The 115,343-nt window shown below is 70.3% G+C and carries 94 protein-coding genes and 8 pseudogenes (1 of these 102 running past the window's edge); 53 read left to right on the top strand and 49 right to left on the bottom strand.

From position 1 onward, the window contains the following. Positions 1-1,947, bottom strand: partial view of a Tat pathway signal sequence domain protein gene (locus tag ABZ880_RS30750; protein WP_361269226.1) — the 5' portion only. It extends 387 nt beyond the left edge of the window; only the first 1,947 of its 2,334 coding nucleotides appear in the window; the start codon lies at positions 1,945-1,947; its stop codon lies off the left edge, out of view. A gap of 170 nt (positions 1,948-2,117) precedes the next feature. Here ABZ880_RS30750 and ABZ880_RS30745 point away from each other — a divergent pair. Next, a pseudogene (locus ABZ880_RS30745) lies at positions 2,118-2,501 on the top strand (hypothetical protein); the annotation flags it as partial. Here the strand turns inward: ABZ880_RS30745 and ABZ880_RS30740 are convergent. From ABZ880_RS30740 to ABZ880_RS30730, 3 genes are all read right to left on the bottom strand, one after another. Continuing rightward, positions 2,447-3,292 carry a TIM barrel protein gene (locus ABZ880_RS30740; protein ID WP_361269225.1) on the bottom strand — a complete coding sequence of 282 codons (846 nt, stop codon included), beginning with the start codon at positions 3,290-3,292 and terminating at the stop codon, positions 2,447-2,449. The pseudogene ABZ880_RS30745 and the gene ABZ880_RS30740 overlap by 55 nt on opposite strands. After that, positions 3,289-5,232, bottom strand: a complete 1,944-nt coding sequence (locus ABZ880_RS30735) for a DUF2264 domain-containing protein (RefSeq protein ID WP_361269223.1) — start codon at positions 5,230-5,232, stop codon at positions 3,289-3,291. Before ABZ880_RS30735 ends, ABZ880_RS30740 begins: the two co-directional genes overlap by 4 nt. 67 nt (positions 5,233-5,299) lie before the next feature. Beyond that, complete coding sequence (locus ABZ880_RS30730) at positions 5,300-6,280, bottom strand: hydroxyacid dehydrogenase (RefSeq protein ID WP_361269220.1); 981 nt, start codon at positions 6,278-6,280, stop codon at positions 5,300-5,302. A gap of 227 nt (positions 6,281-6,507) precedes the next feature. Here ABZ880_RS30730 and ABZ880_RS30725 point away from each other — a divergent pair. Further along, positions 6,508-7,653, top strand: a pseudogene (locus ABZ880_RS30725) (transposase); the annotation flags it as partial. A gap of 94 nt (positions 7,654-7,747) precedes the next feature. Here the strand turns inward: ABZ880_RS30725 and ABZ880_RS30720 are convergent. The 4 genes from ABZ880_RS30720 to ABZ880_RS30705 form a co-directional block, all read right to left on the bottom strand. Further along, positions 7,748-8,623 (bottom strand): carbohydrate ABC transporter permease, encoded by an 876-nt coding sequence (locus ABZ880_RS30720; protein ID WP_361269217.1) that lies wholly within the window; start codon positions 8,621-8,623, stop codon positions 7,748-7,750. Further along, a complete protein-coding gene (locus ABZ880_RS30715; protein ID WP_361269215.1) occupies positions 8,620-9,597 on the bottom strand; it encodes a sugar ABC transporter permease in 978 nt (325 codons plus the stop codon). The genes ABZ880_RS30720 and ABZ880_RS30715 overlap by 4 nt, the downstream gene beginning before the upstream one ends. Positions 9,598-9,606: 9 nt before the next feature. Then, complete coding sequence (locus tag ABZ880_RS30710; protein ID WP_361269212.1) at positions 9,607-10,947, bottom strand: sugar ABC transporter substrate-binding protein; 1,341 nt, start codon at positions 10,945-10,947, stop codon at positions 9,607-9,609. 147 nt (positions 10,948-11,094) lie between these two features. Beyond that, positions 11,095-12,186, bottom strand: coding sequence for a LacI family DNA-binding transcriptional regulator (locus ABZ880_RS30705; RefSeq protein WP_361269209.1), 1,092 nt, complete (start codon positions 12,184-12,186; stop codon positions 11,095-11,097). 304 nt (positions 12,187-12,490) lie between these two features. On the opposite strand from ABZ880_RS30705, the gene ABZ880_RS30700 reads away from it, so the two are divergent. Next, entirely contained in the window at positions 12,491-13,096 is a 606-nt protein-coding gene (locus ABZ880_RS30700) for a SigE family RNA polymerase sigma factor (RefSeq protein ID WP_361269207.1), read from the top strand. Then, entirely contained in the window at positions 13,089-13,781 is a 693-nt protein-coding gene (locus ABZ880_RS30695) for a hypothetical protein (RefSeq protein WP_361269204.1), read from the top strand. The genes ABZ880_RS30700 and ABZ880_RS30695 overlap by 8 nt, the downstream gene beginning before the upstream one ends. A 34-nt stretch (positions 13,782-13,815) precedes the next feature. Here ABZ880_RS30695 and ABZ880_RS30690 read toward each other — a convergent pair whose 3' ends face one another. Then, entirely contained in the window at positions 13,816-14,139 is a 324-nt protein-coding gene (locus ABZ880_RS30690; protein WP_361269202.1) for a transcriptional regulator, read from the bottom strand. Next, positions 14,136-14,615 (bottom strand): hypothetical protein, encoded by a 480-nt coding sequence (locus ABZ880_RS30685; RefSeq protein ID WP_361269199.1) that lies wholly within the window; start codon positions 14,613-14,615, stop codon positions 14,136-14,138. The genes ABZ880_RS30690 and ABZ880_RS30685 overlap by 4 nt, the downstream gene beginning before the upstream one ends. Before the next feature lie 584 nt (positions 14,616-15,199). Between ABZ880_RS30685 and ABZ880_RS30680 the strand changes: the two genes are divergently transcribed. Together ABZ880_RS30680 and ABZ880_RS30675 are read left to right on the top strand one after the other, a co-directional pair. Further along, on the top strand, positions 15,200-15,331 hold the full coding sequence (locus ABZ880_RS30680) for a hypothetical protein (protein WP_361269197.1): 132 nt from the start codon (positions 15,200-15,202) through the stop codon (positions 15,329-15,331). 765 nt (positions 15,332-16,096) lie between these two features. Then, positions 16,097-16,747, top strand: a complete 651-nt coding sequence (locus ABZ880_RS30675) for a hypothetical protein (RefSeq protein WP_361269490.1) — start codon at positions 16,097-16,099, stop codon at positions 16,745-16,747. Between the two features lie 165 nt (positions 16,748-16,912). On the opposite strand, the gene ABZ880_RS30670 is transcribed toward ABZ880_RS30675, so the two are convergent. Continuing rightward, entirely contained in the window at positions 16,913-17,668 is a 756-nt protein-coding gene (locus tag ABZ880_RS30670) for an SDR family oxidoreductase (protein WP_361269195.1), read from the bottom strand. A gap of 129 nt (positions 17,669-17,797) precedes the next feature. On the opposite strand from ABZ880_RS30670, the gene ABZ880_RS30665 reads away from it, so the two are divergent. From ABZ880_RS30665 to ABZ880_RS30655, 3 genes are all read left to right on the top strand, one after another. Beyond that, entirely contained in the window at positions 17,798-18,232 is a 435-nt protein-coding gene (locus ABZ880_RS30665; protein WP_361269192.1) for an Rrf2 family transcriptional regulator, read from the top strand. Positions 18,233-18,418: 186 nt separating this feature from the next. After that, the gene (locus tag ABZ880_RS30660; RefSeq protein ID WP_361269190.1) at positions 18,419-18,640 is read left to right on the top strand and encodes a transposase; all 222 of its coding nucleotides are present in this window, start codon (positions 18,419-18,421) and stop codon (positions 18,638-18,640) included. Between the two features lie 228 nt (positions 18,641-18,868). Further along, complete coding sequence (locus ABZ880_RS30655; RefSeq protein ID WP_361269187.1) at positions 18,869-19,687, top strand: SAM-dependent methyltransferase; 819 nt, start codon at positions 18,869-18,871, stop codon at positions 19,685-19,687. Between the two features lie 13 nt (positions 19,688-19,700). Here ABZ880_RS30655 and ABZ880_RS30650 read toward each other — a convergent pair whose 3' ends face one another. Together ABZ880_RS30650 and ABZ880_RS30645 are read right to left on the bottom strand one after the other, a co-directional pair. Further along, positions 19,701-20,621: a helix-turn-helix transcriptional regulator gene (locus ABZ880_RS30650; protein WP_361269184.1), complete on the bottom strand. Its 921-nt coding sequence runs from the start codon at positions 20,619-20,621 to the stop codon at positions 19,701-19,703. A 96-nt stretch (positions 20,622-20,717) separates the two neighbouring features. Then, a complete protein-coding gene (locus ABZ880_RS30645) occupies positions 20,718-20,948 on the bottom strand; it encodes a DUF397 domain-containing protein (RefSeq protein ID WP_361269181.1) in 231 nt (76 codons plus the stop codon). A 290-nt stretch (positions 20,949-21,238) separates the two neighbouring features. Between ABZ880_RS30645 and ABZ880_RS30640 the strand changes: the two genes are divergently transcribed. The 5 genes from ABZ880_RS30640 (at position 21,239) to ABZ880_RS30620 (ending at position 25,032) form a co-directional block, all read left to right on the top strand. Next, positions 21,239-21,670, top strand: coding sequence for an ATP-binding protein (locus ABZ880_RS30640; RefSeq protein WP_361269179.1), 432 nt, complete (start codon positions 21,239-21,241; stop codon positions 21,668-21,670). A 4-nt stretch (positions 21,671-21,674) separates the two neighbouring features. Beyond that, positions 21,675-22,193, top strand: coding sequence for a hypothetical protein (locus ABZ880_RS30635; protein ID WP_361269177.1), 519 nt, complete (start codon positions 21,675-21,677; stop codon positions 22,191-22,193). Between the two features lie 302 nt (positions 22,194-22,495). Further along, positions 22,496-23,011: a putative immunity protein gene (locus ABZ880_RS30630; RefSeq protein ID WP_361269174.1), complete on the top strand. Its 516-nt coding sequence runs from the start codon at positions 22,496-22,498 to the stop codon at positions 23,009-23,011. 249 nt (positions 23,012-23,260) lie between these two features. Beyond that, positions 23,261-24,250, top strand: a complete 990-nt coding sequence (locus ABZ880_RS30625; protein ID WP_361269171.1) for an aldo/keto reductase — start codon at positions 23,261-23,263, stop codon at positions 24,248-24,250. Positions 24,251-24,741: 491 nt separating this feature from the next. After that, positions 24,742-25,032 (top strand): hypothetical protein, encoded by a 291-nt coding sequence (locus ABZ880_RS30620; RefSeq protein ID WP_361269168.1) that lies wholly within the window; start codon positions 24,742-24,744, stop codon positions 25,030-25,032. A gap of 276 nt (positions 25,033-25,308) precedes the next feature. Here ABZ880_RS30620 and ABZ880_RS30615 read toward each other — a convergent pair whose 3' ends face one another. The 4 genes and pseudogenes from ABZ880_RS30615 to ABZ880_RS30600 all read right to left on the bottom strand — a co-directional run. Continuing rightward, the gene (locus tag ABZ880_RS30615) at positions 25,309-26,436 is read right to left on the bottom strand and encodes an MFS transporter (protein WP_361269165.1); all 1,128 of its coding nucleotides are present in this window, start codon (positions 26,434-26,436) and stop codon (positions 25,309-25,311) included. Between the two features lie 199 nt (positions 26,437-26,635). Continuing rightward, on the bottom strand, positions 26,636-27,088 hold the full coding sequence (locus tag ABZ880_RS30610) for a hypothetical protein (RefSeq protein ID WP_361269162.1): 453 nt from the start codon (positions 27,086-27,088) through the stop codon (positions 26,636-26,638). Between the two features lie 409 nt (positions 27,089-27,497). Beyond that, the gene (locus tag ABZ880_RS30605; protein WP_361269159.1) at positions 27,498-28,679 is read right to left on the bottom strand and encodes an FAD-dependent oxidoreductase; all 1,182 of its coding nucleotides are present in this window, start codon (positions 28,677-28,679) and stop codon (positions 27,498-27,500) included. Between the two features lie 205 nt (positions 28,680-28,884). Further along, positions 28,885-29,109 (bottom strand): annotated as a pseudogene (locus ABZ880_RS30600) (transposase domain-containing protein); the annotation flags it as partial. 95 nt (positions 29,110-29,204) lie between these two features. On the opposite strand from ABZ880_RS30600, the pseudogene ABZ880_RS30595 reads away from it, so the two are divergent. Next, positions 29,205-29,385: pseudogene (locus ABZ880_RS30595) on the top strand (transposase); the annotation flags it as partial. Between the two features lie 80 nt (positions 29,386-29,465). On the opposite strand, the gene ABZ880_RS30590 reads toward ABZ880_RS30595, so the two are convergent. Then, positions 29,466-30,158, bottom strand: coding sequence for a GAF and ANTAR domain-containing protein (locus ABZ880_RS30590; protein WP_361269487.1), 693 nt, complete (start codon positions 30,156-30,158; stop codon positions 29,466-29,468). 314 nt (positions 30,159-30,472) lie between these two features. Here ABZ880_RS30590 and ABZ880_RS30585 point away from each other — a divergent pair, with 314 nt between their 5' ends. From ABZ880_RS30585 to ABZ880_RS30540, 10 genes and pseudogenes are all read left to right on the top strand, one after another. Then, positions 30,473-30,826, top strand: coding sequence for a hypothetical protein (locus ABZ880_RS30585; protein ID WP_361269156.1), 354 nt, complete (start codon positions 30,473-30,475; stop codon positions 30,824-30,826). A gap of 142 nt (positions 30,827-30,968) precedes the next feature. After that, complete coding sequence (locus ABZ880_RS30580) at positions 30,969-31,139, top strand: hypothetical protein (RefSeq protein ID WP_361269153.1); 171 nt, start codon at positions 30,969-30,971, stop codon at positions 31,137-31,139. Between the two features lie 151 nt (positions 31,140-31,290). Then, positions 31,291-31,626, top strand: a complete 336-nt coding sequence (locus ABZ880_RS30575; RefSeq protein WP_361269150.1) for a hypothetical protein — start codon at positions 31,291-31,293, stop codon at positions 31,624-31,626. Between the two features lie 238 nt (positions 31,627-31,864). Further along, positions 31,865-32,211 (top strand): annotated as a pseudogene (locus ABZ880_RS30570) (DUF2267 domain-containing protein). A gap of 308 nt (positions 32,212-32,519) precedes the next feature. Then, on the top strand, positions 32,520-32,948 hold the full coding sequence (locus ABZ880_RS30565) for a pyridoxamine 5'-phosphate oxidase family protein (RefSeq protein ID WP_361269148.1): 429 nt from the start codon (positions 32,520-32,522) through the stop codon (positions 32,946-32,948). A 4-nt stretch (positions 32,949-32,952) separates the two neighbouring features. Next, positions 32,953-33,177 carry a hypothetical protein gene (locus tag ABZ880_RS30560; RefSeq protein WP_361269145.1) on the top strand — a complete coding sequence of 75 codons (225 nt, stop codon included), beginning with the start codon at positions 32,953-32,955 and terminating at the stop codon, positions 33,175-33,177. A gap of 217 nt (positions 33,178-33,394) precedes the next feature. After that, on the top strand, positions 33,395-33,949 hold the full coding sequence (locus ABZ880_RS30555; protein WP_361269142.1) for a thiopeptide-type bacteriocin biosynthesis protein: 555 nt from the start codon (positions 33,395-33,397) through the stop codon (positions 33,947-33,949). Between the two features lie 97 nt (positions 33,950-34,046). Beyond that, entirely contained in the window at positions 34,047-35,045 is a 999-nt protein-coding gene (locus tag ABZ880_RS30550; RefSeq protein ID WP_361269139.1) for an RNA polymerase subunit sigma-70, read from the top strand. A gap of 300 nt (positions 35,046-35,345) precedes the next feature. Further along, positions 35,346-35,801 (top strand): DUF6069 family protein, encoded by a 456-nt coding sequence (locus tag ABZ880_RS30545; RefSeq protein WP_361269136.1) that lies wholly within the window; start codon positions 35,346-35,348, stop codon positions 35,799-35,801. 424 nt (positions 35,802-36,225) lie between these two features. Then, positions 36,226-36,663, top strand: coding sequence for a hypothetical protein (locus tag ABZ880_RS30540; RefSeq protein ID WP_361269133.1), 438 nt, complete (start codon positions 36,226-36,228; stop codon positions 36,661-36,663). A gap of 618 nt (positions 36,664-37,281) precedes the next feature. On the opposite strand, the gene ABZ880_RS30535 is transcribed toward ABZ880_RS30540, so the two are convergent. After that, positions 37,282-38,142, bottom strand: coding sequence for a hypothetical protein (locus ABZ880_RS30535; protein ID WP_361269130.1), 861 nt, complete (start codon positions 38,140-38,142; stop codon positions 37,282-37,284). Positions 38,143-38,630: 488 nt separating this feature from the next. Here ABZ880_RS30535 and ABZ880_RS30530 point away from each other — a divergent pair, with 488 nt between their 5' ends. After that, positions 38,631-40,193: a cellulose binding domain-containing protein gene (locus ABZ880_RS30530; protein WP_361269128.1), complete on the top strand. Its 1,563-nt coding sequence runs from the start codon at positions 38,631-38,633 to the stop codon at positions 40,191-40,193. A 291-nt stretch (positions 40,194-40,484) separates the two neighbouring features. On the opposite strand, the gene ABZ880_RS30525 is transcribed toward ABZ880_RS30530, so the two are convergent. The 5 genes from ABZ880_RS30525 to ABZ880_RS30505 form a co-directional block, all read right to left on the bottom strand. After that, the gene (locus ABZ880_RS30525; RefSeq protein WP_361269126.1) at positions 40,485-42,404 is read right to left on the bottom strand and encodes a hypothetical protein; all 1,920 of its coding nucleotides are present in this window, start codon (positions 42,402-42,404) and stop codon (positions 40,485-40,487) included. Continuing rightward, complete coding sequence (locus ABZ880_RS30520; protein WP_361269124.1) at positions 42,401-45,997, bottom strand: DUF5682 family protein; 3,597 nt, start codon at positions 45,995-45,997, stop codon at positions 42,401-42,403. Before ABZ880_RS30520 ends, ABZ880_RS30525 begins: the two co-directional genes overlap by 4 nt. Further along, positions 45,994-47,154, bottom strand: coding sequence for an AAA family ATPase (locus tag ABZ880_RS30515; RefSeq protein WP_361269122.1), 1,161 nt, complete (start codon positions 47,152-47,154; stop codon positions 45,994-45,996). The genes ABZ880_RS30520 and ABZ880_RS30515 overlap by 4 nt, the downstream gene beginning before the upstream one ends. A gap of 119 nt (positions 47,155-47,273) precedes the next feature. Next, positions 47,274-52,178 (bottom strand): DNA-binding protein, encoded by a 4,905-nt coding sequence (locus ABZ880_RS30510; protein ID WP_361269119.1) that lies wholly within the window; start codon positions 52,176-52,178, stop codon positions 47,274-47,276. Next, a complete protein-coding gene (locus ABZ880_RS30505; protein WP_361269485.1) occupies positions 52,175-53,041 on the bottom strand; it encodes a DUF4132 domain-containing protein in 867 nt (288 codons plus the stop codon). The genes ABZ880_RS30510 and ABZ880_RS30505 overlap by 4 nt, the downstream gene beginning before the upstream one ends. A gap of 573 nt (positions 53,042-53,614) precedes the next feature. On the opposite strand from ABZ880_RS30505, the gene ABZ880_RS30500 reads away from it, so the two are divergent. The 3 genes from ABZ880_RS30500 to ABZ880_RS30490 all read left to right on the top strand — a co-directional run bounded on the left by ABZ880_RS30500 (position 53,615) and on the right by ABZ880_RS30490 (position 56,979). Next, the gene (locus ABZ880_RS30500) at positions 53,615-55,534 is read left to right on the top strand and encodes an N-acetylmuramoyl-L-alanine amidase (RefSeq protein WP_361269116.1); all 1,920 of its coding nucleotides are present in this window, start codon (positions 53,615-53,617) and stop codon (positions 55,532-55,534) included. Between the two features lie 236 nt (positions 55,535-55,770). Next, positions 55,771-56,283, top strand: a complete 513-nt coding sequence (locus tag ABZ880_RS30495; RefSeq protein WP_361269113.1) for a hypothetical protein — start codon at positions 55,771-55,773, stop codon at positions 56,281-56,283. Between the two features lie 492 nt (positions 56,284-56,775). Further along, the gene (locus ABZ880_RS30490) at positions 56,776-56,979 is read left to right on the top strand and encodes a hypothetical protein (protein WP_361269111.1); all 204 of its coding nucleotides are present in this window, start codon (positions 56,776-56,778) and stop codon (positions 56,977-56,979) included. Positions 56,980-57,262: 283 nt separating this feature from the next. On the opposite strand, the pseudogene ABZ880_RS30485 reads toward ABZ880_RS30490, so the two are convergent. After that, positions 57,263-58,099, bottom strand: a pseudogene (locus ABZ880_RS30485) (helix-turn-helix transcriptional regulator); the annotation flags it as partial. Positions 58,100-58,231: 132 nt separating this feature from the next. Here ABZ880_RS30485 and ABZ880_RS30480 point away from each other — a divergent pair. The 3 genes from ABZ880_RS30480 (at position 58,232) to ABZ880_RS30470 (ending at position 61,134) form a co-directional block, all read left to right on the top strand. Then, on the top strand, positions 58,232-58,927 hold the full coding sequence (locus ABZ880_RS30480) for an SDR family oxidoreductase (protein WP_361269108.1): 696 nt from the start codon (positions 58,232-58,234) through the stop codon (positions 58,925-58,927). A 136-nt stretch (positions 58,928-59,063) separates the two neighbouring features. Then, positions 59,064-59,597 (top strand): TetR/AcrR family transcriptional regulator, encoded by a 534-nt coding sequence (locus ABZ880_RS30475; RefSeq protein ID WP_361269106.1) that lies wholly within the window; start codon positions 59,064-59,066, stop codon positions 59,595-59,597. 94 nt (positions 59,598-59,691) lie between these two features. Then, positions 59,692-61,134: an MFS transporter gene (locus ABZ880_RS30470; protein WP_361269104.1), complete on the top strand. Its 1,443-nt coding sequence runs from the start codon at positions 59,692-59,694 to the stop codon at positions 61,132-61,134. A 363-nt stretch (positions 61,135-61,497) separates the two neighbouring features. Here ABZ880_RS30470 and ABZ880_RS30465 read toward each other — a convergent pair whose 3' ends face one another. The 4 genes from ABZ880_RS30465 to ABZ880_RS30450 all read right to left on the bottom strand — a co-directional run bounded on the left by ABZ880_RS30465 (position 61,498) and on the right by ABZ880_RS30450 (position 68,573). Next, positions 61,498-62,337, bottom strand: a complete 840-nt coding sequence (locus ABZ880_RS30465) for a transposase family protein (RefSeq protein WP_361269101.1) — start codon at positions 62,335-62,337, stop codon at positions 61,498-61,500. 53 nt (positions 62,338-62,390) lie between these two features. Then, the gene (locus tag ABZ880_RS30460; protein WP_361269098.1) at positions 62,391-62,837 is read right to left on the bottom strand and encodes a hypothetical protein; all 447 of its coding nucleotides are present in this window, start codon (positions 62,835-62,837) and stop codon (positions 62,391-62,393) included. Positions 62,838-63,090: 253 nt separating this feature from the next. Beyond that, positions 63,091-63,990 (bottom strand): NAD-dependent protein deacetylase, encoded by a 900-nt coding sequence (locus ABZ880_RS30455; RefSeq protein ID WP_361269095.1) that lies wholly within the window; start codon positions 63,988-63,990, stop codon positions 63,091-63,093. A gap of 410 nt (positions 63,991-64,400) precedes the next feature. Beyond that, on the bottom strand, positions 64,401-68,573 hold the full coding sequence (locus ABZ880_RS30450) for a beta-galactosidase (protein WP_361269093.1): 4,173 nt from the start codon (positions 68,571-68,573) through the stop codon (positions 64,401-64,403). A gap of 368 nt (positions 68,574-68,941) precedes the next feature. On the opposite strand from ABZ880_RS30450, the gene ABZ880_RS30445 reads away from it, so the two are divergent. Further along, positions 68,942-69,790: a hypothetical protein gene (locus ABZ880_RS30445; RefSeq protein ID WP_361269091.1), complete on the top strand. Its 849-nt coding sequence runs from the start codon at positions 68,942-68,944 to the stop codon at positions 69,788-69,790. Positions 69,791-69,937: 147 nt separating this feature from the next. On the opposite strand, the gene ABZ880_RS30440 is transcribed toward ABZ880_RS30445, so the two are convergent. The 8 genes from ABZ880_RS30440 to ABZ880_RS30405 all read right to left on the bottom strand — a co-directional run bounded on the left by ABZ880_RS30440 (position 69,938) and on the right by ABZ880_RS30405 (position 77,180). Beyond that, positions 69,938-70,762: an ATP-binding protein gene (locus tag ABZ880_RS30440; RefSeq protein ID WP_361269088.1), complete on the bottom strand. Its 825-nt coding sequence runs from the start codon at positions 70,760-70,762 to the stop codon at positions 69,938-69,940. Between the two features lie 120 nt (positions 70,763-70,882). Beyond that, positions 70,883-71,587, bottom strand: a complete 705-nt coding sequence (gene fabG / locus ABZ880_RS30435) for a 3-oxoacyl-ACP reductase FabG (RefSeq protein ID WP_361269085.1) — start codon at positions 71,585-71,587, stop codon at positions 70,883-70,885. Then, positions 71,587-71,808 carry a hypothetical protein gene (locus ABZ880_RS30430; protein WP_361269082.1) on the bottom strand — a complete coding sequence of 74 codons (222 nt, stop codon included), beginning with the start codon at positions 71,806-71,808 and terminating at the stop codon, positions 71,587-71,589. The genes fabG and ABZ880_RS30430 overlap by 1 nt, the downstream gene beginning before the upstream one ends. After that, complete coding sequence (locus tag ABZ880_RS30425) at positions 71,805-72,338, bottom strand: hypothetical protein (RefSeq protein ID WP_361269078.1); 534 nt, start codon at positions 72,336-72,338, stop codon at positions 71,805-71,807. The genes ABZ880_RS30430 and ABZ880_RS30425 overlap by 4 nt, the downstream gene beginning before the upstream one ends. Before the next feature lie 251 nt (positions 72,339-72,589). After that, complete coding sequence (locus tag ABZ880_RS30420) at positions 72,590-73,600, bottom strand: AvrD family protein (protein ID WP_361269076.1); 1,011 nt, start codon at positions 73,598-73,600, stop codon at positions 72,590-72,592. A 270-nt stretch (positions 73,601-73,870) separates the two neighbouring features. Beyond that, positions 73,871-74,356: a MarR family winged helix-turn-helix transcriptional regulator gene (locus ABZ880_RS30415; RefSeq protein ID WP_361269073.1), complete on the bottom strand. Its 486-nt coding sequence runs from the start codon at positions 74,354-74,356 to the stop codon at positions 73,871-73,873. A gap of 178 nt (positions 74,357-74,534) precedes the next feature. Next, entirely contained in the window at positions 74,535-76,283 is a 1,749-nt protein-coding gene (locus tag ABZ880_RS30410; protein ID WP_361269070.1) for an MFS transporter, read from the bottom strand. Positions 76,284-76,592: 309 nt separating this feature from the next. After that, positions 76,593-77,180 (bottom strand): hypothetical protein, encoded by a 588-nt coding sequence (locus ABZ880_RS30405; protein ID WP_361269068.1) that lies wholly within the window; start codon positions 77,178-77,180, stop codon positions 76,593-76,595. 325 nt (positions 77,181-77,505) lie between these two features. Here ABZ880_RS30405 and ABZ880_RS30400 point away from each other — a divergent pair, with 325 nt between their 5' ends. Then, the gene (locus ABZ880_RS30400; RefSeq protein WP_361269065.1) at positions 77,506-80,487 is read left to right on the top strand and encodes an AAA family ATPase; all 2,982 of its coding nucleotides are present in this window, start codon (positions 77,506-77,508) and stop codon (positions 80,485-80,487) included. 114 nt (positions 80,488-80,601) lie between these two features. Here the strand turns inward: ABZ880_RS30400 and ABZ880_RS30395 are convergent, their stop codons facing one another. Beyond that, positions 80,602-81,183, bottom strand: a complete 582-nt coding sequence (locus ABZ880_RS30395) for a flavoprotein (protein ID WP_361269063.1) — start codon at positions 81,181-81,183, stop codon at positions 80,602-80,604. A 367-nt stretch (positions 81,184-81,550) separates the two neighbouring features. Here ABZ880_RS30395 and ABZ880_RS30390 point away from each other — a divergent pair, with 367 nt between their 5' ends. From ABZ880_RS30390 to ABZ880_RS30375, 4 genes are all read left to right on the top strand, one after another. Continuing rightward, the gene (locus ABZ880_RS30390) at positions 81,551-82,723 is read left to right on the top strand and encodes a hypothetical protein (RefSeq protein WP_361269061.1); all 1,173 of its coding nucleotides are present in this window, start codon (positions 81,551-81,553) and stop codon (positions 82,721-82,723) included. A 355-nt stretch (positions 82,724-83,078) separates the two neighbouring features. Then, positions 83,079-85,211, top strand: coding sequence for a tetratricopeptide repeat protein (locus ABZ880_RS30385; protein WP_361269059.1), 2,133 nt, complete (start codon positions 83,079-83,081; stop codon positions 85,209-85,211). Beyond that, a complete protein-coding gene (locus ABZ880_RS30380; RefSeq protein WP_361269057.1) occupies positions 85,208-85,783 on the top strand; it encodes a flavin reductase family protein in 576 nt (191 codons plus the stop codon). Before ABZ880_RS30385 ends, ABZ880_RS30380 begins: the two co-directional genes overlap by 4 nt. Before the next feature lie 1,010 nt (positions 85,784-86,793). Further along, positions 86,794-87,876, top strand: a complete 1,083-nt coding sequence (locus ABZ880_RS30375) for an AI-2E family transporter (RefSeq protein WP_361269483.1) — start codon at positions 86,794-86,796, stop codon at positions 87,874-87,876. Positions 87,877-88,427: 551 nt separating this feature from the next. Here ABZ880_RS30375 and ABZ880_RS30370 read toward each other — a convergent pair. From ABZ880_RS30370 to ABZ880_RS30360, 3 genes and pseudogenes are all read right to left on the bottom strand, one after another. Beyond that, positions 88,428-89,261 carry a PIG-L family deacetylase gene (locus ABZ880_RS30370; protein ID WP_361269055.1) on the bottom strand — a complete coding sequence of 278 codons (834 nt, stop codon included), beginning with the start codon at positions 89,259-89,261 and terminating at the stop codon, positions 88,428-88,430. A gap of 475 nt (positions 89,262-89,736) precedes the next feature. After that, positions 89,737-90,126, bottom strand: a pseudogene (locus ABZ880_RS30365) (IS5/IS1182 family transposase); the annotation flags it as partial. A 470-nt stretch (positions 90,127-90,596) separates the two neighbouring features. Beyond that, positions 90,597-91,466, bottom strand: a complete 870-nt coding sequence (locus ABZ880_RS30360; RefSeq protein ID WP_361269052.1) for a calcium-binding protein — start codon at positions 91,464-91,466, stop codon at positions 90,597-90,599. Positions 91,467-91,888: 422 nt separating this feature from the next. On the opposite strand from ABZ880_RS30360, the gene ABZ880_RS30355 reads away from it, so the two are divergent. The 6 genes from ABZ880_RS30355 (at position 91,889) to ABZ880_RS30330 (ending at position 96,169) form a co-directional block, all read left to right on the top strand. Continuing rightward, positions 91,889-92,188, top strand: a complete 300-nt coding sequence (locus ABZ880_RS30355) for a hypothetical protein (RefSeq protein ID WP_361269049.1) — start codon at positions 91,889-91,891, stop codon at positions 92,186-92,188. A 495-nt stretch (positions 92,189-92,683) separates the two neighbouring features. After that, complete coding sequence (locus tag ABZ880_RS30350; protein WP_361269046.1) at positions 92,684-93,016, top strand: PadR family transcriptional regulator; 333 nt, start codon at positions 92,684-92,686, stop codon at positions 93,014-93,016. A gap of 68 nt (positions 93,017-93,084) precedes the next feature. Further along, positions 93,085-93,843 carry an HD domain-containing protein gene (locus ABZ880_RS30345; protein WP_361269043.1) on the top strand — a complete coding sequence of 253 codons (759 nt, stop codon included), beginning with the start codon at positions 93,085-93,087 and terminating at the stop codon, positions 93,841-93,843. Next, on the top strand, positions 93,843-94,121 hold the full coding sequence (locus ABZ880_RS30340) for a hypothetical protein (protein WP_361269040.1): 279 nt from the start codon (positions 93,843-93,845) through the stop codon (positions 94,119-94,121). The genes ABZ880_RS30345 and ABZ880_RS30340 overlap by 1 nt, the downstream gene beginning before the upstream one ends. 691 nt (positions 94,122-94,812) lie before the next feature. Further along, the gene (locus ABZ880_RS30335) at positions 94,813-94,938 is read left to right on the top strand and encodes a hypothetical protein (RefSeq protein WP_361269037.1); all 126 of its coding nucleotides are present in this window, start codon (positions 94,813-94,815) and stop codon (positions 94,936-94,938) included. Between the two features lie 166 nt (positions 94,939-95,104). Further along, a complete protein-coding gene (locus tag ABZ880_RS30330) occupies positions 95,105-96,169 on the top strand; it encodes a LacI family DNA-binding transcriptional regulator (RefSeq protein ID WP_361269035.1) in 1,065 nt (354 codons plus the stop codon). Here the strand turns inward: ABZ880_RS30330 and ABZ880_RS30325 are convergent. The 4 genes from ABZ880_RS30325 to ABZ880_RS30310 are packed head-to-tail and all read right to left on the bottom strand — an operon-like array spanning position 96,132 to position 100,744. Beyond that, positions 96,132-97,523: a glycoside hydrolase family 32 protein gene (locus ABZ880_RS30325; RefSeq protein ID WP_361269033.1), complete on the bottom strand. Its 1,392-nt coding sequence runs from the start codon at positions 97,521-97,523 to the stop codon at positions 96,132-96,134. The genes ABZ880_RS30330 and ABZ880_RS30325 overlap by 38 nt on opposite strands. Next, positions 97,520-98,374: a carbohydrate ABC transporter permease gene (locus tag ABZ880_RS30320; protein ID WP_361269031.1), complete on the bottom strand. Its 855-nt coding sequence runs from the start codon at positions 98,372-98,374 to the stop codon at positions 97,520-97,522. Before ABZ880_RS30320 ends, ABZ880_RS30325 begins: the two co-directional genes overlap by 4 nt. A 13-nt stretch (positions 98,375-98,387) precedes the next feature. Continuing rightward, on the bottom strand, positions 98,388-99,338 hold the full coding sequence (locus tag ABZ880_RS30315) for a sugar ABC transporter permease (protein ID WP_361269029.1): 951 nt from the start codon (positions 99,336-99,338) through the stop codon (positions 98,388-98,390). Then, entirely contained in the window at positions 99,335-100,744 is a 1,410-nt protein-coding gene (locus tag ABZ880_RS30310; protein ID WP_361269026.1) for an extracellular solute-binding protein, read from the bottom strand. Before ABZ880_RS30310 ends, ABZ880_RS30315 begins: the two co-directional genes overlap by 4 nt. A gap of 222 nt (positions 100,745-100,966) precedes the next feature. Here ABZ880_RS30310 and ABZ880_RS30305 point away from each other — a divergent pair, with 222 nt between their 5' ends. Further along, on the top strand, positions 100,967-102,550 hold the full coding sequence (locus ABZ880_RS30305) for a GH32 C-terminal domain-containing protein (RefSeq protein WP_361269022.1): 1,584 nt from the start codon (positions 100,967-100,969) through the stop codon (positions 102,548-102,550). 305 nt (positions 102,551-102,855) lie between these two features. Here the strand turns inward: ABZ880_RS30305 and ABZ880_RS30300 are convergent, their stop codons facing one another. Next, positions 102,856-103,746 carry a LysR family transcriptional regulator gene (locus ABZ880_RS30300; RefSeq protein ID WP_361269019.1) on the bottom strand — a complete coding sequence of 297 codons (891 nt, stop codon included), beginning with the start codon at positions 103,744-103,746 and terminating at the stop codon, positions 102,856-102,858. 153 nt (positions 103,747-103,899) lie between these two features. On the opposite strand from ABZ880_RS30300, the gene ABZ880_RS30295 reads away from it, so the two are divergent. The 4 genes and pseudogenes from ABZ880_RS30295 to ABZ880_RS30280 form a co-directional block, all read left to right on the top strand. Beyond that, positions 103,900-104,934 (top strand): alcohol dehydrogenase catalytic domain-containing protein, encoded by a 1,035-nt coding sequence (locus tag ABZ880_RS30295; protein ID WP_361269017.1) that lies wholly within the window; start codon positions 103,900-103,902, stop codon positions 104,932-104,934. 32 nt (positions 104,935-104,966) lie between these two features. Next, positions 104,967-106,052: an FAD-dependent oxidoreductase gene (locus tag ABZ880_RS30290; RefSeq protein WP_361269014.1), complete on the top strand. Its 1,086-nt coding sequence runs from the start codon at positions 104,967-104,969 to the stop codon at positions 106,050-106,052. Next, entirely contained in the window at positions 106,040-106,570 is a 531-nt protein-coding gene (locus ABZ880_RS30285) for a DinB family protein (RefSeq protein ID WP_361269010.1), read from the top strand. Before ABZ880_RS30290 ends, ABZ880_RS30285 begins: the two co-directional genes overlap by 13 nt. A 20-nt stretch (positions 106,571-106,590) precedes the next feature. Then, positions 106,591-107,169, top strand: a pseudogene (locus ABZ880_RS30280) (MFS transporter); the annotation flags it as partial. 394 nt (positions 107,170-107,563) lie between these two features. Here ABZ880_RS30280 and ligA read toward each other — a convergent pair. Next, the gene (ligA, locus tag ABZ880_RS30275; protein WP_361269007.1) at positions 107,564-109,651 is read right to left on the bottom strand and encodes an NAD-dependent DNA ligase LigA; all 2,088 of its coding nucleotides are present in this window, start codon (positions 109,649-109,651) and stop codon (positions 107,564-107,566) included. 263 nt (positions 109,652-109,914) lie between these two features. On the opposite strand from ligA, the gene ABZ880_RS30270 reads away from it, so the two are divergent. After that, the gene (locus tag ABZ880_RS30270) at positions 109,915-110,661 is read left to right on the top strand and encodes a phosphotransferase (protein ID WP_361269004.1); all 747 of its coding nucleotides are present in this window, start codon (positions 109,915-109,917) and stop codon (positions 110,659-110,661) included. 81 nt (positions 110,662-110,742) lie between these two features. Here ABZ880_RS30270 and ABZ880_RS30265 read toward each other — a convergent pair whose 3' ends face one another. Together ABZ880_RS30265 and ABZ880_RS30260 are read right to left on the bottom strand one after the other, a co-directional pair. Continuing rightward, positions 110,743-111,273, bottom strand: coding sequence for a hypothetical protein (locus tag ABZ880_RS30265; protein WP_361269001.1), 531 nt, complete (start codon positions 111,271-111,273; stop codon positions 110,743-110,745). Between the two features lie 40 nt (positions 111,274-111,313). Next, positions 111,314-112,396: a barstar family protein gene (locus ABZ880_RS30260; protein ID WP_361268999.1), complete on the bottom strand. Its 1,083-nt coding sequence runs from the start codon at positions 112,394-112,396 to the stop codon at positions 111,314-111,316. Positions 112,397-112,684: 288 nt separating this feature from the next. Between ABZ880_RS30260 and ABZ880_RS30255 the strand changes: the two genes are divergently transcribed. The 3 genes from ABZ880_RS30255 to ABZ880_RS30245 all read left to right on the top strand — a co-directional run bounded on the left by ABZ880_RS30255 (position 112,685) and on the right by ABZ880_RS30245 (position 115,252). Further along, positions 112,685-112,993, top strand: coding sequence for a helix-turn-helix transcriptional regulator (locus tag ABZ880_RS30255; RefSeq protein WP_361268996.1), 309 nt, complete (start codon positions 112,685-112,687; stop codon positions 112,991-112,993). Further along, complete coding sequence (locus ABZ880_RS30250; protein WP_361268994.1) at positions 112,993-114,537, top strand: helix-turn-helix transcriptional regulator; 1,545 nt, start codon at positions 112,993-112,995, stop codon at positions 114,535-114,537. Before ABZ880_RS30255 ends, ABZ880_RS30250 begins: the two co-directional genes overlap by 1 nt. Positions 114,538-114,676: 139 nt before the next feature. Continuing rightward, positions 114,677-115,252 carry a helix-turn-helix transcriptional regulator gene (locus ABZ880_RS30245; RefSeq protein ID WP_361268992.1) on the top strand — a complete coding sequence of 192 codons (576 nt, stop codon included), beginning with the start codon at positions 114,677-114,679 and terminating at the stop codon, positions 115,250-115,252. Positions 115,253-115,343 lie beyond the last annotated feature (91 nt).

Below are 115,343 nucleotides of genomic sequence, written 5' to 3'. Positions count from 1 at the left end.
GTCGTGCAGGGACTGGGCCGCCGACAGGGGTGTCTCGATGACCGGCCCGGACTCCAGGTACATGGTGTTGGGTTTGATGAAGCGGGTCATGAGCTCGCCGAGGTAGTTCAGTGCGTCCTCGCCCTTGCCGAGCAGCGCGGACATGGAGGCGGCGCCGGTGAAGGTGTAGCCCTGGAGGGCGCCTTCGAAGCCCACCCAGTGGGCGAGTGACTTCTCGATCAGGGCGCGTTCGTCGGGGGTGCGGCCGGTGACCTCGTACAACGGGTAGACGGCGAGCAGGTGCGAGTAGTGGCGGTGCGACTTCGCGAAGGGGATGTCCGCGCCGATCATGAAGCCGTTCGCGTCGGTCGGATACGGCACCCGTTTCGCCAGCACCTCGCGCCAGCGCGGCGCCAACGGGTCGTCGATCCCGAGGAGTTCGGCGGATTCGAGGAGGGTGCGGCAGCCCCAGGTCAGGAGCATCAGGTCGTAGTTGCAGTCGCGTGAGTCGCCGCCGTACTCAGGGGAGAAGGTGGCGGGCAGGTGCAGCTTGCCGTCCGGGCCGGGCTCGAGGAAGTGCAGGTAGTAGTTGATCGCCTTGCGCAGCAGGGGGAAGAGGACGTCGCGGAGGATCGACTCGTCCATGGTGTGGCGGTAGCTGAGCCAGACGTTGTGCAACGCCCAGGTGAGGTTGCCGACTTCGGGGGTCGGCGGGTCCTGGCCGGGGATGCCGACGCCGTAGCCCATGAGGGGGTCGGCCGCGCCGTTGACCAGGTGGGGATCGGTGGTGCGCGGGATACCGAGCGAGTCGGCGCGGTACGGCGCCGGCGTCTCCGTGGCGAGGTTCTTCCGGAACTCGCTCAACGCCCGTGTGATGGCGTCGAGTTCGAGGTGGTTGGAGCCGTGGATGAGCCAGTACTCCAGCTGGGCGTTGAGGTTCCACCAGGTGTTGGGCCACGGGGTGGGCTCCAGCCAGGGGCCGCTGGTCGCCATGACGGGGGCGTCGCGGCGGGCGGCGGAGGCGGCCTTGTAGAGCTGGATCCAGTAGAAGCGCTGGATCCGGGCGTCGGGCAGGGACAGGAAGCTCCTGCGGTAGTAGGCGTGCCACCAGGCGTGGTGGTCCGCCGCCAGGGCGGAGTAGGGCAGCCGGTCCGCGGCGCGGACGGCCTTCAGCGCCCGGTCCAGGGCCGTGTTCTGCGGGTACGAGTGCGCCACGTGCACATACAGCGTGCGCGTGCGGCCCCTGGTGCGCTCCCGCCACGCGGTGGCGTGCTGTCCGCCCGCCAGCAGCGGCTGCACGGCGGCCGTCACGCCGTCGTGGTCGGCGACTTGGGCAGGCGGATTGCCCCGGTAGCCGTCCGGCAGTGGCTTGAACGCGGCCCTCGGACTGATCGCGTCCGCCGGATGGAACACCCAGCGGAATCCGCGCTCGCCCTCGCTCGGGGTGACGTCCACGGCGAGGACCGAGCGGTCGTTGTGGACCAGCGCGCGCAGGGCCAGCGTGCCCTTGTCGGTGGTGAGCGTGCCGGTCAACTCGGCGTTGTACAGGGACAGTCGCCAGTCCAGCCCGGTGATCGCGCCCACCGGCTCCAGCGTGAAGTATCCGATGGGCAGCCGGGCGAGGCCGAAGAGGGAGCCGAACTCGGGGCGGTGGTCCTGCACTTCGGAGTGCTGGACGTTGAAGCGCACGGCCGTCGATGCGGCGCCGGGTTCGGCGTAGATCCCGGAGCCGAGGTAGCCGTTGCCGAGGAACGGGCCTTCGTACCAGGCCGTCGGCATCCGCTGCCACACCATGTCGGCGTCGTCGAGCACGGTCCGCCAGGGGTCGTCGGAGGACACTTCCGCTGGGCTTTGGTCGGCCGCGTTCGCCTGGGTGGTCAGGCCGGAGGCCAACAGCGCGCCGCCCAGGGCGGATCCGGTGGCGAGGACGGTACGTCTGGACGGGTCGGGCGCGGAGGGGCAGGGCACGGTGCCTCCAGGCAGGCTCAGCGATTCATCGGAGCTATCCAGCGATGAAACATAGGGACGGGGATGAAGGGCGTCAATGCGATGGGAGAGATCCGATGTGTTGGGTGTGTGCGCCGACAGGCGTATACGGACCCGCGGGTTCGGCGGGCGCGGCTCCGTTGTCTGCTTGAATGGCGCAGAGTGGCGGTCACTGCCCCGGCCGCCGCCTGACGACTGCCAGAGGACCGGGCATGGTTGACGGATTCAATGTCGTGGTGAGCGCCGGGACCCTCCGCTCCGATGACGAACGCGCGGTCCGCTTTCCGCATCGGTGGACTCCGGAAGGCGTTTCGGTTGAGGCCGACTTCACCGGGGCGCACCTGCTTCATCTGGCCGCGGCCGGCTGCGTACTCAATGACCTGTACCGCGAGGCCGTCGGCATGGGCATTGCGCTCGACGGTGTACGCGTCACCGCGGCCGGCGGCTTCGACACCGACAACTGGGCCTCCACCGGCATCACCTACGCCGTGGCTCTGGACTCGACCGCAGCCCCCGCCGACCTGGAGCGGCTGCTCGAGACCGTGGACGAGGTCGCCGAGATCCCGAAGGCCATCCGGGCCGGCGCCCGTGTCACCCGGACCGAGCCGTGACTCACTTTCTCGTCGTTGTCGGGGACGAACTCCAGGAGGACGTCCAGGGGTTGACCGTACGCGTGCAGTCGGGCGAGGGCTGTACGCCACAGTTCGGCGCGGGCGGAGAGCGGGTGCCGAGTGGTGCCGGGCCACCAGGAGAAGGCGTGCACTGCGGCGACCTGGTCGATCACGGTGCCGAGGCCGTCGAGGGCTTCCGTGGCCGGTACGTCGAGTGGCGGTTGCCAGTAGGCGAAGACGTCGGGGTGGTCGACTTCGCTCAGCAGCCGAAGGGTGCGATCGGCGCCGTCGGTGAGGGTGTTGCGGTGGAATTCGTAGGCGAGTTGGACCCCCGCCTCGGCTGCGAGTGCGGCGGCACGCCGGGTGTCCCGGATGACTGCCTCCCTCGCCGTGGGCGACGTTTCGTCGGTGCCCGTCGCGCCCGCCCAGATGCGGATACGGGGCGCGCCGAGCAGCATGGCCGAGCGGAGGACGGCGGCGAAGGCTGTGGGGTCGGAGTGTCCGGCACGGTAGTAGGAACCGTAGGATGCAACCGCCAGGCCCGCCTTCTCGGTGGCGGCACGTACCTCGGCGGCTACGGCCTCGTCGCCTGCGGGTACGTGGATGTCGGCGCCCCACTCGACGCATTCCAGGCCCGCTTCGACCGCGGCCGCGAGGACGCCGGCCGCGTCGAGGTGGCGCAGGGTGACGGAGCACAGGCCCAGACGGAGCGTCATGAGGGCTCCTCTACGGTGACCGAGGGGCCGTCGCTGCCGAAGTCGACGACCGTACGGGTTCCGTCGGCCCAGCGGACGGTGACGGCGAGGCCGTTCGCCTCGGCGGTGGCCTGCCCCGCGAGGGGAGCGGGGTCTGGTTCGCCGGTGAGGGAGGCGAGGGCGGCGAAGACCGTGTCGGCGCCGAACCCGCCTATCGTTCCGGTGAGTTCGGGGACCAGGGCCCAGGGACCGTAGGCCGTGCCCTGCGGTGCCCGGACCGGGCGCTGTGTCTGCCAGCCGTGCAGGCCGAGCAGTTGGCTCGTCACCTCGGGTCCGTTGAGCCGTATATCTGCGGTCTGCTCGGCTTCGGCTGCGGCCTCGGGTGACAGGGCAACTGCCCAGCCGCTGAGGTGGATTGGCGTTCCCGGCGGTATGCCGACGGCGCGGTGCACGCGCAGCTCCAGCCTGCCGCGGACGAGCGTCAGGCTCTCGATCCGGGCCGAGGGCAGGACGGGACCGCCCTCGGGCAAGACCGGCCGGTGCCACGAGGCGAGCCAACCAGGGCCGGAGGCAAGGGGGTTGATCCGGATGCGGGCGCTGCGGGTGCCGCGTGCTTCGATCGCGATGTGGTTGTCGGGGGCGTTGGCGGCACTGGTCGGGCCGGTGCGGGTGGAGTACGCGAGCCGGGCGTACAGCGGATTGCCCGGAGCGCGCTCCGGCTCACGGGAGTCGAACTTGTAACTGCCGTGGTTGTGCAGGCGGGTCAGGCCGTCCGCCCCCGTGGTCTGGATGAGCAGCCCGGGGACGGGAAGGGCGAGCGCACGGTCGGGTCCCTCGACGGGTGCCTTCTCTTCGGTGGCCGTCCACACCGGGTGTTCGGGCGGGAGCAGCAGGGCGAGGAAGCCCTTGGAGGCCCAGTACGGGGAGCCGGGGCCGGAGTAGTCCTGGAGGGTTGCCGCGTGCGGGCGGTACCAGCCGAGGCTGAGGATGCCGTCGCCGGTCAGCGCGCCGCGGTCGAGGAAGTGCCGCAAGGCTCCGCTGAGGATGCGGCGGGTGACGCCAGGGGCGAGCGGTGTCTGGCCGGTGAGGGCGCCGAGGGCCACCGCGGTGACGGCGGCGAAGCGGTAGGTCAGGGAGCGGCCGTGATGGATCGGGGCGCCGTTGGCGTCGAAGAGGAGGGCGAAGCCGTCGAGGAACTCCCGCAGCCGGGGGCCGAGTTGGTCGAGCTGGGTCCGGTCGCCGGTGAGGTGGGCGTGCAGGAGCGGGTAGAAGTGCAGGGCCCAGCCGTTGTAGTGATCGAAGGCGCGGCCGTCGCCGTCGGAGTACCAGCCCTGTCCCTGGTGCCAGCCCTCCAGCAGGCCGAGACCCCGCTCGATGGCGAAGCGGGTTTCGGCGTCGCCGCGGCCGACGGATTCCAGGAAGCCCGCGACGGTGAGCGGGAAGAGGTACCAGTTGTTGGGCGCGGGGGTGTGCCTGAGCGCAGCGCGCAGCCACTGCTCGACGCGGTCCTGGTCGGCGGCGGGGAGGGCGTCCCAGGTCCAGGGCGCGGTCAGGCGCAGGGCCAGTGCCACGGAGGCGGATTCGACCATGGGCTGGCCCTGGATGCCGTGGTGGCCGATGTGCGGCCAGGACTCGGCGTCGTCTCGGCCGGGGGTACGGGTGCCGCGGGCGAGGCCGGCGGTGTAGCGCTCCAGGAAGCCGTGCGGGTCCTTGCCGGACGCCCCGGCGGTACGGAACGCGGCCAGCAGGAACGTACGGGCGAAGCCTTCCAGGCCGTCCGAGCGCACCCCGGACTTGGACGGCGGGCCGGGCAGGTCGATCAGGGCGTGGCCGGGTGTGGCGTAGCGCAGGGCGGCGGTGAGCAGTTGGTCGGCGGTGGCTTCCCAGTGGGCGCGGGTGTAGCCGGTGTACGGGCTGAGAGTGCGGTCTTCCGGGGGGAGTTGGAGGGTGTGGTCGGGCATCAGGGGGCCACGTCTCCTGTTCGTTCCGGGGGTCGTCCGACTTGGCTTGCACGGCGGCTGCGGCGCATCAGGCGAGGCGGGCCAGGTTTTCGGGGCGGACGGGGTGGGCGAAGGGCCGGCCGCGGACGTACGACTCGACCTCGGACAGCGCCAGGTCCGCAAGGCGGCGCAGCTCGCCGCCCTTGGAGCCGGCGATGTGCGGGGTGACGAGGACGTTGGGGCAGTCGTACAGGGGGGAGTCGGCGGGCAGGACCTCCGGCTCGGTGACGTCCAGGATCGCGTTCAGGCGCCCGGAGACCACCTCGTCGGTGAGGGCCCGTTGGTCTACGACGGCACCGCGGGCGGTGTTGATGAGCGTGCCGCCGGTGCGCAGCCGGGCCAGCAGTTCGCGGCTGACCAGGCCGCGGGTCTCGGGCAGCAGTGGGGTGTGCACGCTGACGACGTCACTGTCGGCGAACAGTTCCGGCAGGCCGACCGGCTGCGCCCCGAGCGCGCGGGCCTCGGTGTCCGAGACGTAGGGGTCGTGCAGCAGAACGTTCAGTTCGTGGTGATGCAACAGGTCGATGACGCGGCGTCCGATGATCGAGGCGCTCAGGATGCCCACGGTCTTGCGGTAGTTGCCCGCATCGGGGTGGCGTTCGTTCCAGTCGATGCGGCGACGTTCGGCGCGGTAGGTACGGGCGGTGTCGAGGACGCGTTTGTTGGCGAGCAGGATCATGGCGAGGGTGTACTCGGCGACGGGCACGGCGTTGGCCGCCGCGGCGGAGGACACGGTCAGGCCGCGTTCCCAGCAGGCGGGGGTGATGTGGTGGCGTACGGTCCCGGCGGTGTGCACGACCGCGCGCAGCCGGGGCGCTGCATCGAGGGCCGCGGAATCGAGGGGCGGGCAGCCCCAGCCGGTGATGAGCAGTTCGGCGTCGGCGAGCGCCCGGTGTGCGGTGGGAGTGGTGAGGTCGTCCAGGACGAGGTGCGGGTCGATGTCGGTGAGGTCGGCGAGCCGGGCCCGTACGTCGGGGGCGAGGACCTGGTGGGCGGTCCTCTGTGCCATGGCGAGTACGGTGCGCGGACGGCGGAACAGGTCGTCGGGTTGCGTCACCGAATTCCTCCGGGGATGCCCCAGGCTTCGGCCCGGGGACGAATCGGATGCCTGCGGTGCAGGGCAGAGGTGGCCGAAGCGCCGTCAGGGCGATTCGGTGTCCCCTCCGCGACGGGGTGAGACGGTCCACAATGATCAAGATCTCTCAACTGTCAGTCCTTCCGGGTAGGTTCGGATGCATGACGACTTCGGTGCAGGCGTGTGAGGTGGCCGGGCATGCCCGGTACACCTTCCGTCTGCGCTTGTCACGTTCCGCTTGGGCTGCTCTTGAGGCGGAGTGGGCGCGGTGCCGCTGGCTGTGGAACGAGTGTGTGGCCCGGTCGAAGAAGGCCCACGCCGAGGGCGAGAAGTGCGGTCCGGCCCGGCTGGACAAGATGCTGACCGAAGCACGTGGCCGGACTGGGTGGCTGGCCGAGGGAAGCTCGGTTCCTCAGCAGCAGCTGATACGGGATTTCGGGAAGTCCCGCGCCAAAGCCTTGAAAGACATCGAGGCCCGGTTGCCGATGCGGCAGCGGGCGGGGATGCCCCGGTACAAGAAGAAGCGCGAGGCGCGGCCGAGTCTGAACTACACCCAGCGCGGATTCCGTCTCAAGGACGGCCGCCTGCACCTTGCGGGCGGTATCGCCGTGACCGTGGTGTGGTCGCGTCAGCTTCCCAGCCCGCCGTCCTCGGTCCGCGTCTACCGCGACAGCACCGGCGCCTGGTACGCGTCCTTCGTTGTGGTAGCCACGGTCGAGGTGCTGCCCGCGACCGGCCATGTGATCGGTGTGGACTGGGGCGTGAAGGAGACCGCCACCACCACATCCGACGCCCACGACCTTGCCCACCCGCAGCACGGGAAGACAGCCGCCCAAAAGCTTGCCCGCTACCAGCGCATGATGGCGCGCCGGAAACCCGCCAGGGGGCAGGCCGCCTCGAACGGTTACCGCGAGGCGAAGCGGCAGACCGCGAAGCTGTACAACAAGATTGCGAACCAGCGGCAGGACAGCGGGCGCAAGTGGGCCAAGCGCGTGGTGCGCGACCATGACGCCGTCGCGGTGGAGGACTTCCGGCCCAGGTTCCTCGCTAAGACCGCCATGGCCAAGAAGGCGGCCGACGCCGCCATCGGCGCCACCAAACGGGCCCTGATCGAGATGGGCCGCAAGCACGGCCGTGCCGTGCACCTGGTCAACCCCGCGCACACCACGATGGACTGCGCCGAGTGCGGAGCGAGAGCCAAGCACGCACTACCTCTTTCCGAACGAACTTATACCTGCACCGCGTGCGGAGCCGTCTCACCCAGAGACAAGAACTCAGCGCGTGTGATGCTGGTCCGGGCTGGTCTCGTACCCGGCTAGCGCTGATCGTGCAAGACCTGGGTGCCCGCCGGGCCGCAGGCGACGTGAGCTAGGAATCCCCCTCCTTCACGAAGGGGAGGAGTCAATTGACGCTCCCTGCGGTCAGGCCGGACTTCCAGTAGCGCTGCAGGGTGAGGAACGCGACGATCAGTGGGACGACGGCGAGCAGCGAGCCGATGACGACGAGCGGGTAGTACTCGGGTGAGACGGTGGCGGAGCTGTTCCAGGTGTAGAGGCCGAGGCTGAGCGGATACAGGTGCTGGTTGGAGAGCATCACCATCGGCAGGAGGAAGTTGTTCCAGATGGCGGTGAGCTGGAAGAGGAAGACGGTGACGAAGCCGGGGCCGAGCATGCGCAGGCTGACGCGGAGGTAGGTCTGGAGTTCGCCGGCGCCGTCGACCCGGGAGGCCTCCAGTACCTCGTTGGGGACGTAGCCGCTGGAGAGCAGGCGGGCGAGGTAGACGCCGAAGGGGTTGAACAGGACGGGGATGAAGACCGCCCAGAAGGTGTTGACCAGGCCGATGTCGGAGGCCACCAGGTACAGGGGGAGGGCGAGTACGGTCGGCGGGACCATGACGCCGGTCAGGACGAGCCCGAACAGCTTCTCCTTGTGCGGGAATTCGTACTTGTCGAAGGCGTAGCCGGCGGCGACGCTGATCAGCGAGCCGACGAGGGCGCCGACGACGGCGTAGAGCAGGCTGTTGAGGTACCAGCGGCCGTAGACGCCGTCCTCCATGGTGAACAGGTCGGCGAGGTTGTGGCCCAGCGAGAAGTTGCCGAGGGAGAGGATGTCGCTGCCGAAGAGTGCGTCGGCGTTCTTGGTGGAGGCCAGCAGCAGCCACAGGGCGGGCAGCAGGGTGTAGAGGGCCGCGATGAGGACCACGGTGTTGACGGCGGTACGGCTGGTGAGCCTGCTCGTGGCCGGCCCGGGTGCGGTGGTGGGTGTGTGGGTGGTCATCGCGGGCTCCGTTCCCTGCGGCCGGCCCAGCGCGTCACGCCGTACGACAGGGCGCAGGTGACGACGAGGAGGATGACGGAGGCCGCGGAGGCCAGGCCGTAGTTGTTGCGGCGGAAGGCCGCGTCGTAGATGTACATGTTCGGGGTGAAGCGGGAGTTGACCATCGGGGTGGCCTGGTTCATGAGCATGGGCTCGGTGAACAGCTGGAGCGCGCCGATCAGGGCGAACATGCAGACCATCACGACGGAGCCCTTGATGATGGGCACCTTGACCATGAGCGCGGTGCGGATGCCGCCGGCGCCGTCGATGCGTGCCGCCTCGATGACCTCGCGGGGCAGGGCCTGCAGGGCGGCGTAGAAGATCACCATGTTGTAGCCGAGGCCGCTCCACAGGGCGATGTTGACGATGGAGGGCAGCACGGTGTGCAGGCCGAGGAAGTCGATGGTGATGTCGGCCTGGGCGAAGGCTTTGATGACCGGGCTGAGGCCGGGGGTGTAGAGGTAGAGCCAGATGACGGCGGCGATGATGCCGGGCACGGCGTGCGGCAGGTAGAGCAGCATCTGTGCGGTGCGGCGCAGGCGGACGAGTCCGGAGTCCAGCAGCAGGGCGAGTGCGAGGGCGCTGATCACGACGACGGGTACGAAGATCAGGCAGTAGAGGCCGATGACGCCGAACCCGGACAGGAAGCTCGGGTCGTCCAGTACGGCGAGGTAGCTGCGCAGTCCGGTGAAGACGGTGGTGCCGCCGCCGAAGCCGAGGCCCTTGTGGTCCTCGGAGAAGAGGCTGAGGCCGATGGCGTAGCCGACGGGGACGAGGAACACGGCGACGAGCAGGGCCGTGAAGGGGGCCAGGAGCGTGACGCAGGCGAGCAGTTGCTGGCGGCGTCCGGGGGAGCGGGGGCGGGAGGGGGTGGTGGCGTGCGGTGTTGTGGCGGTCCGCTTTCCCGTCTTCCCTGGGGAGATGACTGTGCTCATGGGTGCACCTCAGTGGGTAGTGACCGACAGGCCGAGGCTCTTGAGGTCGGGCAGGGTGCGGCGTTCCCCTTCGCGGAGGGCGCCGATGATGGTGCCGCTGCCGGCTCCGGCCTTGGCGAAGCCGTCTTCGACGGAGGTGATGGTGGAGGTCATGCGGGGCCCCCATTTCCAGTGGGGGGAGATGAGCTTGGCCTGCTGCTGGAAGAGGCCGAAGATGTCCTGGCCGGAGTAGTAGCCGGTGTCCATCTCCTTGCGGGCGACGGGCACGAGGGAGGGCACGGCCGGGTACGCGCTGCTGATGCCGCTGGAGAGCTTGGCGCGCAGGGCGTCGGGGCTGGTGACCATCCAGGTGATGAAGTCCAGTGCCTCGGTGGGGTGTTGGCTGTCCTTGGTGACGACGAAGGTCGATCCGCCCTGGGTGCCGAGCGATGGCTTGGCCGGGTCCCACTGGGGGAGCGGGGCGATGGCCCATTTGCCCTTGCCGCCGGGGGTGGAGTTCATCAGCGAGCCGGCCGCCCAGGCGCCGGCCGTGTAGCCGACGGTCTCGCCGCTTTGCAGGTGCGCCCGCCACTGCTGGCTGTCCACCGGCTCGACGCGCACCAGGTCCTCGTCGACCAGGTGCTGCCAGTACGCGGCGACCTTGCGGGTCGGGGTGTCGGCCATGGAGATGCGCCAGGTGTCGTCGGAGGTCTTGAACCACTGGCCGCCGGCCTGCCAGGCGAAGGCGGCCATGTGCAGGGAGCCGTTGGTGAAGAAGCTGCCGATACGGGACTTCGGCCGGGCCTTCTTCAGCTTGCGGGCCGAACTCTCGAACTGGGCCCAGGTCTTGGGGACGGGAATGCCGTACTTCGTGAACACGTCCTTGCGGTAGAAGAACATCATCGGCTCGATGTCCACCGGCACCGCGTACGTGTGCCCGCCGAGGGTGGTGAGGTCCAGCGCCTGTGGGAGGATCTTGCGGCGCACCGGGTCGGGCAGCAGCTTGGTCAGGTCGCGGGGCACGCCGTCGATGGCGAAGCCCGGCAGCTGCGGGTACTCGATGGTGGCGACGTCGGGGGCGTTGCCGGCGCGGGCGGCGTTGCTGAGCTTGGCGTAGCCGCCCTGGGCGCCGGAGGGGACCTGCTGGAAGTCGACCCTGACCTTGTTCTGGATGCGGTTGTACTCGTCGACGACCTCCTGGGTGCCGCGCAGGGCCGACCAGAAGGTGAGGTGGACCGGCCCTCCGGCGGCGGCGCTGGTGCTGGGGCCGGAGGCGGAGCAGGCCGTCAGCAGCAGGGCGAGGACCGTGAACAGCGCCACGCCGGACGTACGTACCAATCGATTGTTCGCCGGGCGTCGTTGACCAGGCATGCACCCTCCCGCGTCGTTGCTGGGTTACGGGCATCCTGATCGACCGAAGAAAAAGGCGTCAATGCATCGAACAAAAGAAACTGAAACGCTCAAACGCTCAAATGTGGGCACGCCGACGGTACGACCGCGGCGGCGACCGCCGGTGGATCAGGCAGCCCGCGGGACGGTGGATCCCCGGACGACCAGGTCGGGCAGCAGCTCCAGGTGGCGGGTGGGCCCGGGGCGCAGTCCGCCCCGCGCCGCCTCGAGCCGGCGCAGCAGCAGATCGACTCCCATCCGGCCGAGCTCGGCCTTGGGCGGGGCGATGGCGGTCAGCGGGACCGGACCCATGTCGGCGACGACGTCGTTGTACGCGACCACCGAGCAGTCCCCGGGAACGGAGATCCCCGCCGCCTGCAGCCCTCGTACGAGAACCAGTGCGTCCATGTCGCTGTGGATCAGCACCGCTGTGGCGCGGGTGTCTGCGACCGTCTGGGCCAGGTCGAGCGCTCGCGGGTCGGTGACACGCGGGTCGGGGCCCGCGGTGGGTGAACTGAGAATCGTGCGGCACCCCTTGGCCAGTCCCCGGGCGGCGGTCTGCGCGGCGAACTCGGCGCGGATGACTCGCGCGGTGGGGCTGTCGTCGCGCGCCGCCAGGACGATGCGGCGGTGCCCGAGGTCGGCCAGGTGGCCGAGTGTCAGGTGGACCCCGTAGGCGTGATCGGTGCGCACGCAGTCCACGGCATAGATGGCGCTGGTCCGTGAGGGACGCCGTTCGACGAGCACCGCGGGCACCTCGAGATCGGACAGCCACGACTGGTCCGCGTCGGCCTCCTCCTGCGTGCGCCAGTGCGGCGACAGCAGCAGTCCGCGGGCTCCGGCGTTCAGGGCCTGGTGCACCGCCTCGCGCTCCTCCGCCCCGCCGTAGCCTGCGGTGATGTGCAGGGCGAGCCGCAGACCGGCCTTCTCCGCGGCCTCGCGCGCGCCCTGCACGGCCTCGGTGAGGTAGGTGTTGCTCTCGGGCACGATCATGGCGATCGCGTCGCTCCCGGAGGCGGTCTGTTCGGGCACCGGCCGCAGCGAGCGCGCCACCCCGTGCCCGCGGCGCACCTCCCCGCGCTGGGCGAGCTCCTCGACGTCCCGGCGCACCGTCACGACGGAGACGCCGAGTTCGTCGGCGAGATCGGTGATGCGCGCGACGCCGCGCTCCCGCACCACCTCCGCGATCCGGTCCTGCCGCTGCTGCGCCGGCTCCCGCATGTCCCCACCGCTTCCGTCCGGGTCGCTCGCGCCGCCCGCGCGGGATCGTGCGGGGGCTCGCACGATCGGTTTCGCGCGATGCGGCCATGATAGCGATCAATCGATCAGAAGGGGGTCGGTCCTTCCTGGCGCGGGCGGGATCGGTGCGGGCCTCCCGGGGGCGAGGACGGCGATCACCGCCGCGGGCATCCCCGGCCACGGCTCGAGCAGTTCTCGGCGGCTGCGGGCCTGCAACCTGTCACCCCCCTCGGACGTGACAAGTGGTGAGGGCGCGACCCCTCAAAACCGTGATGTGGAGGGGGCAATGCGTGATGCGCGTGGCTTCGATGACTTCTACGCCGGCCATGTGAGCCGGCTGACCAGCCAGATGTACGCAATGACGGGCAGTCTCGCCGAGGCCGAGGACCTGGTGCAGGAGGCCTTCGCTCGGGCCTGGCAGAACTGGGAGAAGGTGTCCGGCTACGCGAACCCGGAGGCCTGGGTGCGGTCGGTGGCCTGCCGTATCCGGGTCAGCGTGTGGCGCAAGGCGGTCAACCGGCTCTCGGCCCACCGCCGTCACGGCATACCCGACCAGGTTCCCGATCTCAGCCCCGACTACGTGGCGATCGTCGCGGCGTTGCGGCGCATCCCCTACGAGCAACGGCGGGCGATCGTGCTGCATCACCTGGTCGGGTTGTCCGTCGAGGAGACGGCACGGGAAACCGACGTCGCGCCCGGAACGGTCAAGGCCCGGCTGTCGCGCGGCCGCCACATGATGGCGCCCCATCTGTCCGACATCGCGGGCGACGGCCCGGGCGGCGGCGCCCGCACCCCCGGTGCGCGGCCGGCCCTCTCTCCACCCAGCAGCGCTCCCACTGCCGTGACCGACGTCCTCGGTCTCGCCGACCAGGAGGTGCACCACCATGACTGAGGACTTCGAGGCCATCCTCCGGGCAGGGTCCGAGGAGCTCGCCGCACGAACCGGCGCCCGGCCCGCCGCAGTTGTCCGGGCTCGCGGCGATGAGCTGCGGCGCCGTCGCCGGATGGCCACGGCCGGACTCGCCGTCGCCGTGGTGGCCGCGGTGGGCGGAGGTGCGTTCGCGCTCACCGGCCATTTTGGCCAGGCCCTTTTGCCGGAGGCGGTCGTGAGCCCGACCACTCCGGCCGGCTCCACCACCCCGCCGGCCGCAACGTCGAAGACCCCCGACCCGGCGCCGGACGACCCGGCGGCCACACCCTCCTCACCCGCGTCCCAGCCGTGCCGCTCTCTGGTGGTGCCGCAGCAGGTCAAGGACGCGGTGACCCTGGCGTACGAGCGATCGCAGCCGGGACTGGTGCACATCGCCCCGGTCAAGGGCACCTTCTACTACGGCGAGTGCGACGGCGTCTTCTACGCCGGGACCTCCTTCACGGCGACGGCCGCAGCCACCGAGAACGAACTGGTCCAACTCCAGGACGAGGGAAGCACGGAGAAGTACTTCACCAAGACCAAGGACGGCGCGTGGACCTTTGTTGCGGGTGACGGGTTCCCACGTGATCCCCAAGGCTGCGCCGCCATCCCCGTGATCCCGGCCCGGCTGGCTGCCCTGTGGGGTGACTGCCTGGCTCGGCCATGAGTCTGCCGCGTGGCGTCTGAGACGCCATCCGCGGTCAGTGGCGTGGCTTGTCGCCGACGGAGTCGGTGGACGGGGCGTTCGCGGTGGCCACGATGGCCTGCAGTGCGGCTACGTGGCCTTGGAAGGCGGCTCGACCGTCGGTGGTCAGGCGGGCGCGTACGCGGCGTCTGATGGAGCGGTCGACGGTGACGTAGTCGGCCTGCTCCAGCGTCGAGAGCTGTTTGGACAGTGCGGAGTCGGACAGACCGAGTTGGTCGCGGATGTAGCCGAAGTCGGCCCAGTCGGCGGCCGCAAGCAGGGAGACGATGGACAGCCGGGTGCTGGGATGGATCAGCTCGTCGAACCGTGGCGTGGTCATGATGCCGCGCCGGTCCGTACGGCGTGGCGGCGTGCCGCGGCCAGCAGCAGCGGCCCGCCCAGCACGAGCATGACCGCGGCCAGGACGGCCGCCCCGGTGACCGGGTGACGCGCGTCGTCGGCGTTCAGGATGAGCGCTGCGGCGACGGTGACCCCGACCAGGGCGACCAGACTGCCCAGCACCCAGACTGCCAGCCGTGGACCGGCGATGTCGGCGCGCACGCTCATCTGGCTGCTGCGGTGCCGTCCGTTGACCACCCGGGGCGCGATCGAGGAGTGCGCGGCCCCGAAGGCGAGGGTGACCAGGGTGGTCACCAGCGGATGATGTAGGTCGGCGATCACGCCGAGCGCGAGCCAGCCTGTGGCCAGGCCCGCCCAGTACCAGAGCGGCACGTCGATCTCGTCGATCACCCTGCGGCGGGATCGCTCCACGGTGTCCAGCGCGGCTCGTGCCTGCTCAGGTGTCAGCTCGTCCATGACGCCTCACTTTCCTGCCTGGAAAGTTGAGTATTGGCTTTCCTGCCTGGAAAGTCAATCCTGTCGGCCAGGAGGCCAGGAGGCCAGGAGGCCAGGAGGCCAGGAGGCCAGGAGGTCAGGGATGAGGGTTCGCATGGCCGGACGCGGCTACCGCAAGATCGTTTGGCTCCCGCACAAAGCGGATCACTGAACAGTGGTGATGCCGGTGCTCTGTAAGTTCGCCCGTACACAGCTCTGCGCGTTCACCAGTAGGCCGACAATGGCCACCATCAAGGCGCCGGGGAAGGACCCAGGCACCCCGCGTGTAGTCCCGGGATCGCCCGATCAGGATCCCTGTTCGACCGTGCAACCCGATTGGTCGGTATGCGGTTGGCCTCCTAGGTCGTAGGTTCCTTCCAACCGTCCGCGAGGTATGGGCGGGTGCCCCGCCGAAGCCGCAGGTTTGCGGCCTCAGGCGCGTCTGACTTGTGGGAAGTGGCCAAGAAAGTCGGGGGAGTTGAGTGGTATCTCGCCCGGCCGTTACGTGCGGGTCTCTCTTTAGTCTGATCAGTCAGTTTCCATTTGTTCACTGAATGGAGGGGCGCATGAGGGAGCCTGAGCGCGAGCCCGGGAAGGCTCGCCGTATCGCGGGCAAGGCGGGGAGGATGGCGTTGGCGGCGGCATTTGGTGCGCTCGTGCGCTGGGCCGTGACGTTGCTCCTCAACCGCCTCGGGTGAGTGGCAACTGGTTCACCGGGCCACGGGAGCCAGACGGATGCCCAGCTGGCCACTTCCGTCTCGGAGGCAGGGGAGCGGGAGCGACGCTCCCCATCTTTGCGGCAGGAGGGGCCGTCGCCTTCCGGCGGGCAGAGGATGCGACCCCCAACGGCAACTGCCCTTCCGCGATAGGGACGTCGCGCAATGAGGCAGGAGAATTTCGAAACTTTCACCCTCGAACGGGAACGGCGACCCGATGGGGCTCCACCTGCCGGGGCGCGTACGACTGTTCGGCTCCTGTATGGCGCGGACGGCGCCATACAGAGGGGACCGTCCGGACGCTTGCAAGAGCCCAGCAGGCAACTGACTGCCGTGATCGGGCTGGTGACAAAATCAGCGTCGGGCATACCGCCTGTGTCGCACTCCGTGGGTGTCGTTTCGGCATGGTTCGGGAGTCGCTCAGGCCCGCACCTGCATGATCAAAGTCAGGGAGAAGCGACGTCCCTCAGTGACCTCATCTCTTTGTGCCTGATCATGTCGATGTCCCCCCGGATTGGGATCTGACGTGGCGACACCACCGCTGGATCGCTTGTCGGATGGTCTCCGTAACCACTCCACTGCACTCACCACCCATCCCGCGGCTGAGACGGGCCCGGGCGAAATGGGTCGAGTGTCGTCGCCCGACACCGACGTGGCTGCTCGACCATGACCTCGATAGGGTCAGGCGACCGGCGGACCGTCCGGGCAGGCCGGACGCGTGTCCTCATCTCCAGAGGCAGGTTGTCGATGCGTCTGCATCCAGGCGAGACCGAGGCCGTTGGCTGGCGGGTGGTGACCGTGCTCGACGCCGTCCGGCAACTGCGCGGTGTATCACCCGGCGTCACCGGACGTCCGCGGGTGATCGCCATCGACGGCCGGGGCGGCGCCGGGAAGACGACCCTGGCCGAGCGGCTGCACAAGGTGGTGCCCAACTCCGCCACCATGCACACTGACGACATCGCCTGGAACCACGCCTGCTTCGACTGGGGCGCCGTGCTCGTCGAGAACATCCTGCAACCGCTGCGCCGGGGTGAGGCGGTGGACTTCCGCCCTGATGCCTGGATCGCCCTCGACCGGCCCGGATCGATCACCATTCCTGCTGGTGCCGACTTCATCTGGGTCGAAGGGACCGGGACCATCCGCGAAGCGTTTGCCCCGTGGTTGGACGCCTCGGTGTGGATGCAGGGTGACCTTGATGAACAGGAGCGCTTGTTGGTGGCCCGCGACGGTGACTCCACCGAGCAGCGGAGACACGTGGCGAACTGGCTCCTGGAGGAACTGCCGTTCATGCTGCGAGAACGGCCGTGGGCCCGAGCCACCATGATCGTTGCAGGCCCTCCGCAGATCGACCACGACCCGGACACGGAGCTGGTCGTCGCCCCGCCGGCCAGTCCATAGAGCTCGTGACACGATCTTGTGGATGTGCGCCGGTGGGGCGTGCGTTAAAGCTGTAACGCGATCACGATCCGGTCTTCTCGAGGCGTGTCCACGCGCGCGCGGGTCGTTGGCGGTGTGCGCCCCGAGGGCGCGATGTCCTTCGGGGTGCGCGGCAGGCGTGCTGGTTCAGGCGTTGTAGCCACCGTGGGCGTCCAGCACCGCGCCCGTGATGTACGACGCGGCGGGGCTCGCCAGGAAGGCGATCGCCGCGGCGATTTCTTCGGGGTGGCCCATGCGTTGCAGGGACAGCGAGCTGACCAGGGCCTTGAGGATCTCGGGACCCGGCCCTTCCATGCCGCCCTCCATCAGCCCGGCCTCCACGACGTTGGCCGTGATGTTCCGGGGCCCGAGGTCCCGTGCGACACCCATGGTGTACCTCTCGACCCCCGACTTGGTCGCCGAGTAGTCGGCAAGGCCCGGGGCGCCGACCCGGGAGCCCAGTCCGGAACTCACCGTGATGATGCGGCCGCCTGCGCGCAGCAGTCGGGAGGCGGCCCGGATGACGGCGATCACGCCGAGGTAGTTGGTGGCGTGCATCCGGTCCAGTGCGGCGGTGTCGGCGTCCGGGTCGTCCACCGTGCGGCCCTGCTCCACCGAGATCGCCGCGTTGTTGACGAGGATGTCCAGGCCGCCGAAGTGCGCGACCACGGCGTCGATCAGCGCCGGCGCCCGGCTCATGTCCGCCTGGTCGGACTTGAAGGCGACGGCCTTCGCTCCCTTGCCGTGCACCTCGTCGACGACAGCCTGCGCCTGCTTCTCGGAGCTGACATAGGTGAAGGCGACGTCGGCGCCTTGCTCGGCCAGTAGTCGTACGGTCGCGGCTCCCAGTCCGCGCGACCCCCCGGTGACCAGGGCGACCTTGCCCGTAAGTGGCTTGCTCATTCTTCTCACCTCGTTGATTGACCCGTCCCGACAGTCGCAACGCTAATGGTTACGACAGCTTGTCGCAACCATCGCTGTTACGACTGGGCTGTCGTAACATAAAGCGTTGCGGCCGAGAGGAGGGGGTCCATGAGTGCCAACAGCAGGTTGACCATTGCCGCCCACGCGCTGGCCTGGATCGGTCTCTACCAGCGCCAGGGCCATGAGGTCGCCACCTCCGAGCAGATCGCGAACAGCGCGAACACCAACCCCGTGGTGATCAGGCGGCTGCTCGGCGAGCTGCGCAAGGCCGGGCTCGTGGAGTCCCGTCGGGGCGTGGGCGCGGGCTGGTCGCTGGCGCGCGAGCTGGGGTCGATGACCCTGCTCGACGTGTACGAGGCAGTGGAACCCGGCCCGCTGTTCGCGATGCACCGCACCACCCCGGACCAGGACTGCGTGGTCGGTCACGGCATCCAGCCGGCGATGCAGGGCATCTACGAGGGCATCGAGGAGACCCTGAGACACGAGCTGGCCCGCGTCACGCTCGAGAACGTGCTCCGGGACGTACTCGCGGCACCTCGCTAGCCTCCCCGTTACGCCCCGAACATCACCAAGATCCCCAAGCATGCCCAGGCCGGTGCATAGCCTGGCCATCAGTCACGCCGAAGACCGTTGCAGTATGAGACCGCGGCTTACGAGGTCGTAACTTGATCTTGTTGAAGTGCCCCGGGCCGGCGTGACCGATGTGACGACTCCGCTGTTCGCGAGGATGTGAGCACCCGGCCGTGGATCCTGGACGACGACGTGGGGGCGCTGATCGAGCCGCTGCTGCTCCGGCCGGAGAAGTCGCCGGGCCCGCGGGCGTTGGCAGGCCGGCTGTGTCTGCAGGGCATCCTGTACGTCCTGCACCACGACATAGCCTGGCAACTCCTGCCGCTGGAGCTGACGTCCAGGACCCGGTCCTTCCCTCCGCACTCGGCGGCCTTGCTCTGAGCCTCAGCGAGCCGGGAGTTGATGGTCGCCACCCGGCGCTTCCATTTCACGACCTTGGCCTCAGGAGCCGGCCGGGGGTCGTTGGGGTCGGCCTCGTCCAGCGGCAAGGACGGTGAGCCGTGGCGGCGGGAGGTTCGATCAAGTGGGTGGTTGGCCAAGTGCTGTGTCTCTAGGATGTATTGCCTGGCGTGCCGGTGCGCTGAGTGCGGCGCGGGAGTGGGGGAGACGATGGAGTCGGGGAAGCGGATGTCGACGAAGATTGACGCGACGGTTCCGACGGCCGCTCGCATGTATGACCACTATCTGGGCGGCAAGGACAACTATGCCGTCGACCGCGCTGCCTGCGAGGAACTGGACAAGGTGGTGCCCAGCACACGGGCACTGGCCCTCAACAACCGGCGTTTTCTGCAGCGGGTGGTCGGGACCCTGGCGCAGGAGTACGGCCTGCGCCAGTTCCTCGACCACGGGTCGGGGCTGCCCACTCAGAACAACGTGCACCAGGTGGCGCAGCGGATCGACCCGGCGTCGCGTGTGGTCTACGTCGACAATGACCCGATGGTCCTGGTGCACGGCCGGGCCCTGCTGGAGCAGAACGAGCGCACCACCGTCATTCAGGCGGACCTGCGCGAGACCGACGCGATCTTCTCCCACGCCGACACCCAGCGGCTGATCGACTTTTCGCAGCCCGTGGCGGTGCTGTTCAACTCGGTGTTCCACTGCATTCCGGACAGCGACAGCGAAGGGCCGTCCGCGGTGGTGCGTCGGGTGGCCGAACAACTCGTCCCCGGCAGTTGCCTGGTGATGTGTCAGCTGGTCAGCGAGGACCCGGAGGTGCGGGACTTCGTCACCAACTTCATGGATCAGGCGACCCAGGGGCACTGGGGCCGGGTGCGGCAGGAGAAGGACGTCGCGGAGTGGTTCGAGGGCATGGACATCCTCGAGCCGGGCCTGGTGGAGGTGTCCACCTGGAGGCCGGACAACGACGTGGCGCCGCGTCAGCTCACCCAGGAGTGGATCGAGTTCGGCGGCGTGGGCCGAATCCGGTAGCGATACGCGAAGATTACTCGGCCGGGTACCGGCGCGCGGCGGTGTCGCGCAGGAGGGCCAGCGACTCGCGAGGGTTGAGGGCCTCGTCGGCCAGCCGGTCCAGGGCCACCCGGTATTCCTCCGTCTCGTCGCGGTCCTCCAGGAACGTGGCGCTCCTGATGTGTTCGAGATAGACGATGTCGGGCAGGTCGAGGCCGCCGAAGCGCAGGTACGTGACGGGGATGGCCGGTGCGGAGGCGTTCGTGACGTCCAAGGGGACGACCTGGACGGTCACATGAGGCAGCTGCGCCATCGTGACCAGGTGCTCCAGCTGCTCGCGCATGACCTCACGGCTGCCCAGGACGCGTAGCAGCACCGACTCGTCGATGACCGCCCACAGTTGGGGCGCGTCCGCGCGCTGCAGCAACTCCCGTCGCCGCGTGCGGAGTTCGACGCGGCGCTGGACTTCGCGGGCCGGTGCCGTGGGCAGGCCGCGCTCGACCACGGCGCGGGTGTAGGCCGGCGTCTGCAGGAGCCCGGGAACGTACTGGATCTCGAACGTACGGATCGCTTCCGCCGCTTCCTGCAGGCCCACCAGCCGGTCGAACCACTCGGGCATCAGCCGCTTGTCGAAGCGCTGCCACCACCCCGGTTCCCCGGCGCGCCGCAGCAACTGCAGCAGCACCGATGCCTCGTAGTCCTCCGTCTTGTACAGATCGAGGAGGGCCCGTACGTCGCTCTCGGTGGGCGGGCGGCGGCCCTTGCCCGCCTCGATGCGTGACAGTTTCGCCGGGCTGAACCCCACGGCGCGGGCGGCCTGTTCCTGAGCGAGACCGGCGTCTTCGCGGATACCCGCGAGCTGCACCCCGACCAGCATCTTCAGCAAGGTCGGAGCCGGCTCGGTGCGATGCAGATACGGTTCGAGGCGGGAGATGCGAGGTGACTCGGAGGGCATCCTGACTCCCGGTGGACAGGCGACAACAGGCTGCATTATCGCACTGCGCAGCCTGCAGGCGCATGTGTCGGCACAATCGGATGTCCGGCGACCGCGTCAGACGAGGTGGTCGAACTCGCCGTCCTTCGCGCCGGCCAGGAAGGCGGCCACCTCGGCCGGTGTGTATATCAGTGCCGGCCCGTGCGGGTCACGGGAGTTGCGCATGGCGACGCCTCCGCCGGCCAGGGCGGCGACCTCGACGCAATTGCCTTCGGCGTTGGAGTGGCGGCTCTTGATCCAGTTCACGCCCAGTGAACTCGCCCGCACCCCGTTCTGAGCTGACGGCACGGCAGTCTCCTTGCAGGTGTTCCGCCACACTGCCGGCCTGCCGCCCCGTGGGTGCAGGCCGACGCGCACGGCGCCGGTTCCCTTTCGACTCGCGCAATTTCCCGTGAAATTGCACGAAGTTGCTGTCGGCGTGGATAATAGCCAAGGCGTCAACCGCCACGCTGACGCCCCGTCCTGACGCCTCAGGAGACGCTGTGTCGTTGTCCGCGCACCAAGCAGCCAGGCTCGGCCCGACTGTGAGCACGCCGGATCGGACCGCACCCTCTGTCGCGCCTTTGCGCGGCGCACCCATGACCGCGACCCTGCATCTGTCCGGCACCGACCAGGAGTGCGCCCAGGCCCGCGCCTTCACCCAACGCACCCTCAGCCGTTGGCAGTTGGACCACTGCCGCGACGATGCGCTGAGCATCGTCTCCGAGTTGGTCGGCAACGCCGTGCTGCACGCCCGGCCGGGCAGCCCCACCGACGAGGGCGAGCCCGGGGTGTGGCTCAAGCTCACCGTGCGCCCCGCTCACCTGGTGTGTGCCGTCACCGACCCGGGCAGCACCCTGCCCGTCTGCCCGCGGACCACCGGCCCGCTCCACGAGCACGGCCGCGGTCTGCATATCGTGGACGCCCTGTCCGAACACTGGGGCTGGACCCGCTCCGCCCCCACCGGCAAGACCGTCTGGGCCATGCTGCCCACCCGACGCGGCGCCTGGCAGGACAGCGCGGCGATCTGAAGCGATGAGCACCCATGGATCGATGGGCACCCATGTGGGGCACGACCCGTCGGCTGCAACGCTCGGGCATGTCACACACGTGCCCTGGCGCGAGCTCAAGGACGCCACCGGCTCCGCGGCGGCCATCCCCTTCCTGCTCGCTGCCCTCGCCTCGGGCGATGCGGCCGCCGCCGACACCGCTCTGGAAAGACTGCGCAACCGGATCTGCCAGTACGGCTTCGTCGTCGACCAGGCCACAGCCGTCACGGTCCCCTTCCTGTGGGACCTCGCCGAGCGCCCCCAGGTGACCTGCCGGGCACAGATCCTCCACCTGCTGCGGAACATCGCCGGGGCCCACCAGTGGAAGACCGCGGCCGCCGCCTACCCGAAAGCGTGCCGCGGCCACAGCGACTACGTCGCCTGGGAAGACGCGGCCCGCCGCGCCGTGCATGCCCACAGTGGCGCCATTCCACGGCTCCTGAACGAGCGGGATGCCGAACTGGTCCACGCCACCGAAGCACTTGCCTCGGCCCTGGCTGGCTGATCGACCGCGTGCCTGGCCGGCAATGTCGGCCGCGACCGGGAAGACGCACCCGCGCTGCCTTCCAGGAGTCGATCGGCTGGGCTGCCTCAACTGGTCCACAAGCCTTGGCCGTTGCTCCGCAGGCCTCGGCCGGGACTTCGCAGCATCTGCGACAGCGGCATGGCCGCAGACATGCAATTGCGGCGCTGGGTTCCAGGCGGGAAGATCACTTGAACGGGTCGTACGCTGTGTCGCCCGGCTGACTGGTCGCCAGGGCACGGCGCAGCACGTGGCGCCGATATGCGCAGAAGGGAGTGCACGTCATGATCCTCCCGAAGATCCGTGACCCTCGCTTCGTGACGATCCGCCGTGGTGGAACCCTCACCGATGCGGATCACCGTCTCCTCGCTCTCTGGGCTGCCGCGTGCGCGGAGCACGTCCTCGGCCTCTTCGAGTCGGCCCGGCCCGGGGACCCGCGACCGCGCCAGGCGATCGAGCACGCGCGGGCCTGGGTGCGTGGCGAGGTGAAGATGATGCAGGCGCGCGCGGCGGGCGGCCATGCGATGGGGGCAGCCAGAGACCTGCGTGGGGCGGAACGGCATGCCGCGTACGCCGCCGGCCAGGCCGGGGCCGTCGCCCACGTCGCCGCGCACGAACTCGGCGCGGCTGCCTACGCGATCAAGGCTGTGCGTGCAGCGGCACCGGCAGGCGAGGGCGAGACCGCGGGACGACTCGAGTGCCGATGGCAGCGCGAACAGCTCCCGGAGGCGATCCGCGAGCTCGTACTTGATGACCAGCGGCTGCGCAACGACATCTGCTGGTCGGTGTTCGACTGTTGAAGCCGCACCGTGCACGGCCCTTCATCATTGGTCCGACCGGAAGTCCTCGACTGGTCGCCGGCCGGTCTGGACGCCTGACTTGCGTTCGAGTGCGCTCCAGGTCGTAGCGTCGCAGACATCGTGGCGCTCGAGGTTCCTCGTTCGGTGTGTCCTTCCGGATGCCGGGCGGCGGAATTCGTCGCCAGATGGACGGGGGGCTTGGTGCCGTCCGAACGACGAACGTGTGTGCAGGAAAGGCTGGGACACGGTATGCAGAAGCGCAGTCTGCGGGACCTCCAGGTATCGAGCATCGGGCTCGGGTGCATGGGCATGTCCGCCTTCTACGGATCCACCGATCAGGAGGAAGGGATCGCGACCATCCGGCGCGCCCTCGACCTCGGCGTGAACTTCCTCGACACCGCGCAGATGTACGGTCCGCTCACCAACGAGTCGCTCGTCGGCGAGGCGATCCGGGGGCATCGCGACGCGTACGTGATCGCGACGAAGTTCAACTACCGGATGGATGACGCCGTACCCGGCGACATCACCACGGTCGGCCCGCAGGACGGTTCGGCCGAGCACGTCCGCAGCTCGGTCCACGGCTCCCTGGAGCGTCTGGGGACCGACCACATCGACCTGTACTACCAGCACCGCGTCGACCCGAACGTGCCGATCGAGGAGACGGTCGGCGCGCTGGGCGAGCTGGTCGCCGAGGGCAAGGTGCGCTACATCGGGCTGAGCGAGGCGAGCGCGGAGACCATCCGGCGCGCCCACGCGGTGCACCCGGTCACCGCGGTGCAGAGCGAGTACTCGCTGTGGTCGCGGGACGTGGAGGCCGAGGTACTGCCCGCCTGCCGGGAGCTGGGCATCGGCTTCGTGCCGTACTCGCCGCTGGGCCGCGGCTTCCTCGCCGGGCGGTTCACCTCGCCCGACGACCTGGACGCGAACGACTGGCGCCGGCAGAACCCCCGTTTCCAGGACAGCAACATTGAGGCGAACCAGCGGCTGGCGGCCAAGGTGAAGGAGATCGCCGCCGAGAAGGACGTGACCCCGGCCCAGCTGGCCATCGCCTGGGTGCTGGCCCAGGGCGAGGACCTGGTGCCGATCCCGGGCACCAAGCGCCGCACCTACCTGGAGCAGAACGCCGCCGCGGTCGACATCGTGCTGAGCAAGGACGACCTGGCCCGCATCGACGCGGAGCTGCCCGAGGCGGCGGGTGAGCGCTATGACGAGGCGGGGATGCGATCGGTCAATCGCTAGACGGGCGCGGAAGCAGCCTCCGCGGTCGGCATCTGATCTTGTGCGTGGCCACTGTCGACCGACCCGCGCCTTGTCCGGACCTGAGCCGGTGCCGGCACCGGCACCGAGCCGAAGTGGGACGGTTTCCCAGACCTGTTCTGCTTCGGCGCCGGTCGCGTGGTGCTGCGCTTCCGCTGTGGGACCGAGATGGCGCTGGTGTCCCGGAGACTGTGGGGGGCGTGTCCCCCCGCCGTGCGGCTGGCCTGTGATGCTCAGGGGGCTTCCGGGAAGCGTGCACCGGGCCGGCCGGGGATCGGTGTGCGCCGTCTTGGCAGAACGTGTTTGCCGATGAAGCAAGCGGCAACGCGAAGTTCATGACTCAATCGAACAGCGGCCGGAAGCAAGATTCCGTATCCACCCGGGGAGCGGCCTCCAAGGCCAGGCGGGCCACGGCGAAGGCGACTGCTCCGGCGTCGCAGGCAGCAGACAAGGCAGCCGGGAAGACCGATGACGTGGCGTCAGCAGCCACGGACGCGGCCGGGCGTACGGCCGAGACGACCACCGCGGTCGGGCACAGCGCGGCCGAGCGTGTCCAAGCCGGCCGCCAGGCCGTCATCGCCGCCTCGGGCCAGGCCGTGGCCTTCGCCAAGACGGCCTGGACGATCATCGCCCATCGAAAGCTCCTCGCCGCCGGCGTGGGTGCGGGCTTGTCCGCGTTGGGCGCCACGTCATACCTGGCGGGCCGCCGTGCGGGGCGCCACCCGCACGGTCCGATCACCCGCCTGACCGGCGGGCGGATCTGAGCCGAGAGGCGGGCCCGTCGACCAGACGGGTGGTCGCGGGAAGGCCGGCTCTGCCACCGACCATGCGCCGCTGGTTCGCTGCGTACTGCGCACTGTGGTGACGGACTGCGGCCTGGGCTGCCCGCCTGTGGCCCGATCGGACAACTTTCCCTCCGGCGCCATCGACTCGTGTGCTGGTCGGTACGGCGCGTCGCCGGGCCGTTCTCCGCGTGGCTCCACGTCCGCGTATGCGCTGAACCAAGCCGACAGATGTGCCGTCGCCGCCTGGGTACGCGCTCACGTTCTCGCCGGCACCGGCCGCCGGAGCAGGTAGGCGGCTGCGACCGAGACCAGGACGGCCATGCACGCGATGAACACCAGCCCGGCGCGCTCCAGGCCGATCGGGCCCGTCAGTACCCCTACACCGATCACCGGCACCGAGATGCCCGCGTAGGCCACCACGAACAGCGTCGAGATCACTGCCGCTCGCTGGTCGGCCGGAGACGCCTCGGCCACCGCTGCCAGTGCCGCGCGAAACGACAGCCCCTGTCCGCCTCCGCCAATGAGCGCGCTCAGTACCAGGAGCGGCATCAGGTCCCATCGCAGCGCCCCCGCGAGCAGTGCAAGCCCGGCGAGGAGCCCGGCGCACCCCAGCGGCAGCGATCGCCCCACCCCGGCCCGGCCGACGGCCAGTTGGCCGGCGGTCGAGGCGAAGAAGGCCAGCGCGACGACCAGCCCGCTCACAGCGTGGTTGTCCACGTCCAGGGACTTCGCGAGGAATGCCGGGCTGACCGCCGTGAACACCCCGAACAGCGCGAATCCCACGAACGAGGCGATCGCCGCGGGCCCGAACACCGTCCGCACGCACACGGGCAGGCTGGGCCGCTGCGGCCGTACGGTGCTCAGTGGCAGCCGCTCCCGTACCGTCTCCGGAAGCCGCAACAGGACGGCAGCGGAGCCGGCCAGCAGCACGAGGTGCACGGCGAACGGCAGGTACAGCGGCCGGACGGCGTACTGCGCGAGCACCCCGGCGAGCAGCGGGCCGCAGCCCAGTCCGCCCATGTTGGCGGCCGTCGCCACGAGGGTGGCCCGCGAAGCACCGCCGTACGGGGCCAACTCCATCACATACGCCGTGGCCGCCCCGGTGAACAGACCGGCGGACAGTCCCGACAGCAGCCGCCCCGCATACAGCCAACCCAGCCCGGCGGCGCACAGGAAGCAGACGGCGCTCGCCGCAGCGAATCCCAGACCCCACAGCAGCACCGCACGCCGGCCCACAGCGTCCGAGGCGTTGCCCACCAGAAGCAGCACGCCGATGACCCCGAAGGCGTACACGGCGTACACGACGGTCACCGTCAACTCGGAGAACCCGAACTTCTCCTGGTAGAGGGGGTAGAGGGGGGTCGGCAGCGTGGTGCCGGCCATGCAGACGGCGAACACCGCCCCGCGGCTGACGGTAACGCCCCACGCTGCCCCGCCCCGACCCGGCGCGCCATCAGAAACGGAGAGGCGAAAGAGACCGACTCAACAGCGCAAACGGTTTCCGAATGCGGTATCGACGACTGCTTCGGAGGATCCCCGATCCAATTGACGACCTGGCTGATGGGGACGGCCGTAGCCCGTTTCAGCCGGCGTACACCCTGCCCTGCTTCACGACGTAGTGCACCGGCTCGGAGCAGCCGATGGACGGGGTGATCAGCAGGCTGATGTCGAGGGGCGCGGGCTCCGTGCTCGCGGTCGTGAACTCGCAGACGGCGTGGCTGCCGGTCAGCGGGTACCAGAACCATCCGTCGACATCGCCCACCGTGACCCGGTCGGACTCCTTCCAGGTACCGCTGTCGTGCGTGTAGACCTTCAGCTGCACCGAAGCGGCGTACTCGTCCTCGGACGACCGCAGCGCGGTGAGCGTGATCTTGTAGTCGCTGCCGAGGACGGACGAGGCGATCTGCTGTGTCTGCGGTGCCGCGGTCTGGGCGTTGGAGGCGGTGGCTCCGGCGGTCCCGAGGACGGCCGCCATCAGAAGGGTGACGCCCGCGGTTGCGGCGCGACGGGTGCGGTGATTACGGACCAGTTTCATATTTCCCCCGTTGGGTCGAGTGGTGCGGTTTCTGGGGTCGCCGCAGTGCTTCGCGGCCACCCCGCCGATGATGTTCGCCCGTGCGCCGGGTGGGGGAGAAGCATTTCGAATGTGCTCGAATTGCGGGCAGCTTGTGGACGGTTGCATCGGAGGAGGGCAGGCACGACAGCGCGTGATGGCTCTGCACCTGATCCGCCGGGCAGGCCCTGGTGCTCCGGTCCGACTGCTCGGTCTTACGGCCGCGCCCGGCCGGGAACGGCGTTTCGGCCGAGTCGAGCATCGGGCAAGTGCCCGCTCCTGTCTGCTCGGACCTCTGTCGCCCGCCGGGCCGTCGGGGCCCGCACCGTCCGGTGTGCACATCGCAAGGTGGAGGCCCACTGCTTCGACGACAGAAGCTCGCCGGTCCCGGCTACCCGGGCAGGCGGAAGCCGTTGAAGAGGTCGTCCATGCCGCGCAGGGCCAGGTGGGTGGGGGTGGCACGGACCGTGAAGTCGCGGGCCGCCACCGCGAGCGGGTTACGGAGGGCTCCCAGGCGGCCGATCCGGCGGGCGCGGACGCGGACGGCGTCGGTACGGTCGCGGCGGGCGGCGGTGTACGCGACGAGGGCGGCCGGGACGGAGTCCGTGCTGTCCGCGCTGTCTCCGTGGGGAAGCAGGTGGGCGAGGACCACCGCGTCCTCGATGGCCTGGCAGCCGCCCTGGCCGAGGTTGGGAGCCATGGCGTGGGCGGCGTCGCCGAGCCAGACGATTCGGCCGTGGTGCAGGCGGGGGAGCGGGGCGGCCAGGTCGTAGAGGTCGTTCTGGAGGACGTCGGCCCGGTCGAGGCGGTGGACGCGGTCCAGCAGGGCTGGAATCGGGTCGTGCCACGAGCCGAAGCGGTGGCGAAGTTCGGCGCGGGAGTCGGCCGACCGGGTGCCGGCCGGGACGACCGCGGTGGCGTAGAGATACAGCCGACCGTCGCACAGCGGGGTCACGCCGAACCGCTCGCCCCTTCCCCAGGTCTCGCTCATGGCCGGTATCCGCAGGTCAGGGGCGTCCACGATGGCTCGCCAGGCCGTCTCGCCGATGTAGTGCAGACCGGGGTGGTCGGGGAAGCACACGCGGCGCAGCGGGCTGCGGATGCCGTCGGCGGCGACGACCAGATCGGCGGGAAGGTCCGGGCCGACTGTCGTACGGACGGTCGGGCGGCTCATGGCGTCGTCGACACCGGTCACTTCAGTGCCGTAGAGAAGAGCCTCCGGCGGCAGATCGGCGGCCAGGGCGGCGGTGAAGGCCGGACGCGGGACCGCGATCGGAGGCATGCCGTAGCGGGCCGCCATGTCCGCGGTCTCGGCCCGGGTGAGCCACCGGCCGTCGGAGCGGCGCAGGCCCATCGTCACGGGTACGGCACTGCCGGCCGCCCGGGCGGCGTCGACACCGATGGCGTCGAGAGCACGCAGGGCGTTGGGAGCGAGGCCGATGCCGGCGCCGGTCGTGGGAGGTTCGGGGGCGCGTTCGCAGACGGTGACGCGCCAGCCGCGGCGGTGCAGTGCCACGGCGGCCGTGAGGCCGCCGATTCCCGCCCCGACCACCACCACATGACGTTTCGGCATGGAACCCCGCTTCTGTCCGGTTCGAGCGCGCTCAGGGCATGTGTGGCGCGGCTTGCACGCTACACATAGGGTGATGGTGGTCGTGCCTGAGGGTGACATGACCGGATCGACGGCGCCGGCTTCAGCCACTGGAACGACGGCATCTGGCCGCTGGGTGCCGTGGCTACCGCTGATCATCGTCTTCGTGGCACGCAGTGCGCAGGTCGATGCCTGACAGGCCGGCCACGAGCTTGTCCCAGACACGTCGGTACCCCAGTGCCGGGAACAGGCGCAGGGCTAGGACAAAGGAGATGCCGACCCGGGACGGAAGCGTACGCACACGGGCCTGAACGGTCCTGGTCTCGTGGAGCACATCATCGACGAGCTCGAACGGTATGTGCTCAGTCAGCCCGCCAAGGTGACCAGGCGCGAAGGCGCCCGCGGCAACAGTCGTAGTGCGTCACGGTGCAGATGGCAGCCTGGCTCGACAACGGGATCCTCTGATCAGGAACGTCTTGGTCAACTTCCTCCTCCCAGCCGATTCCTACCGCCGCCCACCTGGCCTCCTACGCGGGACTGACCCCACCACACATCGTTCCGGCACCTCCATCCGGGGCGACGGACCGCCCCGCGGCGGCAACAAGATGCTCGAACGGGCCCGTTCCTCGCCTCGTTCGCCTCGCTGAGCAGCCCCGAATCGCGGGCCTGTCACGACAGGAAGCGCGCGGAAACAGATAGAAGCCCCCCGACGTGCTCGCCGCCCAGCGCAAGGAACACGCCCGCATCCGCAGCGAGAAACCATCCAGGTCAGGCCGGGTTGGCGGGTTCGGTCCGGACGCGCTGGGCGACGTCGCGCAGTTTGATGTTGTGGTGCTGGGAGATGCGGCGCAGCACGCTGAAGGCCTCGTCTGCGCTCAGCCCGTGGCGTTCCATGAGGATGCCCATGGCCTCGCCGATCGCGTGGCGGGTCTCCATGGCGTGCTCGAGCTGGTCGATGGTGCGGGCGTCGGCCAGGGCGACAGCCGCGTGGGAGGCCAGCAGCCAGCCGGCGGTCTCGACGTCCTTCCCGAAGGCGCCGGGCCGGCGGGCGTAGAGGTTCAGCGCGCCGAAGTCGTCGTTGTCGGTGTAGAGCAGCAGCCCGGTCATGCTGCCGATGCCCAGCGGGCGGGCCGCCTCGGCGAACCGCTGCCAGGCCGGCCGGGGCCGGCTCAGGTCCGCGATGCGGTAGACGCGCTCGCCGTCCTTGTGCCGGGCCAGATCGAAACAGGGTCCCTCGCCCAGCTCACCCTGCAGACGGTCGCACTCCTGCACCGCGCTCCCGCAGGCGGCCAGGGTCACGGCCCGGCCCTTGCGCACCGCCAGGATCCCGGCCGCGTCACAGCCCTCCACCAGCCTCACCGCGGACGCAGCGATCTCATCCAGCGTCGCCTGAAGAGAATCCTGAGCCAGCAGATCCCGCGCGAGCCGCGCCATCTGCTCGGCAAACTCCCGCCACTCCACCGTCACCACCCGCCTCCGCCCTGCCGGTGCAGCCACCGTACGCCGACCCCGCCGCATCCCCCCGGCCATTCCACGACCCAGCCCACACAAAAACCATGCGTGACCGCTTCTTCCAGGGCATCCGAAATGAACCTTGTGGAGGAAGATTTCGGCACGTGCCCGAATAGGACGCCATATTTGGGTGCAGCAGATGAAGGGTGTAACACGGCAGTCCTCATTGGGCGCTGACGTAAGGAGAATCGGGCCGCTGGCCGAGGTCGGATATCGGCTTCGGGGTGACCTGCCGACAGAACATGCACAGATCGGAATACCTCGTGAACAGCACCGACCCGGTTTCCGGATACCAGACCTACGAAGAGCCTTCAGCGCCCCACCGCCGCGCGCGCAGCCAGCACACCGGACGACGGGCAGCCCTTGCGATCTGCACGATCGCCGACGTGGCGGCCGGTTTCCTGGGGCTGTGGATCGTGCTCCACCTGCTCGACGCGAACCGGGCGAATCCGTTCGTTGAATTCGTGCAGGGAACGGCGGACTGGCTGTCCGGATGGGCACAGGACATTTTCACAATGGACACGGAAGGCCTACGCGTTGTCCTCAATTACGGCCTCCCGGCCGTCATCTATTTGGCGATCGGCCACGGGATCGCAGTCCGGCTCAACCGGGCCTGACAGCCCTACAGCCCGACGCGGGACTCCGGCGTGAACAGCCAGACACGCAATCCCGCAATGCGTGATCGCGCGGGTTTTCCGCACGACTGCTGGGCGCGTTGCGCCGAACGGAAAAGATCACGACAACGAAAAGGATCATGCCGTGGCACGCATCCCCGGCGAAGCCGATCACTCCCCGATCTATGAGGACCTGGTGCGGGAACGAGGTGACGTCGTGGCGGAGGCCCAGACGGCCGCCGAGCACACCCAGCACCAGGCAGCACAACTGCTGGGCAGCCACCACGCCGACCTTCCCCACCGGCGCCAGGCGTAACAGGCGGCGCAGGCGCCGCTTTTGACGGCAATGCGCCCTTGAACGCTCGTCACGCCTGCGAGAGACAGGAAGCCCCGGGCAATCTCACCAGGGTGCCGACCGGGCACCCTCTGGCTGAGCCGGGCCAAGGCTCTGGGACGAGGATGGGGCTGTGCCCACGATAGTTGTTGAGATCCACGTGCCGTTGTCGCCGGCACCGCACCTGCCGGACGACGCCTACCCATATCCCTGGATCGAGGAGATCGAGGACTTCCTTTCCGACCTCGAAGGCCAAGGCGACATCGAGGTCTTCGACGACGCAGAGCAGGACGAGGACGCCTACCTCTTCTTCGTCACCGGAGCAGGTGAAGACGACCTCCTGGCGGTCGCGTCCCGCCTAGCCACACTGCCTGGAGTCCCTGCGGGGACGTTCGCGGTCGTCAGCGACGGCGAGGCCGAGGAGTTCGGACAGGGACGACGAGTGGCACTCCCGCTGCCCGAGGCCTGAGGAGGTGCTGTTGGCGACCTGGCCGCCGCCTGCCAGGGGCCATCGCCGACACCGCCACACCGATGCCGAACCGCAGTGCACGCACGCCCATACGCCAGCTAGAACACGCTGGCCAGTGGTTCTGCCTTGATGCGGCGCCCGTGCCGCCACAGGCGCATTCCGCCGACCACGTGGGTACCCGGACAAAGGCTTCGCGCAGATACCCGTCGAGGCCTGAAGCAAGCGGATGTGACGAGCGATGCAGCACCATGAGTTCCTTGCCCGCGTACGCGAGCTCGGCGAGTACGGCAGCCAGGAGGAAGCCGCCCACATCACCGAAGCCGTCCTGCGCGTGCTGGCCCAGCGGATCAGCCCCGGCGAGGTCGACGACCTCGCCTCCCAGCTGCCCGGACCGCTCGGGTCGATGCTGACCAGCGCCAAGCCGCAGCAGGCCGAGAGCTTCGGCATCGAAGAGTTCCACCGCAGGATCGCCCAGTCCTGAGCACCCTCGCCGACGCGGTCAGCGGCGGCGAGCTCAACCAGATCCTCAGTCGGCTCCCCTCCGGCTACGCCGTCCTGTTCGGCAAGGCCGACCTCACCGGCTGACACGCCACGCCATGAGCCCGACACCTCAAGACGGCCACGGAGCAGCCATCAGCCCGCGGCCATCCCGCTGGCACTCCCTACGCTGCCCGGTCACTCGCCGGCCTGACAGGAGAGCCGGTATCCCTGACCCGGTACGGGGTGTGGCGGCTTGCCCGATGCGCGGATCCGGGTGCGCGCCCTGCACGAACGGGCCGGGGGCCGGGCGGGCCGGGCGCAGGGCCCAACGGCCCTAGCGCCCACCAGTTCGACAGAGAGACCGTCGACTGTCCGGCAACGTGCCACCCTGCCGGCAGCTTCGGGGAGGTGCCGTGAAGAGCGAGTCCCGTGTCATCTCCGCGGCGCGGATGATCGAGCTGGGCCGCGAGGAGTGCCTGGCCCTGCTGGCCGGCGTTCCCATGGGCCGCATCGGCTTCACCCAGCGGGCGCTGCCGGTGATTCGCCCGGTCAACCACCTGGTCGACGGCGATGGCGTCGTCATTCGCACCCACGGCGGATCGGCGCTGCTGCACAACACGAGCGTCGGCCAGGTCGTGGTCTACGAGGCCGACCAGATCGATCCCCGCACGCGTACCGGCTGGAGCGTGATGGTCACCGGCCCGGCCACCCGGATCACCGCGCCGGCGGAGGCAGCCCGCTACCGGCACCTTCTCATCCCCTGGATCGACAGGGACATGGACCACATCATTCGCATCTCCGCCGAGCTCGTCACCGGCTACCGCCTCGATCAGGGACGATGAGCATATGGATCCGGACCGAAGCCGTCAGACCCTGATGCGGCAGAGGGCCGAACAGATGTGTGAGGCGGCCCGCGCAGCCGCCGTCCAGGCCTCGGCCCTGAGCACGGCCACGGCCGTCACCCGCCTGGCCGCACAGCGGATGCGCAGCGACAACCAGCGCATGCTCGCCGCCGCCCGCACCGGACCGCAGAAGAGTCCTGACGCCGCTCCTGCACTCAACTCATACTGAAACGATCAGTTAAGGCCTGTTCTGAGTTCTGGTCATGTGACTGGTCGGAGGCGGCGGATCCAGATGACGGCGCCCCGTAAGCGCAGTCCGGCCTGGTGGCGTTCGGGGCAACCGGCCTTGTTTGGCCTCCCAGCTGTCGTTCCCAGCTGTACGTCACCGCAGGTCAAGCAGCGGACGTGTTTGCCCTGAGATCCTCCAAGGGATCTCTGGGCGGCTGGTGGGTCACAGGCCTGATCGCGGGCTACTGGAGGAGAACCACCTGCGGCTCCGCGTCGCCGCTGCCGACCCGGCCGCACACGCCGCTGTCACCCAGATCCTCGTGACCTGGGTCCGACAACTCCAAGATGACTCCCTCGTCTTCGACGGCTACCTGCCCGAGATCGGCCGGTATGGCACCGGCGCCGCGACGCCGGCCGCCGAGGACGTCTTCACCGCCGACAGCAACACCGTCCACTACGCCCTGGCCGACCTCCCGCACGCTGACCGGCGCGTGCTGGCCGCGCTCGGCATGATCGACAAATTCGGCGGCGCCCGGGGCCCGGCCGAGGCGTTCGGCGGGCGTAGACAGCGACGATCCTGCTGGCGCCGACTCGACCCGGCTGGCAGACCCTGCTCGCTCTGGCCACCTGCGCAACGGCGACACCTTCTCGCCCGGCCGCTGAATTCCAGGTCGGGGTTGCCAAGCTGCGCTGCAGCCCCCTCCCGGACGACCGCAATGCTGCAGGCCATCCTCGTTCTCCACTACGTCGGAAACCCGACCTACCAAGGATGAGAAACGCTCAGCCATGCCGACCGACCCTGGTGATGAGTTTTCGCGCCCGCACCCGTCACACCTACGACGGGACACGACGAGGCGGAAGGATGACGTAATGAATACGGACACGCGGCTGGAGGAGCTGGGCGTGATCGGGCTGGGCGAGGTCGACGAGCCGACGTTCTCGGGGCTGGCGGAGCGGCACCGGCGGGAGCTGCACGTGCACTGCTACCGGATGCTCGGGTCGTTCGAGGACGCCGAGGACACCGTGCAGGAGACCTTCCTCCGTGCCTGGCGGCGGCGGGAGACCTTCGAGGGGCGGTCGACATTCCGGGCCTGGCTGTACCGGATCGCCACCAACGCTTGCCTGGACCTGCTCGCCAAGTGCCGCCCGGAGCCTGCGACCGGCGGCGAAGTGCAGTGGCTGCAGCCCTACCCGGACCGGCTGCTCGACGAGCTGCCCGCGGACGACGCGGACGAGCCGGAGACCGTCGCCGTCGCGCGGGAGACGATCGAGCTGGCATACCTGGTCGCAGTCCAGCACCTCGCGCCGCGCCCGCGCGCCGTGCTCATCCTGCGGGATGTGCTCGGCTGGCCGGCGAAGGACGTCGCGGAGGCCCTCGGGGACTCCGTCAACTCCGTGAACAGCGCGCTGCAGCGGGCCCGTGCCGGCATGCGGGAGCACCTGCCCGCCGAGCGGCAGGACTGGACCGGCGGCCAACAGGACGCCGGGACGCGCGAGCTGGTGCGCCGCTTCACCGACGCCAGCGTGGCCACGGACATCCCGGCGCTCGCTTCGATGCTGCGCGACGACGTCCGCTGCTCGATGCCGCCCACGCCGGGCCTGTACGTCGGCCGCGACGCGGTGGTGAACGACTGGGTCGAGGACGGCTTCGAGGGCATGAAGGGCCTGCGCGCCGTCCTCACCTCCGTGAACCGGCAGCCCGCCGTCGCCTTCTACCTCTGGCAGGACCAGGAGGGTGCGTACCTGCCGCTGACGATCGACGTCCTGCGCGTCACCGGCGGGGCCATCACCGAGATCGTCACCTTCCACGACGACCGGTTCCCGCGGCTCGGGCTACCGGAGCGCCTGCCGGCCGACGGCACGGAGTAGCCCCGGGTGTGGACGCTCGCGCTGCGCGGTGGCGCGCGTGTCACGGTGGTCGCGGCCGAGTGGTGCGACGCGTTGGGCGTTGTCACCCGCGGGCGGATGCAGCTGCAGCTGCACGACGGCGAGCCCGGGCCGGTCCTCGGACACGGGGCCGGCTTCTGGCTCCGCGGCATTAGCCGTCCGCGCCGTGCGGAACCCCGGCCGTCGCACGGCGTGGGAGCGCATCGTCACCCCCAGGGCCAGGACCACCGCATGCCAGTCAATACACCCCGTAGGCCAGTTGCCGAACGATGGAGGAACGGCATGAACAGCATGAATGACACCGGGGTTGTCGCAAGCCCGGCATCGGGTCAGACCAGCCACACCCACCGATTCCGCAGGCTCGCCCGCACCGGCTTCATTGCCACGCTCGCAGCGATGCTGACCACCACCCTCGCCGCCGCGCTTGCCCAGGCCGTTGGCGTCGACTTCGAGGTCCCCGACGGTGGCGAGACGATCCCGTTGTCCGGGTTCGCCGCGGTGACCGGCTTTTTCTCGGTCGTGGGCATCGTCATTGCTGTCGCTCTTCTTCGTTGGAGCCCTCGCCCCGCCAAGCGATTCGTGTGGACGGCAGTGTCGCTGACCGCGATCTCGTTGGTCCCGCCCCTCGTCTCCGGGGCAAACACCGCCACTACCACCGCCCTCCTCGGGCTACACCTCGTCGCTGCGACGGTAATGATCCCTACCCTGGCGCGGAGCCTCCGCACCCGAACCGATTGACGATCCCGCAACGGGACAACGCGCGGCGCAAGGGGGTGCGCCGGTCAGGCGTTGAGTACACCGGTAGCTGTCGTGCGCGGGCCAGGCCGGGTGGTGTGCTCCAGCGCGGCGAACAGATGCATCTTCCGGTCCTTCGCCCTGGCCGCGCTACGTAAGTTGGCGTCCTCAGGGTGCCGTTTTACCCATGTCGAGAGCCTGCGCTACGGTACCCCCCTCGTAGCTGGCGCGGGTGCGCGTACGAGAGGGTACGGGGGATCACCTTGCCCTTCGCCGATCGGCCCGTCATCCCGGGGCCTTTCATCCGTTGCCGGAGACTTTGACGCGGGCCCGGGATCGCCCTCGATCCGCTGCGCGCATTCCCGAGGCGCAATGCCATGCACCGCGTGCCCTTCGTACTGTCGTTCCGTATTGCAAGGAGCCCCTGATGGCGAGCAAGGAAGAAATCAAGGCTGCGATCCACACGGCTTTCGACACGGCCGTGCCGGACGGCGCGAGTTACACCAAGGTCTACGCCTCGGACATGAAGCAGAAGAACTTCATCGTCTACCGCAGCACTACGATTTACAACTACGCGGTCGGCTTCAAGCCGGGCAGCACCGAGTTGGTGGTCGTCCCCGTGGACGAGCGTGACGGCACGATCATCGCAGGCACGCCGGTGACGATTACCGACGCGAACCGGGGTGCCGTAAAGAAGCGGGATCTCCAGGGGCGCTTCCAGGTCTCGACGAGGGACGGTGAGAAGTTCCGGTTGCTCGTCATACCGTCCGTGCCGAAGATCGCGGCTGGGTTCTATCAGTTGCCGGTGGACCAGAAGGAGGAGTACGAGGCGTTCCAGGCGGTCAAGGCCCTGATCTGCGCCTGACGGCCACTGGGTGGGGCTACAGGCCAGGACTTCGGCGTGGTCGCGGGTTGAGCGGGTGGCCCCGATGTGTGTTGGTAATGGTCCGAATGCGGGGCAGGCACGGGCTTCCAGGATCACATGGGTGTCGAGTCCAGTGATACCTACGGAAGTCAGTGCCTGCCGACGTATCTGCTCCGATTCCGCTCGTCCTTAGCCAGCTCTGCGATGAGCCTGATGCTGCCCAGGACGAACTGCCTTGGCTGCTGGCCCGGTTGGACGAGGTTCCCGACCTCCAGCAAGCCGCGCGGCGTGTGCCATGGTCAGGTGTACGTGCCGGCACTTGTGGCATGTGCAGGGCTGACCGGCGGTCCTGGACCGCCTCGGCGCGCGCCGCTGCCCGCTGAGCGGCACCCGGCCGGTGCCGTGCGAGACGACCCGGCACCCCGCGATCGCGAGACGTCGCCAAGCTGCCCGGTGAATGGCACGGTTCACGCCGCCCCGGCAGTTCGCGGACGCCCGCCCGGACCAGAACTGACCCTGGCCCAGGTGTCCTCGGCGGTGACCAGTGAGCTTCTTCACCCAGTCCGGGCATCCGCTCCAAGGATGCCCGGAACCAGTCGGTCTGGGTCGGGCACCTGCCTACCGGACGTCGACGAAGTCGCCGGGCGCCGTTGCCGAGCCGGTGGTGGCGGTGCCGGCGAAGACGAAGCGGTAGTAACCGTCGGAGACGGCCTTGGTGGTGGTGCTCAGGGTGCCGGTGCTGCTGGTCTTCACCGTCTTGAGGGTGGTGTAGGTGCTGCTGCCCTTCTTGCGGAACTGCAGCTGCACAGGCTGGGTCGCATAGCCCGCGTACTTGCCCGTGGTCCAGTTCGCGCGGCTCAGCTTGCCGGTGACCGTGATGGTCTTGCCCTTCTTCACCGGTTCCGGGGAGGCGTTGGCGGTCAGCTTGGCGGCGCGCTTGATCTTGGTTCTGGCGACGTCGTCGTTGTAACTGGCGTTCGCATACAGGTCGTAGGCGCCGAGGAAGAGTTTCCAGGTCCCCGCGGTGCCGTTGCCGTCCTTGAAGGCGACCGCGGGGTCGATGGTGAAGACCGTCTTGCAGCTGTAGCTGTAGCCGCCCTGCACCGTCGTTTCCGTGCAGGTGGGGTCGTCGTCCGACGCCAGGGCGCCGGTGATGGTGTCCGTGCTCGAACTGTCGGTGCCCTGCCACAGGAAGGCCTGGGTGACGGCGACGCCTTCCTCGTCGAAGGCGGTGAACGTGACCGTGACGGCCTTCTTGCCCGTCACGCCGAGGACGATGTCCTTGCCGCCGTTGACGACTCCGTCCGTGAAGGTGGTGCCGCCCAGCGAGTCCTTCGGCTGGACGCTCTTCGAGGCGAAGGCTCTGAGACCCGTCGACGCCCCCGGGTGCTCCGCTGCCTGGGCGGCGCCTCGCGGAACAGCGAGCGCCGAGAGTACGACGGCGCTTGAAACGACAGTGGCCGCAGCGCGTATACGCATGTGATCTCCCCATGGTGAGGTCGAGAGGCCCTGCCGAACTGTCCTCACGGCAGGGCCTGTTGATGGCATATATCGTACATGTGTATGAATCTGAATCGGCTCGGAACACGCCCGGACCCTGCAGGAACTCATGGCGGGGGAGAGCGGAGGATGTCGCCGAGGTCGTAGCTGCAGTCGGCGACCCGTTTCGACCGGAAGTCCACCGTGGCGCGGCCCGAGTAGCCCGCTGCGCCCTCGCGGGGGTGGGCTTGCCGGCGGCCCCGTTCGCAACTCCGTCCACCAGGCACGTGTTGGTGCCCCAGTGTCATCGCCCGGAGGGCGACCTAGCGGGCGGACAGCGAGGTCGCCGGCTCGGCGTGGCCCGTGCTGCGCCCGGTATGTCTTGACGGTCGGCCCGTTGATCGGTATGTACATGCCAGAGGATTGGTATGGACCAACCCTGCGGCTTCACGCGCCGACCGGCGCCCACCCCCCAGTGGAGGCAGCACATGCGAAGACCGTCGGTACTTCTCACCCTGTTCGCCGGGCTGCTTCTGCTGGTCCTGGCTCCACCCGCCGCCGCGGCCACACCGACCGCCGCGTTCTCCAAGACGTCCACGTGGGAGGGGGGTTACCAGGGCGCGTACACCATCACGAACGCGGGCAGTACCGCCCTGTCGGGCTGGAGCGTCGAGTTCGACCTTCCCTCCGGCACCACCGTCGGCTCGTACTGGGACGCACTGCTCACCCAGAGCGGCAACCACTACACCTTCAAGAACCGTGAGTACAACGGCACACTGGCGCCGGGTGCGTCCGCGTCCTTCGGCTGGGTGTCCAACGGCACCGGTACGCCCACCGGCTGCAAGCTCAACGGCACGTCCTGCACGGGTGGTTCGAGCACCGACACCACGCCTCCCAGCACCCCGACCGGAGTGACTGTCGGCTCCGCGACCAGCTCAGCCCTGACCGTGCGCTGGGGCGCCTCGACCGACGACTCGGGCTCCGTCGCCGGTTACGAGATCTCGCGTGACGGCGGCACGCCCGTGAGCGTCACCGGCACCTCGTACACGGCCACCGGGCTGCAGGCCGGCACGAGTTACTCCTTCCGCGTGCGGGCCCGCGACGCCGCGGGCAACGTGTCCGGCTACTCCACGGCTGTCACCGGCACGACCTCCGCAGGCGGTCAGCAGCCGAGCGGCGGTCTGTCCACCGCGCCGTACATCGACATGGGAGCATGGCCCACACCGAGCATGCCGGGGATGGCTTCGGCGAGCGGGGTGAAGAGCTACACGATGGCTTTTATCACCGCCTCCGGCTGCAGGGCCATGTGGTTCAACGCCTATGACCCACGCGACGGTTGGGCCAAGGACCAGATCGACGCCATCCGGGCCGGCGGGGGAGACGTCAAGGTCTCCTTCGGCGGCGCCAGCGGCATCGAACTGGCCCAGGCATGCAACTCGGTGGACGCGCTGTATGCCGAATACAACGCAGTGGTGACCGCCTACAGCCTGAAGTACGTCGATTTCGACATCGAGGGCGCGGCTACCGCGGACCCGGCATCCGTCACCCGCCGCTCCCAGGCCTTGGCGCGCCTGCAGCAGAACCACCCGGGCCTGCGGATCTCGCTGACGCTGCCCGTCCTTCCGGAGGGGCTGACCTCGGACGGCCTGAACGTGGTCAAGGCGGCGCGCGACGCCGGGGTCGACCTGGACGTGGTGAACGTGATGGCCATGGACTACTACCGCAGCGTCGATTACGGCGACGCGGCCGTCCAAGCCGCCCAGAGCACCTTCACCCAGCTGAAGTCGCTGTATCCGGGCAAGACGGATGCCCAGGTCTGGGCGATGGTCGGAGTGACGCCGATGCTCGGCCAGAACGACGACGGCCACGTCTACGACCAGGCCGACGCCCGCCAGTTGGTCTCCTTCGCCCAGGGCAGGCATCTGGGGGAGCTCGCCTTCTGGGAGGCCACCCGGGACCGAAACGCCTGTACGGGCGCGCTGTACCAGTGCACCAACATTCCGCAGTCTCCCTACGAGTTCGGGAAGATCTTCGCCGCCTACACCGGCTGAAGCTCCGTACGCGCGCTGCCCTGAGCAGGTGCGGACGGCCTCGGTCGATGGAATGGTTCTGGCCGGTCGGATGCGACACGTTGCTGTCCGACCGGCCAGGCATGACACGGATCGCGGTGCGCAGGCCCTGGCCGCCTCGCTGCGGAGGATGTGCACAGAGCGCGAGTTGGGCGCGACGGCGGCCGGGCAGCCTTCTGGCGCGCTGTGTGAGTCAACTCTGCCGCGCATCTCCCGAGGTGAGCCACTCGATCGCTGAGCGCTCTTTCCACCGACGAGGATGCGGTCGTGTGATCACGTGGCGTCGGGCGACTGCCACGTGGCCCTGACCAGTGCCCGTTCGGTGCCGACCAGGTACACGGCCGCGGCGAGCCAGGCGCGCGCGTAGCCCTCCGGGTCTGCCTCATCCGTGCGGCCGAAGACATCGCGGCTACGGCGATCCGCCTGGGCGACGAGCGCGTCCGCCAGGTCCGCCGCGGTCCCGAACCCGGCGCGCCGCAACGCCGCGGCACCCCCGGCCCGTTCACCGTCGCGTGCAGGCTGGACGGCCGCTCTGCGACCGCCGGAAACGGCGACCTCGACCAGGGTCCGCAGCCGCCACAGCGGTGCCTCGGCCACGGGGTCGGGCGGGATTCGAGGCAGCCCGGCTGCCGTCGGCAGTGCTGGGGCCGGTGGCAGGTGGGCGCCTTCGAGCCGGTCGTAGCCGAGATCGGCGCGGCCCATCCACTCGCCCGGCAGGCGCAGGGTCGATGTGCTGTCGTCGGGCACCGGGCCGACTGCGAGCGGTCGCAGTGTGGCGGCTCGGTCGGGGTCCAGGCGGCCGACGACGCGCAGCCGCAGCCCGGGCCGGGACGCCAGCCGTCGGAAATTCGCGGTGTGGGCGAGGCCGGGGTGGCTGTTGGACGGCACGAGCCGGATGAGGAGGCCGTCCGCGTCCGTCTGGCCGTGGATCAACTCCCGTGCGAGCAAGTGGTCATCCATCGCGCCGATGATGACCAGATCGCAGCCGATCAGTTCGCCGACCGTCTGCCCGGCCCTCTCCGCGTCGGCCACCGCAGCACCCCCGAGCCGGGCCGTCACCGCCTCGGCGAGCGGTCGCGTGCACAGGGCGGCCAGCGGGCCGGACGTCCAGGACAGGCCGGTGACCGGGGTCGCCCGGACGCCCTTGCCGGCGCCCAGACGGCCGTCCGGTGACAGCGTCGCACCGGAGATCAGCAGGCCGCCACGGGAGAGCTGGGCGTGGTCGAGGGTGCCCGAACCGAGCGCGACGGGGGCGGTGGCGGCTCCCCGCGCGCGGGCGGGCCCGCCGGGCTTGACGTCGGCGAAGGTGAACCAGCGTCCGTCGTCCGAGGCGAGATGGGTGACCACACCGGCATAACCGGTGGCCGAGATCACCGGCTCCCTGCACACGCCATGCACCCGCAGACTGCCTTCCGGCCGGTAGCTGCGGCGAGCGGTGCCGATCAGGACCGGGTCCGGGTCGGCCGCCGCCAACAGACCGGCGATGAGCAGGAGTTCGCGCAGACTGGCGACCAGGTCGGTCAGCCGGTGGCCGGCATGGCGGGCGCGGGCGCCGCGCAGTCCGCGCACCACGCGCAGGGCGGCCGCCTCGGCGCGGTGGAGCCCGGCGAGCCGGGCCGTGTGCGCCGCCCGCAGCAACTCGGCCTGCGCCACCGCACCCGCGGCGGGCACCCCGGCGGCCAGTGCCGCGGCCGCGGCCTCCCACAGCGAGGTCGCCGCGTCCACCTGCCCTTCGGTGGGAGCTGCCGGCGGAGTGGCCTGCACTGCGGCTTCGTCGAGACCCGGCGCGGGCACGACATCGTGGACAACAACCCGGCTGCCGTCCGCCTCTTTCACCGGCCCGGTGCCGGCTGGACCACCGGACCGCTCGGCGATGGTGGCCATGTCGCCGACCGTGTCGGGGTCGGCCACCGGGCAGGCGCCCAGGACGGCGGCGCGGTGCAGACACCGGGGCGCCAGCAGACAGTTGCAGACCGCCTGTTCGGCGTCGGTGACCGCGCCGGAAGGACCGGGAGTGAGGATGACCTCGGCGTCCTCGCCGCACCGCACACGCCGTACGGCGCCCTCGACGGCGACGGGCGTGGCCGCGTACGTCTCGACGGCGGCGTCCAGCTTCTTGCGCAGCCGTGAGGTCAGGCCCTCCACGGCGGCGGCGACCACCTCGGGTGCCACCGGGGGCAGTTCGGGGTTCATCGGGACTCTCCGCGCAGGCGGTCGCCCACCCAGCGGGCGAGGGCGAGGGGGCTGAGGGCGGCGACCGGCATTCCGGCCGCGACGAGTTGCTGGGCGATGGGCACGGAGTAACGAGGGGTGCCCGTGTCGTCGAGCGCGGCGCAGCCCATCAGATGCACCCCGGAGCCCGCGAGGGCCCGTACCTCGCCAAGGAGTCCGCCGAGCGGATACCCCTCCTCGAAGTCGCTCACCACCACGACGAGGGTTCGGCTGGGCACGGTCACCAGGCGACGGGCGTGGGCCAATCCGGCCGCGATGTGGGTGCCGCCGCCGACCCGCACCTCCAGGAGCAGGGACAGCGGGTCGTCCACCCGGTCCGTCAGGTCGATCACGTCCGTCGAGAACGCCAGGAAGTGCGTGCTGAGCGCGGGCACGCCGCCCAGCACCGCGGCCGTCAGCGCCGACCAGATGACGGAGGCCTCCATCGACCCGGACACGTCGACCACCAGGATCAGCCGCCAGTCCGCCTCCTTGCGGGAACGGGTGCTGAAAACCGGTCGCTCCGGGACGATCAGGGTGCGGCCGTCGGCCGTTCTACGGGTGTGGGCCAGGTTGGCCCGCAGGGTGCGCGGCAGGTCGATCCGGCCCCCTGGACGGCGGGTCGGACGCGGGGTGGCCAGACCGGTCAGCGCCGGGCGCATCCGGGTGGCCAACTCCTTGGCCAGTTCGTCGATCAGCCTGCGCACCAGCGGCCGCAGCCGGGCCAGTTGCTGTTCGGGCATGCCGCCTGCCAGCGACAGCACGGAGGTCAGCAGGTCGACCGAGGGGCGTACCGACGTGGGGTCGAGCTCGGCCAGAACGTCGCTGCGGCCCCGGTCGGCGGCGCGTGCCAGGACCTCCTCGCGGACCTCCGCGCCGAACAGGGCCTGCAGCTCCTCGGCCCACTCGCGGGCGGTGGGGAAGGAGGCGTCCTGGCCGCCGCCACGGCCGCCCTCGCGGCCGAGATCCGAGGAGCCCTCGCCGCGGCCGGTGCCGTACAGCTCGTCGAGCGCGTCCGCGTAACGGCGGGCGTCCGATGGCAGTCTGTCGCTCTCCCGGCCGAGAAGAAGCCGCCAGCGGTCGGCGGGAGAGAGCCGAAGTACGCCGGCAGAGGCGTCCGGTGGGGGGTGTTCGACGGCGGACTCGGCTTCTGCGGCCGGACAGTGCACGGGCCGGGACAGGTGTGTGCCGAGGGGCAACCGCAGGGACTCGACCGCCGTACGGCCCGCCGTGTCCGCGGCCGCCCACAGGGCCAGGAGGCGCGGCGAGGCGCCGAGGGCGAGGTCGAGACGGTCCCCCAGATGTTCGGTCACCGTGTGCAGCAGCCGGTCGCGGCCGGCCGGGCTGAGCGTGTCGAAGCCGCCGCGCAGGGCGGGCAGCCGGTCAAGGAAGCCCTGGTCGGTCAGCGTGTCGATCCGGTCGAGGAGCGGGTCGAGCGCGGTCGGCGTCGACTGCAGCAAGGGGGCGGCCCCGACCAGCAGTCCGGTGAGCCTGCGGGCCAGTGCGTGCCGCGCGTCGGGGCCGGTCGCGCTGTCGATCCAGCCGGCGGCGCGGGCGCCGAGGGTGTCGGCGCCATCGAGGTCGAGCAGGACCCGGGCGGCCACAGCGGCCCCCTGGACGAGCGGGGACGCGGTATCTGCGAGCTCGCCCAGGGCCCTGTCCATGCGCAGTCCCAGGCGATGTTCACCGGCGCGCGAGGCCAGGGCGACGAGCGCCGCGGCCTCCTCCGGATCATCGCTGCCCGCCAGGCCCGGCAGGGACCGTACGGCCGCCTCCAGAAGGTCGGCGGCGAGCGTGGCCGCCGTCTGACGGCCCTCGGGCGTGCAGCCGGGCAGATGGCCCCGGCGCAGCGCCTCCAACAGATCGAGCGCGGTGAGGATCTCGGGGAGCGTGGCGGCGGCGGGCAGCACCTCGGCGGCGTCGGCCAGCCGCTCGGCGACCAGCGCGGGCAGGTCGCAGCGCGCCGCGTCCCGAAGGCCCGTCAGCACGAGGGCGCAGGTGGGCCCGCCGTCCACCGACCCCCTGCGGAAGGTCTCCCGCAAGGTGCCCTCGGCCGCCAGAGCCGCCGTCACGCCCCGGATGCCGGCCAGGTCCAGCCGTACCGGGACGGACGGCGTCCACGACAGCCGCCACCGGGTGGTGAGCGCGGCCGCGTCCCCCGTGCCGGCCACCTCCAGGGGCTCGCCGTAGCCGGTACCGCACACCGCGAGCCGCTGCAGGAGGATCTCGCGACGGTGGTCGAGGACCGAGCGCAGCGGGTCGAGCCGCAGATCGCGCGGCGCGGGATCGTCCGGGCCCGGCAGCCGCAGCGCGGTGAGCTCGGCCTCGACGGACGGGCCCAGACCGGAGCGCGGTGTACCCGGCGCGATCCGCCCGCGGTCGGCGCCGACCAGTACCACTTCCAGAGCCCGCGCGAGGGCCCGGCCACGACCGAGCGGCTCGCCCTGCCCCAGCACCGTTGTCAACGCCTCCAGCACCTCACCCCGGCCCGGGGCAGCGAGCCCACGCAACCGGGCCAGATCGCCAGCCACGCGCAGCGTCTCGCGTGCCTCACCCGTCCCTGCGGTGTGGCCGGCCGCACGCAGCTGACGGCACACATCGGTGATGGCCCGCGCGGCGGCGTCGAGCAGCAACGCGGGATCGCCCCCGGAGGTGAACACCGCCTGCTGCCAGCGCGGGTCGCGGATGCCGGCCGGATAACCCGAACGGGAGTCCAGGAGATCGAACGCGTACGGGACCAGGGAGGTGACGACGGGTGAGATCTCCCCGGCGAGGGACGATCCAGCCGGTGCCGCCTCATGAACCTCCGCACTCCCACCCGTAATCCTCGGCCGCTCCTCCTCCGCCCACTGTGTCAACGCCGGGGCGTGGAAGGCGCCGACGACCGCTGCGACCCGCCGTCCACCGGCCGCCGCCAGGGCGATCGTCTCCCGCATGTGCGCCTCACGCGCCAGGTCCACCACAGGCACGCCGCCCGACGCTGCGGCGTCCCGGCGCAGCGCCCAGCCAACGCCCAGGGCCGCCCGACGTATCGCCTCGGGGGCACACCCCGGGGCGAGGACTTCCACACTGCGGTCCCACATGTCGTCCCCGTCGCGACCGGTCCCCGCCGCAGTGAGCGCCTGCGCGAAGGACGTGGGCGCGGGCCGGCGGGGTGCCTCGGTGAGCGCAGCGTCCGTGTCCCCGGCCGGGGCCGCGGCCGGACCCGCGATGGTCCACCGTGGATCGGCCATCGGCAGATCGCAGCAGACCACCTCCACCCCACGCTCCCGCGCCCAACGCAGCGCGGCGAGCTCGGGGGAGAAGTCGGCGAACGGATAAAAGCCGAGCCGCCCGCCGTCGCCGGCACCCGCCAGTGCCACCGGGGCGACGGTGCCGGGCGCACCGAGATGCGCCAGCCATGGCTGGAAGTCGACCGGCAGCTCCACGCACACCACCTCGGCGCCCGCCGCGTCCAACAGGGTCGGCACAGCGGCGGCGATCGCGGGGCTGTGGTGCCGTACGCCCAGCAGGTAGGGCACCACGGAGTCGGCGAGGACGGCGAGCGCCGCCCTCGGGTCCTGAGCGATGGTCACCGAAGGTTCTCCCGCAGGTCCCACAGCCGGCGCCAGGTCGCCGACCCGTCCTCGGCGCGGCGGCGCACCGGGCCGTCCCAGTAGCCCAGCAGCCGAGCGTGGTCCGCCGGGTCGTCCTTGCGGACCACGCCCAGCAGGTGACCGGGGACGAGGTCGAGGGAGTCCCCGCCGGGTAGATAGGCGGCGGCCACTCCGAGGGAGGCGGCGACCTGCACCGCCTCCGCGGTGGACATGACCGTGCCCGGGCGCTCCACGTCCCAGCCCTCGGCCGAGCGCCCGGCCCGCAGGTCGCGGAAGACGGTCACCAGGACGTCGAGTACCGCGTCGTCGACGGCGAAGGCCGCCCCCGCCCGCTCGACGGCCGCCGTGGCCTGCCGTTTGACGAGCGCGGTCTCGGCGTCGACGTCCGCGATCGGGTGCACGGTCTCGAAGTTGAAGCGGCGTTTGAGTGCGGCGGACATCTCCGACACGCCGCGGTCGCGCAGGTTGGCGGTGGCGATGACGGTGAACCCGGGGGCGGCGGCGACCTGCGCGTCGTGCGTGCCGGACAGCTCGGGCACGCTCATCCGCCGGTCGGAGAGGATCGACACCAGGGCGTCCTGGACTTCGGGGAGGCAGCGGGTGATCTCCTCCACCCGGGCCACCTGTCCTGAGCGCATCGCGGACAGTAGGGGCGAGTCCACCAGTGCCTGGGGTGTGGGTCCTTGGGCGAGGAGCAGGGCGTAGTTCCAGCCGTAGCGCAGGGCGTCCTCCGTGGTACCGGCGGTGCCCTGCACGGTCAGTGCGCTGGTGCCGCAGACGGCAGCCGACAGCAGCTCGGAGAGCATCGACTTGGCTGTGCCCGGTTCACCGACCAGCAGCAGTCCGCGGTCTCCGGCGAGCGTGACCACACACCGTTCCACCAGGGCGCGTTCGCCCACGAACTTGGGGGCTATGACCAGTTGGCCGGGCAGCGTCTCGTGCGGCTTGGGCAGTTTCAGTGCCTCGTCGCCGCTGCCGCAGACGAACGTGATCACCGAGCGGGGCGTCAGGAGCCAGCCGGGCGGGCGGGGGCCGTCGTCGTGGGCGGCGAGAAAGGCGAGTTCGGTGGCGTGGCGCTCTTCGGCGGGCAGGGTCTGCCGGGCCGGGAGGGCCCTCGCCGTGTCGGTCAGGGGCATGGATGTCCTTGCTCGGTAGGGCAGTTGGTCGTCAGTGCGGGGGGAGGGGCAGGGGTGCCGGAATGCGTGGGGGAGTGGCAGGGGTGCCGGTTGCGTGGGGCACCCCTGTCCGGCGTTCGTCAGCGGCGGCGTCCCCGGCGCACCCTCAGCTCCTCGAACCGGGGTGCGTCGCCGTCCCGGACCCGCTGCCAGGCCCTGCGGTACAGGTCCGCGACCGGTTCGGTCGGCACGATCACGCCGAACGACGGGTGCTCGGCGCCCGCCGCCTCGAACAGCGGCAGCTTCCAGCGCTCCAGCGGAATGCGCGGGGCCGGCTGCTCGACCCAGCCTCCGGGCAGGAAGAGCGAGCGCCCGGCTCTGGTCCGGGTGGCATCGAGGACCAGGTCGGTGGCGGCCAGTTCGGCGCGGGCGGCCTTGAGGCGGGCCGGCTTCCATCCCGTCCACCGGGCCGTCGCGCGGTCGGTCGGGTCCGGCATGGCGAGCAGCATCAGATACAGCGTGGCGGCGTCTTCACCGAGGCCGTACTCCTTGGCCGCCTCGGTCACCAGCTCGGGCACGGAGCGGCCCGGATCCTGCGGCCACCACGTGCCGTCCTTGTCCCGGCCGCCGGCGATCGGCTCGCCGGGATCGGCGAGGAGGGCCGCGAAACGGGCGTCGCGCACCAGCCGCAGGGCCACCTCGGCCGCGTAGGGCTGGTTGTCGACCCGGGCCGCGGGCAGGTAGGGGTCCTGACCGGCCTCGTCGAGCAGGTCGACCCGGATGCCCGGGGCCGGCTGGTCGTCCTGGGTGGCCATGATGACGGCGCCGTAGCGCTCGAAGCCCGGGCCCGTCTCGGTCGGGGTGCCCGCCGTCTTCCGGAACGCGGGGAGGCTGATGTACCGGTCCAGGTCGAGCATGAGCCCGGGGCCGTCCAGCCGTTGGCGCACGGCGGTGAGCAGGGGCGGCAGCGCGGCGCGGATCGGGTCGCCGGCGGGCAGCCGGTGGGCGAGCCAGGCGGCGAGGGCGACCGAGCCGACCAGGGTCTGTGCGGTGAATCCGGCCGTGTCGTCGCCGACGGGCCGCACCCGGTCGCCCTGGACCGTCCACCGCAGGTCCCGGCTGAGCTGCGGGGCAGCGGACGGGTCCAGCAGCGCGGGCAGGGCCTCCCGTACCCGCCACGGCGTGTGTCTGAGCGCGCGGACGGCGTCGCTGAGCAGGTCCTCGGGTATGGAGGGCCGCTTTCCGAGCCTGTCGTTCCACACCGCCGCGGCCGCGGCCACGTCCGGCCCCTCGGCCCACAGGCGGGCCGGGTCGGCCGGCAGCAGCGCCGCCACGACCGCGGAACGCACGGCGCTGTCGATGCCGCGCAGTTCGTCCTTGGCCACCGCCGCCGGGGCGACCTTCACACCGATGAGGGTGCGGGCCTCGGCGGTGAGGAAGCTGCGCTCGTAGACGTCGACGCGCGGCAGCCCGGCGACGATGAGCCGGGCCATCGTCTCGGTGACACCGGTGAGCCGGGCGAACTCCTCGGCGGCTTGCGGGAACCACGGCGCCGGGCCGCGCCCGGCGAGCTCGGCGAGGAAGACGCCAAGTCGGCCCCGGTGCCCGTCCTGGCCGATCGGCTCGCAGGCCAGGACTTCGTACGGCTGCGGCGTGTCGAACCGTCCCGTCGGATCGTGGAAGAGGCCGGTGAAGTCACAGTCGTCGTCATCCAGCGACCGGCGTCCGGTGACCGCGATGAACGCGCCGTCCGCCAGCGGCAGCAGCCCGCTCCACGAACCTTCCCGCCATTCGCCCGAGGGAACGCGCAGCCGGTACGCCGCAAGCCGCAGCGTCACCTTGCGCCAGCGGCCGGGCTCGCCGTCCTGCGCCAGCCCCAACCGGTCGAATCCGGCGAGCAGTTGCCCCAGAGCCGCGCGGTGCTCGTCGGACGTGGTGCAGGCTGCGGCCCGGTAGGCCAGCGCGGTCGTCCGCTCGAGCAGGGTCTCCAGCTCGGGTTGCCCGGCCGGCAGCGCGGGACCGTCGAGATGGAGGCGGACGTCCGGCTGCTGCGGTGCGGCGGCGTCGGTGAGGCCGGCGGCTTGAGTGAGCACGCGTACGGCACGGAAGACGGTGTCGGTCTCGTCGTCGCGGTTCCACCAGTAACCGCTCGACCCGCCCAGACCGCTCATCGCGTCGAGGAGCACGCTGTCCGCCGGTCCGGCCGGACCTTCGTCCTCCAGGCTGCCTTCCAGGGCCCGGGTGAGGCGGACCGCCGCCGCGTCCAGGACGGCCTGCTGCGCCGCCGCGTAGCGCACGACTCCGGCGACACCCGCCAGGAGCGCGGGATGGGTGAGGGGCAGGAGCGTACGGATCGCGTCGGGCAGCGCCTCCTGGGCGTCGTCGGCGGCGGCCGTCAGCAGAGCGGCAGCGGTGTCCCGGTCGACGCGCCGCAGTGCCTGGGAGCCCTCCGGGTCACGCGCCGTCAGGCACTCCCAGTACTGCCCCGGCGGCAGCAGCAGGGTGCCCTCGCCGAAGACACCCGGTGCGCGGTCGGTCTTCGCCCAGGCGGTGACGACGCCGTCCGCGTCGACCAGGTCGATCTGCCAGCCGTTGCGCACCACAGCGCTCGGGCGCTCGGCACCGGGGAACATCACCAGCGCGAACGGCCTGCCCACCGCGGCCGGCAGGGTGAGCGAGTGTCCGGCCAGATCCTCGGCGAGCCGGGAGCCGTCGGGAAGTTCCACCACCCGCAGGCCGACCAGACCGTCCACGGGTGCCGAGGCCGGGGCGGGGCCGGCCGTGGGGGAAGGGCGCAGTCGGCCGCCGGCGAACATGCTTCCCTCGGGGGCGTCGCGCAGTGCGTCGGCGAGGAAGGTGGGCCTGCTCATGCGTCCGCGCTCGTTGGTGGCCGGGTCGTACTCGTACCAGCCGTGCGCCTCGTGATCCTCGGAGGCGGCGTGCCACACCCAGTAGGAGGAGCCGTCAAAGAGCAGCGGCCGCTCCTCGGGCAGGGTGGTGTCCCCGGCGTGCAGGACGCCGCCACCGGTGCTGCGGCCGCCGTCGGGCAGCGGCAGGGTGAGGGGGAAGTCGCCCCGGTACCAGTCCATTTCGGTGCCGCGGGTGTGCCGGGCACCCTGCAGGCTCTCCACGCGGTCGGCGCGGGTGTGCCAGTAGCCGCGCAGGCCGTCGTTGCGGCTGTTCCAGTAGACGAGGAGGGTGCCGTCGACATGGTGGAAGCCGGGGTCCGCCTGCCGGTCGCCGGCGGGGATGCGCAGGTCGTGGGTGAGCAGGGTGCCTTCGGCGCCGATCACGCGGGCCTGGGCCTCGCCGGACACGACGAGGTGAGGCCAGGCGTCGGCGACGATCACGTCCTCCACCCGGTCCGTGGGGACGAGGCAGGCCACCGCGTCCTCCCAGGCGGGCCAGCCGAGTTCGTCGAAGAGCCCGGCCCGCAGGGTGCGCACCAGCAGGGGCGCGAGGTCGGTGCCGACGGCCTCGCGTACGTCCGCCTCGGCGAGCGACAGCGCCTCGGAGGGCAGCCACTTCAGCCGGGCCAGCGCGTCCGGCAGCTGGGGCAGACCGACCGCGGTGAACCGCTGCACGACCGTGCGTACCCACTCGGCCAGCAGTGGCCGACCGCCGGGTGAAGCCGCCAGGAGCCGGATGGCCCGCAGCCCGTGGTCGTCGTCGTCGAACCGGTCCGCGCCCCGCAGGAAGGCGTCCCGGAACCGGCCGTCGGCGCCCAGGCGCAGCAGGTCCCGATGCCCCTCGCCCAGCGCCCAGTGCGTCAGCAGCAGCGCGTCGTCCCGCTGCGGGGCGGCCACCGGAACGTCCAGGGACAGCAGCAGGTCGATCAGGTCGATGTCGTGGGTCACCTTCAACGCGCCACCGGACGCGGCGAGTTCGGCCCGCAGCCGGTCCGCCGCCCGTTCGACGAGCGGATACAGCTGAGGCATCCGGGTCGAGCCGCGCCAGGACCGGGCCTGCTCCCGGAACGCCAGGAAGCGCTCCAGCCAACCCGCCGTACCGTCCCGCGGCCGTTCCTCCTCGGACAGGGAGACGTCCCACAGCCCCGCCGTGGCGCCGGAGTCCTCCAGCACCTGTAGCCACAGCGCAGGCATCTCGTCGTCGAGACCCGCGGGGATCATGTCCAACAGGGCACCACGCACCCGCCGTTCACGCGCGGCCAGCGCCACCAGGGCTGCGCGGTGCCCCTTCCACCAGCCGGCCGCGGCACGCAGCGTGGCCGGCAGACCGAGCAGCTCGGACAGGTACTCCTGCTCGGCGCGATCGGCGTCCTGCCCGGCGGCGCGGGCGAGCTTGCGCAGGTCGCCCGCCATCTGAGCGGACGGCGGCAGACCGCCCGCGGTACGCCGCAGACACAGCCGCGTGAAGCGGCGCAGCGCCTCCTCGGCCGGCACCCGGGCGGCCAGCTCCCTGCCGTAGGACGACAACACCTTCACCGGCAGCGCGCCGGCCAGGGCGAACTCCAGGAACACCGCGTCCAGACGGTCCTCGTCGACGGCGAGCCCGTGCTCCGCCTCGGCCTTGCGGGCCCGGGTGAACAACTGGGCCGCGTAGGTGGTGTTCTCCTCGGCGAGGAACACCCGGCCCGCCTGCTCGTAGAAGGTGGGCAGAAAGTGCGGCACCGAGGCCGCCAGCCGACCGCTGAGCTCCAGATAGGCGTCCATGGCGGCCTTCGGCCGGGACTTCACCTGCCGAGCCACCCGCTCCAGATCCGGTACGACGCCCAGCGCGTGGTGCCCGTCCTCGGGGTGGTGCACCAGCACCCACTCGGGAAAGCCCAGCGACTGGCGCGCCCCGAGCCCCACCACGGCGGGTTCGGCGACCTGCTCCATGCCGAGGAACCCGGCGGCGAGATCCTCCGCCGCGCCCAGCTCACCGGCGACCAGCCGCACCACCACGCGGTCACCGAGACCCGGGTGACGGTAGGTGCGCGCCGTCAGCGGCACCGCCCGCTCACCGGCCCCCTCCGTGTCCGGCGGCAACACCGCACCCGCCGCCAGCATCTCCTCGTACGACACCTGCGTCCCCCCGCTCATGCGTCCTTGCCCTCCTCGATGTCCCGCCCGGCGTACAGCGCCGCGGCCATCCGCATCCCCTCCGACCAGGCCACCGGACCCACCTCGCACAACGGCAGGGCACGGCCGTCGTGGGCGTGCCAGGTGAGGCCGCCGGTCTCCACCGTGTCCTCCCAGTACGGCTCCCCGATCCACACGGAGGCCTCCACGGTGCGCCCGCCGTCGCGCACCCGGGCCGTGGAGTAGCCACCGGAGACGCGATAGCCCAGCGAACTGGCGCGCGCGGCGAGGGCGAAGCGCGAGCGGAACGAGCCACCGGTGAACTCCCGTACCTCGGTGGCCTTGGGATCGAGGTCGTCGGGGCGCTGCCAGGTCGCCCGGTGGATCTGCTCGACGCGCTGGACGATGCCCAACTCCGCCGCGAACTCCCGGATGTCCTCCAGGTCCGGCAGCAGCACCGGGTGGGGGAGAGTCACCGTGCGCGGGGACAGCCGTATCGTCTCGCCGTCGAGGCTCACCACCCGCAGTTCGCCTTCCTCGGTGGTGCCCCGCAGAAAACCGACCTCGTCGGGGTCGTCGCCCACGACCGCCAGGTCGCGCAGGGCGGACTGCCAGGCCTCGTCCGGCCACACGCGGGCCAGCAGACCGGTGGGCACGGGCAGCGACGACACCATCCAGGCGTCGGCCTGCACGACGCAGGCCGCGGCGTGCCGATCCAGCCACTCGGCGAACCGCCGCAGCCGCTCCACCTCGGGATGGTCCTTGAGCGCGCGCGGCAGCGACTTCAACTGCCGCCCCGCCGCCCGGCCCGCGGTGGCGCGTGCTGCCACCCGCCCCTCCACCAGGGCGACTTCATACCCGTCACCCGCCGACAGCCAACCCACGATCCCCGCCTTCCGCGTCAAGACAGCAAGAAGAACGCACAGTTCAGCCGGAAGGCCCCGGCGCCAGTGCGACGACATGCGGAACGTTAGCGGCGGTCACTGACAATCGGCCGGGGAAGTCGTGGACAGGACGTCCGGGACGAGCGGCGCACTCCATGACGTGACCCGGTCACCGAGTCGAGGGCTTGGCGCACGGCACCGGACGAGACCCGCGGAGCCGTCTGCCGGGCTATGGGTTTCGGCCAGTCACCCACGGCGGACTGGATCGAGACGGCCGCGGAGACCGCGCGAGATCGCCATGGGCGAGGAACGCCATGCCGACCTGACGCACACCGCTCTGTTCGAGGTTCGCGCCCGCCCGGGCTTCGCATCTCCGGTGCTCAAGTCCCCTTTCACAAAGCGAAGTTGACGCCAGTTCGCCCAGAGGGGGATCATCCACTTCCCAGACGCCGATGGACGAGGCCCCGCGTGGATTGCGGAGCCGTGCGCGTGCCGGCCCGGTCGATGAACCGATGCCCGTCGTATGCACTGCCCACTCGGCCATTTGATCTCTCTGAGGTCCGAGGACCCTTCATGACCACGAGCAACACCAGACGCGGACACGCGTCAAAGCGCCGCCGCCCGGCCCTGCTGGCCGCATTCGCCGCGCTCGCCGTCGCGGGCGGGGCAGCCGTGCAAGTGCCGGCCCTGGCAACCGGTGAGGCCGCACCCACGGGGACCACTCTGCAACAGGAGTACGCAGCAGCCGCCGACGCCTACCACGTCCCGCGCCAGGTGCTGCTGGCGGTGGCGTACCAGGAGTCCGCCTGGGCCACGCACCCCGGGCAGCACAGCACCGACGGCGGCTACGGGCCGCTGCACCTGACGGACGTCACCCCCGCCATGATGGCCGCCGGGGACGCGGGCGCCGCAGGCCGCGCCGAGTTGGCGAAGCTTGCCGCCGATCCGGCCCTGCACACCATCCAGGCCGCCGCGAAGCTGACCGGCCTGTCCGCGAAGGAATTGCGGACCAACCCGTCGGCCAACATCCGCGGCGGCGCGGCACTGCTCGCCTCGTACCAGAAGGCTGCGACCGGCTCCCTTTCCACCGACCCCGGCAACTGGTACGCGGCCGTGGCCCGTTACAGCCAGTCCACCCGGCGACAGGGCGCCGAGGCCTTCGCCGACCGCGTGTTCGCCACGGTGAAGAAGGGCGCCCACCGCACCACCGCCGACGGCCGACGCCTGTCCCTGGCGGCCGACAGCGATGTACGCCCCGCCACCGGCCAACTGGCCGCACTGCACCTGAAGTCCGCGGCGGACACCGAAACCGAGTGCCCCACCACCGTCGCCTGCACCTTCGTCCCGGCGTCGCCATCCAACGGCCAGGTCTCCAACCGCCCCGCCAACGGCATCCGGATCGACACCATCGTCATCCACGACACCGAGAGCTCGTACGACGCCGCCATCACCACCTTCGAGCAGGCGGGCGGCGCAGCAGCGCACTACGTCATGCGGTCCTCCGACGGCGCGGTGACGCAGATGTTGCCCACGAAGGACCTCGCCTTCCACGCCGGCAACTACTCCACCAACATGCACTCGATGGGCATCGAGCACGAGGGGTACGCCGCGCACGGTGCCACCTGGTACACCGAGGCGCAGTACGAGGCGACGGCCGAGCTGGTGAAATACCTCGCCGCGCGCTTCGACATACCCCTGGACCGGCAGCACATCATCGGCCACGACAACGTCGCCGGGCCGAGGTCCTCCCTCGTCTCCGGCATGCACTGGGACCCGGGCCCGTCCTGGGACTGGAACCACTTCATGAGCCTGCTCGGCGTGCACACCGGGCGGCACGGCGTCGGTCCCGTCGGCTCGGCAGTCACCATCGCCCCCCGCTTCGACGACAACCTGCAGACCGTCCAGATCTGCCCCGCCGACGACCCGACCGGCGCCACCACCGCGTGCACGGAGACGCAGCAGCCGTCGAACTTCGTCTACCTGCGCACCGAGCCCAGCGACACCGCCCCGCTCTTCGGGGACCAGGCGATCCACCCCGGTGCGGCCGGCACCGACCGGATCAACGACTGGGGCAGCACGGCGGCGGCGGGACAGCAGTTCGTTCTCGCCGGGCAGGACGGCGACTGGACCGCCATCTGGTACAGCGGCGCGAAGGTGTGGTTCTACAACCCGGACGGCTGCAACACCGCGCCGGCCCACGGCGTGAAGGTGATCGCAGCGACCGGCACCTCCCCGGTGGCGGTGTACGGCTCCAGCTACCCGGACGCCGCCGAGTACCCCTCGGGCCTGTCGCCCTCGACACAGGCCCCGCTGAGCATGTACTCCGTCCCGGCCGCTCAGGCCTACGTCGCCACCCGCGCGCCGTCCCTCACCGACGACTTCTTCCCCTCCAGCGGCACGGTCGTCACCGGCGCCAAGGCGATGTACACCATCCAGTACAACCACCGGGTCGCCCTCGTGTACGCCTCGGACGTCACGGCCACGGACGCATGACGGCCCGCTGACAGCACACCGACGGGCGGGTGGTGCCCAGGAGGTCCTGGCCTTCTGGGCACCACCCGTACACAGTCGAAGGCTGCCCCGCGCTGGTCGGTGGCCGATGACCATGGTGTAGATCATCGGGCGGGTCCGGCTCCGGCGGGATGCCGGGTTCGGCTGCGACCGCGACCGACCCCCGCCTACGATCCGTCAGCAGGTGGGCACGCTACGAGATCGCGGGGGCTGCGGGGATGCAGGAGCGGCAGTGGATCACCGCCCGCCGGAGCGAACTGGACGCCCTCGCCGAGGAGTTGGCCAAGCAGCTTCAGGAGGTCCAGGCCGAGCGGGATGAGCTGGCGATCGCGGAGCGGGTGTTGAACCGCCTGGCCGAGCAGGCCCGGGCCGACGCCGGGGCTGTCGCTCCGGTATCGGCGAAGGTGGCCGGGCGGGCGGTCCTGCTCATCCCGCACCGCAGCGACGCGGTCGACGAGGGTGCGCTGCCCGGCGACTACGCCCGCCGACCGGAGGGCGGCATCTGTAGTCCGTGCAGGAACAGGGAGGCGGACGCCAAGGAGGAATGCGTCGACTGCCGCCGGATGATGATCTCATACCGGCGCCTTCCCGACGGCACCAGCCTCTGTCAGACCTGCGCTCCCAAGAATCTTCAGCCGTGCTGCCGTTGCGGTCGGGTACGCCGGGTCCACGCGCTGACCTCCGACGGGCCGGTATGTGGCGGCTGCTACTCCAGCCCTGCCCGCCTGTGAGGTGTCTGCGGACAGATCGTTCCGATCGTCGCCCGGGCCGACGGCACCAGGCCGGACACCTGCGACCGGTGCTACCAGCGGCACGAGAAGACCTGCGTCATCTGTGAAAGGGTCCGTTGCGGCCACCACATCAACGGTGGCCGGGGCCCGTTCCACTGCGACACGTGCCGTCCTCGCGAAGTGTGCGCATGTGCCCTGTGCGGCCGAGTCGGGAAGGTCAAGGTCTTCTGGCCGCGAGGCCCAGTGTGCGATTCCTGCTACAGAGCAGCTCTGTCGACCCCTGCACCGTGCGCCTCGTGCGGTCGGCATCGCATTCTGATCGGCCAGACAGCCGAGGAAAGCCTCCTGTGCAAGGCGTGCTCGTTCCCCGACGAACCGACCGAGCGATGTTCGGCCTGCAACGAGCCGGCGGACCTCTACTCCGGCCACCGCTGTTCACGTTGCACCCTGGCCGCCCGCGTGACCGATCTACTCTCCGTAGACGGCGCAAGCGTGGCCCAGCCGCTTAAGCCCCTCGCCGTCGTACTGGCCGACGCGGAGAACCCTTACCGCGTCCTGCAGTGGCTGCGCCGAAGTCCCGCCGCCCACCTCCTGCGACGCCTGGTCCTCGATCTCGAAGCACTGAGCCATGACTCCCTCGACACGCTCCGTGCCAGGCGGGACGGTTCGATCATGTGGCCCAGTCGGTGCGGGTAGCGGACCCTGTGCGCTGCCCCAACACAGTGGCGGCGGCCAGGACGAGGCTCCCCAGCAACGGGGGGCTGAGTATCCGGTTCCGAGCAGGGCCGGGAGACCGACCGTACAGACCCTGATGGACACCCGACGTCACCACCGACTACGGGACAGACCCCTTGGCCTGGACAGACCCGCCGGGAACAGCTGGGCGCCGTACCTCGCCGCCCGGCAGCGACAACGGCGGTAGCGACCGACCAGAACGGCCGGCCGGTACCGCCGACTGCTGTCCCGGGGTGCTGTCTTCGGTCAGGGCCTGGGTGCCGATGACGTTGAGGAGCCTGAGCCGGTCGGCAGCGTTGCTGGCAGGAGCGGCGGTATAGGCGACGATGCGCAGATCGCTGCCGGGAGCTACGAGCACGTCGCAGTCGAAGGTGAAGGTGCCGACATCGGGGTGATGGACGGTCTTGGTGTCCGACTCATGGATGCCCACGATGCCCGTGTCCCACAGGCGTGCGAAGTCGGTGCTGACGCCCCGCAGGTCCTTGATCAGGGAGCGCAGGCCGGCATCGGCGGGGTAGCGGGCGGTGGCCGCCCTGAGATCGGCGACCACGGCCGCCTCGAACCGGGCCTCCTGCTCGGGGGTGTGGCTGACCCGGCTGGGCAGGCGGGCGAAGTGCCGCCAGACGATGTTGCGTTCGCGTCCGCGCAGCGCGGACGCGTCTCCGAACAGGGCAGCCCACAACGGGTTCCACAGGATCAGGTTCCATGCGGCGTCATGCACGCTCAGCGGTGAGCCCTCCAGTTGGTCGAGGAGCCTTCGCACCCCTGGAGGTATGTGCGCCGATATCTGCCCGGGGCCGGGCGCCGGCTGGCCCGCGAGGCGATAGAGGTATTCGCGCTCGGCTGCCGACAGCCGCAGGGCGCGGGCCAGCGCGGACAGGACCTGCGCCGACGGGGAGGTGGCCCGGCCCTGTTCAAGGCGGGTGAGGTAGTCCACCGACAGGCCGGCGAGCTGTGCCAGTTCCTCGCGGCGCAGCCCGGCGGCTCGACGTACCCCGCCCGTGGGCAGTCCGACGGTCGCGGGGGCGGTCCGGTCCCGCCAGCCGTGCAGGGCCCTGCCCAGTTCCCTGGATTCGCTCATCGTCCCAGTATCGCGCTGCGATGCCCGAACAGCCTGGTACTGCCAGTCCACTGGCTGAGGTGGGCACTACCTGTCCGTGCGTGGTGCCAGGAGGGTGGAGGCGTCACCACCCCACCGAGCACGGAGTGAAACATGACCACCACATTGATCACCGGAGCCAACAAGGGCCTGGGTTTCGAGACCGCCCGCCGCCTGACTGAGGCCGGGCACACCGTCTATGTCGGGGCACGCGATGCAGACCGCGGTCGGGAGGCGGCCGAGAGGCTCGGCGCCCGCTTCGTTCAGCTCGACGTCACCGACGAGGACTCCGTCAAAGCCGCCGCCGAATTCGTCCGCGCGGACGCCGGCCGTCTCGACGTCCTGGTCAACAACGCCGGGATCGTGGGCGCGCGCAAGCCGGTCGGCGAGGTCACCGGGGCCGACATGGCGACCACGTACGACACGAACGTCTTCGGCGTCGTACGCGTCACGCACGCCTTCCTGCCCCTGCTGGAAGCGAGCGACGCCCCGGTCGTCGTCAACGTCAGCAGCGGTCTGGGCTCGCTGGCGGCGACCGCCGACCCCAGCCGGGTGGAGTTCAAGGTGATGGCGTTGGACTACAACTCCTCCAAGACCGCGCTGGTCATGATCACCTCACAGTATGCCAAGGCTTTCCCCGCCATCCGGTTCAACGCCGTCGACCCCGGCTACACCGCCACCGACCTCAACGGCCACACGGGCACACACACCGTCGAGGAGGGCGCGGAGATCATCGTCCGCATGGCCTCGATCGGCGCCGACGGCCCGACCGGCGGCTTCTTCGACAAGACCGGCCCGGTCGTCTGGTAACGATCCGGGCGCTGATGCGTGGGCGATGGCGGCCCAGCGAATGGGTCGAGGCGTACGCCAGCGGGGTTGGTGCCGCTGGCGGCCCCGTTTGACAGCCGCCATATGTGAGTGGTTAATTGCTTATATGGAAACGAGGATGCGGCAACGCTCCACAGCCGAGGAGCGCCGGGCCACGGTCATGCGTACGGCGATCAAGGCATTCGCCGAGCGCGGGTACTACGGGACCTCGACGATGGACGTGGCCAAGGCCGCCGGCATCTCGCAGGGCTACCTGTACCGGCTCTTCAAGGACAAGCAGACGCTGTTCGCCGCCCTGGTCGACTACTGCTCGGAGCGCCTCAGGGAGGGTGCCGCGGCAGCGGCCGCGTCGGTGCACAGTACCGACCCGGACGCGGTCCTGCGGGCACTGACGGCCTCGTACGGCGAGGTCATCGCGGACCGGGACGTGCTCATGATCCTCAAGCACGCGGAGTGCAGCGCGAGCGAGCCGGCCATCGGCGAGGCGGTCCGCGCCTGCTACGCCAAGCAGGTCGAGTACGTCCGCGCCGTCTCCGGCGCCTCGGACGAGCAGATCCACCGCTACTTCGCCGACGGCCTGCTCAGCAACGTCATGGTGGCGATCGACGCCACCTCCGTCGACGCCCCCTGGGTGCGCACACTGCGCGCCTAGCGGGCGGCATCCTTGGGCCGCTCCCGAGCGGCCCCTTTCTTTGACCCATTATGTAAGCGGTCAACCGCTTACTTCAGAGAGGTTGTGTATCGCCATGTCGTCCCCCTCCTCGCGGCGCGGTACCGGGCTGCTGCTGGCCCTCCTGGCGTTCGCCCAGTTCATCAGCGCCATCGACTACAACATCGTCTACGTCGCCCTTCCGGAGATCGGCCGCGAGGTCGGCTTCGACGCGCAGAACCTCCAGTGGGTCGTCAGCAGCTACGCCGTAGCCTTCGGAGGCTTCCTGCTGCTGGGCGGCCGGGCTGCCGACCTCCTCGGCCACCGCCGCATGTTCGTCACCGCCCTCTCCCTGTACGGCCTGGCCTCCATGGCCGGCGGACTCGCCGGCGACCCAGGACTGCTGGTGGCCGCCCGTGCCGTCCAGGGCCTCGGCGGTGCGCTCCTGCTGCCGGCCACGCTCTCCCTGATCGCCACCACCTTCACCGAGGGCGCCCAGCGCAACCGGGCCCTCGCCATCTGGGGCGGCGCCGGAGCCGTCGGTCTCGCGCTCGGCTCCCTGCTGGGCGGCATCCTGACCAACTACCTCGGCTGGGAAGCCGTCTTCTACGTCAACGTCCCCCTCGCCCTGGGCGCCGCCGCGGCCGCCTTCGCCATCATCCCCGCCGACGCTCCCCGCGAACACGGCCGCAGCTTCGACCTGACCGGCGCGCTGACCGCCACCATCGGCTTCACCGCCCTCGTCTTCGGCGTCGTACAGGGCCCCGAAGCCGGCTGGGGCTCCGCCGAGACCCTCATCGCCCTGCTCGGTGGCGCACTATTCATCGGACTGTTCCTGCTCATCGAGGCCCGCACCACCCACCCGTTGATGCCGCTGCGCCTGTTCCGCAACCGCAGCCTGGTCGCCGCGATGGGCATCACCTTCGTCTTCATGGGCACCTTCGGCGCCCAGTACTACTTCTTCACCGTCTACCTGCAAAACGTCCGAGGCTACGGCGCCCTGGCCACCGGCCTGGCCTTCATCCCCGCCGCGCTGATCGGCATGGCCGGCACCAAGCTGAGCGAGAAACTGCTCGGCAAGCTCGGCCCCCGCACCACGATCATCACCGGCCTGCTCGTCGGCGGCGCAGGCATGGCCGTCCTCGCCGCCGCCATGTCCCCCAACGGCGGCTACCCGATCCTGCTGCCCGGCGTGATCCTGCTCAGCCTGGGCCAGGGCATCGCCTGGACGGCGATGTTCGTCGCGGCCACCAACGGCGTCGACGCCCACCACCAGGGCATCGCCTCCGCCATGGCCTCCACCACCCAGCAGATCGGCTCCGCCGTCGGCCTGGCGATCCTGGTCGCCATCGCCAACGCGGGCGTCCACACCACCACGGGCCCGGATCTCGTCCCCGGCCTGCGCACCGCAGGATTCACCGCCGCCGCCCTCACCCTCCTCGGCGTCGCAATCGCCCTGACCCTGCGCCGCCCCGCCCCCAACCCGCCAACCACCTCCACCAGCACGAAGCAGCGAACGGAATCCAACATCCCCGCCTGAGCCAAAGACGTCGCCGATCACCCCACCCACCTCAAGGACGATCGGCGACGTCCGACAACCGGCCACGATCAGCCCCGGCATCAGGGCCGGGCGCGCCGCACCCGGCTCCCCGGCCACTCACCAAAATTCGCTGCAATACTCTGCGAGTTGCAGGAAAACGCCCTCTTGGCGCCAGTTTTCATTGCTCGACCCCCGGGCCGGGCTATGGGGCTGCTCACCCCACGGGCGAATACTGCAACCCCCGAATACCTACACTTCACCAGTGAGAAGTGTGCAGGCTGAAGTTGCTGGTCGCGGGGCTGGTGTGCGTGGCCATCAGGATGCTCATGCTGGTCGCTGGGTGACTTTGGTGAAGATCGTCGGTCATCGAGCGATTTCGCGGTTCGTGAGGACCAGCAAGGCCCGGACCAGGGCGGTCGCCCAGGCGGGGTCGGTGCGTACCTTGCCGAGGACGCGCCAGTTCTTGAGGTGGGCGAAGCCGTGTTCGACGGGTGCCCGGACGGCCGCCAGTGCCGTGTTGGACAGCTTCTGGCCTCGCGTCAGGGGCCGGTTCCGGGCGGCCTTGTAGCCGGTGATCACCGCCGGGTCGGCGTCGGGGCCGCCGTCGTCGAGGCCGACGAATCCCAGGGCGGCGATGACTCCGAGCCCGACTTCCCGCAGTTTCCGGGTGAGCTTGTCGTGTCGGCAGGCGGTGATCTCCGAGGTGCGCCCGGGGCGGGCCGCCGAGATCCACAGAAGTCGGCCCCGGTCGTCGGTGAGGGCGATCACGAGCAGGCCGTGGCACTTGTTCTTGCCGGAATAGTTCTTCCGGTTCTCCTTCCCGGTTCTGCGCCGGGTACGGATCGCCGATCCGTCCAGCAGTACGATGCCGCCACCCATTCGGGCGATCTTCTTCAGGGCCCGGTCCAGGCGTGGGGCGCGGGCGGCGAGCAGGCCGACGACCTCCCTCACCCACCGGGTCACCGTGGTGCGGTGCACTCCGTTGCCGCCGGCCAGGTCGCCGGGCCGCTGGTCACAGCGCAGCACCGCCAGCACGATGGTGGCGATCTTCCCCGCAGGCAGGACGCGCCACCGCGAGCCGATCTTCTTGAGGTGGCCGCGTATCAGGCAGGCGAGCCAGTTCAGGGTGGCACTCGACAGCGGCAGGCGGGCGGTGTAAACAAGGCCGTCAGGGCCCTCGACGGAACTGTTGTCTTTCTTCACACCAAACTCAACTGCCGTTGGGGGCCCGTCAGTTACGGGCGCGCCCCGCGCGACTACGGACGTGCCGTGAACCGACCGTCGCCCCGCTTGTGTAGCCAGCCGCGGTCGGCGAGCTTGGTGATCTTCGCCCGCAAAGGTTCCAGCTTGCCGCGCACCGACGCGTCCAGCCCCAGCCGCTCGCCGACCGCCCTGCCCTGCACCGGGCCGTCGGCCTCCCGCACAATCGCCAAGATCTTGCGGTAGTCGCCGGGCAGCGCACCCTCGTCGGCCGCGTCGCTGCGGTGCGGGATGAGCGAAAGGGCCCGCCCGGCCACCTTCGCCGATACTGGAGCGACAGTCTCGGCGCCGGCCTGGGCCTGCTCGGCCAGGTGGTTCAACACCCGTTGCGCGATCGCCAGTTCGTCCCGCTCGACCTGGACCTCCTGAAGCTGCTTGGCCAACTCCTCGGCGAGGGCGTCCAGTTCGCTCCGGCGAGCGGTGATCCACTGCCGCTCCTGCATCCCCGCAGCCCCCGCGATCTCGTAGCGTGCCGACCTGCTGACGGATCGTAGGCGGGGGTCGGTCGCGGTCGCAGCCGAACCCGGCATCCCGCCGGAGCCGGACCCGCCCGATGATCTACACCATGGTCATCGGCCACCGACCAGCGCGAGTACCCGAGTCATCACTCACACCAGACCCGTGACCTGCGAATTCACGATGCACACCACTCATTGGGCCGGTGAGCTGGAGAGCCGCCGGCGCGGCGGATGCCGGTCAGGTCGTCGCCGGGTCGTCGAGGGGGACACCCAGCCGGTCGGCCACGGTGGTGAGGGCCGTTCCCAGGGGAAGCGCGACGCGGGTGAGGGCGTGCGGGTCGCCCCGGGTGGGGTCCAGGTTGACGATCAGTACCGGTTTTTCGGCCTGGGCTGCCTGGCGGACGAACCGGAGCCCGGACATCACCGTCAGCGAGGAGCCCAGCACCAGCAGCGAAGCCGCCTCACGGACCAGGCTGCGGCAGTGCTCCACCCGCCGCGGCGGAACGGGTTCGCCGAAGAAGACCACATCCGGCTTGAGGATGCCGCCGCAGAGCGTGCAGGCAAGAACGCGGAAGTCGCCGACCTGTTCGTCGGTGAGGTCGGCGTCACCGTCCGGGTTGATGGCGGCGGCCGCCGGTGCGAAGCCTGGATTGGCCGCCTCCAGCCGGCGGGCGAGTTCGCGGCGCGGGCTGGAGGCGCCGCAGGAAAGGCAGAGGACCCGTTCCAGGCTTCCGTGGAGTTCTACGACGCCTTCGCTGCCGGCGGCCTGGTGCAGACCGTCGACGTTCTGGGTGATCACACTAGAGAGCAGTCCGCGTCGTGCGAACGCGGCCACCGCTCGGTGCCCGGCGTTGGGGCGGGCGCGGCCGAAGGTGCGCCAGCCGAGGTGGCTGCGCGCCCAGTACCGGCGCCTGGCCTGGGTGCTGGCGGTGAAGTCCTGGTAGGTCATCGGGGTGTGCCGGCTCAGGCTCCCGCCCTCGCTGCGGTAGTCGGGGATGCCCGACTCCGTGGAGAGGCCCGCCCCGCTCATGACCAGCACACCGCCGACGCTCAGCAGGTCGGCGAGCGGACCCAGATCCGTGGTGCCGGGAGGCAGGGCTCCGGCGGGGGTCCAGCTCAAAGTGGGGCGCATGCGCATGACGCCAGAGTACGCAAACCGCGATCGAGGCCTTCGTGTGCTTGCGGGACCGGTTTCCTCCGGTGGCAGCAGACGCAGGTGCGGGGAGGCCGGCGCACCTTCTTCTGCCTCCAACCACGAACCACTGGCCATTGCAGCCCACGGCGCGGTATGAACCCTGGCTGACCGGCTCGCTCGCCGAGGGCGCCGCAGCCTGCCCCGGTCAGTGGTCGCCCTGTACTTCCTGCGCAGCGCTGCGTCCGACGCCCACCGGAGGAAGAAACTCCCGTGGGGCCGGTCCCGACCCTCAGCAGAGGCAGAAGCAGGCGCCCAAAACGATTGTTGCGGAGCGCGGGATGAGACGTAGCCGTTCCCGCGCCCCGCATGTGTCAGCTGCACCGTGCCTTGCGAGGACGGTCGCAGCGCGCTTTTCAGCTGCAGGTGAGAGTCGGCTGCGCCCAGTCGCCGTGGTCGTTGCCGTTTCCGTCGCCGGCGTCACCGACCTTGAGGTCGAGCACTTGGGCGCCGCTGACGTCGACATCGATCGGCACGGCGGCCTGTTTGCCGCGGATCGTCGGCGTGGTCACCAAGGTCTTGCCGTCGGCGATCACGGAGAACGTCACCGTTCCCGCACCACCCGTCTCGTCGTCGACACCGACGTTCGCCGTCAACCGGGAGCAGTTGCCGGCGAGGTAGAGCTGCACGGCGCTGACGGAGTTGGTGCCCAGGCCCTTGGTGTAGCCGACACCGGCGATGGTGATCGGACGGCCGTCACCGGCTGCCTGCTCGCCGACGCTGCTGTCGCGTTCCACCGGACCCCATCCGTTGGTGGAGGACAGGAACGGCAGGTCGCTCACTGCGCTCTTGCCGGCTGGTGGGGCCGGCGGGATCCCGCGGACGATGCGCTCGTCCTGGCTCGAGGCCTGTTGTCCGTTCTGCCGGTAGTGCACCGTGGCCGTGATGGCCGAGGCGGAGGGCAGGGTCTCCGTGGGTGGTTGGACCTTCCAGGTGATGGTGGCCGATGCGCCGGGTTGCAGGCGCTTGACCGATGTCGGACTCGTGGCACTCGCACTCCAGCCGTCCGGCATGGTGAGCGAGGCTGTCAGCCGGGAGGCGGCGGGCCTGTCCTTCGGTACCCGCACCGTCGCCTCGGCAGTGAAGGCCTGCCCCGACGCGGCGGTGTTGGGCACGTCCAGGGTGACATCCGCTCCCGGACGCTTCGGCATCGCGTACTTCTGAGGGTCGTAGCGGGGGCTGTCGTTCTGCGCGACCCGCAGGGACGAGGCGTAGCTGGCGTAGTTGGTGAGCGCGACCTTGCCGAGGCCGCCGGTGGTGCCGTCCAGGTTCCATACGGCGATGGCGATGCTGTTGCGGCCGTGCGGGTTCAGGATGCCGTTGGGGACCGGGAAGGTGTGCTGGGGGCCGAGGTAGTTGACGTAGTTGCCGACCTGCCAGCCGTTCACGAAGATCGTGGCACGGTACTTGCGTGAGGGGTCGTCGGTGAAGGTCAGTCCGAGCGAGGTGTCCTGGCCGCGTGGCAGGTCCAGGTTGGCGTCGGTGCGGTACCAGGAGACCCCGGGACGGGTGTCGGTCGTCGGCAGGGAGACCCGGTTCCACTTGGCGTCCGGGTAGCCCGGCAGGGACCAGCCGGCCCGCTCGCCGTACAGGCCGCCGGTCGAGAGCGGACCGCGCACGGTGTCCTGCAGGTCCTCGCCGCCGCGTACGCCCTGGACCCGCCAGGTGAGGGAGGTCAGCGGGGCTCCGACGAGGGAGGCGCTGGTCAGCCCGCGTGCGGTCTTGTTGCCGTTGGTGGAGTTGTAGTCCTCCTCGTGTCCCATGTTCACGGTGAGCACGGAGATGACGTTGTCGCCCTTGGACTTGACCGCACCGGCCGGGAAGGTGAAGTCGGCGCTGCCTGTGGTGGAGCTGCCCAGGAAGGTGCCGTTGAGCCAGGCGGAGACTGCCTGGGCGTCTCCGCCGGAGTCCGAGACGAGGTGGAGGCGGGTCTCCTTGTCGGTGGCGCGGAAGCGGCCGCGGTACCAGGTGTTGCCGGTGTGGAAACCGTAGTCGTCCGCGTAGAGCACCGGCAGGGAGTTGACGCCGGAGACGCTGTTGGTGGTTGTCTTGTCGGCCACCTGCCAGCTGGAGTCGTCGAAACCGGGTGCCGCTTCGGGGGACTCCTCGGTGTGCTTCCAGTTGGTCAGTGTCGGCAGGTGTATCGGTGCGGCCGCCGGGATCTTCCCGGTGAGGCTTGGCGTGTCGGCGGTCTGGGCGTCCAACGCCCTGCCGTTCCAGGTGACTTGGTCGGCGGAGGTGAATACCTCGATGTTCTTGTCGTCGGCGTTGTCCCCGGTGAGCGCCATGGTGCGGCCGCCGTTCAGGGGGGTCGCGGTGCGCAGCAGGTGGGTGCCGCGGACGAGTACCGGGCCGCTCGCGGTGTCCTGGCGCCAGAAGGTCTTGGCCGTGGCCTTGTCGGCGACGAGCAGCAGCAGCGGGCGCTTCCCGCCGCCGGTGATGCTGATGCGGATCAGGCCCTTGTGGGTGTAGTTCAGCCGCAGGTCACCGGTGGCCTCGTCCCAGGTGGTCGTGGCCGTGCCGCCGGTGGTGGTGACGGTGGGCCTGGAGGCGTAGCGGAGGACGGTCTCTCCGTCGCTGCCGTCGTTGCCGTAGAGGACGGCGACGTCCCGGTCGCCGATGGCCGCGCTGGTCATGATCTCCGAGGTGGAGTACTGCAACTGCGTGTCGCCGAGCCGGTAGTTGGCCACGATCACGTGGGAGTCGCGTCCGTCGAGGGTGATCGCGGTGCCCGGCTGCTGGGGCACGACCGGGTAGGTCGGTTCGGCGGTTGCGGCTGTCGGCACGTCGATGGCGTCGATGGCCACGTAGTTGTCCGTGGATCCCGAGCTGTGGTTCCCGGCGACGACGATCTTCAGCGTGTGGGCCCCGGGTGTCAGGCCGGTCTTCTGGAAGAGCACGGCCTGGTTCTCGCCGCCGGAGTCGTCGACCGTGGCCACCTTGGTGCCGTCGAGGTAGACGTCGGCATAGCCGTGGTTGTTGGTCTTCGAGCCGATCCAGCGGATCGCGGTGCCGTCGAAGGGGACGGTGAGTGAGTCACCGGCCTTGTTGGAGAACGACTCGGTGTGCTTGTAGTCGCCGCCGGTGTAGCTGGTGTTGGCCACGTGCGACCAGGAACCGGCGTACTGCAGCGCGGAGTCGGGGTCGTCCCAGGTGTAGATGGTGTCCGCGGCCGGCTGTGCGTTGAAGTCCAGTGCGATGTGCGTCTTGTCGACCGTCGTGGATGTGGAGTTGCCGTGCCGCAGGACGTGGAACTGTGTCTTGGTGTCGGGGTTCATCCGGGCGGTGTCGACGACCGAAGAGTCGTCCGGCGGCGTGGCCCTGATCGCCTCGGTCTTGGTCAGCGGGGCGACCGACTGCGTGAAGTAGCCGATCAGCTTGTCCTCGTCGTACTTCGGATCGAGCTGGCGGGTCTCGCGGATCGCGGCCCCGTAGTCGTACGACGTGTAGTTCCGCGGCATGCTCAGCCAGCCCCAGTTGGTGCCGCCGTAGGTCATGTAGAAGCTCTGCGCGGTCGCGCCGACGGCTATGTTCTGCTTGTAGAACACGTTGGCGAACTGGTCGTTGATGAGCTCGGCGCACTTGTCGTAGCCCGGCCCGCCCCAGGGGTCGAAGGCGCCGCCCTGGAACTCCGGCGAGTACAGCGGTTTGCCGGCCGGGTGGTCGTAGCTGATGTCGGGGACGCCGTTCCACTTCGAGGGGTTGGAGCAGTCGAAGCCCTGCGGGTAGGAGTCGGGGCCGTCGACGTCCAGGGCGCCGGTGCCTGAGTTGAAGGTGCCGTTGTTGTTGCCGGTCAGCGGCACGGTGATGCCGTCGGCGCGGGCCTTGTCCTCCAGGTGCTTCATGTAGGAGTGGCCGGCGGCGGAGCCGTTGTAGTACTCGTTCTCGACCTGGTAGGCGATGACCGACCCGGTGCCGTTGGTCAGTTGGTGGCGGGCGATGATCCGGTCGATCTGCGTCAGCCACTCGTCCGCGTACTTCAGGAACTGCGGGTCGTCACTGCGGTTGTGTCCGGCCTTGGTGGTCAGCCAGCCGGGCAGGCCGCCGCCGTCGACCTCCGCGTTGATGTACGGCGCGGGGCGGGCGATGACGTAGAGCCCGGCCTCCTCGGCCATGTCGAGCAGCTTGTCGACGTCACGTACCCCGCTGAAGTCGTACACACCCGGTTTCGGTGAGTGGTATCCCCAGTCGAAGTAGAGCGAGGTGGAGTTGAAGCCGGCGGCCTTCATCTTCTGGAAGATGTCGCGCCACAGGTCCGGGCTCGGGAGCCGGAAGTAGTGGAACTCGCCGGACCACAGGTAGGTGCGTTTGCCGTCGACGAGGAACGAGTAGCCGTCGAGACTCACCGTGTGCGCCTGCGGGTCGGCGGCTGGGGCGGCGGCGGGTGCCTGCCCGCCGGCCTCCTGCGCCGCGGCGGGGGCGGTCATGCCGGTGGCCAGGGCGAGGGCCGCGGCCGTCGCGAGGAGTGCCTTCCACCACCTCTGGCGGCCGGGTCTCGCAGGCTCCGGACCGATCCGATTACTCCGCACTTCGGCCTCCAAACCGACTGAGCAATCAGCATCAAACAGACTCACGCAAAGCCGAACAGTACGGCCGCACACTGCTCAACACAATGGGGCGGGAGAGCACGGTTGTTGTGGCATGGACAGCGTCGAAGCGGCATGTATGAGCGGCCGCTGACTACTTGTCATGGCAAACAGCCATTCGGTGGCCGGGGACTGGCGGGACGTCGGGAATCCTCGGCGGGCCGGTCGTAGCGGAAGGCGCTGTCCTGACCGGTGCGGTCCCGATTCACCCTCTCGTCGACGGCCTGCGATCGTGCGTGGCGGATATTCGGTCACCGCTCGGGTAGGACAGTGATCCATCGGTCCACTCGAGGAACTCGGAGGGACACGGCGTGCAGGGAGTGGTCCGCCTGCTGGTCGGCGGTGAGATCGTCGTGGCCAGGTACGGGGATCTGATCGACGACGTACTGCAGGAGCCGCTGTACTGCCCCCGCTGCGGTCGTACGACGGGGTTGACCCTGGTGGCTCGCGGGCGAGCGGCGTATCTGGAGTGCGCCGAGGGCCACGAATGGAGTGATCCCGAGGTGGCCGCTTGTGGGGTACGGCAGTTGCTGCACCTGGGTGCCTCGGGTGCGGAGGGCCGGTTTCCCGGCGCGGTGGTCAGGGTCGACATGCTGCCGCGGATCACCGAGGACCACACCTTGCACCCACCTTCGCCCAGCGCCCCCGAGCGTCAACTGCGTTGGGAGGGCCTGGTCTTGACCACGACGGGAATTCCCCCGCTGACCGACTGTCTGCACTGGGCGCGGCGGTTGTGCGTCTGGGCGGTGCCCACCGACGGAGACGTCTACGAATGGTTGTACCCGCCCGCCGGCGGCAACGCTCTCGACGCGCACATGGCCGTCGTACTCGTCGCGCTGGCTCTCTACACGGCCTCCGCGGAAGGAGAGTTGCCCCGGTGCGAGCAAGTGTCGTTGGACCGGGCGGTGCACCTGCTGACGGGTGAGGAACTGCGCCGGGTGCGCCCGACCGGCGCCGCCGGCCTGGGCGGGAGACTGCGCGTGACCGATGTCCACCGGCTCGCGACGGCGTTGCCGGAGACCTTCGAGCGCTGGCGCCGGGCCGCCCACCGAGTGCTCCAAGTGAACCTCGACGACCGGGATTCCGAGCGATTGGCGGACCGCAACGGGCACCTGCCCACGACGGCCGACGACCTCACCTGGTACGGCGAACAGCCCTGATCCCCGGCAAGGCGCGGCGCGCCCAAGCGGCAGCGTACCCGCGGCGCCCCACACGTCCGGCTCACCCCCGCCGGCGACGGCAACTCAACAGCCATCAGGAGCGGTTGAGTTGACCGGCGCCGGTGGGGGAGGGTCCGCTGTGGTGGGTCAGAAGCGCATCGCGTACCCGATGCGTCGGCGCAGGGACTTGGTGCGCTGTGCTTCGTGGAACCGGTCGTCCTCTTCCAGGACCTCGATGGCCTTGCGGACGCGGACGCCGGCCTGGTCGATGGCTTCGTCGAGCGGCATCACCAGCGGCAGATCGAAGATGTCGATGATCTTTGCCACGCGTTCGCGGACGCTGCCGCCCACCACGTGGTACGGGATCTGCAGCTCTTCGAGTGTTTCGATCAGAAGGTCGTCGGACAGTTTCCGGAACTTCTCGGACACCGGCCGGTGCCCGTCGGCCTTCATGGCGAACTCCACGGGCAGGTGGACGTAGGCGTCGTAGATCCGCTTGGCGCGGGCCTTGGTGACGGCCCCGTAGGCGTCCATGTACTGGCGGTAGAACCGCTTCACCGGCAGCCCGGCGATGTTCTTCACGGCCTTGGTGAGGAGGCCGGCTCCCGGGTTGATGCCGACGCGCATCCGGGCCTCCCCGTAGATCCACTCGTGGATCACGGACCCGTCCGAGATGAACGGTCCCGTCCCCGCCTCGTGGTGGATGCGTTCCTCGAGTCGCCGCAGCCCGAGCATCGTCAGTTCCGACGCGCTCAGTTCCTGGACCTGTTTGCCCGGGACGAGGTCCATCAGGATCTCGCGGGAGGTCATGGCATGGGTGCGCGGAATGCCGGTGGCTATCGACAGGGCCTCGGTCGTGGTGCTCTTGCCGCTGGAGTACGTGCCGGAGATGGCCAGGTGGAGGCCGCGCTCCGGGACGGGGGCGGCGGATGCCGAGGCTGTGTGGACGGCGGGAGTGCTTGTGTCACTCATGGGTGTTCTCTTCTCGTCATGAAGGTCGGTGGTAGCCGGTGATGTTGGGGATGTCGTGGAGGCCGTGGCCGTGGAACCGGTGGCGCCTGCGGTGGGTTGCTGCCGCTGGGCGGTCTGGTGTCATCCGCCCAGGCCCAGGCCGCCGCTGACGGGCAGGACGGCTCCGGTGACGTAGCGGCCCGAGTCGCCCGTCAGGTACCGCACCGCGGCGGCGACGTCCTCCACCTGCCCGGAGTGGCCCAACGGCGTGATGGACAGCAGGTGTTCGCGTCGGCGGTCGGTGATCTCGCGGCTCATGTCCGTGTCGATCAGGCCCGGCGCGACGACGTTCACCGTGATGTTGCGGGGGCCCAGTTCCCAGGCGAGGGAGCGGGCCATGCCCAGCATTCCGGCTTTGGCGGCCCCGTAGTTGACCTGTCCCGGTGCGCCGTACGCGTACGTCATCGACGACATCAGCACGATCCGGCCCCAGCGGGCCCGCACCATGCCGCGCACGGCGCGCCGTACCGTGCGGAAGGCGCCGTGGAGGTTCACGTCGACGACGTCGGTGAAGTCCCGCTCGTCCATGCGCAGGAACAGCGTGTCGCGGGTGATGCCCGCGTTCACGACGAGGGTCTCGACCGGCCCGTGTTCGGCCTCCACCTTCTCGAACGCGGTGTCGATGCTCTGCGTGTCCGTCATTTCGGCGCGTACGGCGAACAGCCCGGCGGGCGGTTCGGTGTCGCGGTGCGTGATGGCGACGCGGTCGCCGTCCGCGGCGAGGGCGCGGGCAACCGCGAGTCCGATGCCGCGGTTGCCCCCGGTGATCAGGACCGAGCGTCCCATCAGTGACTCCCTTGCTTCCCGGTGGCGTCCTCGTGAGGTGCAGGACGGCGATGGGTGCTCCGGCGGTGGGCGAGCGTGAGATTCGCGGCCGCCGTCACGGCGATCAGTGAGCCGATCTCCCCTTGGCTGGGGACCTTGCAGGGGTCGCCCGGGAGGGCGGCGTACAGGTCGCCGTCGCTCGCGTGGGCGTCCCGTTGGAGCTCGTGCTCGGTGTTCCTCATCGGCGCGCCCCGCCTCCGCTGCCCGCGGCGGCGCACGGCTGCGGACCGTTGACGAAGAGGTGCTGGACGGCCGCGGCGAGTCGCCCCGCGGTCAGCGCGTTCGGCAACACTCGCCGGGCGAAACGGGGACTGGTCGGCAGTCCGTCGTGTGTCTCCTCCGCCAGCAGTGGAGGCAGGAGCGCCACCGGTGTTCGGGACAGGGCGGCGTCGCTGTCCTTGAGGAAGCGGGCGGCCCGGTCCCGGTGAGCGTCGGGCAGCCAGTCCAGGAACGGCAGCTGCAACTCGACGACCTCGTCGTCCACCATCTGGTCGGGACCGGCGGTGAGGGAATGGAGCAGATGGCAGGGCGCGGCCTGCAGTTCCTGCCGCAGCATCGGTATGCGGCTGTGGGCCTCGTCGAGCAGGACCAGCAGCGGTCGTTCCCTTTCGATGTGCTCGCGCACCATCGCCAGTTGGTTTTCGTCGGGCCAGATTCCGGTGGGTGTCCAGTGCCGCGTGCCGGGTTGCGGTGTCGGCTCCTTCCAGAGCACTCGGGCAGGTCCTTCGAGTACGACGAGTACGTTTCCGAATCGTAACGTCGGTGAAAAACGCATGGCTGATTTCATCCCCCGTGCTGTTGCTGCAATTTTTGTGATGCCGAGCCTTCCGAGGCCGGCTGGCCGCGCCATTCCTTTTCTGGCCTTTCCCTGAATGCCGTGCACATGACGATGTACCGGTGGAATGACGCGGTCGGCTGTGGCGCCGGAAAGGGCTGCCCGCGCGGCGGGCGTGGTGCGTGCGGTCAGGCGGCGGTGGGCAGCCGGTGGGCGAGTGAACAGCGGCCGCTGATGCCCGAGAAGTCGTCGACGGTCAGCTCCGCGGTGCGCCAGGTCTCCCCGCCCATGGTGAGCAGCCGGGTGCCGGCGGTGCGGACGGTGGTTGCGAAGTGGCGGCCCAGAGGCCGTACCGGCGTCTGAGTGTCGATGACGAAGCGCCGCATCCAGAGCGTGTTGGTGCTGCTGCGGGTCAGGCCGTCCTGTGCGTAGAGCAGGGCCTGGGCCAGCTGGGCCACGCCCACGAGCGCGTCGACCGGCGAGACGGAAGGCCCGTAGGCGGCTTCCGCCCCGAGCGCCTCGTTGTTCGGCTGTGCGGTGACGACGCGTTGACGGCCTTGGATGCGTTGCCGTTCGAGATCGACGTGGACGTGCTCCGCGTACTGGTTGCGGTTCTTGTAGCCCTCGCCGTAGTGCCGGGCGCTCGCCGGACCCAGGGCCTGCGCGGCGTCGGCGAAGGTCGCCGGGCCTTCGGCCTTGCCGCCGTGTTCGTGTACGAGCGTGCAGCGCACACGCAGTCCGCCGACCCGACAGTCGAACGTCGTGCTTCCGCTCGTACGACCGGACTCCGGTCCGTCACAGGCCACGAGCCGGCCTTCGACGGGGAAGTCCGCGAGGTCCTCGTGCGGAGCGCTCCCTGCGCGGACGTCGGCCTGCCGCAGCCAGGTGCGGCGCTGTTGAGCGGCCGTCAGACCGAAGGCCCGGCCGAGGTGCACCTCGGCCAGCGTCACGGCCAGTACGAGTGCGTCGATGCTGCTGAGATGCGGCCGCAGCTCGCCGTTGCCCGACTTGCGGGACCAGTCCTGCGGATAGGCCAGGGTGCCCCGTGCCGTGACGAGTGCCCCCGGTTGGTCCGAGCCGTCGGTGGTGATGTCCTTGAGGTCCTGGACGACTCGCTTGTACCCGGTTCCGAAGAAGCGCGTGGTGCCTGGACCGAGGCAGCTGTCAAAAGATCCGTAGATTAAATCCGTGCTGCTCATTCCCCCGTGTACCTCTCCCCGTGTTGCGGGCGTGATGCCCGTGTACCGGAGCCGTCCTGGAGCGGTCGGCTCTGGACACGAAAACACTAACACGTTCGAGTTGGCGCAGAGTAAAGACTCAAGGGGGCCTGTGATGCTCTCCACAATTCCGCGGAAAGGTGTATCAGGGAGCGGACCAATTAATTCCGCAAAAAGCCTTCCGGGGTGGATTTCAGAATTCCAGTAAAGTGGAGAGTTGAAATCCGCGCATGAGGAAAGGCAGAGAGTGGATCACTCGCAGGCGATCACGCGCGGCCAGCGATCGGCGAGCAGCTCCCCGAGCAGGGTCCGCAGCCGGTCGCGGTCGGTTGCGGGTACGGCGGCCAGGAAGTCCCGCTCCACCTGGTCGACGGCGTGTCCGGCGCGCTCGAGAGCCTCGCGGCCGCCGTCGGTCAGGCTCAGGATGTACCGCCTGCGGTCCGCGGGGTTTCGCCGACGCTCGACGTGGCCCGCGCCCTCCATCTCGTCGACCAGCGCGACCATGGTGGTCGGGTCCAGGTTGAGCAGTCGGCTCAGGTCCTGCTGGGACAGGCTGAGGCCGCTTTCCAGGGCTGCCAGGACGTAGAAGTAGCGCATGCGCATACCCTGCGCGGCCAGGGCCCGCTCGGCATCCTCCATCAGGAGCACGCCGGCCTTGTGCAGCAGGTATCCGGTCCTGCGGACGAGGGGCAGGTCGAGTCCGGCGGGTTCCGCCGGGCTGGGCGTCGCCTGTGTCATACGGTCCGCTCCCCTTGTCGCTGAGGTGACCGTGCCCGGCAGGCAGACAACCGTTGGCCGCGCCGAGCGTCTCCTGTGCCGATCGTCGGTCTTTTGCAGGGTACTGGGCGTGTCCGTCGGCCTCCAAGGCCGGGCAGCCGCGCCCCCTCGACGCGGCTGCCCGGTCGCTGCGCCCCCCTCAGCGCGGCTCGGTGGCCGGTTCCTGACCGAGGCCCATGGCGGGTGCGACAGGCCCGGCGGTGTCGCCGGGGCTCTCGTGACCGTGGGCGCCGACGCTGCCCGCGCCCACCTGCACAACCGTCTGCGCACCGTCACGGTTGTCCACCCGGGCGCTGTCCTGGTTCTCCATGCGCGCACTCTCGTGCAGGTCCCGGGTGCGTACGAAGGCAAATCCCACGAAAGCACCGACGGCAGCGACGGCGGCGCAGACGAGCATGACGTCGGTCAGTCCGTCCACGAAGGCGGTGCGTGCCGCCTGGTCGAGGGCGGGGACCAGCTGCCGGGGTGCACGGCTCAGCGCCTCGGCTCCACCGCCCGCCGCGACCGCCTCCCCGAACTTGTGGGCGGCCGGGCCCAGTTGACGTCCGGCCTCGGACCCGACGAACAGGTCCGTGACGCGGCTGTGGAACACGGCGCCGAAGCCGGCGATGCCGATGGCGACGCCCACCTGCTGGAACGTCTCGCTGATGCCCGAGGCCATGCCCGCCTTGGACGGCTCGACGACGGCGATGGACAGCGAGGCGCGGGAGGGGTTGAACAGGCCCATCCCCACGCCGATCCCGAACATGCTCGGCAGCAGCGCGGTCCACGGGGTGTCCGGGCCGGTGAGCGCGACGAGGGCAAGCCCGACCGCGATGAGCGTGAGCGAGACCCCCATGAGCAGCCGTTGCGGCACCCGGGTCGTCAGCGAGCCGGCGGCCGCGGCCGCCACGAACAGGGTCAGCGTCAGCGGGAGGAAGCGCAGGCCCGTCTCCCAGGGCGAAAACGCCAGCACGTTCTGCACGTAGGAGACCAGGAGGAAGATCGCGGACATGGTCGCGGCCGCGCACAGCAGCGTGACGGCCGAGACCCCATTGAACGTGACGTTCCTGAACAACGACAGCTGGAGCATGGCCTGTTCACCACGCTGCCGCTCGACCAGGGTGAACACGACGAGCAGGACGACGGCGGCGGCGAACATGGCGACGATCGGCGCGCTGGCCCACCCTTCGGTCTCACCGCGCAGCAGCCCCAGCACGAGCAGGCTCAACGCACCGGAGAACAGAACCAGCCCCCACCAGTCGAGAGCGGTCTGCGACTCCTGCCGCCACTCACGCATCCGCAACAGGCTGATGACCAGAGCGATCAGACCGACCGGGACGTTGACGAGGAAGATCCACCGCCAGCCGAGTCCGTCGGTGAGCGCGCCGCCGATCAGCGGTCCGAACGCGATGGACAGGCCGACGACACCCCCGAAGATGCCGAAGGCCTTGCCGCGGTCCCTGCCCCGGTACTCCTGGCCGATCAGCGCGGGACCGACGGCGAACAGGACGGCGCCGCCCAGGCCCTGGACGCCGCGGGCGACAGAGAGACTGACGGCGTCGCCGGCGAGACCGCACGCGAGCGAGGCCAGCAGGAAGACGACGAAGCCGACGTTGAAGACGCGCTTGCGGCCCAGCCGGTCGGCCAGGGACCCGGCCGTCAGCAGCACTGCGGCGAGCCCCAGCGCGTAGGCGTCCAGCACCCACTGCAGCGAGGTGAAGCTCGCGTCGAAGGCCTGCCGGATGTCCGGGAGCGCGACGTTCACCACGGTCAGGTCGAGCAGCAGCATGAACGTGGCCACGCACACGACGGCCAGCGTCCATCCCCGCGCGCCATCGGCCCCGTCGGTGCTGTCCGCCCCGGCGTCAGGAGCCTGCTGCGGCACCTGGGTCGTTCGTTCCTTCATCTTTCCCCCGAGCCTCAATGATCAAGTTTCTCAATCGTCGGAAATATCGATGATTTGAAAAGCTATGAATCTGCCGGGCGGCCTGTCAACGCCTTCGCGGTCTTTCGGCCAGCACCCGGCTGGAAGACGCGGGTGGCTCGCACCGGCTCGTTGGCGGAGGGGGCGCCGTCTGGCGGTGCCTCGGGCGGGAGCGGCGGGGGAGAGGCAACTACGCCCGCGGCTCGGGGCTTTCGGCGCTTTCCTCCGGCGACCGCGCTGACACCCGACACGACCCGGCAAACCGTCCCGGGCGCAGCACCCGGGCCGCACTCACCCTGGCGCGGTGCTGTCACCCGGAGGCCGGCGGAGCAGGTGCAGACAGACGACCGAGGCGAGGACGGTCCGCCGTTCGGAGGCGTCCAGGCGCGGGTCCATCTCGACAAGGTACTGCTGCAACCCGATCCACGAGTCGATGGTGCTCACCGTGGCCCGGCCGAGAAGCTCCGGCGCCGGGCCCTCTTCCGGATCGGTCTCCGTGAGATGCCATTGCGTGAACAGCAGACCCGGCCGCGAGAGGAGGAGTGGGCGTCCCTGCTCCGTCCGCAGGCTCAGCTGCCGGGTCTTGGTGAGTCCACGGGCACCGGCGGTGCCGACCTGCCGGTCCGCGGCGTCGGTGAAGCGGAACTCCACCGGCCCGAACTGCTCGATACGGACGAGGAACTCGCCGGACGTCTTCGTGAGGACGGAGTGCGTGTCGTCGGCGCACATGAGCTGGGCGAGCGGGGTCCCCTCCACGGTGGACACGGCCAGGGCGGGGCCCACGTATCTGCGCCACCGTGAACGCTTCGGCTGCCCCACCACGACGGCTTCCAGCTCGAACAGACTGGGTTCCGTCGCCCAACTTCCTTCCCCCGCCACGGCTTCCCCCTCGTCCGAGTACGTCGACTGTGACTCAAAAACCCGCCAGACTCCCATCCCCCGGGCAGACATCTGGTCATCGCTGCCCAAGCCGCCCTTCCCGTGATCGCTCCAGGTTCCTCCCCACACCTGCAACACGCCGGCTCCGGCCCGGACGATCCGACGCGACGGCAGGAGTCCGCTGGGCGGAACCCGGAGTGACGGGTGCCGGCGGTGAATCCACACTGCCCGGTGCGCGGCGGGCCGATGCATCCATCCGCACGGGTCGCCGCTCCGAACAGCACATGACGGTCACGTCAGGACACGAGCTGATCGCGGGGGAGCGATGTCGGCAGTGCGCAAGGACGACTTATCGATCTGTGTGGGCCGTGAAGAAGAACTCCGCCTGCTGGAGGAGGCGTTGGACGGGGCGCGGCGGGGACTGGGCACGGCGGTCCTGCTGACCGGCGAGGACGGCATCGGCAAGTCCCGGCTGGTGGCGGAGGCGACGGAGTCGGCCCGGGGCCGGGGCATGCGCGTGCTGCTCGGCCGGGGCAGCCCGGTCAGCCCCGCCGTACCGTTGCGGCCCCTCAGCGAGGCCCTGGCCTGTCTCTTCCGCGAGGGCGAAGGCCCGGACATCCGGACGCTGGGGCCGTATCGCGCCGTGCTCGGTCGTGTCGTACCCGAATACGCGCACTTACGGTCAGGCACCGCAGAGCAGCCTTCCGGGCTTCGGGAGGAGGACGGAACCGTCGTCGGCGTCCACCGTCCGCAGGACTCGCCCGTGGCCCTGGCCGAGTCCGTGTTGCGCCTGGTGTCCGCGGCCGGAGCGGGTTCGGGGAGCCTGCTCGTTCTGGAGGACCTGCACGATGCCGATCGGGCGACGCTGGCCGTGGTGGAGTACCTCGCGGACAACATTGCCGGGCAGGGCATCGTGCTGCTGGTCACCTTCCGATCCGGCCCGGGTGCACCGTGGGACCTCGCCCGGGCCCTGGCGCGGCGCCGTGCGGGCACACTGCTGATCCTGCGCGGGCTGAGCCGGACCGAGGTGGCGCGGCTCGCGGCGTCCTGCCTCGGCATCGGCAGCGACGCGGTGCCGTACGACGTCGTGGAACGGCTGTATGTGGACAGCGGCGGAAACCCGTTCGTCGCCGAGGAGTTGCTGCGCACCCTGGTCGGCACCGGCGGGCTCGTGACCGGCCCGCAGGGCTGCCGGCTGGTGGCAGGGGTGCGTTGTCCCGTGCCTGCGGCGGTCGAGCACAGCATCGCGCGGCGAGCGGCACGGCTCGGGCCGGAGGGACACCGGCTGCTGTCCGCCGCGGCGGTGATCGGCGAAAGGTTCCCGGTGTCGGTGCTGCGCCAGGCGTGGGGACTGACCGAGGCGCAGCTGTTCGCGCAGTTGCGCGCGGCGGGGACGGCGGGGCTGATCACGGCGGACGACCGTGCCTGCGAGTGGTACGGCTTCCACGGTGCGCTGACCGCCGCAGCGCTGTTGGGGCAGCTCACGCCGGCGGATCGGGCCGCGCTGGCCCGCCGCACCGCCGAGGCGGTGGCCGAACTGCATTCCGGGCTTCCGGGCCGGTGGTGCCCCTTCGCCGCCGAACTCCGGCTGTCTGCCGGCGACCGGCCGGGGGCCGCGTCGCTGTTCGCCACGGCCGGCCGCCGGGCCCTGTCGGCGGGGCGGGTCTCCATCGCAGTGGAACAACTCACGCGGGCATGGGAGTTGCTCGGCGAGGCCGACGAACCGCAGGTGCGGATCGACGTCCTCGATGAGCTGCTGGTCGCGCTGGCGGAGAGCGGGCGGACCGATCGCGGCCTGCGACTCGCCTCCACGCTGGACGAGTTGGACGGGCCCGGGGTGGCGGGGGTTCATGTGGCGCGACTGCACACGCGGCTGGCCTGGCTGTGGCACGCCGACGGGCGGCCGGCGGTGGGGCTTGCCCATGTGGACGCCGGACGCTGCGCGTTGGGCCCGGAGGCGGAGGACAGGCACACCGCCGCGCTCGATGCGGTCGAGGCCGAGTTGACGGTCCACGCCCCGCCGACGGCCGGTCGGCTCGCCGAACAGGCCACGGACAAGGCCGAGCGCACCGGACTGCCGGCCGTCGCCTGCCGGGCCTGGCGGGTACGGGGTCAACTCGCCTTGCAGCGAGGCTCGCAGGAGGCGTCGCACTGCTTCACCCGGATGCGCACCCTCGCCGAGGCCCATGAACTGCCGCTGTGGCGGCTGCACGCCATGCTGCAACTCGCCGGCCAGCATTGGCTGGTGGACGGCGAACGCAACGCCCTGCTGCGTGTGCGCCGGCAGGCCTGGCACGTCGGAGCGCGGGCGGTGCGCACCTCCGCCGACCTCGTGCTTGCGCTGGATCATGTGCTGCGGGGCGAGTACGCGCAGGCCCGGCGCCTGACCGACGCCTACCGGGCGCGGGAGGAACAGCCGGGGCTCACCGGCGGCGACGTGCACGTCCTGGCGGCGGTACGGGCCATCAGCGCGGCCCACCAGGGCAGGCGCGATGTGCTGGAAGAGTTCCTGGGCGCGTCGTTCGGCACCGGCGCACCGTGCTCGCCGTGGGCGTCGCTGGCCCAGGGGCTGGGCGGGGTCGTCTGCGCGCTGCTGGAGGAGGACCGTGACCTGGCCCGGCTGACGCTGGAGCGGGCGACGGCCGGGAACGCCGTACGTCCGGCGCCGTATCCCCTGACCGGACAGTACGGCCTGGCCCTGCTCCTGGAGGCGCTGGCCGCCGACGCGGACCCCGACCGCCCCGACCCGCCGGACCCGGGCGAGGCGGGCCGACTTCGCTGGAACGCGCAGTTCGTGCTGCTGGCCCGGGCCGTCAGGCTGGGGCGGCACGGACGTGGCGACGAGGCGGCCGACGCCGTGTTGAACGCCGGGGCACTGGCGAAGCCGTTTCCGCCGGCCGCGCATCTCGGACTGCGCCTGGTCGCCGAGGCCGCGCTGGCGGACGGCTGGGGCGATCCGGTGCCCTGGCTGCGCGGGGCCGAACAGTACTTCCACGGGGCGGGAGTTGCGGCCGTGGCCGGGGCCTGCCGCAGTCTGCTGCGGCGCGCCGGTGCGGTGGTGTCCCACCGTCACACCGCCGACGGGCGGGTCCCGCAGCCGTTGCGCCTGCTCGGCGTGACGCCACGGGAGTACGAGGTGCTGCGGCTGCTGGCCGACCGGCTCGACAACCGCGCGCTGGCCGCCCGGCTGTTCATCTCGCCGCGCACCGTCGAGAAACACGTCGCCAGCCTGATCATCAAGACCGATCAGGGCAACCGGGCGGCGCTCAACGTGTATGCGGCCCGGATCCGGCACGCCGAGGGATGAGGCGGACACGGACACGGTAGGGCCAGGTGATGACCGGCAGGGCACGAGAGACGGTCGGCGGATACGCGCCGCCGGGTGGCCGAGCCTCCTGACGGCTTGGCCTGGCCGGGCCGATCAGCCGACCGTCGGTCCCTCGTCCTGCCCGTCGTCCACCAGCGTCTTCTCCAGCCAGGCGAAGACGGTCGACGCCGTCTCGTCCGGCGCGGGCATCGTGATGCCCACCGCGTTCTCGCGCCGCCACAGCTCGAAGACCACCTGCTCCTGCGGCTCCACGACCGTATGGCCGTCGGCTCGCAGTACGGCGACGTGGCGGCGGATGGGCTCCTTGGTCCACATGGTGCGGTTCATGTTCGGGAAGAACAGCACCGGGCGTTCGGCGGCCAGCAGGGCGGTCTGGGCCGGGGTCGCGGCCAGGCCGAGGGCCGCGGAGGCGAGTGTGTTCGCCGTGGCCGGCAGCACGACGACGGCCGCGGAGCGCTTGGCGAACTCGACAGGGTTCAGGGCGGGATCATCGCTGGTGTAGGACTCGTCGGCATACCAGGCGACGAGTTGGGGCTGGACGAACCGGGTGGCGTCGGCGGTGAGCAGGACCCGCAGGCCGAGGTCGATCTCCTGGCGCAGCCACGTCAGGTACAGGGGCAGCTGACTCGCCGCGCTGGAGCCGCAGACGATGACTGAGAGGGCGTCGTCTCGCATGCCCTCCACCCTGCGGCACCGGGTCCGTGTCCCGCATGGGGGTGCGACCCCCATCTGCGGCCGTCGGCGGCCGACCGAAGATGGGGGCGCTCTACCCATGTGCCGCGGCGGGCCCGCTGCCAGTGTTGGCTGCCGAGCCGCCCACCCGGCGGTGCTCCGCACGATCGGCACCAGCTACCCCGGGGAGGTGAAACCCATGAAGAAGATCACCGTTCGCAAGACCGGCTCCATCAAGCTCACGTCGTCCGCGTCGGCCTACACGTTCGTCGGCTGCTGACGCCGCCTGTCCGCACCCCCCTCCGCCGTCCCGCGGCGGGCGGGGGTGCGGCTCTTCCGCACCGCAATGCCGAGGAGGTCCGCGACGCCCATGCCGGCCATCGAATTCCACCCGTTGACCTTCGTCGACGAGCGCGACGGCGTCGTCGTGGGACGTCCCGACACCGAGTCCTACGCCGTGCTGCCCCACGACGGCGCGGCCCTGCTGCGTCGGCTCGCCGCCGGCCACCCGGCCGATGAGGCGGCCCGGTGGTACCTGGGGGAGTTCGGCGAGAGCGTCGACATCGGCGACTTCGTGTCCACCCTGCGCGAGCTGGGCTTCGTCAGGGAGGGGTCGCAGCCGGCGCCGGCGCCGCCTCGGCTGCGGATGCTGCGGCTCGGCGCGTGGACCTTCTCCTTCCCGGCCTGGGTCGTCCACACGACCCTGGTCGTGACCTGCGTGGCCGTCATGGTTGCGCATCCCCGGGTACGGCCCCACGCGGACGCCGTGTTCTTCACACCGTCCCTCGTTGTGGTCCAACTGACGCTGGCGCTCGCCCAGTTGCCGGCCCTCGCCTGGCACGAGTTGTTCCATGTCCTGGCCGGGCGGCGGCTGGGACTGCCGACTCGGCTGTCGGTGAGCCGGCGGCTGTTCTTCGTGGTCGTGGAGGCCCACCTCGACGGTCTGTACAGCGTCCCGAGGAAGAAGCGCTATCTGCCGTTCCTGGCGGGCATGGTCGCTGACGTCCTGTTGTTCAGCGTCCTCACCCTGGTGGGGGCCGCGGGGTCGGGCTGGGCCTGCCGGTTGGCACTCGCCGTCGCGTACACCGTCCTGCTGCGGCTCGTCTGGCAGTTCTACGTCTTCTTGCGCACCGATCTGTACTACGTGTTCACCACCCTGCTGGGCTGCGACGACCTGCACGGCGCCACCTCTGCCTACCTCCGGCGCAAGGCGAGCCGGCTGCCGGGCATCCGGCATGCCGATGCCGACGCCGACTACGGCGCCGAATCCGCCTGGTCGGAGCGCGACCGCCAGGTGGCGCCCTGGTTCGCGCTGCTCACTGTCGGCGGTGTCGGCTTCCTCCTGGCGACCGCCGTACTCGCCCTCGTCCCCTTGCTGGTGGGCTTCGTGACGCGGCTCGGCCCGGCCCTGGCACACGGCACGGCAGGCGGCGGCCGCTTCTGGGACTCCGCCACGTCGGTCGGCCTCTTCGCCGCCGAGTTCACGCTCCTGATCCTGGTCTCTCGCCGCGAGGCGTCGCGTTCCGGTACCGACTCATCCTGAAGGAAGACTCTTGACCTCCTCCCCTTCGTGAACGAAGGGGATTCCTTCCCTCGCGGGTTGGGCTTTCTGCTTCACAGCCCGCAGCCACCTGGGGTTACCAGCAAGGGACGGTGTACCGCCCATGGTCTTACGCAAGCTCCACAGACCTGACTTCCCGCCAGCCCGGCGGTAGACCCGGACGGCTTGGTTGTCGCCGACCGGGCACTACCGACCCTATCACCCGATCAGCATCACTCCTGACGCTCGGTGACGAACGGTCTTTCGCCCTGGGGGCGAAACCCCGCTCCCTGCCCTGCTCCGCAGGAGTCCGTTTCCTCCCCCGCCTGAACGCGGGGGTATCCACGGAGGAATCCTGATGAACACCCACCTGTGGCGCTCCGACCCCACCGGATCGGGCGACGAACCGGCCGACGTGACGGTCGGCTGCCACCGCCGGCTGCGCGGCCCGTACACCGGAGCGGGATCCCTGGTCCGTGCCCTGGTCCCGGACGCGTACGAGCGATGGCCCGAGTTGGTGCGGACGCACGCCATCGAGATCCTCACGATGGCCCCGGAACTCAAGGAGCGCATCGGTGCCGCACCGGAGACCCTCACCTCACTGGCCGTCCCCGAGGAACGGACCCGTATCTACGCCGCCGCGCGCACCCGCCGACTCGCCCACGGACTGGTCGAGTTCCTCCACTCCTACACGAGCCTGCGGGGATCCGGGCCGCTCGGACTGTGCTTCACGGACGTCGACGAGGCCGACCACACCGACCAGGAATTCCTCGCCATCCTGCTCCGGCGCACGCAGGGCGTGCCGATCTCGGTCACCGTCGGCAGCCGCGGCGGTGACCTGCCGGACGAACTGGTCTCGGCCTTCGCCCGGTACACGACCCGGCTCACCCCCACCGACACGGCGACCACCACCACCGCCCGGGCGAGCGTGGACCAGGCCCAGTTGCTGAGCGCGTACATCACCTCCGACGGAACCTCCGACGACCCCCGCGCGCTGGCCGCCTACGAAGCCGCCGACCCGGGCCTGCGCGCCCGGCTGCACGACGAACGCGCCGCCCTGCTGCTGCGCGAGGGCGACTGGAGCCTGCGTCTGGGCGCCGTCCCCTACCATCTGGAACGCGGAACCGACCCGGCGGGAGCCGGCGGCGAGGCCCTGCACGAGGCCGTCTACTACACCGCCGGTCTGGGCCTGTGGCACGCCGTTCTCGACTACGGCGACCGGGCCAGGGCCATCATTGATCCCGAACAGGCCGAGCGCTACTGGGACTTCAGCGGCAAGATGTCCTCCGCGCTGGCGTTGCTGGGGCGCACACGGGAGGCCGAAAAGCTGTATCTGGAGGTGCGGGCCCGCTACGCCCTGCCCATGGCGCAGATGTTCACCGGCTACGCCATGGCCATGCTCTACACCCGGCTCCACCCGGCGGACCTGCGCGACCACCAGCTGGCCAAGAGCTACCTCAGCAACACGATCACGCTGGCATCCCTGCTGCCCGACGCCGAGCAGCGCAGCTTCCACTCGGTCTTCCAGCGCAACGGCATGGCCCTGGTCGAGATGCACCTGGGCAACCTGCCCGAGGCCCTGCGCCTGGTGGACGCCGGACTCACGCGCCTGGACGCGGAGCTCCCGGCCGACCGGCACCGGCTGCACCGCTCCGTCCTGGTCCACAACCGGGGCCGGGTCCTGGCGGCGCTGGGCCGACTGCCGGCGGCACTGGCGGACCTGACGACGGTCATCGGTCTCGACCCCAACTACCCCGACTACTACTTCGACCGGGCCGAGCTGCTGCACAAGCTGGGCGAGAACGCCGCCGCGCTGGCGGACTACAACACCGCGATCTCGCTCAGCCCCCCGTTCTGGGAAGTGCACTTCAACAGGGCCGACCTGCTGGCCGAGATGGGCGACGCGGAGGCGGCGATCGCCGACCTGCGCCGGGTGGTGGAACTCGAACCCACCGAACTCGACGCCCGCGTCAACCTCATCGGCCTGCTCCTCGAAACCGGGCAGACCAAGCCGGTGGAGCCGCTGCTGCGGGAGGGCCTGCGGCTGACTCCGGACGACGCGCGTCTGTTGCAGGTGCGGGGCCAACTGGCGTGGGAGGCCGGCGCGGCCGAATCCGCCCGTCATGATTTCGACCTGGCCCTGGAGAACGACCCCGACTGCGTCGCGGCCCTGGCCGGCCGTGCCGCGCTCGCCTTCGACTCCGGAGACGTCGAAACGGCGCAGCGCGACCTGACCCGGGCCGTCGAACTCGATCCGGACGACCCCGACCTGCGCTACAACCGGGCCTATGTGCGCCAGGCCGCCGGACTGTGGCAGGCCGCGGTCGACGACTACACCCTCGCGCTCCGACTGCCCGGCGCCGACCACGCCGAGCTGCTGCGTCAACGCTCCGAGTGCTACCGGGAGTTGGGGGACCGCGACGCGGAACAGGCTGACCTGGACGCGGCGCGCACCGCCGCCGGCTCCGCGGTGCCGGCCGGTGCGGCATGAGCCGCCTCCACCCGCCGCAGGACGTGTCCGCAGCGCAGCCCGCTCGGGACGAGCCGGATGTCTCCAACAGGCAGGACAGGGCAGACGGGTCGGACAGGGCGGACGGGGCGGACGAGTTCCACCGGTTCATGCGGACGTGGGCCACCGGAATCACTGTCGTCACCAGTCGGCGGCATGGGCGGTCGGTGGGATGCACGGTGACCGCGTTCACCTCGGTGTCGCTTCGGCCCGCCCTGCTCCTGGTCTGCCTGGCCGACGGCAGCCGCACCCTGGCGACGCTCCGGGCGCGGGGCGTGTTCGGGGTCAACGTGCTCGCCGGCGATCAGACGGCGCTGGCGGGTCACTTCGCCACCGCGCCGGGGGACCGCTTCGCCACCGTCCCTCATCACCTCGTCGACGGCGTACCCCTGCTGGACGCCGCGCTGGCCACGGCCGTCTGCCGGGTGGAGCGCGCCTGCCCCGTGGCCGACCACACACTGGTGCTGGGCCGGCCGAGCCACTACGGCGTCCTCCGCAAGGCCGTCGTGCCCCTGATCCGCTTCAACGGCGCGAGCAGCCCGCTCGGCACCTGAACATCTGCCGGCCGCCGTTCGCGCGCGTGGACGCGATCCCACGTCTGTCAGCGCCGCACCGTCGTACCCCTTGTCCTCTCCCGCGCCGAAGCGGGTGCCTGTCATCCGTCGGCGCGGGCCTGTCCGATCTCCTTGCGTGGTGCGCCGCTCCGCGGCTTCGTGCCCGCGTGTGTGGAGTGGATGCGGCTGTTCGTCGGCGTGGTCGTCACAGGCGATGACCGCATGCGTCGTTGTTTCCGCTCGCAGGAGGAAGACCGCACGGGCGGTGCGGACGCGTTGATCAGCCGTACGGGCCCGGATTGCTGGGCGCTCTGGTTGCTCCGGCGTCCAGGGTGCTGGGCGGTCCGGTGCCGCAGGTGACGGACGTGGTGACGGAGGCCCGGGACGCGACCGGGCCCTTCTGCCTGCCGCCCGTCCGGGTGCCGGTCCTGTCGACCGGTCCGGCGGACCTCAAGGGTCTGGTCTTGGCGGTGCGGCCGGGCCTCGTTGCGCTTCACCGGGGCGCCTCCCGGGACGACGTGGCGCTGCTGGTGAGTCCCTCCCCGAACCGGCGGTTCCGGCGGCCCGGGCGGAGCCTCCGGCGCGGGATGCGACGTAGCACCGGCGCCTGTACCGTGCGTAATCGTCAAAACACGTACAGTGACGCGGCTCCGGGCGGCCAAGCGTCCCCAGCCATCGGACGGCGCAGTCCTGGCATGTGGCGGATCGATCTGCGGTTTTTCTTGTGTCGCTCGCCCCTGTGGTGGGTTCCGTTCTGTCCTGGCTGGTCCGTGAGTCCACCGGCGATTTAGAAGGCCGCCTCTGGGGGGACACGTAGCTGCGTGGTTTCGATGACGTAAGGCGGTGACGTGCAGGTGAGCGATGCCTTGCGTCGGTCGCGCCGACATCCGGGTGCGGGGCCCGGTGGCAGCCGTGGTGCCGGTCGTGGCCGACGGCGGATGCGGTACGTCGTGCTGGGCAGTCGGCCGGCCCGCGGAGTCGGGACGGTGGCCCGTGCGCGCCGGGCGTCAATGCTGCGGCGGGCCGGGGGCGGCGTGGCCGTGCACCACGGGCTGGACGTGGGTGCCGCGTATGCGTGGCGGCTGCTGGTGCTCGGGGCCGCCGCGTACGCGGGTTTCGCGATTCTGGGACGTTTGCAGCTGGTCGCTGTGGCGTTGTTCCTCGCCCTGGTCGTGACCTCCGTCTTGCGTCCACTCGCCGATCTGCTGGCGCGATGGCTGCCGAGGACCCTGGCAGTGGTGGTGAGTGTGGCAGGAAGCCTGATGGCGGTCCTTGGCCTGCTGGCACTGGTCGGTGAACTGGTCGCGAGCGAGTGGGAGCGGCTGGGGCGGGAATTCAGCGGGGGCATCGGGCGCATCGAACGGTGGCTGCAGGGGCCTCCCTTCCACGTGAGTCCCGCGGTGATGTCGGACCTCCAGGGCAAGGTGAGCTCCTTCGTGTCCGAGCACCGCTCCACATTGATCAGCAGCGCTGTGAGCGGTGCGGGGCGCCTCGTGGAGGTGCTTACCGCGGGGGTGCTCGCGCTGTTCTGCTCCCTGTTCTTCATCCACTCCGGCGACAGGTTCTGGCGCTGGTTCCAAGAGGGGCTACCGCAGCGAGCACGGGATCCCTGGGGCCGCGCAGGCGGCGCGGCGTGGCGGACCTTCGCCGGTTACACGCGGGGCATCGTCATTGTGGCGGCCACCAACGCGGTGCTGGTCGGCGTCGCCCTGTTCGTGCTGCGGGTGCCGTTGGCGCTGCCGCTGACTTTGCTGGAGTTCGTCGCCGCGTTCATCCCGCTGGTGGGATCACCTATCGCGTTGGGCGTGGCCACGGTGGTCGCCCTGGCTTCGCGGGGGCCGGCCATCGCGATCGCGGTCCTCGCGCTGATCGTCATCGTCGGCCAGATCGAAGGCCACGTCCTGCATCCGCTGGTGATGAGCTGGGCGGTCCGGCTGCACCCCGTCGTCGTGGCCGTATCCGTCATCGCCGGCGGCATCCTGGCCGGGGTGATCGGCGCGGTCGTGGCGGTGCCGATGGTGTCGGTGGCCTGGGCGGTGCACGGCGAACTGCGCACCCCCGGCCCGGGCAGAGGCGGGTGGGAGCCTGACTGATGCACCGGCGCCGAGGCATCAGCGGCGGTACCGACGACAGAGGACAACCCTCTGGTCCGCGCTGCTCTGCCGCCAACGCAACTCGGCGGGCCCAGGTGGAGCAGACGGCGAAGCCCCGGCCTCTTGCAGCCGGGGCTTCCGAAGACACGAGCGCCGGCTCCGAGCCGAGGCCGCGCCGGCATCAGCCGCTAGCCGCAGTGCCCGACGGCTGCGGGCTTCCGTCCTGGTTGACAGTGGCGAGGGCGGCGGGCACCGGCGCGGAGAACAGCGCCCGCACGGAATCGTTCAGCATGGCTGCCATTCGGGCGAAGCTGTCTGTCCTGCTGGCGGACCGCGGCGCGCCCCATCGGTGGGAGGCCGGTGAAGACGGCCTCGGGCGTCATGACCATGAACCCGAGGCCGCACACCGCATTCCGCAACGTGCCGGTGGGGTAGCGGCTATTTGCGGCCCGCTGGAGCGGAACCGCCGTGGATAGCCCTCCGGATGTGTGACGCGTTCGATCGCGCCGCGCGGCCGATGGGCTTCCCCGGTCCCGGGTCGGACGGGCGGATCAGCGTAGTCCGGCGAAGAGATCGTTCTCGGGTACGGCCGCGCCGGTGGCGTCCTGGACGCGTACGAAGGTCTCCATGCCCATCAATTCGCCGAACCTCTCCTTGCCCATCTTGAGGAAGAAGATGTTCTCGCCCTGGCTGGCGTGCGCGGCCAGTGCGTCGAACTTCTGGCCGCTGAATGCGGTGGTGTCCACCCACGTGGTGATCTCATCGTCGGGGAGGCCGATCTCGGCCAGCGCGGCGGCCTCGGCAGGATCCGGCTCCGGCATGTCCTCTTGAAACTCGCGCATGACCTCCCCGAACCGCTGCATCATCGAGCGGGGCATCGTGGTCCAGTACACCTTCGGTGTCAGCGCGGTCATCTCCAGCGCCGCCATTGTGATGCGGTGGGCCTGGATGTGGTCGGGGTGGCCGTAGAAGCCGTTCTCGTCGTAGGTGACGACCACATCGGGTCGGTAGTGCCGCATGAGTTCCGCGAGTCGGGCCGCGCCTTCTTGCACGGGGGTCCGCCAGAAGGATCCGGGGGCGTCGTTGCTCGGCCAGCCCATCATCCCGGAGTCGGCATAGTCCAGCATCTCCAGATCGCTGACCTTCAGGACTTCACAGCTCGCCACCAGTTCTTGACGGCGCATCATGGCGACCGCCGCCGGATCGTGCCCGGGATCGCCCGGCTTGACACCCCCCGGTCCGTCACCGCAAGCGCCGTCGGTACACGTCACGAGAACCGTGCGGATGCCTTCCGCGGCATATCGCGCGAGGACCCCTCCGGTTCCGGTGGCCTCGTCGTCGGGGTGAGCGTGTACGGCCATGAGCGTCAAGGGCCGGTCAGTCATGAAGCAGTCCTCCTGCAGAAATACGTCTTGGTACGAGCGCGCGGCGGGTGTACCGCGATCCTGAGGCCCGGAGCCCTGACGGGGCGGACGACCTTGTGATCTCCGTGTCCCCCGCCCGTGCGGCGCCGGTCCCTCGGTCGATGCAACGGTGCCGACCGAACCGACTGTTCCCGGCGCAGCCGCTTGGCCTTCCGGGAGTCGGCGTTTCAACTCGAAGGCGGTACAGGCGCAATCTGCACGTCTCAACGCAACGTCGGATCCGACATCCGTCTGGCACCAGCCGTGAGATTCCGATCCGAAGTTTGAGATCCTGCAAAACGATCGGCGCAGCGAGTTCGACCACTGTTGTCTAGTCGATGCGTTTGACAACGAAGTGAGTGGCTTGGGATTCCTTGCCGACGAAGCCAGGCGCGTGGCATGACGCGCTTATGAGGCGAGCATACGGGCCGGTTCCCAGCCTTCACCTCGGCTGAAGTTGGGGATTGCGCTCGTAGCGGGGCTGAGTCTGCGGTAGCCGGACAACCACGACATCGTCCTCTGGATCACCCACCTGCGACGGCCCAGCCGTTCGCGGGAGTCGATACCTTTGCGGGCGATCCGGACTCCGATGCGCTGCCGCGTAACCATTTCCGCAGGTCCCTGCGGTCGTAGGCTTTGTTCGCGTGCAGGCCCTCGGGCTTGAAGTAGCGGCCTCGATGAGGTCCGCATCGTCGAGGCCGGTGCGGCATTGCCTCGTGCAGGCGACCCCAGACGCCGGTTCTCGACCAGATCAGGAACGGGCGGTGAGCCTTCGACTCGATATCCCGAAGCAGGGCGGCAGTTGACGGCGGGCGCAATCGCTGACCAGGACGTGGATGATGGCTGCGACGTGGGACACGGTCTCAGGAGATCCGCTGTCGCATTCACGTGGTCGGCACCGACCGCGCCCCCTGGTCCGGCTGGTCGGCGCGGTGCTGGCCGAGCAGAACGACCAATGGACCGAGGCCCGCCGCTACATGGGACTCGATGTGTTGGCCAAGGCCGGCCCAGCGTCACCCGAGCGTGTCAGAGACCGACGACACCGTCCTGCCCTGCCAACTCACCGAACAGCCTCAATACGAGATCGCCGACTGGCCGTCGATACACGACTCCCGTCAAGCGGACGTGACCCGCTGACCGAGGCATCTCGGCCAACCACCGGATGAATGGTCTTGGCGATGTCACGCTCACATCAGCAGCGATACATGTGTGACGGCCGCCGCTCGAGGATCGGCTTCCGCCGCCTGCTGCTAGCCGGATGTGGGGTGCCGGATGGATCCCCGGGCTCGCAGCCGGTTGTTCAGGGTGTTCGCCGGTTCAGGGGCGCACGTCGACGTAGTCGCCGGGGGCCGTGGCCGGCCCGGTCGTGGTGGTGCCGGTGAAGTGCCATCGCCAGTAGCCGTCCTTGACTGCCTTGACGGTGGTGTGCAGGGTGCCGGTGCTGCTGGTGTTCACCGTGGCGATTGTGGTGTAGGTGCTGCTGCCCTTCGGACGGAATTGCAGCTTCACTGCCCGGCCTGCGTATCCCGCGTAGCGGTAGGTGTCCCAGTTGGCCCGCACCAGTTTGCCGGTGATGGTGATGTGTGCGCCCTTGGGCACGGGTTCCGGTGATGCGTTCACTGTGACGCGGGCGGCCCGCTTGAGGCTGAACGACCCCACGCCGGGAGCGAAGACGGAGTCCCCGTCGTTGGCGTCGACCAGGGCGTCCACCGTCCAGGTTCCCGCGTTGGCATTGGCCAGGTCCACCGGGTCGTCACTGCCGGGGGCGGGGTGGGCGTTGACGGTGAACGACGTGGTGCAGGCCGTCGGGGTCTCGCAGTATGCGTCGGTGGTGTAGAAGCCGCCGTGCGGCCCCTTCAGATCCACATCGGCGAAGGACAGTCCGGAGTCATCCGATCCCGTGACCGTCACCGGGAACACCACATTGCGTGTGATCCCCACGATGACGTCGTGGCCGGAGTTGACGACGGCATCGCCGACCGTCGGCCCGCCGAGCCCGGTATCGGCCGCGGCATCGGCCCGGGCTCCGGCTCCCACCAGCAGCACGGCGACGGCCCCCACCACGGCACCGCGGCTTGCCGCGCCACCAAGGGGGGCGCGCCACAGGGCGCGTACGGCGGTCACGGACCCGGCGGGTCCGCGACCGCCACCTCGTCTGACGCCGAGCGGTGCGGCGAAACGGCTCATGAATCCTCCACGGGACAAGGCACCCACGCACAAACAACCCCCGAACAGCGGCTGTTGGCGACGGGCACAACAAACGAACGAAAGGCCACTCCGTTCGACTACCGAACCCACCGGACCGTTGCCCTGGATCGGATTGCCGCAACAACCCACCCCGCCGAGACGCACCGCACGACGCAACCGGCCTCACATCACCAGCACACTGGCGCCGGCAGCACCGGCGTTCCCGCTGCAGTCCACACCCGGCAGCAAGCAATGCCCCGTCAAGCGCTTGGCGCCCTCGCCCGTCGCCGCGTCAACGTTCTCTGGGCTCTGCTCCGGGACAACCGCCGCTTTACGGCCGCCTCGCGCCAACAACCAGCGCAGTGGCCTGACTCGGTCATCAAGCCGCCACGACCTCGCACCCGAGCTGACACGATGCCTCCATGCCCGAGTACACGATCAGCACAGCCGACGGCGACGACTGGCCAACCCTTGGCACCAACCTCGCAGCCGTCCTGCAGCCAAGATCTTTCGAATGCGAAATCCTTGAGGACTCGGACGTGCTGACGTTTCGCTCTGGTACAGCAACCGTCTGCGCGTCGTGGGAACTGCTCGGTACTTGGTACGTCGATGTCGAGGACGCCCCCTCCTCAGAGGCCGCCGACCGGCTCGTGGCCGAAATGGCCCGCCAACTCGCCCAAGCGACGGGCCAGCAAGCCATCCACTGCCGGGTCACCGACTGACGAACGCCTGTGCCCCCTGCTGTCGTCGAGACTGCCCAGCGCCTGACTCGGCCATGAGGGGCTTGGCGCTCTGCGCGGGGCTGCGCTGGGGCACGCCCAGCAGATACGCCTCACGCACAAAGGAAGCGATGTCCTCACGCCCTCCGAAGAGCGTGTGGGTCAGCCGGGAAGCCGCCGAGGGCCGCGGGGAGAGTGGTCACCGTTCGGCGAGGAGCCGTCTGGTGGCTGTCCATGTGTCCGGCTTGACGACTTGGCCGGGCGTCGCCGGTGCCAGACCGCAGGCAGCAACAGTCGCGTCTGATACCCGCGTCCCTCTGTCCTGAGGGCATGTCATGCCAGGAAGCGTGGAGCTCCGCTGTGTGCGTTGTGAGCGTGCGCTGATCATCCGTTGGTCGCCGGGGCCGTGGCGAGGTCATGGGGGGATATACGCGGCGTCACTTACTCTAGACAAGATGTATATAGGCTATGTAGAGTACGAGTATGGGTAGCCTACGTATGACCCTGCAGACCCAACTGGTGCTGCAGGCTTTGCTGGAGGATCCCGCCAAACAGCGTTATGGCCTTGAGCTGTGCGAGCTGGCGGGACTGCCGTCGGGCACGATCTATCCGATCCTCGCCCGCCTGGAACAAGTCGGCTGGGTGGACAGCACCTGGGAGGACCCGTCCGTACACGAAGAAGCCGGCCGTCCGCGCCGCCGCTTCTACCGGATCACCGAGGACGGCGCCGAGCAGGCGCGCGACGCCCTCGCACACGCCTACCGTGCCCGCAAACAGCCCCTGCCGGGATGGGTAGCCGCCCGCCCGCTCGGCGATGGGGGAGCGTCATGAGGGCCCGGCGGCGGTTAGCGCCCCGGCTGAGCAGGCGCCGCGGCAACACCCCGTCCCTGGACAGGATCTTGGCCGTCGTACGTGCGCACCACCCCGAGACAGACGTCTCGCTCATCGAGCACGCGCACGACGAGGCCGCCCACTGGCACGAAGGGCAGACCCGGCGCAGCGGAGACCCGTACCTCACCCACTGCCTCGCCGTAGCCGCCATCGTCGCTGACCTCGGCATGCCGCCAGCCGTCGTGTGCGCCGCCCTGCTGCACGACATCGGCGACACGCCCTGCCCGCAGGGCCGCGTGGTCGAGCACTTCGGCCAGGACATCGCCCAGTTGGTGTCGGCTGTCCGCACCGTCATGCTCGGTGCGATCCCACCGGGCCGTCTCACCCTCGAAGCCGCAGATCCGGATGGCCGGCCGACGCGGGAGGAGGCCGTGCGGGCCGTCTGCCTCGCCGACCGGCTGCACAACATGCGCACCATCGCATTCCTGGACCCGGCCAAGCAGCACCGCAAAGCCCGGGAAACCCTGGATGTCCTCGCCCCCCTGGCCCGGGCGGCGGGCCTGACCGACGTGAGCCGTGAACTGCACGACCTGTCCGCGGCCGTGCTTCAGCCCGCGTCCTCCGCGTTCGCCGTCACCACGCGCCTGCTGGCTCTGCTCACCCTGCTGCTCCCCGCCCCGCAGCGCGCACGATGGCGGGAGGAGTGGCGCGCCGAATTGGCCGTGCTTGCTACGTGCCGTAGCCGCACCCGTTTCATCCTCCGAGTTCTGCTCGGCACACCCAGGCTGTCCGTGACACTGCGCCGCCCGGCCTGCCAGGAGCGCTGATGGTGAGCGTGGCGGCCCGCATCGGCGGCGTACTGGGGGCGGCCGCCGCTTTCATGATGGCCATGGCGCGCGGAGGCCCGTCCGTCTGGGCGATCGCAGGGCTCACGGCCTGCGCCTTTGCCCTGGTAGCGGTCGTCCTGTTCATTCCCAGCGAGACACCGGCCCGCCGCCTGGGCCAACTGATCCAGGCCTGGCGAAACCCAACCGGAGCCGCCGCGGGGCCCGAGCCTGGCCGGACCTCCACAGCCCCGTCCTCGCCCGCCCGGAACGGCAGTTGACAGCCCCGAGCGCGCCTCCTGGTCACCTGGCGCTCGTTGATGCCACAGGGTCTCCCGAAATGCCCCCGCTCATTGAGCCTCGAGGGGTTCCAGCGTGCCGTGCCGAGATCGACGCGGTCAGGCGGCAGAGATGCGATTCGATTGCCTGGTCCACCTCGGGCGTCGAACAGGGTCTGCCGCGTTTGAGGCAGAAGGCGGCGGCGCATCACGGAAATGCTTTGAAGCGGGGCGATAGTAGGGCATGAGGGCGAGGCGAGCTGGTGCGGCGTTCGGCGCAGATGCTGGCCACGGACCGGTGGGTGGCGGTGGATGCCGGACCGCTGCAAGCTACCTCGTTGAAGCCCGCCGAGCGCGGGCTACCTGTTGGCGGAGAAGAACAACCAGCCGTCCCTGGCCCGACAGTTGAGCCCGCTGCCCTGGAGTCATGTCCCCGTTCCGGACTGTTTCCGCGAACGCGGGAGGGCTGGGAAGAGATCCGCGAAGTCAAGATCGTTACTGTCAGCAGACTGTGCTTCCTGCCTGCCCGCCAGGTGGTGCGCATCCGTCGCAAGGGCCGCCGCATCGGCGAGAAGGAGCGGCAGGCCGAGATCGCCTACGCTGTCACCGGTCTGCGCGCCGAGCAGGCCACCGCGAAGAAGATCGCGGCCGGGCACGCGCGCACTGGGTCATCGAGAACACCGTCCGCCGGACCATGGACGTCACCTTCAGCGAGGGCGCCAGTCAGGTCCGCCACCACAGCCCGGTCGTCGTGAGCGGCCCCCGCGGTCTGGCCCGCGCTACCCCACCGGGCCGGTGGGCCGGCATCGCCGGCGGATGACGTGCTTACGCCCGGTCCGAAGTGGTCCCCGCCCTCCGGGAGATCCGGTGATCAAATCGGAGGCCCACGCCGCGGCGCCCTGAGGTCTCCCGTGTGCCGTGGCGCTCTCCGCGGATAGGGTGGGCGGTGATCGACAGGGACGGGCTGGGCGAGGGCGGCGGACGGCGTGGGCGGTGCCGAGGAGAGCAGGAGCACGGGCACCGGGCGCCCGACGTCACGGGACGTCGCCCGGCTCGCCGGCGTGTCGCACACCGCGGTGTCCTTCGTGTTCAACGGCCGGGCCGAGGGCAACCTCTCGCCCGCCACCCAGGAACGCATCCGGCAGGCCGCGGTCCGGCTGGGCTACCGCCCCGACCCGGTGGCCCGCGGTCTGCGCCGTCGCCGCACGGCCGTGATCGGGCTGGTCACCGATGAGATCGCGTCCTCGCCGTTCGCCGGTCGGCTGCTGCGCGGCGCCATGGAGACCGCCTGGGACAGCGACCATCTCGTCCTCACCGTCGACTCCGGCGGTGACCCGGCCAAGGAGGACGCGGCCGTCGCGGAACTGCTCGACCGGCGCGTGGACGGCATCATCTACGCGGCCATGTCACTGCGCCGGGTCCGCGTCCCCGAGGGCCTGCACCGCATTCACTCCGTGCTGGCCAACTGCCTGCCCGAGGACGACTCCCTGCCCGCCGTGATCCCTGCTGAGCGCGCCGGTGGCCGTACCGCGGCCCGGCTGCTGCTCGGTGCGGGCCACCGCCGGCTCGCCGTGATCGGCGGTCTGGACGACATCGCCTCGGTGGAACGTACCCGCGGCTTCCGGGACGCGCTGCGCGCCGAGGGCGTCACCGTGCCCAAGGAGTGGATCGTGCGCGGCGGCGGGGAGATCTCCGCGGGATACGCGGGGGCGCTGCGCCTGCTCGACGGGGTCGAGCCGGGCCGTCGCCCCACTGGCGTCCTGTGCTACAACGACCGGGTCGCGGCGGGTGTCCTGCACGCCGCGACCCGGCTCGGGATCGACGTGCCCGCCGATCTGTCCGTGGTCGGTTACGACGACCAGGAGCACATGGCCGCGTTCCTCACACCGCCGCTCACCTCGGTCGCGCTGCCGCACCGGGCGATGGGCGAGGCGGCGGCCCGGCTGCTGTTGGACGCCATCGAAGCCGGCCGTACGCCGCCCGCGAGCGTCCGGCGCCTGGCCTGCCCTGTGGTCACTCGCGCCTCCGTGGGGCCGGCGCCCATCCGGTGACCCGGGCACCCGGCCCGTCGACGACCAGCTCGGCGATGTCGCCGGGGCGCCGGTAGACGCGCTCGGTGACCATGGCCCGTTCCGCGACGAAGAGTTCGAGGAGCGAGCCGTCGACGAGCAGCCGGAGCGCGAGTTCCGGCCCCTTCGGCACGTGCACGGTGATCGGGGCGGAGCCTTCCCTGCCGGTCCGGGGCCAGGCGCTGCGGTCGAGGACGACGGTGCCCGAGGCAGGGTCCGCCCGGACGGTCAGCTCCCGGCCCGCCGCGCCCCGGAGCAGGCTTAGCGTGGTCGGTTCACATGCGGTGACCGTCAGGTCGTACGTGTGGGGAAGCGGAACCCGGCCCGGCGCGGTGACGAACGGCTCGGCCGGGCGCAACAGGTCGAGTTCCGGGGCCGGACTCACCCGCAGTGAACCGTCGGGGTGGATGTCGACGACCCGTGGCGCGGTGAGTACGCCTGCCCATCCGGCCCGGTGCGTCTCCTCTTGCGGGCGGGCCTCCCACGACCAGCCCCACAGCAGTGCGCGGTCCGGTTCCTGGAGCACGGCGGGAGCGTAGAAGTCCCGCCCCTGGTCGAGCCGGCCGCCGGCGCGCGGCACAAACCTCAACGCGCCCTGGCCATCGGCCTGCAGACGGCCGGTGAGGTATCCGGTGGAGCAGGGATCTCCGTCCCACAGGGACACCACAAGCACGTGGTCGCCGCCTGCTGTCCGGTACAGGTGCGGGCACTCCCAGCCCACCGACTTGTCGCCGAACACGCCCACGGCCACCGGGTCCTTGCCGTCCAGCAGCACACCGGCGAACCGCCAGACGGTCAGGTCGTCGCAGTCGTAGAGCAGGACCGACGGCGTGCCGTCGGCGTGCCCCGCACCGACCAGCGCCCATCGCCGCCCGCTGTCCGTGAAGACGAACGGGTCGCGGAACATGACCACGTCGAGGCCGGTCGGCGGGCCGGTCACCACGGGCGCCGGCAGGGGCTTCCAGTCGGTCAGTGTCTCGTCGTCCGGAACCACGGCCCGGGCCAGGCAGAGGGAGCCGAGGCCGGTGTGGTGGCGGTCGATTCCCGTATACACGGCGGTCGGCACGCCGTCGTCGTCGACCACGCAGCCGGACCAGCAACCCGCCTCGTCGGGGCCGCCGGGTGTCGGGGTGAGCGCGATCGGATGGTCCTCCCAGTGCGCGAGGTCGGCGCTGGAGGCATGACCCCAGTGGACGTTCGCGTGCACCGGCGCATCGGGGTTGTGCTGGTAGAAGAGGTGGTAGCGGTCCCGCCAACGGAACGGCCCATTGGGGTCGTTGATCCAGCCGACGGGCGGACGGACCCTGAAACGCGGCGCGTTGGGGTCATGGCTCAACGGTTGACTCCTGCGGACGTGATGCCCTCACGCAGAGGGCGCTGGCCGACGACGAACACGGCGACGGCGGGGAGCATCGAGAGCACGACCCCGGCCAGGACCACCGAGATCGACCCGGTGCCGAGGTTGCCCTGCAGGGAGACCAGACCCAGCGGCAGCGTGTAGTTCTGGCTGGAGGTCTCCAGGATCAGCGGGCGGAAGAACTCGTTCCAGTGGTAGTTGAAGGCCAGCACGCCGACGATCGCCAGGCCGGGTGTGGCCAGCGGCGCGTACACCGAGCGGAAGATCCGCCAGGGCCCCGCGCCGTCCAGCATGGCCGCCTCGCCCAGGTCCTTCGGCATACCGAGGAAGTACTGGCGCATCAGGAAAGTGCCGAAGGCCGTCGGAAAGGCCGGGATGATCAGGCCGAGGAGCGTGTCGGTGAGGCCCATCGACTTCAGCACCAGGAATACCGGCACGATGGTGACCTGCAACGGCACCATCATGGTCGCCAGGACCAGGCCGAAGAGCGGCTTCTTGAGACGGAACTCCAGGCGCGCGAAGGCGTATCCGGCCAGGCCCGCCGTGATCATCTGGCCGACGGCGATCAGTGCCGTCACCAGTGTGGAGTTCAGGGCGAGCAGCCACACGTCGATCTGCTGGAAGACCCCGCGGTAGGCCGCGGTCGTCGGGTGCGTCGGGATGATCTGCGGGGGCAGGTCGAAGGACTGGGCCGGAGTGCGCAGGGAGGTGGCGACGGTCCAGATGACCGGGCCCAGCGTCAGCAGGGCGCACACGGTCAGTCCGGCGATCCGGGCCCAGGGGGCGAGCGAGTAGCGTACGCGGCTCAGGGTCGGGGTTGCTTGGCTCATGCGGCTCACCGGCTCACTGGTAGTGGACGAAACGCCGGCTGAGCCGGAACTGGAGGGCGGTGACCGCCATGATCAGCACGAAGAGCAGCACGCCCACCGCGGATGCCTCGCCGAAGTCGAGCTGCTCGAAGGCCCTCTCGTAGATCACCATCACCACGGTGCGGGTGGCGTCGCCGGGTCCGCCGTCGGTGAGGACGTAGGGCTGTTCGAAGACCTGCAGGGCATTGATGATGCCGACCACCGACGCGACGAGCAGCGTCGGCGACAGCAGCGGCAGCGTGATGCCGAGGTGCTTGCGCAGGCCGGTCGCGCCGTCGAGAGCGGCGGCCTCGTGGATCTCCTTGGGGATGTTGTTCAGACCGCCGACGAACAGCAGGAACGAGAACCCGAACTGCTGCCAGACGTAGACCAGGATCACCGTGGCCATCGCCGCGTGCTCCGAGGTCAGCCAGGGCACGGGCGCGACGCCGACCAGGCCGATCAGCCAGTTCACCACCCCGAAGTCCTGGTTGAACAGGTACTTCATCACCACCGAGATCGAAGCGGCGGACAGCACCAGCGGGAAGAAGAACGCCGAACGGAACACCGACCGCAGCCACACCGGCATCCGCCCGTTCAGCGCGAGCGCCAGCGCCAGCGCGATCAGCAGTTGCAGCGCGACCGCGAGGACCATGAAGAGGAGCGTGTTGCGGAAGGAGACCAGGACGGTCGAGTCCGTGAAGGTCGTGCGGTAGTTGGCGCCGCCGGCGAAACGGGGCGGGTCGATCACGTTCCAGTGGAACAGGCTCAGCACGAGGGACCCGATGATCGGCACGACCGTGAAGACGACGATGCCGACGACCGTGGGCGCCAGGAACAGCGCGGCCAGCAGCCGGGCGCCGCGGTCGCGGACGGACGGCCGCACGGCGACGGCGGGTGGCGTGGCGGGCCGCGGACGTACGGCCGGGACCTGGGTGTTCGTCATACCTCACGCTCCATGGCCTGCTCCAGGTCGCCCTGCATCCGGCGCAGCGCGGGACCCACCGCACGCGGCGAGGCCAGCGCGGTGCCGGTGTACTTGAGCAGGACGTCGGTCACCTCGGCGACCTGCGGCGGCGCGGGGATCGGGCCGGTGTCGGGAAACCGGTCGAGGGTGTCGTAGAAGACCTGCCAGTGTGCCGGGCCGCTCGCGGCGTAGCGTGCGGCGTTCAGCATCGAACGCCGGGCCGGGGTGGTCTGGTTGCTCTGGAACAGCCGGGTCATGGTGTCCTTGCGGGCCGCGTATTTGATGAACTCCCAGGCGGCTTCCTGCTTCTTCGAGGTGCGCAGCAGCGCGTAGCCCGCCGCTCCGAACTGGTGGCGCTGGGTACGCCAGCGCGGGAAGTACTGCACGTCGTAGTCGGCGGCCCGCATGCCGGCCAGATGCAGGCCGCCCGCCCAGAATCCGCCCGCCGGTGTGACGCCGACGCGGCCGGTGGAGAACACGCCGACCAGATTGCTGCCGTTGCCGCCCTCGGGCCGGGTGCACAGGTTCTCCTGGACGAGGGAAGCGAGATAGTCGTACGCCTCCTCGACCCGGTCGGCGGTGGCCTGCGGGGTCGTCCAGCGAAAGCCCCCGCCGCGCCCCTGCCGGTCGGCGGCCGGGTAGAAGGTGTCCCACAGCCAGGAGCCGCCGGGCGCCTTCGACTCCTTCAGCAGGTTCGTGCCGCCCGCGAAGAGCCAGGGCACCACGCCGCCCCACAGCCGGTTGGTCCAGAAGTAGGGCGTGAAGTGCGCATCGCCGGCACGTTTCATCTCCCGCAGCAGCGCGGTGAAGTCGTCGCGGCTCCAGTCGGCCGCCGGGAAACCCGCGCCTGCCCGTTTCAGCACCTGCTTGTTGAGGTACATGTCGGCGGCGTTGAACTCCATCGGCAGCTGGTAGAGGTTTCCCTCGTACATCATCGACTCCACCAGCGAGGGGTGGACGTCGGCGAAGTACTCACGCAGCTCAGCCGCGTCCCGCCGCACCCAGCGGTCCAGGGGCACGCCGAGCCGCCGGGCGAACAGCTGCACGCCCTCGGTGGCCACATACACCAGGTCGGGGGCGGTGCCCGCGGCGATCTGGGTGAGGATCTTCGCGAAGAAGTCCGACCAGTCGACGGCCTGCACCGCGTTCACCCGCAGCGGGATGTCGGGGTGGAGCCGGTGGAAGCCCTTGGTGAGGGCGTCGACGGTGGCCGGGTCGAAGGCGGAGCCGAGGGTGGCGACGACGAGGGAGCCGTCGTCACGGCCGGGGATGTCGGCTCCCGTGAGCCGGTCCCAGCTCGCGGCGGTCGCGGCCAGGGCCGCTGCTCCGGCCCCGTATGCGCCGTACCGCAGCAGCGTGCGGCGGGGGAGGTGCGAGTCAGTCATCAAACGGGCCTAACTCGTGTTAGATCAGGGTTGATGTCCCAGATGATGTGAACCGGTCAGCAGACCTGTCAAGGGTCGGGAACGCTTGACCTTTAACGAGTTAGGTCTACAGTCCTCGTTCACATGAGCCGATTTTTCACGCCGTCCGCGGTGTGAGCCGCACTCGCGTGCGTGACGAGCCGCCACGGGCCCTCGGGGCCGCCACGAGAGGAACGATGTGTCATGCCCGGAACATCGGGGGTTTCCAGGAGATCACTGTTCGCGGGATCGGCGGCGGGCACCGCCGCCGCGTTGCTGTCCGCCGGGACGGCCACGGCCGCCCCGAAGCCCGAAGCCACGACCGAGAAGAAGGCCAAGGCCGCGGCGAGCGGGGCGAGTTACCGCGCCGCGTACCACTTCACGGTCCCCGACCAGTGGAAGAACGACCCGCAGCGGCCCGTCTGGATCGACGGCGAGTACCACTACTACTACCTCTACAACGCCGACTACTTCACCGGTGTCGCCGGCACCGCGTGGCGCCTGGCCACCACCAAGGACCTGGTCTCCTTCACAGACCGCGGGGTCGCCGTGGCCAAGGACACCACGCCCAACGGCGATCTCTGGTCGGGTTCGGCGGTGGTCGACACCGGCAACACGGCCGGATTCGGCGCGGGCGCGGTCGTCGTCATCGTCACCATGTCCCCCGGCGGCGGCACCGACCACCAGGAGCAGTTCCTGTACTACTCGACCGACGCCGGTCTCACCTTCGACAACTACGGGACCGACCCCGTCCTGCCCAACCCCGGCGTCGCCGACTTCCGCGACCCCAAGGTGATCCGCGACGAGGACCGGGGCCGCTGGGTGATGGCCCTCGCCGAGAACGACAAGATCGGTTTCTACCACTCCGACGACCTCAAGTCCTGGACGTACGTGAACGGTTTCGTCCACGACGGCATCGGCGTCCTGGAGTGCCCCGACCTGTTCCGCATCACCGCCGGCGACGGCACCGTGAAGTGGGTGCTCGGCGCGAGCGCCAACGGGAAGAGCTCGGGGCTGCCCAACACGTACGCCTACTGGACGGGTTCCTTCGACGGCAGCGCGTTCACCGCTGACGCGAGCAACCCGCAGTGGCTCGACCACGGCTGGGACTGGTACGCCGCCGTCACCTTCGACAAGCGGGACGCGAGCGGCGCGGTGGACGCGGCTGCCCGGTACGCGATCGGATGGGTGAACAACTGGGACTACGCGGGCACCACCCCCACCATCGACTGCGACGGCTTCAACGGCACCGACTCCATCGTCCGCGAGATCACCCTGAAGAAGGCATCCGACAACACCTACTACCTCGCCTCCCAGCCCGTCGCCGGCCTCGACTCACATGTCTCCCGGACGGTGAACCTGGGCGACGTGACCGTGGACGGCACGAAGCTGCTCGACTACACCGGTATCTCCTACGAGGTGACGACCGAGATCACCTGGTCCCAACTCACCGGCGCCGGCCTCCAGTTGAGGCGCTCACCCGACGGCGGTCGGCACATCGATGCCGGGATCTACGCCGACTACGCCTTCCTCAACCGACGCAACACGGTGAACGCCGACACGTCCGGCAGGTGGCAGGAGAGCCACACCCCGTTCGACCCGTCCTCCGGCACGGTGAAACTGCGCATCCTGGTGGACCGCACGTCGGTGGAGATGTTCGTCGACGACGGCCGCCACGTGCACACCAGCCAGGTGTTCCCGTACCTGCTGGACACCCGGCTCGCCCTGTTCACGATCGGCGGCAGCGCGGTGTTCCGCAACACGGTGATACGCGAGTTCTCGGTGTGAGGCCGGCCAGGGGCGGGGGTGCTCATCATGCGCGTGAAGCCGATCGGCAACACCGGAACGGGCCGCCCGGTCCTGGAAGGATCCGCGCTCCGCCCCGCTGACGCGGCGACCGTCTTCCGCCTCGGGGTCTGATGGCTTATGCCACCCTGAACACGCCCTGTTTCTCGGACCGTCTCGGAGATGTCACGCACCGGGACCCGCTCGGGAGGGTTACCGGAATGATTTGGAGATACACCGCATCCCCGACGCGGATTTCTGCGGGCGAGTCTGGTAAAGGCGCCAGGGTTATGGAGTCATAATCTCGGTCAATCGCCCGAGCCCTCACCGGCGTGCTGGGTGAGAGCCGCGACGAAGTCCTCCAGGTCGGCCGCGAGCGGGGTGCCGTTGTCCCAGACGGCCTCGTAGGCGATCTCCACGGGGGCCCCGGCCCGGACGAGGGGACGGGAGCTGCCGTGGTCGTGTGTGATCTTGGACTGGGGCAGGAGTGCGGCGCCCACGCCCATCCGTGCCCACTCGTCCAGTACACGGTAGTTGGAGGCCTCGCCGGGATAGGTGCGCAATGGCAGGTCGTGGTCGCGGAAGAGCTCGGTGGTGAAGGTGGTCAGTCCGCAGCTGTCCGGTACGAGGATGTAGGCGGCGTCGGCCGCGGCCCGCAGCTCGACCGGGCTCTGGGTCCGCGAGTCGGCGGGGTCGATCACGACGACCGGTTCGCGGGCGATGACGCGATGCCGGAATGCGGGCATGGCCTGTACGGCCGGCACGAGCAGGACGTCCAGGTTTCCTGCCTTGAGGTCCTCGCGCAGGTGTGTGAGATCTGCCTCGCGCAGGACCAGGTCGCGCGGGCGGTCCAGGTTGCGGGCGGCGTCGAAGGCCCGGGCGACGAGGTCGGCGCCGATGAGCGGGGAGACGCCCATGCGGATTGTGTCGGACGCCGGCTGGGCCAGCCGTCCGGCCTCGGCGACGATCGCGTCCAGTGCGTCGAGGGCCTGGTCGATCATGGGCAGGATCCGGGTGCCGTCCGCGGTTGGCCTCACCCCGCGCGGCGAGCGCTCGAACAGCGTCACGCCGAGCTCTTGCTCCAGCCGTGCGATGCCGTGGGACAGGGCGGGCTGGGTGACGCCGTAGGCCCGGGCGGCCGCGCTGAACGACTTCGTCGTGGAGACGGCCCGGGCGTAGCGCAGCCCCTCGATGTTCATGCTGCTTCTCCTCGTGGCTATAGCCGCTCTTTATACCCCTATTCACCGTGATCCTCTACCGGGGACGTTCGGGACGACTTACGGTTCGAACGGAGCCACGCGCGCCGTATCCGTGGATATCCGCGCCCTTTTCTCTTTCAAGGAGGGATTTCCGTGTCCCAAGACGCTAACCAGGTTCACAGGGCCGCACAAGTGGCGGAGCCCAGTGCTGCCGTACGGGTCGTCCCGGTGGAGGCGCGGCCACCCGGTGTCGGCGAGGTGCGTATCGATGTGGAGGCGGCCGGCATCTGCGGCGCCGACATCGGTACGGTCCGCAATCCCGCTCCGGCGGCCGGTTTCCCGGTCACCCCGGGCCACGAGGTCGCGGGTGTGATCGCGGAGCTGGGCCCCGACGTGCAGGGGTGGGAGGTGGGCGAGCGGGTGACGGTCGGCTGGTTCGGCGGCAGCTGCGGGCACTGCACCGCCTGCCGTACCGGCGATGTCGTGCACTGTCCGGCGCGGAAGATCCCGGGCATGTCGTATCCCGGCGGTTGGTCGAGCACCATCACGGTTCCCGCCGCCACTCTCGCCCGGATCCCCGAGGGCCTGTCCGCGGAGGAGGCAGCGCCCTTCGGCTGCGCCGCCGTCACCACCTTCAACGCCCTGCGGCACTCCGGCGCCGGGCCGGGTGACCTGGTCGCCGTGCTCGGGATCGGCGGTCTGGGGCATTTGGCGGTGCAGTTCGCCGCGGCCATGGGGTTCGAGACGGTGGCCATCGGGCGGGGTGAGGAGAAGCGGAAGCTCGCCGACGAGCTGGGCGCGCGGCACTACATCGACACCGAGCGGGAACAACCCGGAGCCGCGCTGGGGAAGTTGGGCGGGGCGCGGCTGATCCTGTCCACGGCCTCCAGCAGCAAACCGCTGGCAGAGCTGGTGGACGGGCTGGCCCCGCACGGGCGGCTCACCGTCGTCGGCTTCGACGGTTCTCCTCTCGAACTGCCGGTGGCCAAGCTGGTGATGGGGGCGCGCAGCGTCACCGGTCATCTGACCGGCAGCCCCGCCGACACCGAACAGACCATGCGTTTTGCGGTCGCCACCGGTGTCCGCCCCCGGGTGCAGACCGTCCCGCTGGAGGAGGCGCAACAGGCGCTCGACACCCAGCAAGAGGGCAAGGCCCGCTTCCGGATGGTCCTCGTTCCCGACGCCTGACCGCCGCCACAGCAGCAGAGAGGGAGCCGTAGATGCTCCAGCATCACGGCCACGACGTCGTCGTGGTCGGTGCCGGGATCGCCGGCCTTACGGCGACCGCCGCCCTGGTCGCCGCCGGGCGCGACACCGTGTGCCTGGAGGCCCGCGAGCGGGTCGGCGGGCGGCTGCTCAGCACGCCTGCCCCGCCCGGGGCTCTCGATCTGGGGGCCACCTGGTTCTGGGACGGGGAGCGGCGCGTCGCAAAACTCGCCGCCCGGCTCGGGATCGATACCTTCAAGCAGCATCTGGCGGGTGACACGCTGGTGCAGAGCGCCACCGGCGTACGACGGCTGCACGGCAACCTGCTCGACGCTCCTGCCCGCCGCTTCGCACCGGGGGCCCACGCCCTTGCCCGCGTGCTCGCGGCCGGACTGCCCGCGGACGTCGTACGACTGGACGCTCCCGTCACCGCGATCCACCGCCGCGCCATGGGCGGGCTCGACGTCCGTACGCCGAACTGGGTGCTGCACGCCGAGCACGTCATCCTCGCCGTGCCTCCCGCGCTCGCCCTCGCACGCATCGACTTCGGCCCGGAGCTGTCGCCCGAACTGGTCCGCCTCGCCCGCACGACCCCGGTGTGGATGGGGGCGGTTGCCAAGGTCGTCGCCCGCTACCCTGCCGCCTTCTGGCGGGAAGTGGGGCTGGCCGGGGCGGCGGCCAGCCGAACCGGCCCGCTGCAGGAGGTGCACGACATGTCGGGGCCCGACGGCCGGCCCGCCGCGCTGTTCGGCTTCGCTGAGGCCCAGGCTGTCGGTCCGGGATTCGAGCAGGCGGTGACCGCCCAGCTGGCCCAGCTCTTCGGCCCGGCCGCCGCCGAGCCCGAGACGCTCCACATACAGGACTGGAGCGGCGAGCGGTGGACCGCTCCGCCCGCCGTGCACCGCCTGGCCGACTACTCCCTGTTCGGCCACCCCCTCTACCAACGGTCCGCGCTTAACGGCAGGCTGCACTGGGCCTCGACCGAGACGGCCGACCAGTACTCCGGGCACATCGAGGGCGCCCTTGCCGCCGCCGAGCGAGCGGCCCGCACCGTCCTGTCCCCGACCACCACAGACAAGGCGAACTCATGCTCCAGATAGACGCGTTGCTGCGCGAATACGACCGCGCCCGTGCCTACACCGACGATCTGTGGCGGGACCTCACGCCGGACGAGGTGACGTGGCGCCCGCACGAGAACTCCAGCGCCATCGGCTGGCACCTCGGCCATCAGGCCCACGTCGCCCACTTCATGATCCGCAACCTCACCGCTGCCGAGCCCAGCCCCGACCCGGAGCTGGACGGACTCATGGACTCGGCGAACCCGGAGAAGTTCCGCGGCAAGCTGCCCACGGTCAAACGGCTCACCGAGTTCCGCGAGACCGTCGCCGAGCGCGTGCACGCCCGCATCGGCGACATCGCCGCCGGCCGGGTCGGCGCCCCGAGCCAACTCACCATCGTGGCCACCCACTTGCTCACCGTGCTCATCAACCACGAGTACCAGCACGACCAGTGGATCAGCGAGGTACGCGCGGGCGACCTCGGGCACGCGCTCCCGCCCGACCCCGACAGCGAGCACCTGCGCCGTATCGACGGCTATCTCGTCGTCGAAGTTCTGTAGCCCCAGGAGGGGACTCACTCGTGACAAGCACCGCCGCGGACACCGCCGCCGGTATATCCCCGCGACCCGAGGCGCAGCGCCGCGTCCTCGCCGTCCTGGTCACCAGCCAGATTCTGAGCGGGGCGGGGCTCGCGGCGGGCATCACCGTCGGAGCCCTGCTCGCCCAGGACATGCTCGGCTCCACCGACCTCGCGGGACTGCCCAGCGCCCTGTTCACCGCCGGCTCGGCCCTCGCCGCCGTCGCGGTGGGCCGCATCTCCCAGGCCCGGGGCCGCCGCCCGGGTCTGGCCGTGGGGTACCTGACCGGCGCCGTCGGCAGCGCGGGCGTCATCACCGCCGCCGTCGCCAAAAGCCCGGTGCTGCTGTTCATCGCCTTGTTCATCTACGGCGCCGGTACGGCCACCAACCTCCAGGCCCGCTACGCCGGAGCCGACCTCGCAGCCCCCGCCCACCGTGCCCGCGCCGTCTCCACCGTCCTGGTCGCCACCACCCTCGGCGGCGTCGTCGGCCCCAACCTCGCGGCTCCGACCGGTGACCTTGCCAACCACCTCGGCATCCCCGCCCTGGCCGGACCCTTCCTCCTCGCCGGCGTCGCCTACTGTGCCACGAGTACGCGCTGAGGACCGTGTGCGAAATCCCGATCGTCCTGCTCACGTCACAGAAGTGACCCGGCCGACGGATCCGACGCCGGATGCACAGGACTGCGCGGCCGACGGCCGGACATCCCGGACGAGTCTGTCGTCAGGACGCAAAAGCCCCGGCTGGACGGGGGAGACCAGCCGGGGCCGTGGGCGGTGACGTACGGAGGGCGGTCGCTCTCGGCGAAGGGCTTCAGGGGGCTTCAGCCGGACGATCGTCCCCATGGGCTACAGGTGAGGCCCGGGGACACTGTCCCCTCCGCCAGCCACGTATAGGTGAACGGTCAACCGTCTCGGGTTGTTCCGGCGCAGTCCCGACTGCAGATGTGACTTGAGGAACACCCGTTGGGGGGCCTCAGTTGAGGTAGTCGGCGACCAGGGCGGCGAATTCGTCCGGGGTGGCCAGACGGATGCCGAGGGCTTCGGCCTTGGCCCGCTTGGATCCCGCGCCGTCTCCGGCGACGACCAGGGTGGTCTTCTTCGAGACGCTGGAGGAGGAGCGGCCGCCGGCTTCTTCGATGAGTTCGTTCATCTGGTTGCGGCTGAGCTTTTCCAGCACGCCGGTCATCGCGCCGGTGACGACGACGGTCATCTGGGCCAGCGGCCTGCCCGCCGGCTCAGTGTCCTCGTCGTGGTCGCCGGCGTCGCCGTCGTACGAGGTGGGCGGGGTGGCACCGGGCTCGGTCATGTTCACCCCGGTGGCGGCGAGTTTGTCGATGAGCGGGGCCAGTTCGGCGAGCTCGGCGACGATCGAGGGGGCCTTCTCGGTGCCGATGCCCTCGACCTGCTGCATCGCTTCCACATCGGCGGCGCGGATGTTGTCCATGGTGGCGAAGTGCCGGGCGATGCGGCGGGACATGGACCGGCCGGTGCCGCGCACTCCGAGCGCGCACAGCACCCGCGACAGCGGCTGCGTCTTGGCCGCGGCGATGGCCGTGAGGAGGTTGTCGGTGCTGGTCTCGCCCATCCGCTCCAGGCCGAGCAACTGCTCGCGGGTGACGGTGAACAGGTCGGCGAGGTCGGCGATGAGGCCGGCGTCGACGAGCTGGACGATGCGGGTGGTGCCGAGGCCTTCGATGTCGAGCTGGTCGCGGCCGGCCGCGTAGGACAGGGCGGCCACCAGGTGGCAGTTGCGTCCGTTCTCGCAGCGCCAGCGCTGCTCGCTGGTGTCGATGCCCGCCCCGCAGCGCGGGCACTCCTTGGGGAAGGCGATGGGCTGTTCGTCGCCGGTGCGCAGGTGCGCGACGGGGGCTTCGATGCGGGGGATGACGTCGCCGGCCCGGTGCACCATGACCAGGTCGCCCAGGCGCAGGTCGCGGCGGGTGATGTCGGCCGGGTTGTGCAGGGTGGCATAGGTGATGGTGGCGCCGTCGATCTCGACCGGCTCCAGGACGGCGCGGGGGGCGATGATGCCGGTGCGGCCGACGTTCCACTCCACCTCGAGCAGCCGGGTGATCTTCTCGACCGCGGGCAGCTTGTAGGCGATCGCCCAGCGCGGCGCCCGCGTCCCGGACCCTGCGGTCTGCTGGTCGGCGGCCAGGTCGGCCTTGATGACGATCCCGTCGATCCCGAACGGCAACTGGGCCCGCAGCGCGGCGACCTCCTGCACCCGGGCCAGCACCTCCTCGACGGTGTCGGCGGTGATGCCGGGCACCGCGGTGGTGGCGGTGGTGTTGATCCCGAACGCGGCGGCTTGCGCCATGAGCTCGCTGTGCGCGAGCTCGCCCAGCCGCGCGGCGAGCTCCGCCTCGGTGTCGGGCAAGGGGAGCAGGCCGTAGCCGAAGAACGTCATCGCCACCGTGTAGGCGCGCTCCCTGGCACGCAGGGTGCCCGCCGCGGCGCCGCGCGGGTTGGCGAACGGCTGCCCGCCGTGCACGGTGCGCACCTCGTTGCCCTGCTCGAACTGGGCGGTCGTCATCAGGACCTCGCCGCGCACCTCGACGGTGACCGGCTCGGCGAGTTCGTCCGGCAGGCCCTCGATGGTGCCGATCGCGTGCGAGACGTCCTCCCCGGCCGTCCCGTCCCCACGGGTGATCAGCTGTCTCAGGCGGCCGCCGGTGTAGCGGGCGGCGACCGCGAGCCCGTCCAGCTTCGGCTCGACACTGAACCGTTCGACCTCGTGGCCGATCCTGCGGGCCAGCGAGGCGGTCCAGGCGGTGAACTCCTCCGGCGAGAACACGTTGTCCAGGCTCAGCATCGCCACCGTGTGCGGGACATCGCCCTGAACGGCGCCGCCGGCGACCTTCCCGGTCGGGGAGTCGGGCAGCACCTGGTCGGGATGGTCGGCCTCCCACGCGGCGATGCCGCGCACCAGCCGGTCGTAGGCGTCGTCGTCCAGTACGGACGTGCCGCCCACGTAGTAGGCGGCTGACGCCTTCACCGCGTCCTCGACCGCCTGCGCGTAGGCGGCGGCATCCACGATCACTGCAGCTGGTGTGGTCATGCCCGCCATCCTGCCTGCTGCCACTGACAACGCCCTGAGGGCCGGTTCAGCCGCTGATGGCGGCGCTGTTCGTCGCGTAGCGCTCCGAGGCAGACGGCGGGCTCCCGCAACAGCGTCGCCTTCCGTGAGGAGGTGGTGGGCGTGGCCTGGCCAGAGGTGGGTGTCGTGCATGAGGCCGCCGGGTAGCGGGACGCGGTCAGCCGCGTAGCCGCACGCCACAAACCCGGCGACGTCGGCGATCATCCCCGGGATACTGGTCGCCCATGGATGAGGTCCAAGTCGTCGTCGCCCATTCCGAGCGCGCGACTCTGCGCGTCGGTGACGTGTTCTTGAAGGTGGACGCCGATCAGGCGCGCATCGACGTCGAGGTTGAGGCGATGTCCCTGGCGCCGGTCCCGACCCCGGAGGTCCTGTGGCGCAAGCCGCCCGTGCTCGCGATCGCCGCACTCCCGGGAACGACGCTTGGGCGCCTCGGCGGGCCGTCGACCGGATCGCCGGCGGCGTGGGCAGCGGCGGGCGCCGCCATCCGGAAGCTGCACGAAGCGCCCCTGCCGCCCCTGCCGGGCCGGGCCGGCCGGGGCATCGTCGCGCTGGCGGCGGAACTCGACGCCGAGTGCGAGTTGCTCGTGACGAACGGTGTCCTGCCCGCCGACCTGGTCACCCGCAACCGCCAGGTCGCCGAGGCCGCGCTCCGGCCGTGGACTGCGGCGTTCACACACGGCGACCTGCAGATCGCGCACGTCTTCGTCGACGGCGACGAGGTCACCGGCATCATCGACTGGTCCGAGGCGGGCCGGGGTGATGCCCTGTACGACCTCGCCACCTTCACGCTCGGACACGAGGAGCACCTCGTCGACGTCATCGCCGGGTATGGCACCGACATCGACCTCGACGTGATCCACGCATGGTGGTCGTTGCGAAGCCTGCTGGCGGTTCGCTGGCTGATCGAGCACGGCTTTGACCCCTTCGCGTCGGGCTGTGAGGTCGACGTGCTGAGATCCCGGATGTGAGGCTGCGCGGGCCTGACTGCTACGAATGCGCTCTGACGCATCGAGGAGGCCATCCCCTGGGGCGATCGCTCGCCCCTACTCTCAACAAAGTGCGGTGCGCAGTCGTCGCCAGCAGATGACGGCGCAGCCAAGGGTGACGAACGCATGGTGGATGTCGTCGCGGATCTCCCAGTGCGTGCGCAGGCGGCGGAACCAGCGCAGCAGCGCGATCGCTCCGTCCGCAACCCAGCGGTACGCCCAGGCCGGAGCCGTGCCCGGTGCCGCGCCGGGCGAGGTGCGGGGTGATCTGGAACCGGCGGACGTTGTCCGGTAAGCCGCGTGGTCATAGCCGCGGTCTGCGTCCAGGTGCTCGGGGCCGGCGCATGGCTGGCCGCGCTTACCGCGGATCGGCGGGACGGCCTGGATCAGCGGGATCAGTTGGGTGACGTCGCTGCGGTTGCCGCCGGTGGTGATTGCCGCGAGCGGGATGCCGTGCGCTTCGATGTTCAGGCGGTACTTGCTGCTGGCCTTGTCCTGCTCCCCGCGTTCGCAGGGATTGTCCCGGCTGCGCCCAGATCTGCAGATCCTGCCAACGCTGCCTCCCCGCGCCTGCGGGGCTGGTCCCTGCACCACGGTCTCGTGGCCGATCCACGCCGGCCCGGCTGATGCCGCTTCACGCGAGGGTGACGCGCATCCCGCCCTCGGCCAGGACCTCGAGCACCGTGGCAACCAGGTCATATGGTTCGCCCTCCGGCGTCAGGAGTTGGGACAGGTGCTTGCGTGCGGTCGCGGCTTCCCGCCAGAGCAGGGTTGCGGGGGCGGTGTAGCCGAAGTTGCCGCGCAGGCAGTCGACGAGGGCGTCCAGGCAGCCGCCGAAGTAGCCGCCCGGCCCGTTGAGCGCCTCGCCGAGTGCCAGGTAGAGGCCTGGTTCGTCGGTGATGTGCCGGCCGTCGAGCTCGTACGCCTGTCCGGCTGCCCGTTCCTGGTGCTGGAGTCGGCAGCCTCGCTCGCGGACGAGGTCGAGCCAGGCGCCACGCTGTCGGGTGCCGAGGCCGGTCCATGCACCGGGGGTCTCCGGTGGGCCTGCTAGCCAGCGCTCCCAGATGGGCTGGGCGTAAGCCGGAACGGGTGTGAGCTCTGCGTCGAGTTCCAGGTCGATCAGATGCGTGCCGCAGGAGGACGGGCGCCAGGTGCGAACTTTGGGCCGGAGCAGTCGGTCGGTGAGCGGCTCGCCTCGATCGTCCTGTATTTCCAGCCAGGCCTCGCCCAGGGCCAGTGTGCGGCGGGTGCCCGCCGTCAGCGCCCGCTCAAGCCGATCTGCCGGGGCCAGCCGCCGCAGGACGAGCGGGGGCTCTGCATGCTCGGGCGGCAGGACGCGGGCGAATTCCTGGCAGACGCCCAACCACCGGTACTCATCGTGCAGCCGGACAGGGCCCCGGTGTCCCTCAGGCGGGCCCTCGTAGTCGTCCAGACCGGTGAACACGAGAGCGCCCGTTCCCTCCTGCCGTCCGAGGCTTTCGACGTCCTGCAGGAGCCAGGCATCGAGCGTCTTGTCTTCCGGTACCAACCACACCCGGCTGGCGACCCAGCCGTACACCTCGGTGCCGTCCGGAATCCAGTCGAAGAGTTCGTACATCTCGCGTCGCGGTTCCCTGAACAGTCCCTCCGCCTCGGCGCAGACACCCCAGACATGGCCGCTTTCCGTGTCCGTCAGCCTGTACCGTCCCGGCCCGCGATGGGCTGTGTCCTCATGCACGAGGGAATCATGCCCGGATTAGGAGTAGACCGGGAAGCAGCCGGGTCCTGGCCGAGCTGGCCGGCGGCACACGCAGACCGCACCTGGGACCGTCGGATGCGTGAACTCATCCACTCCGACCTGCTCGTCCTCGACTACTTCGCCGTGCGCCTGGAGGTGTTCGGCCAGCGTCGGTGTGAAGAGGGCGGTCGTTCAGGAGGCGGGTTCCCTCGATCGAGTCAGCCTCCGCAACAAACGGCCATGCGATATTCGCATGATACATGAGGCCTCAGTGATAGAGTCTGCATCATGGGTATGAGCCTCGAAGAGCGAGTGCGATCGGCGGTGGCGGCGCTCCTGCACGCGTCCGGCGAGTCGCAGACCGAACTCGCCGCCGCCCTCGGGGTGAGCCAGGCCCAGGTGAGCCGCCGTCAGTCCGGCACCGCGGCCTGGAGTCTGACCGACTGCGAGGCGGTCGCCGCGCACTACGGCATCGACGTCCTCGAGCTCCTGGCAGGACCCACCCGGGCCACGGAAGCGCTGCCCGCCACGCGCCGCCGCGTCCCCGGCCGCCAGACCGGCACTCCACGCCCCGCTGCCGTCGAAGGAGGCGCGTGATGACTGACTTCGGCGCGATCGACGCCCTGCTCGCCGGCGCCAAGAAGGAGGCGGCGCTGCCGTCCGCCGAAGAGCGGCGCACCCTGCGCGAGGAGCTCAGCCTTTCGCGCGCCCAGCTCGCGCAGGCCCTGGGGGTCAGCCCGTCCACGGTCGGGGGCTGGGAGTCCGGACGGGACCCGAGCGGCGAAGTGCGGGAGAAGTACGCATACTTCCTCGAGGGAGCGAAGGCCAAACTGGCCGCCGAAGCAGCCGAGACAGCGGATGCGGCCGAGGAAGCCCCGGCGGAGGAGTTGGAGGACGAGGTTCACGCGGATGCCGAGCAGGCGGCAGGCCAAGACGACGACGTCGAGGCGCTCGCCACCCCCCAGCCGTGTGTGCTGTGCGGGCAGATGGCCCGTCACCAGGTCGCGGGATTCCCCCAGCACCTGGATCCCGCGGAGTGCAACGCAGCCCAGCCCGCGCAGACGAGCGAGCCCGCGGTACCGCAGACGCCTGCTCCGCGTCCGGAACCCCGGCGTGCCCAGCCCTCCGGCCGGCAGGGGCAGGCGGGACGCGGCGTCAAGGTCGTGCCCGTCGGCCGCCGCATGCAGACCGCCGACACCCCGGACCTGATCGGCTCCGCCGTCACGGCCGCGCTCGCCGAGCACTCCGGCGACGTGGACGCAGCGACCAAGGCACTGCTGAAGCGGGCGATCCCGGACGCGATGGCACTGCTGGACCACACCCGCAAGGGCGGCCGCTACGACATCGTGGCGCACCCGTGGCTGCCCGACGTCCTGCGCAAGCAGTCCTCCCGCGGCGCGGATGAGATCTGGGAGGCGCGACCCAAGTGGGCGCGGCCCGAACTGCCCGCGGGTGAGCACGAGGTGACCGCACTCGACGTCAACGGCGCCTACCTGAGCGCACTCAAGACGCACCTCCCGCTGGGCCAGCTGGAGCACTCCACCGGCAACCACCACGACCGGCGCCGCGCGGGCGTGCACCTCATCACCCCGCCGGACTGGGACCACGACGCGGTCCTGCCGAACCCGATCGGCAGCCGGGACGAGCCCGGCCCGCTGTGGGTGACGGAGCCGACGCTGCGCCTGCTGCTGCGGGTGTCGGGACTGAAGTACGGCCTGTGCGACCCACCGCAGATCCACGAGTCGTGGACCTCCGGGGCGACGGAGGGCCTGCTGGAGAAGTTCCGGGTCGCGCTGAAGGACGCCCGGGACAGGGCGATCGCCGAGGACGATGAGGTGACGCTGGAGTACGTCAAGGCGATGTACTCGAAGTTCGTCTCGACACTCGGGGAGTCGAACTACAACCGGGAGCTGTACCGCACCGACTGGATGCATCTGATCCGCTCGCAGGCCTTCGCAAACCTGTGGTGGAAGGCCCACCGCGCCTACGACGAAGGCCTGATGGTCGTCCGCGCCATGGGCACCGACGAGCTGCACGTCATCGGCGACTGGCGCGCGGTGTTCGCCGAGGGCCGCGGCGTCACCGAGGTGAAGGTCAAGGACGTGTACACCGTCGGTAGCGCGGCCGGTGGAGCCCACTGAGTGTCTGACGACCGGTCAGGGCGAGATGCCGTGACCTGCGGTCCGGCACGCCGCCGGACGTGCCCACTCAAGGGCGCGGGTGCGCAGAAGGCCTGCCGCAGTCCGCTAGATTGCCTGTCGCAGGGGGAAGGGACGCATCGTGCCGGAGCGCAACCTCGAATTCGGAAAGTACGGGGCACGTGGCCTGAAGGGCCACGAGGCGGTTGCCCGCCGCCTCGACACACTCGCTCATTTCGTCGCCACGCCGATCACGCAACGTCGCGGCCTGCTGGCCCGCCTGCACTACCTGACCCGCACCGCTCACGCCCGCCAGGCGGCCCGAGAGGCCGGCCTCGTCGTCACGGACGCCACCATCAACAAGTGGCTGCAGGGCAAGCGCACCCCGTCGAAGAAGAGCCTGCAGCAGATCGAAACGGCGTACCGCACCGTGCGGCGCCAGAACGTCGCCCGCTACTTGCTCGCGCGCCTCAACCGCGCAGGCCGCGGTACCCGCGTCGAATTCCACCCACTCAACCAGTCCCAGGTCGACCGGCCGCGGCAGCGCGTGGTCGAGTACCGCACCCTCAACGTTCGTCACTGGGACCGCATCGTCGAGGCGTGGGCGGCCGACGACGACCAGGCTCTGGACGAGGCCTGGGTCAGTGGTGTGGTGGTGGACCTCGGCTCACAGTGGGGCCAGTACGAGTACGTCACGAATATCGGGTTTGCGGCCTAGGCGGTTTCGTTTGGATCATCGGGCGGACCAGAGGAAGATGCCTGCGATGTGGAGTCCGGCCAGGTAGATGGTGGCTGTCTTCTCGTAGCGG

It is taken from the genome of Streptomyces sp. NPDC047043 (genome assembly GCF_040644055.1).
Classification (GTDB): domain Bacteria; phylum Actinomycetota; class Actinomycetes; order Streptomycetales; family Streptomycetaceae; genus Streptomyces.
Note: the sequence above shows the minus strand (reverse complement) of the source record. Positions and strands in the feature narration are given on the sequence as shown.

Coding starts and splice junctions, on each gene's coding strand:
- ABZ880_RS30740 (WP_361269225.1), bottom strand. CDS start 3,292: ATGACGCTCCGTCTGGGCCTGTGCTCCGTCACCCTGCGCCACCTCGAC.
- ABZ880_RS30735 (WP_361269223.1), bottom strand. CDS start 5,232: ATGCCCGACCACACCCTCCAACTCCCCCCGGAAGACCGCACTCTCAGC.
- ABZ880_RS30730 (WP_361269220.1), bottom strand. CDS start 6,280: ATGGCACAGAGGACCGCCCACCAGGTCCTCGCCCCCGACGTACGGGCC.
- ABZ880_RS30720 (WP_361269217.1), bottom strand. CDS start 8,623: ATGACCACCCACACACCCACCACCGCACCCGGGCCGGCCACGAGCAGG.
- ABZ880_RS30715 (WP_361269215.1), bottom strand. CDS start 9,597: ATGAGCACAGTCATCTCCCCAGGGAAGACGGGAAAGCGGACCGCCACA.
- ABZ880_RS30710 (WP_361269212.1), bottom strand. CDS start 10,947: ATGCCTGGTCAACGACGCCCGGCGAACAATCGATTGGTACGTACGTCC.
- ABZ880_RS30705 (WP_361269209.1), bottom strand. CDS start 12,186: ATGCGGGAGCCGGCGCAGCAGCGGCAGGACCGGATCGCGGAGGTGGTG.
- ABZ880_RS30700 (WP_361269207.1), top strand. CDS start 12,491: ATGCGTGATGCGCGTGGCTTCGATGACTTCTACGCCGGCCATGTGAGC.
- ABZ880_RS30695 (WP_361269204.1), top strand. CDS start 13,089: ATGACTGAGGACTTCGAGGCCATCCTCCGGGCAGGGTCCGAGGAGCTC.
- ABZ880_RS30690 (WP_361269202.1), bottom strand. CDS start 14,139: ATGACCACGCCACGGTTCGACGAGCTGATCCATCCCAGCACCCGGCTG.
- ABZ880_RS30685 (WP_361269199.1), bottom strand. CDS start 14,615: ATGGACGAGCTGACACCTGAGCAGGCACGAGCCGCGCTGGACACCGTG.
- ABZ880_RS30680 (WP_361269197.1), top strand. CDS start 15,200: ATGAGGGAGCCTGAGCGCGAGCCCGGGAAGGCTCGCCGTATCGCGGGC.
- ABZ880_RS30675 (WP_361269490.1), top strand. CDS start 16,097: ATGCGTCTGCATCCAGGCGAGACCGAGGCCGTTGGCTGGCGGGTGGTG.
- ABZ880_RS30670 (WP_361269195.1), bottom strand. CDS start 17,668: ATGAGCAAGCCACTTACGGGCAAGGTCGCCCTGGTCACCGGGGGGTCG.
- ABZ880_RS30665 (WP_361269192.1), top strand. CDS start 17,798: ATGAGTGCCAACAGCAGGTTGACCATTGCCGCCCACGCGCTGGCCTGG.
- ABZ880_RS30655 (WP_361269187.1), top strand. CDS start 18,869: ATGGAGTCGGGGAAGCGGATGTCGACGAAGATTGACGCGACGGTTCCG.
- ABZ880_RS30650 (WP_361269184.1), bottom strand. CDS start 20,621: ATGCCCTCCGAGTCACCTCGCATCTCCCGCCTCGAACCGTATCTGCAT.
- ABZ880_RS30640 (WP_361269179.1), top strand. CDS start 21,239: ATGACCGCGACCCTGCATCTGTCCGGCACCGACCAGGAGTGCGCCCAG.
- ABZ880_RS30635 (WP_361269177.1), top strand. CDS start 21,675: ATGAGCACCCATGGATCGATGGGCACCCATGTGGGGCACGACCCGTCG.
- ABZ880_RS30630 (WP_361269174.1), top strand. CDS start 22,496: ATGATCCTCCCGAAGATCCGTGACCCTCGCTTCGTGACGATCCGCCGT.
- ABZ880_RS30625 (WP_361269171.1), top strand. CDS start 23,261: ATGCAGAAGCGCAGTCTGCGGGACCTCCAGGTATCGAGCATCGGGCTC.
- ABZ880_RS30615 (WP_361269165.1), bottom strand. CDS start 26,436: ATGGCCGGCACCACGCTGCCGACCCCCCTCTACCCCCTCTACCAGGAG.
- ABZ880_RS30610 (WP_361269162.1), bottom strand. CDS start 27,088: ATGAAACTGGTCCGTAATCACCGCACCCGTCGCGCCGCAACCGCGGGC.
- ABZ880_RS30605 (WP_361269159.1), bottom strand. CDS start 28,679: ATGCCGAAACGTCATGTGGTGGTGGTCGGGGCGGGAATCGGCGGCCTC.
- ABZ880_RS30560 (WP_361269145.1), top strand. CDS start 32,953: ATGGATCCGGACCGAAGCCGTCAGACCCTGATGCGGCAGAGGGCCGAA.
- ABZ880_RS30550 (WP_361269139.1), top strand. CDS start 34,047: ATGAATACGGACACGCGGCTGGAGGAGCTGGGCGTGATCGGGCTGGGC.
- ABZ880_RS30545 (WP_361269136.1), top strand. CDS start 35,346: ATGAACAGCATGAATGACACCGGGGTTGTCGCAAGCCCGGCATCGGGT.
- ABZ880_RS30540 (WP_361269133.1), top strand. CDS start 36,226: ATGGCGAGCAAGGAAGAAATCAAGGCTGCGATCCACACGGCTTTCGAC.
- ABZ880_RS30535 (WP_361269130.1), bottom strand. CDS start 38,142: ATGCGTATACGCGCTGCGGCCACTGTCGTTTCAAGCGCCGTCGTACTC.
- ABZ880_RS30530 (WP_361269128.1), top strand. CDS start 38,631: ATGCGAAGACCGTCGGTACTTCTCACCCTGTTCGCCGGGCTGCTTCTG.
- ABZ880_RS30525 (WP_361269126.1), bottom strand. CDS start 42,404: ATGAACCCCGAACTGCCCCCGGTGGCACCCGAGGTGGTCGCCGCCGCC.
- ABZ880_RS30515 (WP_361269122.1), bottom strand. CDS start 47,154: ATGCCCCTGACCGACACGGCGAGGGCCCTCCCGGCCCGGCAGACCCTG.
- ABZ880_RS30510 (WP_361269119.1), bottom strand. CDS start 52,178: ATGAGCGGGGGGACGCAGGTGTCGTACGAGGAGATGCTGGCGGCGGGT.
- ABZ880_RS30500 (WP_361269116.1), top strand. CDS start 53,615: ATGACCACGAGCAACACCAGACGCGGACACGCGTCAAAGCGCCGCCGC.
- ABZ880_RS30495 (WP_361269113.1), top strand. CDS start 55,771: ATGCAGGAGCGGCAGTGGATCACCGCCCGCCGGAGCGAACTGGACGCC.
- ABZ880_RS30480 (WP_361269108.1), top strand. CDS start 58,232: ATGACCACCACATTGATCACCGGAGCCAACAAGGGCCTGGGTTTCGAG.
- ABZ880_RS30475 (WP_361269106.1), top strand. CDS start 59,064: ATGCGGCAACGCTCCACAGCCGAGGAGCGCCGGGCCACGGTCATGCGT.
- ABZ880_RS30470 (WP_361269104.1), top strand. CDS start 59,692: ATGTCGTCCCCCTCCTCGCGGCGCGGTACCGGGCTGCTGCTGGCCCTC.
- ABZ880_RS30460 (WP_361269098.1), bottom strand. CDS start 62,837: ATGCAGGAGCGGCAGTGGATCACCGCTCGCCGGAGCGAACTGGACGCC.
- ABZ880_RS30455 (WP_361269095.1), bottom strand. CDS start 63,990: ATGCGCATGCGCCCCACTTTGAGCTGGACCCCCGCCGGAGCCCTGCCT.
- ABZ880_RS30440 (WP_361269088.1), bottom strand. CDS start 70,762: ATGAGTGACACAAGCACTCCCGCCGTCCACACAGCCTCGGCATCCGCC.
- fabG (WP_361269085.1), bottom strand. CDS start 71,587: ATGGGACGCTCGGTCCTGATCACCGGGGGCAACCGCGGCATCGGACTC.
- ABZ880_RS30430 (WP_361269082.1), bottom strand. CDS start 71,808: ATGAGGAACACCGAGCACGAGCTCCAACGGGACGCCCACGCGAGCGAC.
- ABZ880_RS30420 (WP_361269076.1), bottom strand. CDS start 73,600: ATGAGCAGCACGGATTTAATCTACGGATCTTTTGACAGCTGCCTCGGT.
- ABZ880_RS30415 (WP_361269073.1), bottom strand. CDS start 74,356: ATGACACAGGCGACGCCCAGCCCGGCGGAACCCGCCGGACTCGACCTG.
- ABZ880_RS30410 (WP_361269070.1), bottom strand. CDS start 76,283: ATGAAGGAACGAACGACCCAGGTGCCGCAGCAGGCTCCTGACGCCGGG.
- ABZ880_RS30400 (WP_361269065.1), top strand. CDS start 77,506: ATGTCGGCAGTGCGCAAGGACGACTTATCGATCTGTGTGGGCCGTGAA.
- ABZ880_RS30395 (WP_361269063.1), bottom strand. CDS start 81,183: ATGCGAGACGACGCCCTCTCAGTCATCGTCTGCGGCTCCAGCGCGGCG.
- ABZ880_RS30390 (WP_361269061.1), top strand. CDS start 81,551: ATGCCGGCCATCGAATTCCACCCGTTGACCTTCGTCGACGAGCGCGAC.
- ABZ880_RS30385 (WP_361269059.1), top strand. CDS start 83,079: ATGAACACCCACCTGTGGCGCTCCGACCCCACCGGATCGGGCGACGAA.
- ABZ880_RS30380 (WP_361269057.1), top strand. CDS start 85,208: ATGAGCCGCCTCCACCCGCCGCAGGACGTGTCCGCAGCGCAGCCCGCT.
- ABZ880_RS30375 (WP_361269483.1), top strand. CDS start 86,794: ATGCTGCGGCGGGCCGGGGGCGGCGTGGCCGTGCACCACGGGCTGGAC.
- ABZ880_RS30370 (WP_361269055.1), bottom strand. CDS start 89,261: ATGACTGACCGGCCCTTGACGCTCATGGCCGTACACGCTCACCCCGAC.
- ABZ880_RS30360 (WP_361269052.1), bottom strand. CDS start 91,466: ATGAGCCGTTTCGCCGCACCGCTCGGCGTCAGACGAGGTGGCGGTCGC.
- ABZ880_RS30355 (WP_361269049.1), top strand. CDS start 91,889: ATGCCCGAGTACACGATCAGCACAGCCGACGGCGACGACTGGCCAACC.
- ABZ880_RS30350 (WP_361269046.1), top strand. CDS start 92,684: ATGACCCTGCAGACCCAACTGGTGCTGCAGGCTTTGCTGGAGGATCCC.
- ABZ880_RS30340 (WP_361269040.1), top strand. CDS start 93,843: ATGGTGAGCGTGGCGGCCCGCATCGGCGGCGTACTGGGGGCGGCCGCC.
- ABZ880_RS30335 (WP_361269037.1), top strand. CDS start 94,813: ATGGACGTCACCTTCAGCGAGGGCGCCAGTCAGGTCCGCCACCACAGC.
- ABZ880_RS30320 (WP_361269031.1), bottom strand. CDS start 98,374: ATGAGCCAAGCAACCCCGACCCTGAGCCGCGTACGCTACTCGCTCGCC.
- ABZ880_RS30315 (WP_361269029.1), bottom strand. CDS start 99,338: ATGACGAACACCCAGGTCCCGGCCGTACGTCCGCGGCCCGCCACGCCA.
- ABZ880_RS30310 (WP_361269026.1), bottom strand. CDS start 100,744: ATGACTGACTCGCACCTCCCCCGCCGCACGCTGCTGCGGTACGGCGCA.
- ABZ880_RS30305 (WP_361269022.1), top strand. CDS start 100,967: ATGCCCGGAACATCGGGGGTTTCCAGGAGATCACTGTTCGCGGGATCG.
- ABZ880_RS30300 (WP_361269019.1), bottom strand. CDS start 103,746: ATGAACATCGAGGGGCTGCGCTACGCCCGGGCCGTCTCCACGACGAAG.
- ABZ880_RS30290 (WP_361269014.1), top strand. CDS start 104,967: ATGCTCCAGCATCACGGCCACGACGTCGTCGTGGTCGGTGCCGGGATC.
- ABZ880_RS30285 (WP_361269010.1), top strand. CDS start 106,040: ATGCTCCAGATAGACGCGTTGCTGCGCGAATACGACCGCGCCCGTGCC.
- ligA (WP_361269007.1), bottom strand. CDS start 109,651: ATGACCACACCAGCTGCAGTGATCGTGGATGCCGCCGCCTACGCGCAG.
- ABZ880_RS30270 (WP_361269004.1), top strand. CDS start 109,915: ATGGATGAGGTCCAAGTCGTCGTCGCCCATTCCGAGCGCGCGACTCTG.
- ABZ880_RS30255 (WP_361268996.1), top strand. CDS start 112,685: ATGGGTATGAGCCTCGAAGAGCGAGTGCGATCGGCGGTGGCGGCGCTC.
- ABZ880_RS30250 (WP_361268994.1), top strand. CDS start 112,993: ATGACTGACTTCGGCGCGATCGACGCCCTGCTCGCCGGCGCCAAGAAG.